Genomic DNA, 92,005 nt, shown 5'->3' with positions numbered 1-92,005 from the left:
TCGAACAGTTCCAGGAACCGCTTCTGATCATGACCCGGCGCGTGGAACACCAGATGATTCAACCCCGCATCGACATACGCCTTGACCTGCTCGACCGCCTCGTCCGGATCCGACGCCACGATCCACCGCTTGGCGACCTGCTCGATCGGCAACGCATCCGCCGCCGCCTCCATCTCCATCGGATCGTCGATGGAATGCTTCTGCTCCGGCGTCAGCGACAACGGTGCCCAGAACCGGGTGTTCTCCAACGCCTTGCCCGGATCGGTGTCGTACGAGATCTTGATCTCGATCATCTTGTCGATCTGCGCCACATCCCGCTCCGCCTTCCCGGCGCCCTCCGCCACGGCCGGCAGGAGTTTGTCGGTGTAGAGCTCCATGCCCTTACCCGAGGTGCAGATGAACCCGTCCCCGGCGCGTCCGGCATAGCGGGCCACGACCGGGCCACCGGCGGCGACATAGACCGGAATACCGTCCTCGGGCACGTCGTAGATCGACGCCCCCTTCGTCGAGTAGTACTCGCCCTCGAAATCCACCCGATCCCCGCGCCACAGCTCGCGCATCAACCGCACCGACTCCCGAAGACGGGCGAAGCGTTCCTTGAACTCCGGCCACTCCCCGGCATAGCCGGTGGCGATCTCGTTGAGCGCTTCACCGGTGCCGACGCCGAGGAAGATCCGCCCCGGATACAGACACCCCATCGTCGCGAAGGCCTGCGCGATCACCGCCGGGTTGTACCGGAACGTCGGCGTGAGCACACTCGTGCCGAGCTGCAGGCGTTCGGTGCGCTCGCCGACGGCGGTCATCCACGCCAACGAGAACGGGGCGTGCCCACCGTTGTGCCGCCACGGCTGGAAATGATCCGACACCGTCGCCGAATCCATTCCGTGCGCCTCGGCGAGCACACCCAACTCGACCAACTCGCGCGGGCCGAACTGCTCCGCCGACGCCTTGTACCCCAACTTCAAACCCTGAGCCACAGATTCCTCCGACCGTTCGCGTTCCGATGCCCCGAGTATGCCGCTTACCCAAGCGGAAGTTGGGGGAGGTCGTGTGCGTCTTTCGCGAGAAAAACACACATAACCTCCCCGAACGTGGCCTGTCTCGGGTGTGTACGGCACGCCGTAGACTCGCCTCGGTGACCCCGCTCGAACTCTTCCTCGTCGCATTGGCCGGGCTCGGCGCCGGAGCGATCAACTCCCTCGTCGGATCCGGCACCCTCATCACCTTCCCGACGCTCGTCGCGTTCGGTGTACCTCCGGTGACCGCGACGATGTCCAACGCGATCGGCCTGGTCGCTGGAGGTGTGTCGGGCACCTGGGGGTATCGGCGCGAACTGCGCGGGCAATGGGAACGGTTGCGATGGCAGATCCCCGCATCGTTCTGCGGGGCGCTGGTCGGAGCGTGGTTGCTGCTCCACCTGCCGGAGACCGTCTTCGAGACGGTCGTGCCGATCCTGCTCCTCCTGGCACTCACGCTCGTCGTGTTCCAGCCGAAGATCCAGGCGTGGGTGGCTCGCCGGACAGGAGGCGACGCCGACGGCCACCTCGGACCGGTGCGGATGACACTGCTCGTCGTCGGCACCTTCGCCGTCGGCATCTACGGCGGCTACTTCACGGCGGCACAGGGCATCCTGTTGATGGGCCTGTTCGGAGCATTGCTGCACGACCACATCCAGCGACAGAACGCGGCGAAGAACCTTCTGTCGCTGGTCGTGAACGTCGTGGCCGCGTGCGCGTACATCCTCGTGGCGTTCGACCGGATCGACTGGACCGTGGCCGCGCTGATCGCCGTGGGCTCCTTGATCGGTGGTTATCTCGGCTCCCACTACGGCCGACGCCTGTCGCCGGTCGCGCTGCGTGCAGTGATCGTCGTGGTCGGGTTGATCGGTCTGTACCGACTGCTCGCCTGAGACTCTCGTTTCTTTCAGGCGGTAACAAGTTGGTCTCCTGATACCTCCCTCGATAACAAACGCCTCACGCGTAACAAGCACCGGGTATGCGACAGATCACATCGGGTACCTGACGGAGGTCGGAAGAACGATCTTCGAGGGGAGCGACTGTATGAAGAAACAAACCAAGGGAGCCATAGCCGCAGGTGCCGGAGCCATTCTGCTTCTGGGTGGCCTGGGGAGCCTTGCGTTTTGGAACGACCAGACCGATGGTGACGCCGGTACCATCACGTCCGGCCAACTGGCGCTCGGGGAGTGCGCCGGTGGCGGCACATGGACCGATGTCGGGAACGGCGGCACAGCGATCGCCGACATCTCGTCGTTCCGGATCGTTCCGGGTGACACGGTCCGCTACACCTGCGACTCGACACTCACCGCCGAGGGCGACAACCTGGAGGCGACACTCACGGCGAATCTGAACGATGTGACGGGCAGCGCCGATCTCCGAAATGCGCTCACCACCACCATCGACGGCGAGTACGCCGGCCAATCGTTCACCGGTGGCAGTGACGGCATTCAGGTCACTGCAAACAGTGGTGCTGCCCAGCCGATCTCGGTCGACGTCACCATCGCGTTCGACCCGGCCACGTCGGGGACGACCGGGCAAGGTCAGACCGTGGATCTGGGCAACCTGAGCCTGAATCTGCAACAAAACACGAACCCCGCTCCCGCGTGAGGACATGAAGCGGGGATCGATCTGGATCGCCGCAGTCGCGTCGGTTCTGCTGCTGACCGTCTGGTCCACGCAGCAGACCGGCGCACTGTGGCGCGACAGCACACAGTTCAGGGGCGGGACGATCACCTCGGGAAGCCTGACCATTCTGGCCCAGGGTTCCCAGGACTACTCGTGGTCGAACTTCGGTGGTACCAACCTGGCGCAGGGGTCCGTGGTGCAACAACCGTTGACGGTCAGTGTCCAGGGTGACGCCGAAGCGCGCTATCGCCTGCAGGCGGTGCGACAGAGTTCGGCCCAGCTGCCGATTGCGGTGACGGCTTGGATCGTTCGGTCGGTCGACGCATGTCCGACATCGTCGGGTGCACCGGTCGGTGCGCCGACCGCGACCACCGGGGGGCCTTGGACCGTCTTCCCTGCACCGGGCGACGGACGGTCGGCTGCGCCGGGCACCACCGAGGTGTGGTGCCTTCGGGCGACCGTCGGGACCGCAGCAGAACAAGGACGATCGACGACACTGGCGCTCGAATTCCGAGTGGAGCAACAACTATGACCGATTCCCAGGACAAGGACGAGAACACAGGACCACTGTGGTGGATCGGCTCCATGTTCACCTGGGCCCTGCTGTTCGCCATGCTAGGTCTACTGACAGTGACCATCCTGATCCCTGCCGTCGCCGGGGGCGAACGCTTCACCGTGCTGACCGGATCGATGGACCCCACCTACCCGCCAGGCACGCTCATCGTCGTAAAGCATGTCGAATCCGACGAGCTCGCGATCGGAATGCCTGTGACATACCAGTTGAGGTCGGGTGATCCCACCGTGGTGACACACCGGATCATCGCATCCACGCAATCCGCGAAGGGAGGGCGCACCTACATCACCCAAGGCGACGCCAACAACGTTCCCGACGAGAAACCCGTCCTCTACGAACAGATTCGAGGACGTGTCTGGTATTCGATCCCCTATCTCGGCTACGTGAACAACTGGCTGACGGGACAGCAACGTTCGTGGACCGTCGGAATCGTTGCGATCGCACTGTTCGGCTACGCCGCGATCCTGTTCGCAGGTGGGATCCGTGACAGCAGGCGAGAGAAGGCAACAGCGCGAGCGGGTGGAGTGGACGATGCAACGCGATGACGTCGTCGATCGCATCGCAGCGTGCCGACGAAGCACACATTCGTTCTTCACGGTCCGGGTGCGCGCTCTGCTCACGCTTGGAACGATCCTTGCCCTCGGCACGGCGGGAACGTTTGCCGCGTGGGCGAATTCTGCGGTGGCCACGGGTACTTTCAGCACCGGCACGATCGATCTCCGCGCGAACGACACGAAGTCCTTCACGTTCTCGGCTCTGAGTATGACGGGAATGTTGCCCGGTGAAAGCCAGGCTGCGAGCCTGCAGGTCCAGAACACTCGATCGACGATGGATGTCACCTACACGGTGAATGTCACGACCCCTGCGGGAAGTCCCGCGCTCGCGAACAACCTTCAGCTCCGAGCCTTCAGCGGCGGAACCCCATCGAATGCCACCACCGGGGGTCTGCGCACAGGGTCGTGCACCGGCTCCCAGATAGGGCAGACGACTCTCGCGGCGGGGAGCTCCGCGCCCATTGTCACGTCACCCCGTCCGCTCGCTGCGTCCACCGGTACGGAGACCTTGTGCGTGGTCGTCACGCTCCCCACTACGACGCCGCTCACGACTCAGAATCAGAGCGTGCCGGCCCTGGTGTTCACTTTCGCCGCACAAACGACCGTGTGAGGTGGCAATGTTCGTACATGTCCGCGACGAACCGCCACCACGTCGATGGCGGAATGCCGTGCTCACGGTCGGCGCCGTGATCGGCGGTCTATGCATCCTCGCGACGGTTGCGTCGGTTCTGTTCGGCCTGACCCCCCTGATCTTTCGATCGGGCTCCATGTCGCCCGCGATTCCTTCCGGTTCCCTTGCGATCGCGCGAACCTTGCCGGCGTCGGAGTTGCGCATCGGTGACGTGGTGAGCGTGATCAACGACCAAGGCAGCCGTATCACCCACCGAATCGTGGACGTCGAGTCCTTCGCCGGAAATACAGCGCTCCTCCGGTTACAGGGGGACGCAAACCCTGAGCCGGATCCTCGAAGTTACGGAGTGAGCTCGGCCGAACGCGTGCTCTTCCATGTCGACGGACTCGGTTACGTCGCCGCGTGGCTTCGAACCGTGCCCGGACTGATAATGCTGGCAATTCTCGCGGCCGCGCTCATCCGGATTGCGGTGCGTCCTGATGCGCCACTGCTCGGCAGCATTCGCACCCCCGCAACTCCTCTGGTCGTCCTGATTGCTGTCTCCGCCGTCGGCCTCGCACATACGCCCGGGACCTACGCGGCGTTCACCGACAGCGCGACCGCGCGCAGTGGTGCGTTCGCGTCGAAGGCCGAGTACGTACCGCGAGTTGCAGGGACTGTCGGTTGCACCAGCAAGATCATTCTCGATCAGTCCGACCCGGTCACTTTGACCTGGACGCATCTCGGGTCGCCCTATCGGTACCGGATCATCCTGCGAGATCTGGACGGTCGCGTCTGGCGCACCGTAGACATCACCGATGTCACCGCCGCGACAGGCGGCACCATCTCATACGACCTGTTCGGCACAGGTCTTCCTCGCCGCAGCGTCATCTGGCAGTACAACGCGGAAGTACACACGATGTTGCCGGGAGGGATGGTATCGGCAGCGTGGAGGGGCCGCCTCGTATCCCAGCCTGCCTCTGTGATCAGCCACAACCAGGACCTCAACTGCAGTCCGAGCGGAGAACGTGACGGGACCCCGGCTTATGTTGCGCCACCTGCTTCTGTTGCGTGTTCCACGAACGGCACAGGGAGCGCCGCCGCAGCAACATTGACATGGCCTCACATCGGCACGGGTGTCACTTACCAGGTCACCGTTCGCAATCCGTCGGACGGCAATATCGCTTACACCACCACGGTAACCACCACACCGACGACCGCCGGGCAACCCGTCACCGTCGGGATCGCCCGGACCAACCTCGACACCGCGCTCATCACCGCGAATACCGCTGACGCCGAGATCCGATCCCTCCAAGGAGGTTCGTATTCCACGGGTTTCGTGGCATACAGGCTCAACACTACGTCTACAACGGGACTCACCTGCTCGGCACCCACGATGGGAGCACGCTCATTGCCGCAATCCTCTGCTTCCACCACGACATCGACGCCCTCCCCGACCGCAAGTGCGGGGACATCGACTCCCCTCGGTCCGACGACCACCGAGGGGAGTCCCAGCTCTTCCGCGTCACCGACCGGAACCGCAGAAACGGAAGTTGCCTCCGCTCTCCGCTCACCATCCGGCCTGTACTTCGCTCGTCTCGTCCGATCCGAAGCCGGAACGTATGCGGTCATCACTGCTGCGATGGGTGGCGAGGAGTACCGCACGAGCGCCTCGGCGAGTGACGCAATCACCTGGGCGGCCGATTCGGATGAGCTACGCATCACCGGGAGTTCGGGGGCATGGGTGATCAGTAAGGCGTCGGGCTCGTGGGTGAAGAGTGCAGTGGTCGATCCGGTCCCGGCTGCGCCGCCCGCGCCTGTTCCTTCACCCACCGACGGACCTGCTCCTGCACCGGTTCCCGAGGAGACGCCGGCCGAACTTGCGCCGACCTCCCCGAGCGACGATGCTCCTGTGGGCGAGCCGGCCGACGACGAATCGGAAGGCTGATGCGAAGATCGCAGGTCTGAGCGTTACTCATCGACGGTCGACGAGTAATCCTCCTCCGTGGTCGCCGGTTCGGATTCCGACTCGGTCATCTCCGCGCTGTCGTCCGGGACTGGCGGTGTGGTGGTGACGACGGGCTCCGGTCGGGTTTCCGGCGCAGGTAGCGAGAAGATCCATCCCGCTGTTCCGTCCGGCCGCAACATCACGGCGGTTCCATCGTTCGTCACGTCGAAGGTAACCCAGCCCGAGTAGGTACTCGCAGGATCGAATGTCGCCGGTAGCGACGCGCCTGCATCGCACTCCCCGCTCGGCGAGCCGACCGACGCCGTGCCACCGTCGGCGAGGACTTCCCGGAAGTCGGACGCGCGCAACCCCTTCAGATGGTCCGAACCGTCCGAAGTCGTCACACTCAACCGCACAGCGACGCATCCGGGAGTCCTCGATATGCGTTCCACGGTTACGCTCCCCAGGTCGTGATCGTCCGTCGTGACGATCGAGAACGGAGACGACATTCCGGCGCGCGTCGGGATGGTAGGTCCGCTCGGGGTGGGTGCCAGGGATAGCGTCGGAATTGGTGCTACAGCGGGATCATTCTCGAGTGGTTCGTCATCGGGCGTCGATGTACCAGCCCCGGCTGTGACGTCCCCATCGCCACGACCCGGCCACGGGGTGGCGTCTACATCCCTTTCGGTTCCGTTGTCTTCGAGCGACGGAATGATCTCGACTGTCTCGACAGGCGAAGTCGAGTCCGGCTCTGTAGCACTACCGTTCTCGCGACGTTCGTCGAGATCGCCGTCCGTGTCGATTTTCGTCCGATCCGGGTCGACGGTCTTGTCACCAGAGGTCACGGGTTGCTTCTCGGCCTCACCGACGACACCTTCGTCGAACAGTGAATCGATCGGAGACTGCAGGCTCTCGTCGCCGCCGCATGCGGCAGATTGTGGTCCAGATGCAGGTTCGTCGTCACTGGCCTGGATCTCGGCGACCACGCGACCCTCGGCGAGAGGTTCTTTGTCCGGTTGCTCATCGTTCAAATCGGCCACGCACGACGGAGCGTCCTGCTGCGTCGTCATCATTGCTGCCAGCGCGGAGATCGACGGCTTCACTTCTGCCCAGCGAATCGGCGCATCGGTTCCGATACCACATTCCGCATACGCGAGGACCATGTCCAGTTCCCACTTCTCGTCGTGCGAGATTTTTCCGGTACTTGTCATCGCGAGGCGAAGCTCTGACGACGCGCTCGTAGAAGTCTGAGTCTTCGTCCAGGTCAACTGCGCATCGTAGTCGTAGCCGAAGCCGCTTCGGGTCTGACGGGTGGATTTGGAGTTGTTCGGGCCTGGATCGGACGGAAAGGGAAGCTTTTCGGTATTTCCCATTCCGGCCAGCACGACACCGCCGAAGATCGAGTTGATTCCGCCTGCCACCGGTGGACCCCCGATCGGACAAGATGCAGTTGTCGAAACCACGTCCGCCGAGCCGAATCGCGCGAGGTCGATGCCGCCGGAGGTCGTCTCCACGAGTAGGCCTCTGGCTGCGGCAGCCGCGAAGACGACCGAGGATCCGGTGCTTTGGCCATTCGTGCATGGGACAGTAACCAAGCTCGCGTAGACCGCACACGATGCACCTTCGATCTCCACCGGCAACAGGAGACCAAGCGTGCCGCCGACGCTGTTCTGGTTGCCGAATCGCACATCGGCGTAGGCCGGCGCCTGCCCCGGTTCACGGGTGGTTGCCAGTCCGCTGCGCACACTCGATCCGACCGGGCGGGACATGGAGTACTTGGCAGCCACGGCACGGGCGTATCCCTTTCCATAAGCGCCGGGAACGTCGAACTTCGCCGACCCGGAGACCCGATCGTTCCAGTTCGCAAGAGTCTGACCCGCGAAGCCCGAATTGGAAGCGAGCAGACCGATGACTCCGAGTACACCGACCAAAGCGACGAGCGCGCGCAGCGACTTGCTGTTCATCGTCGACCGCGTCTCACGTCGTCGGGTTCACGGCCGGCCTGCCGGCCGTCGTCCTCGGACTCCCGCGGCCAGAATGCCCACAGCACGAGTGCCGCGGCGGCAAGCGTCAGACCTCCCAGCACCCAGGGGTCGGAGAACCACACGATCACCGCGGCAGCACCCGGGACCGACCACAGGACCTTCCGTACCTCGGTCACACGATACGGACCCGGGTCGGGGTTGGGGTTTGCGTCGCCCTGCATCTCGATGAGCGCCTCGCCCGCCCGCTGCGGGTGAACCGCGATGACGCGGTGGGTCACCGGCAGCTCTCCCTCCTCGCGATCGACGGTGACGATGTCGCCCACCGCGATCTCGTCCGCCGAGATGCGTTGCACGACAGACATGGAGCCTTGGGGAATCGTCGGAGACATCGAGCCCGTCTTGAACAGGATCAACGAGATGTCGAAGGCAAACGCGGCGGTCACGAGCCCGATGCACACAACTCCTCCTGCTGCGAGCAGGTTGAGGAGAGCGTTCTCGACTCGGGACCACAGCGAGCGGCGAGGCTTCGTCGGTTCGTGGAGGACGTGCACAGTTTCGGCCGTTTCTGTAAGGAGAAGGAGACGGGACTCGTCGACTCGACACCGGACGGTCGAGTCGACGAGTCGATTTGCATCACGGGGTCGGGTTCGCGGGTTCCGTGCTCGCAGCCTTGAACTCCCAGTTCACCGATGTCGAGTACTTTCCTTCGTTCGCGGTACCGAGCTGGCCGGGGGTGGTTCCGGCGGGCAAGGTCACGGCGAAGCAGAGCCAGTGCTCGTTCTTGGCGGGTATGGCGATCGGGGCGGTGATTGCGGCGCTGCCGACTTTTCCACTTGTGCGGGTGGTGCCGTTCACCGCTGCTGCATCGCACGCGGTCGACGAGCCTGCGATGGAGGCGACCTTCAGGTCGAGCACGCCAGCGAGCGCTGCATTCGTCGCATTCTGTGCAGCCGGCATGGTGATGTTCGCACCGAGACTTTCGGACACCACCCGCAGACCCACCTTCGCGTAGACGGTGTCGCCGGGCACGAGAGCGGATGCATTCACGCCGAAGTTGAAGGATCCAGCGGCGTTCGCAGTGACGAACTCGTTCCAGCCGTCCGAGGCCCCGGTGAAGTTGCCTTGCACGTTCCAGCTGTTGGCGCCGGTACCGAACTCGGCCTTACCCCACACAGAGTCGTTCCACGCAGCGAGGGTCACTGCCGCACCCACGCCGAGAACGAGGCCGGAGGCCAGGATCGCGCGGACCTTGCGACGCTTCTGTGCCTTGTTGTCGGCGTTGTCGATCGTCATGACTCACTCCTCTGGGCAATCTGCGTGCCCGCTCGTGTCGCTTGTCGCCCCCCGGCCCTTGGCCCTCCCCGAATCAGGCATGGGGCTACCGCACGACCGAATATCGAATTTCGATCGAGTGGGGTTCTGCGGGTTATTGCTGGTTTGTTTTCCGTCCGTTGGATCGGACTTACTCGGAAGTATGTTACCGGCAGGTAGTCAAACTCAAGATCTGTGACACAGATCATCCTGGACGGTCTTCTTTAACGTTTCCCCAGATCATACACAGTAGTTGAAGATTCACCCATGGTTTCACCCGCAGAACCTGGACAATCGTCCAATTCAGGGCGATCGACCGACTACCTGAAACAGAAGTCCCTAAACGGACATTGAAGACAATAATTCCATCGCTGGAATTATGTGTTACGAGAAAGCACAGGAATTAATTCGACTTCAGAGAAATGGGAATTCCGGCCACTACAAGAATCGCCGACTCACTGGCCTCGGCAACCCGCGCGTTGAGCCGACCCAGCATGTCGCGAAACAACCGCCCCGACGCGCTCGCCGGCACCACACCGCTGCCCACCTCATTACTGACGGCGACCACGGGAACCCGGGCCTGTCGCCACGCATCGAGGAGATCCTCGATGTCGGCATGGACCGCAGCGGGATCTCCCGTATTCCACACGTCGTGAAGGTCGAGTCGTGCAGTGAGCCAGGTTCCGAGACAGTCGACGAGCAGAGGTTCGTCCGCATCCCTCAGCACCTTCGCCACATCCGATGTCTCGATCGTCGACCACGAGTCCGGTCGTCTCTCCCGGTGCAGCGCAACACGTTCCGCCCATTCGGCGTCACCTTCACGCGTCCCGCCGGTGGCGACGTAGGTGACGGACGGATACGACGCGAGCAGTTCCTCGGCGTGCCGCGACTTGCCCGACCGCACTCCCCCGAGCACCAATGTCCGATGCGGCACGACCGGCGGCTCTTCACCCACGTGGATCACCTCACCGTCACGACCCGGACGAGCATTCAACTGCTGCAGACGATTCCGCAGATCGTCGATTGGCGGATTGTGGTGCCCCAGATGCACCGCGACCACGTCGGTGTTCTCGGTGACGGCACCGGCCCCGCGCAGACCATCCACCATCGCGCCGAACTCGGGCAGACCGAGGTGGCCTTCGGACAGTTCGGAACGGTCGCCGAAGGTCTCTTCCAGGAAGACCGCGTCGAACCGGGCGTCACGCAGGGTCTCGAACCACTCGGTGGGCCACATCCCGGTGTCGCACGCCCACAACAACCGCGACCCGCCGGGACCCGTCACGTCGTACAGCACCGCATCTCCGTCACGGAACACCTTGTGCCGTGCGGGAAGAACACGCACCGAGTACTCGCCGACGGTGAGCGAGTCCCCCGCCTCGACCGGTACGAAGCGCACCGGGTCGTCCGGACCCACCCACGGCCGGCAGGTGTCGAGCGCATCGGCGGAACCGATCACGTCGAGTTCCACACCGGCGGCGACCCACGCTCGGAACAGCAGTGCCTGCGGGCCGAGATGGTCGGCATGGGCGTGGGTCAGGAGAATGTGGCGCACCTTCGCCAGCGACCTGCCGTGTCGCACGGCCGCCCGGGGCGCCTCGGGTCCACAGTCGAGCATGAGCACGTCGTCGACGAGTGCCGCGGTCTGCCCGCGGATCTCACCGCGACGCGCGGCGTCCGCGCAGGATGCACACGTGCAGAACGGATTCGGCCACCCGTCCGCCGCGCCGGTCCCCAGGAGTACGACCTCCATCAGCAGTCCTTCGTACTGTCGCGGAGCGGGAGTACGGCACGACCCGCCGGACGGTCGAGGATCTCGACGCGGGCACCGTAGACCTGTGCGATGCGGTCGGCGGTGAGCACATCATCGGGGGCTCCGTCGGCGACGACGTGTCCGCGATCGAGGAGCACGAGTCGTTCCCCGTACTGCGCGGCGGAGGTCAGATCGTGCATCGCGGCGATGACGGTGAGGTCGCCTTCGGTGCGCATCGAGTCGACGAGTTCGAGTACCTGCTGCTGGTGCCCGATGTCGAGTGCGCTCGTGGGTTCGTCGAGAAGCAGCACCCGCGGTTGCTGGGCGAGAGCGCGCGCGAGCACGACGCGCTGCAGCTCACCGCCGGACAGTTCGGTCGCGAGGCGCGGGGCGAACGCTTCGAGCTCGAGTCGTTCGACGACGCGGTCCACCACCTCGCGGTCGTGTGCGGTCTCGGAACCGAAGCGCGGGATGTGCGGGGTGCGGCCGAGGTGGATCAGTTCCCGGACGGTGACGCCTTCCGGCACCACCGGGCGTTGCGGCATCAGCGCGACCGCGCGTGCCATGTCCCGGCGTCCGGCGCGCCCCGGCGCGATGTCGGCGACCTGCAGGTGACCGGTGGCCGGCACGAGACCGGCGAGGACGTGCAGGAGAGTGGTCTTGCCCGATCCGTTGGGTCCGACCAGCGACACCCAGGATCCCGCGGTGACGTTCAGGTCGACCCCGTGCAGCACCTCGACACCGCCGCGTTCGGCACTGAGCTGACGGCACGAGACCGTCGTGGTCGGGGTGGTGAGAACATCGCTTTTCATCGGACACCTCGGCTCCGCCTGAGCACGACGAGGAAGAAGGGCGCCCCGATCGCCGCGGTGACGACACCGATCGGCAGTTCGGCGGGCGACATGACGGTGCGGGCCAGGACGTCCGCGAGGACGAGGAAGGACGCACCCACCAGCAGTGACAGCGGCAGCAGGAGGCGGTGGCCCGGTCCGACGAGCAGCCGGACCGCATGGGGAACGACGATGCCGACGAACCCGATGAGTCCGCTGGCCGAGACCACTGCGGCGGTTCCGAGCGTCGCGACGCACACGAGCAGCAGCCGCACGCGCGCCGGATTGATCCCGAGGCTCGCGGCTTCGACGTCGCCGACCGCCATGACATCGAGTGTGCGCCGATGCAGCGCGATGATCGCGACGGTGACCACGACGTAGGGCAGGACCACCACGACGTCGGACCAGCCGTCGGTGGACAGGCGGCCGAGCATCCACGAGTACACCTGCCGAAGCGTGTCGTCGTGCAGTTGCATGAAGAACGTCTGGATCGCGTTGGCGAAGGCCGCGACGGCGACACCGGCGAGAATGATGACGACTTCCGAGCGGCTGCCACCGACGGTGCGGCCGAGGGAGTACGTCGCGCCGACGGCGAGCAGTCCCCCGGCGAAGGCCGCGATCGGAACGCCTGCGAACCCGGCGGCGCCGCCCACGACGATGGCGAGGGTGGCACCGAGACCGGCGCCGCTGGAGACCCCGAGGAGATAGGGGTCGGCGAGCGGATTGCGGAAAACTCCCTGGTAGGCCGCACCAGCGATGGCCAGCATCGCCCCGACCAGCACCCCGAGCACGACGCGCGGCATCCGGATGTTCCACAGGATCGCCTGCTGACGCGTGCTCAAGCCGGAGTCGACGTCGACGAGCGGCAGGCGGTCGGCGATGTCGAGCAGCACCCCGCCCGGGGTGAGACCGGCGGGTCCGACGAGGATCCCGACCAGCATCGCGGCGAACAGGGCGAGCACCGCGCCGGTCAGCACGAGCACGTTGCGCGGCAGTACCCGCGCACCGCCGGGTGGCAGTGCGCGGGTATGGCCTCGCGACAGGGAGATCAAGGCGTGGGCTGGGCCGCGGGGATGGTGCCGACGATCCGGGCGACCTCACGCATCAGGTCCACGACGCGCGGCCCCCAGCGACTGGCGATGTCCTCGTCGAGGACGTAGACGCGGCCGTCCCGGACAGCGGTGAGTTCGCCCCATCCGGCACGGTCCGCAACGACCTCGGGTGTGACGCCGCAGCACTGGCCGTCGGCCAGGAAGATCACGTCGGGGTTCTGTTCGAGGACGTACTCGGCGGACAACTGCGGGTAGCCGTCGCCGCCGGTCGCGATCGAGGTCAGCCCCAGCATCGAGTAGATCTCGCCGATGTAGGTGTCGTCGGTGACGGTGTAGAAGGTGTTGTCCAGCTCGTGGTAGTAGCTCAGCGGGGTCTCCCGTTCGGGGAGGCCGGCAAGGATCTCGTCGATGTCCGTCTTCATCTGCGCGACGAGCTCGGCGGCGTCGCCGACGTGTCCGGTCACGGCTCCCAGTTGCTCGATCTGGGCGTAGGTGTCGTCCAGGTTCTCGGCCGCGGGAAGGATCAGCGTCTCGACGCCGGCCTGCTCGAGCCCTGCGACGAGATCGGCGGTGTCGGCATTGGCGACGACGAGGTCGGGTTCGTATCCGAGGATCGCCTCGACGTTGGGGGTGTACCCCGACAGGTCGGTGACCGGCGCGTCGGTCGGGTAATCGGACCGGTCGTCGACTGCGACGACCTGATCACCGGCACCGACGGCGTAGAGCATCTCCGTGCTGGTGGGGCTCAACGACACGATGGCCTGGGGGACGTCCGCGGAGGTGGTGTCGGTGTCACCGGACGGTGACGAATCGTCGCTGCTCGAGCATCCTGCGGCGAGGAGCGCGAAGGCGGTCAGTCCGGCGGCGAGCAGCCGTCGGTGATTGTCGAGGGGCACAGCCATCCTCCGTTGTTCGGAGGACGAAAACAGTACGGCTGCAACGGTGCGGTTGCGGCACGTCACCGTCCTTCGTCCGAGGACCAGTACGTACGGACCCTCCGCGCCGGCTGACCTGGCTCACCCGGAAGTCGGGCTCACAGTTGCGGGACAGCGCCGGATTCTCACCGGCTTCACCGAAAACGCTGCGGGTGCCCTACCGGATCGGCAGGACACCCGCAGCGTAGCTCACGGCGTCCCAGGTCAGGACAGCGCCTGCTCGAGATCCTCGAGCAGGTCCTCGGGATCCTCGAGGCCCACGGACAGTCGCACCACACCGTCGGACAGACCGATCGCGGCCCGGCCCTCCGGTCCCATCGCCCGGTGGGTGGTGGTCGCCGGGTGGGTGATGAGCGACTTGGAGTCGCCGAGATTGTTGGAGATGTCGACGATGCGCAGCTTGTTCAGCAGCTCGAAGGCACGCTTCTTGCCCTCGCCCTCGGGGGCGTCGAGCTCGAACGTAATGATCGTGCCGCCGCCGCTCATCTGCGACTTCGCGAGTTCGTACTGGGGGTGCGATTCGAGGTACGGGTACTTGACCCAGCGCACGGCATCCTGCGTTTCGAGGAACTGCGCGATGCGCAGCGCCGAATCGACGGAGGCGCGCAACCGCACCGGCATGGTCTCGAGGCCCTTGAGCAGCGTCCACGCGTTGAACGGGCTCAACGACGGCCCGGTGTGGCGGATGAGCTGCTGCACGGGCCCGTCGATGTAGTCCTCGGGACCGAGGATCGCTCCGCCGAGCACGCGGCCCTGACCGTCGATGTGCTTGGTGCCCGAGTAGACGACGATGTCGGCACCGAGATCGATGCTGCGCTGCAGCAGCGGGGTGGCGAAGACGTTGTCCAGCACCACCTTCGCGCCTGCCGCGTGCGCCATCTCGGAGACGCGTCGCACGTCGACGAGGGTCTGCATCGGGTTCGACGGGGTCTCGAAGAAGACCGCGGTGGTGGGCACCGACAGCGCCTTCTCCCACTGGTCGAGGTCCTCGCCGTCGACGAACACCGTCTCGACGCCCCAGCGGGGCAGGATCTCGTTGCACACGACGAAGCACGAACCGAAGAGGCTGCGTGCCGCGACGAGGCGGTCGCCCTTGCCGAGCAGCGCGGCGAGCGCGGTGAACACCGCGGACATGCCGGACGCGGTGGCGTAGGCACCCCCGGCACCGTCGAGCAGGCGCAAGCGCTCCTCGAACATCTTCACCGTGGGGTTGCCGTAGCGGGAGTAGACGAAGTGGTCGACGTCGCCGGTGAAGGCGGCTTCGGCGGCCTCGGCCGACTCGTAGACGAACCCGGAGTTGAGGTAGAGCGCCTCGGAGGTCTCCTCGAAACCGGATCGGAGCAGGCCGCCGCGCACGCCGAGCGTGGCGGGGCGAACGGTGTCGGGCAGCGCCTTGTCGAACGCGCCGCCCTGGGGGATGGAACTCACGACTGCCTCCACGGCAGGCCCGCGGCCCGCCAGCCCTCGGCACCGCGATGGCCTTCGCCGTCGAGAGCGCCTTCGAATCCTTCGAGAACGTTGTAGGCGGGGGTCAGGCCCGCAGCGGTGGCGGCCGTGGCCGCTCCGATGGAGCGCTGCCCCGAGCGACACAGGAAGATCACCGGTCCGCCGCCGATACCCGCTGCCCTCAGGTCCTCGACGAAGCTCGGGTTGGGGGCGCCGTCGGGGTAACGAACCCACTCGACGAACACGGTCCGGCGACCGAGCGACGAGGTCTCGGGGACCCCGACGTATTTCCACTCGGCTTCGGTACGCACATCGACGAGCACGGCATCCGGATCACCTTGCAGCAGGTCCCATGCCTGCTGCGGCGTTATATCACCTGCGTAGCTCACCCGGACATGTTTTCACAGGTCGGGCTGTGACGTACACGCGGGCACCGCGTCGTATACGCGCGGCGACGCGTCAGAACCGGCAGATCCGCCACACGTCGTCGATGCGGACGACCTGCCACGTCTCGGTTTGCGTCTCCCCGTCGAGGCCGGTCCGGACGTCGACGGTGGCCCGATCGCCGTCCACGGCAATGTTCTGCGTGGCCTGCAGCTCCACCCGTCCCTCGACGTCCGCGAGCGGCGCTTCTTCGGCGGGCAGATCGCTGCAGCGCAGCCGGTCGAGGATCGGTCCGTCGTTCTCGTTGTGCGCGGAGACGTAGTCGGTGACGGCACGACGCACCATCTCGTCCTCGGTGAGGTCGTCGCCCGCCGGGGAGAAGAGCTGTGCACCGAAGACGACGAGGACGAGAACCACCAGGACGGCGAGGGCTCCGAGGAAAGGCCCTATGCTGCTACCGGTGGGACCGTCGGGATCCGGGCCGGGATCGGGTTCGGGTTCGGGGGCTCCGCGCTTGGCCATGCGCCCGATCCTAATGGGCGCGAGGTCGCGGCTCGTCACGGCCGCATTTGCCCTAAAAACCCTCTCGAGGTAGGAATTGTGGCATGGCCACCACGCAGCTCGTTCGACGCCTCGCCGTCGACCTGTGTCGTATGGGTGCCCACATGTGTTGTCGCTGAAGCGATTCGCTCGACGGTTCGATTCATCCTCCTTCGCCGTCATCCCCGCGCGACCTGCGCCGAGCCCACTGAGGGCAGCCTTAATTTAAGCTGGATATGTCCGTCCGCACACCGAAGAGGTAGTTGATCCCCTGATGACCGATCAGACTCGTCCCCTTCGCGTCGCGATCGTCGGTGCCGGCCCTGCCGGTATCTACGCCGCCGACGCACTCATGAAGTCCGACACTGCGCAGGATCCCGGGGTCAGCATCGACCTGTTCGAGCGCATGCCGGCGCCGTTCGGTCTGATCCGCTACGGTGTCGCGCCCGACCATCCGCGCATCAAGGGAATCATCACCGCCCTGCACAAGGTGCTCGACAAGCCGCAGATCCGCCTGCTCGGCAATCTCGACTACGGCAGCGACTTCAACCTCGACGACCTGCAGCGTTTCTACGATGCGGTGATCTTCTCGACCGGCGCGAACGCGGACCGCGCGCTGAACATCCCCGGCATCGACCTCGACGGCAGCTACGGTGCCGCCGACTTCGTGTCCTGGTACGACGGGCACCCCGACGTGCCGCGCAGCTGGCCGCTCGAGGCGGAGAAGGTCGCCGTCCTCGGTGTCGGCAATGTCGCGCTCGACGTCGCCCGCGTGCTCGCCAAGACCGGCGACGAGCTGCTGCCGACGGAGATCCCGCCGAACGTCTACGAGGGCCTGAAGAACAACAAGGCCGTCGAGGTGCACGTCTTCGGGCGCCGCGGTCCGGCGCAGGCCAAGTTCACCCCGCTCGAGCTGCGCGAACTCGACCACTCCCCGACCATCGAGGTCATCGTCGACCCGGAGGACATCGACTACGACGAGGGCTCCGAGCAGGCGCGCCGTAACTCCAAGCAGGTCGACATGGTCGCCAACACCCTGCAGGACTGGGCGATCCGCGATGTGGGCAACCGCCCGCACAAGCTGTTCCTGCACTTCTTCGAGTCCCCGCACGAGATCCTCGGTGAGGACGGCAAGGTCGTCGGTCTGCGCACCGAGCGCACCGAGCTCGACGGCACCGGCAACGTGCGCGGCACCGGCAAGTTCAACGACTGGGAGGTCCAGGCGGTCTACCGCGCGGTCGGTTACCTGTCGCAGAACATCGCCAAGCTGCCCTTCGACGAGCAGGCCGGCACCGTGCCGAACGAGGCCGGGCGGGTGCTCGCCGACGAGACCGCCGAGGGCCCGGACCGGTTCATGCCGCACACCTACGTCACCGGCTGGATCAAGCGCGGTCCCGTGGGCCTGATCGGTCACACCAAGGGCGATGCGAACGAGACCGTCGCGAATCTGCTCGAGGACCGGGCCGCCGGTCGTCTGAACACCCCCGAGGATCCGTCCGAGGACGCGATCGTGAAATTCCTCGAGGACAAGCAGCTGCCGTACACCACCTGGCAGGGCTGGTACCGCCTCGACGCGCACGAGCGCAGCCTCGGTGAGGCCGAGGGCCGCGAACGCGTCAAGGTCGTCGAGCGCGAGGACATGTTCCGCGCCAGCGAGCCGCACAAGGCCTGATCCGCGTCTGAGGTGATCAACGCCTGACCTGTACGAACGAGGAGGGATCCATCCGCACGGATGGGTCCCTCCTCGCATTCCGGGTCTGCTCGGCTTTCCGGGTGCGCTCAGGTGAACAGGACGGCGCCCAGCCATACCGACGCCGCGACGAGCCCACCGAACAGTTCGACGAGGATCGACAACGCGACCGCTTTGGTCGCCGCGACCGTCGAGACCCACGCGTCGCGGTGGGTGCGGTGCCGCTGCACCTCCGACAGGTACATGCCGAGCAGGAAGCCCAGGAACAGCCCGACGACGGGGACGACGAAGAATCCGACGATGCCGAGCAGGCCGGCGAGGATCAACGAGCGGTTCGGCACCCCGGCCTGCTGCAGTCGCTTGCCGGGCCAGGTGTACTTCACGATGCCGGTGACCAGCAGCGCCACCGTCGCCACGCCCAGCACGATCCATGCGGTGGTGCCTCCCGTGAGGAACGCCCACACGGCGATCGCGCCGAAGATCAGCAGGACGCCGGGCAGGATCGGCAGCACGATCCCGAGCAGGCCCACGAGGATCGCCAGCCCGACGAGCAGTTCGCCGCCGGCACTCACGGCGCCACCGGGCGGGTCGAGCGGGCGGAAGACAGCGGAGTACCGGGACGCAGTGGCAGCATGGTGGGACTATATGTGCCACCGGTCCACGCCCCCGGGAGGACGCGATGAGCAGTACCAGGCCTCACAGCAGCCCGAAGAGTGCATCGGACGCCGCATCGCCCGCGGTGCGCGGCGACGTCCGGTACTTCACGACGCCCGGTGTCGATCCCGCCGAGACGGTGGAGTGGCAGCGACGCGACGCGCGGATCGTCCATCACGGCACCGGCCGTGTCGTCTTCGAGCAGACGGACGTGGAGTTCCCCGCCTTCTGGTCGCAGAACGCCACCGACATCGTCACGCAGAAGTACTTCCGCGGGCAGCTCGGGCATCCCGATCGTGAGCACTCGCTGCGCGACGTGATCGCGCGCATCGTCGACACGATCACGGCGTGGGGGCACACCGACGGTCATCTCGACGATCCGGAGGCGTTCGCCGCCGAGCTGACCTATCTGCTGATCCACCAGCGGGCCTCGTTCAACAGTCCCGTCTGGTTCAACATCGGGGTGCCGAACACTCCGCAGCAGGCCAGCGCGTGTTTCATCCTGTCGGTCGACGACAGCATCGACTCGATCCTCGAGTGGTACCGGCAGGAAGCGGTGATCTTCAAGGGCGGGTCGGGTGCCGGGGTGAACCTCTCCCGGATCCGCTCGTCGGCCGAACCGCTGACCGGTGGCGGAAGCGCATCGGGTCCGGTGAGCTTCATGCGCGGCGCCGACGCGTCGGCCGGCACCATCAAGTCCGGCGGCAAGACCCGGCGGGCCGCGAAGATGGTGATCCTCGACGTGGACCATCCCGACATCGAGGAGTTCGTCGACTGCAAGGCGATCGAGGAACGCAAGGCGCGGGTGCTCGCCGAGGCCGGTTTCGACATGGGTCTCGACGGCACCGACATCCATTCGGTGCAGTACCAGAACGCGAACAACTCGGTGCGCGTGACCGACGAGTTCATGCACGCGGTGGTGACCGACGCCGAGTGGCCGCTGCGTACCGTGACGACCGGCGAGACGGTCCGGACGGTCCGCGCGCGAGAGTTGTTGCAGCGCATCGCCGCCGCCACCTGGGAGTGCGCCGACCCGGGCATCCAGTACGACACGACGATCAATGCCTGGCACACCGCCTCGGCGACCGGCCGGATCAACGCGTCGAATCCCTGCTCGGAGTACATGCATCTCGACGATTCGGCCTGCAACCTCGCGAGTCTGAATCTGCTCACCTTCCTGCGCGAGGACGGCACCTTCGATGTCGACGGTTTCCGTCACGCCGTGGCGGTGATGCTCACCGCGCAGGAGATCCTCGTCGGCCGCGCCGACTACCCCACCGAGCGGATCGGTGAGACGTCGCGGCGGTTCCGGCAGCTCGGGATCGGTTACGCCAATCTCGGTGCGCTGCTCATGGCTTCGGGTCTGCCCTACGACAGCGAGGCCGGACGCGCGACGGCTGCGGCGATCACCGCCCTGATGACCGGTCACGCCTACGCCGTGTCGGCGGACATGGCACGGCGTCTCGGACCGTTCGACGGGTTCGACGAGAACCGCGCGCCGATGCTCGACGTGCTGGGCAAGCATCGCGGTGCGCTCGACGACATCGACGCCGACCTCGCGCCGGCCGACGTGCTCGATGCGGCACGACAGGCGTGGGACCGCGCGGTGGCCGACGGCACCGCCCACGGTGTGCGCAACAGCCAGGTCAGTGTGCTCGCGCCGACCGGCACGATCGGGCTCGCGATGGATTGCGACACCACCGGGATCGAACCGGATCTGGCGTTGGTGAAGACCAAGAAGCTCGTCGGCGGCGGCAGCCTCACGATCGTCAATCGCAGTGTGCCGCGCGCACTGTCGCGTCTGGGTTACGGCCCGTCGGAGGTCGCCGACATCGTGGCGCACCTCGATCTGCACCACGATCTCGCCGGTGCGCCACACGTGCGCGACGAGCACGCACCGGTGTTCGCGACCTCCATGGGCGACAACGTCATCTCGCCGCGCGGCCACGTCGCGATGATGGCCGCGGTACAGCCCTTCCTGTCGGGTGCGATCTCCAAGACGGTGAACCTGCCCGAGTCCGCGACCGTCGACGACATCGCCGACATGTACGTCGACGCGTGGCGCCTGGGCGTGAAGGCGCTCGCGATCTACCGTGACAACTGCAAACTGGGACAACCGTTGTCGACGTCGTCGCCTCCTGCTGTCGCAGAAGCGGCAGCTCCGTCCGCGGCGCCTCGTCGTGAGCGACTCCCGCGCACCCGTAATTCGCGGACGTTCGAGTTCCGGGTGGCCGACTGCAAGGGCTTCTTCACGATCGGCGAGTACGACGACGGGCGTCCCGGCGAGATGTTCCTGCGCGTGTCGAAGCAGGGCTCGACATTGGCCGGCATCATGGATGCCTTCTCGATGTCGGTCAGTTACGGTCTGCAGTACGGGGTTCCGTTGCGCACCTTCGTCCGGGCCTTCACGAGTACACGCTTCGAACCGGCCGGGATCACCGACGATCCGGATCTGCGGATCGCCACGTCGATCCTCGACTACATCTTCCGGCGACTCGCGGTCGACTATCTCGAGCCCGACGAGCGAGCGGAGCTGGGCATCCTCACCGTCGCCGAACGTTCGGTGCCCGACACCCCGACGCTCACGCCGTACACGAGCACGCCGCCGGTGCGTGAGCCCGATCCGCCGGTGCCCGCGCCCGCGCCTCACAACACGAGCGGTGCGAGCACGCCCTCCCCGGGTGGTCTCGCCGCTCCGTCGCCGTCGAATCCGGACGCGCCGTACTGCATGCAGTGCGGAGTGAAGATGCAGCGGGCCGGGTCGTGCCACGCGTGTCCGTCCTGTGGGAACACCAGCGGCTGCAGCTGAGGTGATGCGTCCATACTGGCGCGATGGTCCTGGGAGTCGACACCGAACTGACATTGACGGCCGCGGGTGCGGTCTTCCTCCTCGCGCTCGGTCTCGGCGTGTGGAAGTACCGGCAGATGGCGACGTCCGACGACCACCTCGCGCACCCGTACGTCGACATCGCCCACCGGTCGGCGCTGATGTACTCCTTCGCGACGCTGCTGGTCGCGGTGTTCGTCGAGCTCAGCGCGTGGCCCACCGCGGTGAACCTCGCCGCGGCCGCGGTGATCGTGGTGTTCTTCGTCGGCGCGATCGCGAGCTATGTCGTGCACGGCGCGCTGCGCGACACCACGAATCAGTTCGCGCATCCTGTGCGTGGGACGGGCCTGGCGATGGCCGCACTGATCGTCGGTGAGATGGGTGGCTTCGCGGTGTTGTTCGCAGGCTTCCTGTGGGGTGCCTTCGGGAGGTGAGGCCGCGTCAGGTGCGGTGTTCGAGCAACGACAGAACGTTGCCGTGCGGGTCGCGGAACCACGCGACCCGCATGCCGTCGGGCGCGGTCCACGCATCGTGGTCGTCCTGATCCATACCGTTGTAGCGCACGAACTCCACCCCGTGCTCGCGCAGTCGTTCGACGATGCCGTCCAGATCGGATACCCGCCAGCCCAGCACGGTGTAGCCGGTCTCCTCGCGTGACTGCACGAGGGTCACCCGGATCGGCGCACCGTCGCCTCCGTCGAGGACGAGTGCGAAGGGGTCGCGGGAGAGCTTCCGGAAGCGCAGGGTGTCGACGTAGAACATCTCCGAGACGTCGAGGTCGGTGCTCGGGATGAAGCTCACGAGTTGGCCGGTGATCGTCATACGTCCACTGTGCGCCGGAGCGCCCGAGCGCGACAGCGGATTCGACGGATTCACGCCCCCACCTCCGCGTTCCGGCGACTAGGCTCTCGATCATGAGCACCTCGGAGATCGCCACGGTCCTGGCCTGGCACGACGCCGTGAACAGCAACGACATCGATACCCTCGTGCAGTTGTCGAGCGACGACATCGTGCTGCCCACCCCCGACGACGATCCCGACCAAGGACTCGACGAGCTGCGCGAGTGGGCGACGACGGCGGGCGTCACGCTGCAGCCGGGCCGCATGTTCGTCCACCGGGGCGTCGTGGTGGTCGAGGAGACGGCGACCTGGGCGTCCGATCCGGGTCCTCGTGAGGAGGCGATCGCCTTCCGGGTGGTCGACGACCAGGTGGTCACCGTCGTCCGGCACACCGATCTCGCGGAGGCCTTCGAGGCGACCGGACTGAGCGAGGCGGACCTGTACGAGGAGTGATCCGCTCCGCGTGACCGGAACCATATTCTGAACGCTCGCTAAGGTACTCTCCGTTTCGACAGTCCCTACGTATCGGAGTGAGGTTCGTCGAGTGTCCGCTGAAGCTGTTGAGAAGAAGGGTCCGCTCGCGGGTGTCCGCGTCGTCGAGTTCAAGGGTCTCGGTCCCGGCCCGCACGCCGCGACGCTGCTCGCCGATCTCGGCGCCGATGTCGTCATCGTGCAGCGCCCCGGCGAGATCCCGCAGGAGGGACAGCGCGATCCGATTCAGCGCAACCGTCGCATCGTCGAGGCCAACCTCAAGGATCCCGCCGACATCGAGAAGGTCCTGACCCTGCTCGAGCGCGCCGACGTCCTCATCGAGGGCTTCCGTCCCGGCGTCACCGAACGGCTCGGCCTCGGGCCGGATGTGGTCCTCGAGCGCAACCCGCGCATCGTCTACGGCCGCATGACCGGCTGGGGCCAGGAGGGCCCGCTCGCCAACGCGGCCGGCCACGACATCAACTACATCTCGCTGACCGGCGTCCTGCACGCCATCGGCCGCCAGGGTGAGCGCCCGGTGCCGCCGCTGAACATGGTCGGCGACTTCGGTGGCGGTTCGATGTTCCTCGTGTTCGGCATCCTGTCCGCCCTCGTCGAGCGTCAGACCTCCGGCAAGGGCCAGGTCGTGGACGCGGCGATGGTCGACGGCGCCCTCGCTCTCTCGCACATGATGTGGGCGTTCCGCGGTCGCGGCGCGTGGTCGGACGAGCGCGGCGTCAACATGCTCGATACCGGCGCCCCGTTCTACGAGGTCTACGAGACCAAGGACGGCAAGTACATGGCCGTCGGGTCCATCGAGCCGCAGTTCTACGCGCTGCTGCTGCAGGGCCTCGAGCTCGATCCGGCCGACCTGCCGCACCAGCTCGACACCTCCCGCTGGGCGGAGATGAAGAAGATCTTCACCGACAAGTTCCTGTCGAAGACCCGCGACGAGTGGACCGAGATCTTCCTCGGTACCGATGCCTGCGTCTCCCCGGTCCTCACCTGGGCCGAGGCGGAGAAGAACGAGCATCTCGTCGCACGCGGGTCGCTGATCGAGATCGACGGCGTCGTGCAGCACGCACCGGCGCCGCGCTTCTCCCGCACCCCTGCCGGCGAGCCGGTCGGTCCGGCGGCCGAGGCCACCGACATCGACACCCTCTGGGTCTGATCCCCCCGGTTCGGGGCCCGGGATCGTAACGGTGTTCCACCGATACGGTTCCGGGCCCGTCCCATCTGCGGGAAAGCCACCGATCGCGCCGGGATCGGTGTGCTATCAACACCGTCATGAGTGACGGGGTGGGAGCCGCGATCCATCGATCGGCGGCCACGGCACGAGCACGAGCGCGTACCGCGGTCCCGGGGCGTGTCCCGGAGGTGCTCGACGTCCGCAGCAAGGACGGCACCCGCATCCACACCGAGGCCTGCGGGCCCGCCGACGCTCCGACGATCGTCCTGACGCACGGCATTCTGTGCGAACTCGGATTCTGGCGCAACCAGATTCGTGACCTGAGCGGCGACTACCGGGTGGTCGCCTTCGATCACCGCGGTCACGGACGCAGCCAGGCCGCCCCTGCCCGGGCGTACACGATGGACCATCTCGCCGACGATCTCCACGCCGTGCTGGGCGCGGCCGCACCCGACGGCCGGCCCGTCGTGGTCGCCGGGCACTCCATGGGCGGCATCGCCGTGATGGCCTGGGCCGAGCGGTATCCGCGCGACGTCGACGCACGGGTGTCGGCCGCGGGCCTGGTCAACACCACACCGGGCGAAATCTTCGACAACGTGCAGTTCCTGCGCGGACCGCAGAGCCTGACGAAGGTGCGGCGCCGCGTCGCGCAGACCGTCGTCCCGCTGGCACGGATGCCGCTCCCCCAGCGGATGCCGCTGCGCAGGCACCTGCTCTCCCGCGTCGCCGTCGGGACGGGTGCGGCCGCGACGATCACCGCGGACGTCGACCGCATGCTCGGCCACACCTCGGCACGCGGTCGCGGCGGCTACGGCCGGCTGCTGGTGAACATGATCGACACCGTCGACCCCTCCGCGATCACCGCGCCCACCCTGGTGATCGCGGGCAGCCACGACCGCATCTCACCGCCGGGCCGATCGGAGTGGATCGCCGAGCGCCTGCCGAACCTGCTCGAACTGCGCACCTTCGACAGCGGGCACTGCGGCCCCCTCGAACGTCCCCGCGAGGTGTCGGCGGCGCTGCGCGAGCTCATCGAGATGTCCTGACGGACAGAATCAGACGACGAGCCGCGCCTCGTCGGGTGTGCGCCCGGAGGCCACCTGGTCGTAGGCGGCGGCCATGGCCTCGACGGCATCGTCGAGGACCTCGACGTCCTGCGTGTACGGCAGGCGCACGAAGTGCTCGAACGCGCCCTGCACACCGAAGCGCGGACCGGCGGAGAGCAGCACACCGTGGGACGGCGCGGCCGCAGCCAGCGAGGTCGACACCGGTTCGGGCATCCTCGCCCACAGCGACATCCCGCCCTGACCCGGCGTGTACTCCCAGTCGGGCAACCGCCGATCCAAGGCGTCGCACAGCGCACGACGCCGTTCCCTCAACGCGGCGCGGCGACGTTCGAGCAGTTCGTCGACGTCGGAGAGCAGATGTGCGGCCGCGAGCTGTTCCATGACGGGCGTGCCCAGGTCGACTGCGGTCCGCGCTCCGGCCAGCCGGACGATCGTGTCGCGGTCGGCGCGGATCCATCCCACCCGCAGGCCACCCCACAGCGATTTCGCCGTCGAGCCGACCGTCACCACCGACGCGCCGGCAGGCATGGCTGCGACGGGAGGCGGCGGCGGGGCGTCGAGCCAGAGATCGACCATCGACTCGTCGACGACGAGCGTGGTCCGCGTGTCGCGCATGATGCGGGCCAGTTCGGCGCGGCCGTCCTCGTCGAGGCACAGGCCGGTGGGATTGTGGAAGTCGGGGACGAGGAAGGCGGTGCGCGCCGCGGTCTGCCGGACGGCGCTGGCCACACCGTCGAGATCCCAGCCGCCGTGCGGGCCGTTCTCCGGGCGCACCGGAACCGGCACCGGGCGGGCGCCGTAGCGGCGGATCGCTTCGAGCGCATTGGGATAGGTGGGGTGGTCGACGACCACCCGGTCGCCGGGGTCGTCGAGCACACCGAGCAGCAGGCGCATCGCGTGCTGCGCCCCGGAGGTGACCATGATCTGGTCGGGCGAGGTGGGCAGTCCATGCTCGCGGTAGCGACGGGCAATGACCTCGCGCAGCACCGACACCCCGATCGGTTCCATGCCGTGCGAGTCGAGATAGGTCGACATCGACCGCAGCGCCGCCGCATACGCCGCCTCGATCTCCGCTGCCGGCGCGGGCAGCGAGGCATTGCTCAGATCGATCGCCGGACCGATCGGCATCCGGAACCCGGTGTTCTCGGAGCCCCGGCGAGCAGGCACGGCGACCGTGCTGCGGGCGCCCTGGCGGCTGCGCAGATAGCCCTCTTCCCGCAGCGCCGCGTAGGCGGAGGCGACAGTGGTGCGGCTCACCGACAGCGCGGCGGCGAGTTCCCGCTCGCTGGGCAGGGCGACCCCGAGTGGAACGCGACCGTCGTGCACGAGCAGGCGGATGCTGTCCGCGAGCGCCCGGTAGGCAGGGCGGGGATCGGGGCGAGCGGAGCGACGGGAATGCGACTGCCCGGAATCCTGCCAGTTGCCGAGGTCGCGGACGAGCGAACCGGCTCCGATCGCTCGAGTGATCACCGATCCAGTATGCCCCGCGCCGCGCGGGCGGGATCAGGACGGTGGATCGAGCACCTGACGGAACAGGACCGTCCCGCGCGAGTCGAGCAACTCGACCCGCATCTGCCTCGTCGCGCCGTCGATGAACAACTCCCCGAAGTGCTGATATCCGTCCATCGGCGAGGTGTTCGCCGCCGGGGGCGCGTGCACGAAGACGGCCTCGGGCCCGAACGTCCCGTCCAGTTCGTTGGGTCCGAAAGCACCGGCGTTGAGTGGTCCCGAGACGAACTCCCAGAACTCGTCGAAGTCGGTGAACGAAGCGCGGTCCGGCGAATAGTGATGTGCGGCCGTGTAGTGCACATCGGCGGTCAACCACACGGTGCCGGTGATCCTGCGCGCCTTGACCGCCGACAGGACCTGCGCGATCTCCGATTCCCTACCCGACGGAGCGCCGTTGTCCCCGTTCGCGATCCCTTCGAAGGCCGTGTCACCGTCGGGTACGACCAGACCGATCGGGAGGTCGGCGGCGATGATCTTCCAGGTGGCAGTCGAACGGGTGAGTTCGTCGACGAGCCACTGCGTCTGCGCGCTGCCGAGCACCTGCCCCGCCGCGCCGACGTTGGTACCGTTGGCGTCCTTGTAGGTCCGCATGTCGAGTACGAAGACGTCGAGCAGCGGTCCGTACCGCACGACCCGGTGGATGCGTCCGTCGACGGCCTCCGCCGGATCGAGCGGGAGCCACTCGTGGAAGGCACGGAAAGCCCGTTCCGCCAGGACGTCCACCCTCTTCTCGGTGTACTGCTCGAGATCCAGGATCTCACCCGCGTACCAGTTGTTGACGGTCTCGTGGTCGTCCCACTGCACGATCTGCGCCACGGAGGAGTTGAACCGCCGGTAGTTCTCGTCCATGAGGTTGTAGGCGTACTGGCCGCGGTACTCGTCGAGGGTCTGCGCCACGGCGCTCTTGGCCTCGGTGACGACGTTGCGCCAGATCCGACCGTCCGGCAGCTCGACGGTCTCCTTCAGCGGATTGTCGGCGTACACGACGTCGCCGGAATGCACGAACAGGTGCGGGTCGCGACGGGCCATCGTGTCGAAGATCGTCATCCCACCGATGTCGGGGTTGATGCCGAAGCCCTGGCCGGCGGTGTCGCCGGACCACTGCAGCCTGATGTCGCCGGGAGCGGTCGGGGCGGTGCGGAACAGACCCGTCACCGGCTCGGACGTGGCGCCGTCCTCGCCTTCGAGGACGACACGGTAGTGCACCTGCTCACCGGCCGGCAGTCCCGTCAGCCGCAGCCGGCCGGTTCCGTCGGTCTCGGGTGTGAGCAGTCCACCCACGTGCCGGACGGGATCGGTGAAGGATTCGGTGGCCGCCGTCTCCACGACGAGCCGCGCCGGCCGATCCGAGCGCGCCCACACGAGCGCCCCGTCGGCCCGCACGTCGCCGGTGGCCACACCGTGGGTGAGGATCGGCCGCTCACGAACCAAGCTCGGCGTTGCAACGGAACGTCCCGACGAGCACGCCGCCACCGGAGCCGCGAGGGCTCCGAGCGCGACGGTGCGTAGCAGGGTTCGACGGGACACGTACATGGTTCTCCCCGGGGTCCGACGGACTGTGCGGGACGAGCGTGCACAGTCCGTGCGAACCGTCGGTGAACATGCAGTGAGGGATCGGTGCCCGTCCGACGACGAATCGGAGCGGGCCGGAGGCTACCCCGTCAGCGGATGACGTCGCGCCGGACGATCGTCTCGTCGCGGCCCGGTCCGACACCGATGCAGGAGATGTAGGCGCCGGAGAGCTCCTCGAGACGCAGCACGTAGTTCTGCGCGTTCTTCGGCAGCTCCTCGAAGGTGCGGGCGTGGGTGATGTCCTCCCACCAGCCCGGCATCTCCTCGTAGATCGGCTTGGCGTGGTGCACGTCGGTCTGCGTCATCGGCATCTCGTCGATCCGCACACCGTCGACCTCGTAGCCGACGCAGATCGGCACGGTGTCGAGGCCCGACAGCACGTCGAGCTTGGTGAGGAAGTAGTCGGTGATGCCGTTGACGCGGGTGGCGTAGCGGGCGATGACGGCGTCGAACCAGCCCGTGCGGCGGGCGCGGCCGGTGGTGACACCGACCTCTCCACCCTGCTTGGCGAGGTAGGCGCCGTGGTCGTCGAACAGCTCGGTCGGGAACGGGCCGGAGCCGACGCGGGTGGTGTAGGCCTTGAGGATGCCCAGCACCGTCGAGATCTTCGCGGGGCCGATACCCGAACCGACAGCGGCGCCGCCGGCGGTGGGGTTGGACGACGTCACGTACGGATAGGTGCCGTGGTCGACGTCGAGCAGCGTGCCCTGCGAACCCTCGAGGAGGATCGTGTCGCCGCGCTCGAGCGCCTTGTTCAGTTCGAGGCGCGTATCGGTGATGCGGTGCTTGAAACCCTCGGCCTGGGTGAGGACCTCGTCGACCACCTGCTGCGGGTCGAGCGCCTTGCGGTTGTAGATCTTGACGAGCACCTGGTTCTTGAATTCCAGTGCGGCCTCGACCTTCTGGGTGAGGATCTTCTCGTCGAGCACGTCGGCGACCCGCACGCCCACGCGGGCGATCTTGTCCTGGTAGCAGGGGCCGATACCGCGTCCGGTGGTGCCGATCTTCTTCTTGCCGAGGAAGCGTTCGGTGACCTTGTCGATGGCCACGTGGTACGGCATGATCAGGTGCGCATCGGCCGAGAGCAGCAGACGGGACGTGTCGACGTCGCGCTTCTCGAGGCCTTCGAGCTCGGTGAGCAGCACACCCGGATCCACCACGACACCGTTGCCGATGACGTTGTTGACGCCGGGCGTCAGGATGCCCGACGGGATCAGGTGCAGGGCGAACTTGTCGCCGTTGGGCAGCACGACCGTGTGACCGGCGTTGTTGCCACCCTGGTAGCGCACGACCCACTGCAGACGTCCGCCGAGTAGATCGGTAGCTTTGCCCTTGCCCTCGTCGCCCCACTGGGCTCCGATCAGGACGATTGCCGGCATGTCGCGCTCTCCTCAGGCAGGTGTCTACGTGCGGGCGGTCTCGCCTGCAGGGTCCTGCCCAACCGGGCAGCAGCCGGGACCACAGTGTAGTCCACCCTCCGACGAGCGCGAATGACGGGACTGCCCAAGCGCCCGGAGCTGCGGCGCGCGGTGGCGGGTCGCCGCCGCCCTCCTCCACCGGCTTCCCATTACAGTGGACGCAGCCGAGAGCCCGACGAACCCGACCCCTCGAGGAGACCCGTTGACCCCGGTAGTGCTCAGATGCGGTGACGTGCCATTGCCGTTGGCGCTGACCCCCGTGACCGCACTGTCTGCGCCTGCCCTCCCCGAGAAGGACGACTTCGAGGACGTCTTCGCGCATCTCGAGTCGGTGGAGGACCCTCGTCTGGTCCTCGTAGGCAACGACGCGGCCTTCGCCGCGACCGTCACCCGGCTGATGCGCACCGAACGTCTCGACCTGGAGGTCGCGTACGTCCCGGAGACACGAACGCCGGCCACGGAGGCGTACGGGCTGCGGACGGGGTCGAAGGCCGCCACCGTCGCCCTCCAGGGGGTCGCGAAGCCGTTGCCGCTCATCCGCGACGACGCCGGTATCGCCCTCATCGGCCGTGCGCTGCTGTGCGGTGAGAACGGCGATGCGCTCGTCGGGGAGGCCTACGTCGACGACACCCGCCTGTTCTCCGGCACGGTGCCCGGCATCCGTGTCGAACCCACGCCGGCGATGCCCGGTCTGCGGGCCGCGATCGACCGGCCGCGCTGGTTCGGCGGCTACAAGTGGCTGACGGGCCGGGCCATGCAGTTGGGTTCCCCCGCCGCGGTCGTCACTCGCGACGGGGTCGCGAACCCCCGGGCTCTCAAGCGGTCGACCTTCTACCGGCACGACAAGAAGTGGAAGCTCGTCCGCTGAGATCCATTTTCAGCCGACGTTGACCCCGTAGTCCCGCGCGATGCCCGCCAGGCCCGAGGCGTAGCCCTGGCCGATGGCGCGGAACTTCCACTCGCCACCGTGGCGGTACAGCTCACCGAAGACCATCGCGGTCTCGGTGGACGCATCCTCGGTGAGGTCGTACCGGGCGAGTTCCCGGCCGTCGGCGCGGTCGACGACGCGGATGAACGCGTTGCGCACCTGACCGAACGACTGGCCCCGCGCGTCGGCGTCGTGGATCGACACCGGGAAGACGATCGACTTGACCTCCGCGGGAACGGCGACGAGGTCGACGTTCACGCTCTCGTCGTCGCCCTCGCCCTCACCGGTGAGGTTGTCGCCGGTGTGCTCGACGGAGCCGTCCGGCGAACGCAGGTTGTTGTAGAAGACGAAATGCTGGTCGGACAGGACCTTGCCGTTCTCGCTCGTCAGCAGTGCGCTGGCGTCGAGATCGAAATCCGCGCCGGTCGTCGCGCGCACGTCCCAGCCGAGACCCACCGTCACCGCCGTCAGGTTCGGAGCCTCCTTCGACAGCGAAACGTTGCCGCCCTTGGCCAAGCTCACACCCATACCGAATCCTTTCGCTCGATGATCGTTGCCTACCGCCACCCTAGTGAAGACCGGACGAGTCGGGCAGGGACGTGTGAAGACCGTCCCGTAGGGGTAGCCGCAGGGCACCGGACGATGGCCGGGGACGGCGTTCCCGGCCTTTCGGTGTGTACGGCGAATGTCGCACGAGGGAGAAGAGGGTCGGCTGTGGTGATTCGAGTCGCGTCGGTACCTGCGTCGCACGTCTACGTCCGGCACCTCGCCTGCCCGGAGGGCGACGACGTGATCCGGTTGACGGATCCGGTTCCCGCCGACGGCCGCAAGGTTCCCGGTGGCTGGTGGCCGCCGTTGATGCTCGAGCCGGGCTGGGTGAGCGACCACCACGAGGAATTCGACGTCTTCCACATCCATTTCGGATTCGACGCGATCGGCGCGGAGCAGCTGCAGGACGTCGTCGCCGAACTCGCCGCGCACGACAAGCCTCTCGTGTACACGGTGCACGACCTGCGGAACCCGCACCATCCCACCCCGGTGAGCACCACAAGCAACTCGACGTGCTGATTCCGGCCGCGGACGAACTGATCACCCTCACGCCGGGCGCAGCCGAGCGGATCCGAGTGCGCTGGGGCCGGGAGGCGACGGTCCTGCCGCATCCGCACGTCGTCGAACAGCACTGGCTCGAGCGGCCGCGGCGCGACGAGAGTCCGTTCGTCGTGGGAGTCCACGCGAAGAGCCTGCGCGCGAACATGGATCTGTTCCCGGTGCTCGACACCCTGGCCGAGACCGTACGGTCCCTTCCGGATGCGGTGTTGCAGATCGACGTGCACGACGAGATCTTCGATCCCGACAATGCGTACTGGTACAACCCGGAAGCCGGTTCCCGCATCCTGCAGTACGGCGAGAAATCCCAGGTGGACGTGCGCGTGCATCCGTACTTCTCCGACGACGAACTGTGGCAGTACCTCTCGGATCTGTCGGTGTCGGTGCTGCCCTATCGTTTCGGAACCCATTCGGGTTGGCTGGAGGCGTGTTTCGACCTCGGCACCGCCGTGATCGCGCCGAGTTGCGGCTTCTACGGTGAGCAACGCCGGTGCGGTGTGTACACCTACGACGAGGACACCTTCGACGCCGACTCGCTCGACCGGTGTGTGCGAGAACTGTACGAGAGCAGGGATCTTCCGCGAGCCGACTGGTCCCAACGTATGGACGAGCGTCGCGCGCTGGCCCGCGCCCATCGTGACATCTACCTGCGTGCGATGAGCGGCCGGAGCGGATCATGACGCCGTTGCGCATCGCGCTCATCGCGTCGAACCGGTATCCGATCCGCCAGCCCTTCGCCGGCGGACTCGAAGCACACGTGTGGCATCTCGCCCACGCGCTCGGCAAGGACGGCCACGAGGTGACGCTCTTCGCCGCACCGGGATCCGATCCGGACCTTCCGGCCTCGTTCTTCGAGGTGCCGTCCTTCGAGGCCAGCGAACTCGCACGCAGCGATGTGTCGATGCCCCCGGCGAACGGCTTCCTCGGCGACCACCACGCCTACCTGTCGCTGATGCTCGATCTCGCCGGACCGTCCGCCGATGCCTTCGACGTCGTGCACAACCACAGCCTGCACTACCTGCCGATCGCGATGGCCCGCATGTTGCGCACTCCGTTGCTCTGCACGCTGCACACGCCGCCGACGCCGTGGCTCGAGTCGGCGATGGCGACTCCGGGTGGGTGCCCGGGCACGTTCGTCGCGGTCAGCCGGCACACCGCGACGGCCTGGGAACACGCCACGCCCGGTCCGGTGGCGGTCGTGCCCAACGGTGTCGATCTCGGAGCGTGGCCGGTCGGTTCGGGCGGCGAGGACCTGATCTGGTTCGGCCGCCTCGTACCGGAGAAGGGCGCGCATCTCGCGATCGAGGCCGCGCGCCGAGCCGGTTACCGGCTGCGGATCGCGGGCCCGATCAGCAACCGCAGGTACTTCGCGGAACACGTCGAACCGTTCCTCGGTCCCGACGTGATCTATCTCGGTCATTTCTCCCAGCCGGATCTCGCTGCCGCGGTGGGACGTTCGGCAGCAGCACTCATCACCCCGCAATGGGACGAACCGTACGGGCTCGTCGTCGCCGAGTCCCTCGCGTGCGGGACACCCGTGGTGGCCTTCGCGCGCGGCGGCATCCCGGAGGTCGTCGACGAGAGCAGCGGATGCCTGGTCGCGCCGGACGACATCGACGGCCTGGCCGCGGCGATACCCTGCGCGGTCGGCCTGTCCCGTTCCTCCGCCCGGGCCCGCGCGGAGGAACGCTGTTCGGAACGCACGATGGTCGACGCGTACGTCTCGCTGTATCGGGAACTCGCGGGAGCGGCATGATCGGCTACTACATCCATCACCACGGGCACGGACACCGCACCCGTGCGAGCAGCATCTGCGCGCATCTGCGGACGCCGGTGACAGCATTGTCGTCGGTGCCGCTGGGCACCGCCGCCGACGCCTTCGACGACGTGGTGCTTCTCCCCCGCGACGACCTCGCCGTCGACACCGCGCAGGACCCGACGGCCCACGATGTCCTCCATTGGGTACCCGCCCACGACGACGGTCTCCGCGAGCGCATGCACGCACTGGGATCGTGGATCGCCGCGACGCGCCCGAGCCTGATGGTGGTGGACGTGTCGGTGGAGGTGACGCTCCTCGCCCGGTTGTACGGCATCCCCGTGGTGGTGCTCGCGATGCCGGGCGAGCGCACCGACACCGCGCACACGTTGGCCTACAGCGTCGCCGACCATCTCGTCGCACCGTGGTCGCAGGAGGTCTACGACCCGCACTGGCTGCGCCGGTATCCAACCTCGTACGTCGGCGGCATCAGCCGTTTCGACGGTCGCCCGTCCCCCACCCCTGTGGCCGGTGAGAAGCCGAAGGTCCTCGTCATGAGCGGCAGCGGCGGGTCGTCGATCACCGTCGACGACCTGCACCGGTTCTCGTCGCGCTTTCCCCAATACGAATGGGAGGGTCTCGGTGTCGCGGGCGGCCCGTGGATCGACGATCCGTGGCCCGTCCTCACCGGCGCCGACGTCGTGATCGGGCACGCGGGCCAGAACACCGTCGCCGACATCGCGGCCGCCGCGCGACCGGCAGTCGTCATCGCCGAGCCCCGACCGTTCGACGAACAGCACTCCACCGCAACGGCTCTGGACAAGGCCGGACTCGCGGTGGGTCTCGACGGGTGGCCCGACCCGGACCGCTGGCCCGAACTGATCGAGCGAGCACGCGGCCTCGACCCCGTCGAATGGAAACGCTGGCAGGTGGACGGTGCCGCGGGGCGCGCGGCGTCGATTGTGGACGAACTTGCGGAGAGGTCATGACGGTCTCGGTCGTCACCGTCGCCGCGGGTCGCGGCACGCATCTGCGACGGCAACTGGACGGCGTCGCACGCAGCACCCGGACACCCGACGAGCACATCGTCGTCGCGATGGGCGATCCGGAGGTCGCGGAGGTGGTCGCCGCTGCGGGATCGTCTGCGCGGGTGGTGGAGATGGACGTCGACTCCGCGAAACTGCCGGTCGGGGAGGCGCGGAATCTGGGTGCGCGGAGAGCGTCGTCGGATCTGCTCGTCTTCCTCGACGTCGACTGCATCCCCGCTCCCGACCTGATCGAACGGTATGCCGAGGCGGCCGGCCGGCACCCGGCTGCGCTGCTCAACGGTCCGGTCACCTATCTGTCCGAACCGGACACCGGCGGCTACGATCTCGACCGGTTGGGCGACTCGATCGATCCGCATCCGGCACGTCCCTTCCCCTCCTCGGGTGAGATCGTGCTGGACGACAGGCACGAATTGTTCTGGTCGCTGTCGTTCGCGGCCCGGTCGCTCGTGTGGGACCGCATCGGCGGGTTCTGCACCGCCTACAGCGGATACGGCGGCGAGGACACCGATTTCGGGCAGAAGGCCGCGCGCGCCGGAGTGCCGATGGCCTGGGTCGGCGGCGCCCACGCCTTCCACCAGTACCACCCGGTATCGAACCCGCCGGTCGAGCATCTCGACGACATCCTCACCAACGCCGCGCTGTTCCACCAACGTTGGGGCTGGTGGCCGATGCGGGGGTGGCTCGACGAGTTCGAGCGTCTCGGTCTCGCCGCTTTCGACACCCGGGAGCGGCGATGGGTACGCACTCGACCGTGAACTGGTATCACGGCGTGTGCTAATTTCGGCACCGTCATTACGACGACGCCAGAGGAAGCCGGTGCGATTCCGGCGCGGTCCCGCCACTGTGACCGGAGAGCGATCTCCGGGAGCCAGATACTCCCGTCGCCGTACCTCCTTGCCCGGGGCGGACTTCCCCGAGAGAGGGCGTAATCGCCATGCGTGTACGCGCAGCCTTCCCGAAGCTCCTGGTCGCGCTGACCTCGGCGAGTCTTCTGCTCGCCGGGTGTTCGACGACCGCATCCGATACCGAGAACGACGCCTCGGACGGGTGTATCACCGACTTCGACCCCTCGGTCGACTATTTCCCCGACAAGTCCGAGATCGTCGACGCCGAGAACTTCTCGATCACCTACGAGAAGAGCTACCAGGTTCTCACCGTGAACGAACCGTTCTCCGCGGCACCACCGGAGTCGTACGTGCTGGTCAAGTGCGGTGCACCTGCTCCGGAGCTGTCGGGCGAGCTGGCCGCGGCCCAGCAGATTCAGGTGCCGATCACGAGCTTGTATTCCGGTTCGACCACCCACCTGCCACTGGTGACCGAACTCGATGCGCTCGACGTTCTCAGCGGCGTCTCGAACGGCTCCTATGTCTCCGACCCCGCCGTGATCGAACGCATCGAATCGGGCGCCGTCGCCGAGTATGCCGCGGGCGGCAACATCGACACCGAAGCCGTGGTGCTCGCTGCACCCGACGTTCTCATGACCGGCGGCACCGACGATCCCGCCTACGCCCAGCTGCGGGAGGCCGGAATCGGCGTGGTCGCCAATGCCGAGTGGCTCGAGGCATCTCCGCTGGGACGCGCAGAGTGGATCAAGGTGATGGCCGCGCTGACCGGCAAGGAGAAAGAGGCGGCACAGGTCTACGGCGATATCCGGAACCGTTATCTCGATGTGGCGGCGAAAGCCTCCGACGTGGAACCGGCTCCCGTTCTGCTGGGTGGGATGGCACAGGGCACGTGGTACATGTCCTCCGGCGGCAGCTTCATGGGCCGGTTGTTCAGCGACGCCGGTGCGCAGTGGCCGTGGCAGGACGTGACCACCGCCGGCTCGCTTCCCCTCGACTTCGAGGCTGTGGTCGCCGAAGCATCCGATGCGCCGACCTGGCTCGTGGTGAACAACTGGACGTCGATCGGTGACGCACTCGCCGACGACGAACGGTACCGCTCGCTGGCCGCTGTCGGCACCGGCCGGGTATGGAACGCGAACAAGGCTCTCGGCCCCAACGGGGGCAACGACTTCTACGAGCGGGGCGTCTTGCGACCCGATCTGATCCTCTCGGACCTCGTGGCAATTCTGCATCCCGACCTGTTGCCCGACCACGAGTTCACGTTCTACCAGCAGCTACCGGCATGACCGCCGTACTCGGGGCGTCCCCTGCCGCGACCGAGTCCGCGCCCGATTCGCCGCCGGGGACCGGACGGGTCTCGCTCGTGTTCACGGCGCTGATCGTGGGACTGGCGGCGGCAACGATTCTGTCGGTGACACTGGGTTCGGTGACGGTGCCGCTCGGCGAGACCCTCCGGGTCCTGTTCGGCCAGGAAGCATCGGATCCGCGCTGGAGCATGGTGGTTCGTGACCTGCGGCTACCGCGAACGATCACCGCGATCGCGGTCGGGGCGGCGCTGGGGATCGCGGGTCTGCAGATGCAGACGCTGTTCCGGAACGCTCTGGCGGACCCGTTCATCCTCGGTGCCAGTTCCGGCGCGAGTCTCGGCGTGGCGATCGTCGTGGTGATCGGCGGCGGCGGAGCGAGTGGCTTCACCGCAGGCCTGGCGGGTCTCGGGCGTGCGGGTGTGGTGCTCGCCGCAGCGCTGGGGGCGGCTGCGGTTCTCCTGCTGATCGTATTGCTGTCGCGGTGGGTGCGGTCGGCCGTGACCCTGTTGCTCATCGGAGTGATGCTCGGATCGGCGACCACAGCCGTCGTCTCGGTACTGCTGGTGTATTCGGACCCGCAGCGCAGCCAGCAGTTCCTGGTGTGGGGACTCGGGAGCTTCACGGCCACGACGTGGTCGGATCTGAAGTTGCTCGTCCCTGTCGTGCTCGGCGGGATCGCCGTCGCACTGCTCACCGTGCGCGCGCTCAATGCGCTGCTGCTCGGTGAGGGCTACGCCCGGTCCATGGGCATCGATATTCGCGTCGTCCGCCTCACCACCGTGGTGTCGGCCGCTCTCCTGGCCGGGGCCACCACCGCGTTCTGCGGCCCGATCGGATTTCTCGGATTGATCGTCCCGCATCTGGCCCGCATGGCCTTCGGCACCTCGGACCATCGCATACTGCTTCCCGGTGTCGCGTTGCTCGGAGCCGTACTCGCCCTCGTCTGCGGGATCGTGAGCCAGATGCCCGGTACCGACACGGTGTTCCCCCTCAACGCCGTCACCGCCATCGTCGGCGCTCCCGTCGTGATCGCCGTTCTCATCCGCAGCCGACGCGGAGCACTGGGAGCAGCACTGTGACCCCGAATAGCACGGGGAGCAGCACTGTGACCCCGAATAGCACTGTGACCCCGGGTGTGGAACTGCACGACCTCACGATCGGTTACACCCGGCGTCGGGCACTGCGACGCGGAACGGTCACCGAGGTGGCGTCCGGTCTCTCGGCAGTGGCCCGACGCGGCGAACTCACCGCCCTCGTCGGGCCGAACGGTGCAGGAAAGTCGACGTTGCTCCGGACGTTGTGCGGGCTGCAACCGGCGCTGCGCGGTCGGGTGCTCATCGACGATGAGGACGTGGCGACGGTGAAGCCCGCCGACCTCGCCACCCGCATCTCGGTGGTGCTCACCGAGCGCATCGACCCCGGCCTGCTCACGGTGCGCGAACTGGTCGCGCTCGGCCGCACACCGCACCTGCCCGCCAGTGCACGGCTGTCCCCCGAAGATCTGGCCGCGGTGGACCAGGCGCTCGGGGCGGTCGGCGCGACCCGCCTCGCATCCCGGCAGTTCTCCGAACTGTCCGATGGGCAACGGCAACGTTCTCTCACCGCCCGTGCCCTGGCTCAGGATCCGTCGCTGCTCGTCCTGGACGAACCCACCTCCTTCCTCGACGTTCCGTCGCGGGTCGAACTGGTGGACGTCCTCGGCCGTCTCGCTCGTGAACAGAATCTGGCTGTGGTGATGTCCACGCACGAACTCGAACTCGCCTTGCGCGTAGCCGACAGGATGTGGCTGCTGGGCACCGACCGGACCTTGACGTGCGATACGCCGGCGGCGCTGGCCGAGTCCGGACGGATCGGGGCGGCATTCGATCGGGGGCGGATGCGGTTCGATTCGCGCACGATGGTGTTCGATCTGAAACCGGAGGACAGCAGTGTCTGACCCAGCAGTATCCGGCGCGCGCGGGGTGCTCGAGCGAATCACCGCGTGGAGCCCGTACTTCCGTGTCGGTACCGGACCGGCGGACGCGGGCTGGCGCCCGACCTCCGAACTACGAGATGCCGCGACTCGCGATGCGCTGGTCCGTGCGATGTCGGAACGCATGAACACCGCAGAGCCGCGGGTCGCGGCGTCCACATTGTTCTTCGGTTTCGTCGCGCGACTGTGGTCGGTCGCGGTCGGTACCGTCACCACCTCCGGTCGCTGCGTTCGGCTCGACCCCGACAAGTTGCTGTGGCGCGACGATTCCGGTCTGCAGTTGCACATCGTCACCCCCGAATTCGGAAGCGACCCTGCAGCGGAAGTTCTCGACACCCAGATCGAACCGCTGATCGATGCGTGGCGTGATGTTGTGGCGCCGGGCGCTCTGTGGGGCAACACCGCCTCCGCACTGATCGGTGCCCGACGAGTCATCGGCGACGAAGCCCGGCCGCTCGTCGACGCACTGCTGCAGGATCCGCGACTCGTTCACACCATCGACCGATCCACCGGTCGCCGGCGCAGTTGTTGCTTGTACTACCGGACACCGTCCGGCGGTGTGTGCAGCGACTGCGTCTTCCCCGCGCCACCCCGACACATACCGAAGGAGATTCCGTGACCGTCGTGTTCGATCCCGAGATCATCACCACCGAGGACGGTGGGCGTGAACAGCGCTGGCCGTTGCCCACCGACGAGGACAGCCTGCTGCGGCTGGTGACGTTGCTGTTCGAAAACTACTGGGACGACATGTGGTTCGGCCTGCTCATCGAGGGCTCGGCACTGGAGGTCGCGGCCCCGAACGCGCCGAAGAAGATCGGGATGTACGACGGGTACGTCACCGTCGATTTCGGCCGGTGGCATTTCCATCTGTGCATCGGCGAACACACCGCGAGCGGTCCCGAACTGGGCCGGATCCGCCGCTGTGGCCGAGCAGAGCTGTATCGCAGGATCGGCAAGGACGACACCGTCACCTCCTGGGGTCTGCGCATGTTCAACGGGCGGGACGAGCAGATGCTCACGATCATGCTGCCCACCCCGTTCCTCACCAACACCCAGCAGCTGACCGAGGAACCGGTCTGGGAACACCTCGAGGCGTGGGACCGCATCCGCGCGGAATTTCTGGGGCTGGAACCCGATTCGCGGGACCGCACCGGCAAGGGCTTCCGTCACTCGTGACCATGTCACACGGCAATCCTGCTACGTGTAGGACGAGGCGCGAATCCGGTGGTAACGGATGACGGGTGTCCCCCCTTCGTAGGAGACCGCGGCACGCACTCCGTATACCTGTTGGATCATCTGTTCCGTCAGCGCCTCGGCCGGAGCGCCGTGAGCAACGACCCGCCCCTTCTCGAGCACCACCACTCGATCACAGAACATCGCCGCGAGATTGAGATCGTGCAGCGCGACGTAGGTCGTCACCGGCAACGCTACGACCCGTTCGAGGATGTCGAGCTGGTGTTGGATGTCGAGGTGGTTGGTCGGTTCGTCGAGCAACAGTTCTTCGGGTTCCTGCGCCAGAGCTCGGGCGATCTGTGCGCGCTGACGTTCACCACCCGACATCGCTCGCCACAACCGGTCGGCGTGTTCGGTCATTCCGGTCACCTCGAGCGCATGTGCGATGGCGGCGTCCCCGCCGTCGTCACGGCCGAGAACGTCGGCGTGCGGAATTCTTCCCAGCCGCACGACATCCCGTACCCGGATGTCGACCTCGGTGTGGGCGTGCTGCCCGACCATCGCGACGCGGCAAGCCAGTGTTCGACGGCCGAGGCTGTGGATATCGGTGCCATCGAGCGTCACCGCACCCGAGTCCGGACGATCGACTCCGGCCAGCAGGCGGAGCAACGACGACTTGCCCGACCCGTTCGGTCCGAGAAGTCCGATCGTCTCCCCGGGCACGGGAGCGATCGTCACGTCGTCGACGACGAGATGTCCGCCGCGGCTCCACCGCAGCGACTTTGCGGACAGTGTCACGGAGTACTCCTCGTACGGAAGAGGATCAGCGCGAAGGCCGGCACGCCGATCAGTGCGGTCACCACACCGACGGGAACCTCTTGCGGTGCGAAGACGGTGCGGGCGACCGCATCGACCCACACCATGAAGACCGCCCCGACGACGGCGGTGACCGGAACGAGACGACTGTGGCGTGGACCGACCAGGAAACGGGCCGCATGGGGCAGCACCAGCCCGACGAACCCGATCGCCCCTGCTGCACTGACCAGGACGGCGGTGATCAACGCCGTCACCATGAGGAACAGCAGACGGGTACGTCCGACCGCGATCCCGAGGGTCGCGGCGGTCGACGAACCGAATGTGAAGGCGTCCAGCGACGACGCCTTCACCAGGCACACCACGATTCCGGCGGCGCAGACCGCTCCGCAGAGCGCGACGTCGGTCCAGGTTGCTCCGCTCAGGGAACCGAGTAGCCAGAACAGCACTCCCCGAGTGCGTTCCGCGTCGGCGGAGGAGATGACGATGAACGATGTCAGCGCCGAGAACAGTTGTGTTCCTGCCACTCCGGCCAGCACCACACGGGAGGTCCCGCCCCCTGCCCCGGTCGCCAGCAGCAGCACGAGTGCGAAGGAGACGAGTGCCCCGAGAAAGGCTCCGCCCGACAACGACACGGCACCCCCGCCGATGCCCAGCACTGCGATCATCACCGCGCCGGTCGAGGCGCCCGAGGAGATGCCGAGCACGAAGGGATCCGCCAACGGATTACGTAACAACGACTGCATGATCACGCCACACACCGCAAGTCCGGCACCGCACACCGCGGCGAGCAAGGTGCGCGGGAGACGCAGTTCCCACACGATCCCTTCCCGAATCGCGGTGACGGAACTGTCGGCCAAGCCGAGACGGTCGAAGATCACCGCGTACACGTCGACGACGGACAACTCCGCCGGGCCGATCGTGACGGTCACGGCGATCGACAGTGCGAGAACGATCAGCCCCGCGACCACCACGACACCGGCCACCGGAGTCCGGCGCCCCTTCGAGGGTCGCCGGGCAGTGGACGTCACCATCAGCTGTCGAGATTCCACTCGCGCAGGGCGTCGGCGACCTTCTCGATGCCGTCGACCGTGCGGATGGACGGATTCAGGTCGGCGCCGTTGACCACGATGTACCGCCGGTTCTGCACCGCGCTCAGGCGCTGGGTGACCGGATTCGATTCCAGGAACTCGATCTTGCTGTCCAGAGCGTCCCCGGTGACGCTCCGGCGACTCAGGTCGGCCAGCACGAGTGCGGTCGGGTTGCGGTCGAGAATCGATTCCCAGCTCACCTGGGGCCACTCGTTGGTGGTGTCGTCGAAGACGTTCTTCGCTCCAACCGAATCGGTGATGATTCCCGACGACCCGCAGCAACCCGCCACATAGGGCGTCTCGATGTCGGCGAACCAGTAGGCGAGCGACACGCCGGCCGCGTTCACCTGCCCCGACACGCTGCCGTATCGCTGTTCGAGTTCGGCGACGAATTCCTCACCGCGCTCACGCACGTCGAAGATCGCGGCGAGGTCGCGGATCTCCTTGTACACCGCGTCCATGGTCAGCGGTTCGGTGCGGTTGCCGTCGGCGTTGACGCTGTTGTCGTCCTTGCCGTCGCAATCGGTGGGCGAGAGGTAGGCAGGCACCCCGAGTTGTTCGAACTGTGAAGGTTCGGCGACCCCACCGGCGCCGAGTGTGCCGCCGAAGGACGCCGAGACGAAATCCGGTTCCGTGTCGAGCACGACCTCGAAGGACGGCTTGTTGTCGGCCAGACGCGGAACCTTCGCGTTCTCGTCGGCGAGGTTCTCCCGAACGGGATCGGTCCAGGTCGCGGTGCCGACCATGCGGTCGGCGAGACCGAGCGACAGCAGAATCTCGGTAGATCCCTGATTCAGGGACACCGCCCGCTGTGGTGGCGCGTCGACGGTGAGCGTCCTGCCGCAGTTCTCGATGGTGAGCGGGTACGCCGACGCGGCTGTGTCCGGCTCGGGCGGAGTCGATTGTTCGTCGTTCGACGAGCATCCCGACACGGTCAGCGCCGCCGCCATCAATGCGACGCCGACGCGCACCACCGAATACCGCCTCGTACGGGCGGTGAATATCGAATTGTTCATGTCCATCCTCGTGGGTCCTGCTTCGGCGACGCAGGTGTCCTGGCTCCCGGATCGACGCTCGCCCCCGGCCTTCCAACCCGTGTGGGCCGTGACCATGCTGTTGGGGGATCACTCCTCGGTGACAGTTGCGGGACAGCCACGGATTCGCACCGTTGTTCCCTACGTCGCTACGAACAGTACAAGACCCGGCGTCGGTCCCGGAACCGCGCAACCGGGCGTCCGCCACCCATCGACACCGGATGAGGCACCCTGTCCGAATGACATCCGGCCGAAGAACCCTCGTCGTCGCATGCGCGCCGAAGGCTACCGTTTCCTGACGGTGTCGGAACTGCTCGACATGCAGTCCTCGTGAACTCCGGAGCGCGAAATGGTCATCGGTACGCGTTGTTACGCGCTCCGATGACCATTTCGCGCTCTGATCCTCAGGTGAACGGGACCCCGCCGGTGACGGCGATGGTCTCCCCGGTGATGTAGCTCGACTCCTGGGAGGCGAGGAAGACGTAGGCCGGGGCGAGTTCGGCGGGTTGGCCGGGGCGACCGAGCGGGGTGTCCTTGCCGAACTGCTCGTACGCGTCCTTCGGCATGGTCGCGGGAATGAGGGGCGTCCAGATCGGGCCGGGTGCAACCGCATTGACGCGGATGCCCTTGCCCGCCACGTCGGAGGCGAGGCCCTTGGTGAAGTCGACGATGCCGGCCTTCGTGGTTGCGTAGTCGAGCAGACCCGGCGACGGGCTCACCGCCTGGATCGAGGTGGTGTTGACGATCGTCGAACCCGGCGCCATCGCGGCGACCGCGTACTTCGACAGCCAGAACAGGGCGTAGAGGTTCGTCTTCATCACGCGGTCGAACTGCTCGGTGGAGATGTCGCCGATGCCGCCGGGCTCGAGGTGCTGATAGGCAGCGTTGTTGACGAGGATGTCGATGCCGCCGAGTTCGGACACCGTCGTGTCGATCAATCGCCGGCAGAACTCCTCCACTCGGAGGTCGCCGGGCATGCGCACCGCGCGGCGTCCCGCCTGTTCGACGAGTTCGGCGGTCCGCTTGCCGTCCTCGTCCTCCTCATCGAGATAGGCCAGGACGACGTCGGCGCCCTCCCGCGCGAAGGCGACCGCGACCGCCCGTCCGATACCGGAATCACCGCCGGTGATCAGGGCGCGACGACCTTCGAGTCGTCCGCTCCCCCGGTACGTCGCCTCACCGTGGTCCGGGGCGGAGAGCAGATCGGCGGTCGCGCCGGGGTAGGCGATCTCCGGTTGCTCCTCGAGCGGTGGAACCGGGTGCTGCTCCCCCGGGTGCTGCATGCGGTACTGGTCCTGGTCCGGCATTCTCGCCCTCCATCGATCGGGTTCGTAAGGGGCGGTACCCGGTGCACCGCGGCGCCACACCGGCACCGGTCCCGGGGGATGTCGGAGCATCATTGCAGGTGGACGACATGAGCGAGGTCACATCGACCTCCGGCGCATAATGGCCACCCATGTGTCGGAACGGAGAGGTCGAGGCATGAGCGCGGACGGTACGAGCGCAGACCTGTCGGCCTATCGGAACGACTTCGCCCGGATCGAGAAGAAGGTCGCCGGGGAGTTCGACGCCGGTCGCCGCGGACGGGTCCTGGCGATCTGCGTCGTCGTCCTGACGGTGTGCATGTTGCTTCCACAGACGTCGTCGGCATGGTCGTGGACGGTCTTCGGCAGTTGGTTCGGCGACACCGCGCCCGTAGCGGTGCCGCTGCGGATCTTCGCGGTCCTGGCCCTGGTGTTCGGGGTGGTGATCTCGACGCTGGCATTGTGGCTGCGACGGTGGAAGCTGGCGTCGCTCGCGATGCTCGGCTCGGGGCTGTCGTCGTTCTTCGGGCTGTTGGCGTACTGGTCGCAGGCGGGGATGATCACGAACGCTCCGCATCATCCGACCGTGGCGTTGATCGCCGAATGGCTGGTGATGATCGTGATGACGTCGCAGTGGTTGCCGATCGTGCTGAGCCGGTCGCCCACGGACGTCCCGCCCCGGCCGCATCCGCTGCGGACCGGTCGACGGTAGGTCAGCGCTCGACGAGCGAGCCCATCTTCTTCGCCAGGAACTCGATGCTGCGACGCGGCACGAGCCGGGCGAGCAGGTCGAGCATCATCGCGTCCTTGCCGATGCACACCCGGAAGGTGCCCTTCTCGATCGCGTCGGCGATCCTGTGTGCGGCCTCGGCGGACGAGGTGATCCTGAAGGAGGCATCGGTGTTGCGTCCCGGGATCGCGGCACCGGAGTTCTCGGCGATGCCGGTGCGGACGGCGCCGGGGAACACCAGCGTCACCGCGACCTTCGTCGTGCGCAGTTCGGCGTACAGGCCCTCGGTGAGCAGCTTGACCGCCGCCTTGCTCGCGCCGTAGACCGACTGGCCCGGCACCGGCACGAAGGCACCCATGCTCGACACGTTGAGCAGGCTCGCCTCGGGACGGCTCAGCAGCTCGGGGAGGAACGCCTTGCACATATGGACGACGCCCCAGTAGTTGACGTCGAGCACCTTGTTCATCTCGTCGTACGGCAGGTCTGCGAACGGGACGAACTTCTGGATGATGCCGGCGACGTTGGCGACCCCGTCGACCCGCCCGTGTGCTGCGGTCACCTCGCCCACCAGGGCTTCGACGGCGGCGCGATCGGAAACGTCGACCGTGTGGGTGGTCAGACGGTCGTCGTACGCGACCGCCAGGGCACGGGTGCCGTCGAGAGCCTCGGCGCGGAGGTCGACCGCCGCGACCCGCGCCCCACGCACGAGGAGTTCGAGGACGACGTCGCGTCCGATCCCGTTGCCTCCACCGGTGACGACGAAAATCCTGTCACGGATCTGCATGCTGCCTCCTCGTGTCGTTGGGTCCAGTCAATCCGGTCCGGCGACCCGACGCCACCCGAAGTGTGCGCGTGCACGTCTGCGGGTATCCGCCCGGACACGAGTCGGCCCAGCGTACGGAGGTAGAAGTGACGACGTCGAAGAAGAAGGACGACGAGGTGCGCAAGGACCCGCCGGGTCCGGTCGATCACGGTCGCAACGGCGGTATGGCGACCCGGGAGAACGCCCCCGAGGTGGTCGAGCGTTCGGACGACGACGAGAAGTGACCCGATCCGGACGATGTGAACGGCCACGAGGCCACCGATCGGGCCGATAGGTTGAGTACATGCAGTTCGCCGGACCGGCCGAACAGTACAACCGCTTCATGGGCCGCTACGCAGCGACGCTCGCGCCCGCCCTGGCGGACGCGGGTGGGGTGAGGGGCGGGCATCGGGTCTGCGACGTGGGATGCGGACCGGGTGGGCTCACCCGTGAACTGGTCGCCCGGGTCGGTGCAGCGAACGTCGCAGCGATCGATCCCGCTCCCCAGTTCGCGGCGGCGTGCCGGCAGATCGCACCGGAGATCGACGTCCGCGTCGGGGTGGCCGAGAACCTGCCGTGGCCGGACGGAACGTTCGACGTCACCCTGGCATCGTTGGTTCTCGGATTCATGAACGATCCCGAACTGGGTGTGCGGGAGATGGTGCGGGTGACCCGTCCGGGCGGCACCGTCGCCGCGTGCATGTGGGACACCACGGCCGGCGGGATGACGATGCTCCGCGTCTTCTGGACCGCAGTGGGAACGGTCGAGCCCGGCACTCCGGGTGAGAGGACACTGCCCGGTACCAGCGAAGGCGACATCGCCGACCGGTTTCGGCGGGCGGGTCTGCACGAGGTGGTCGGCGGCGCCCTGTCCGCGCGCGCCGATTACGCCGATTTCTCCGACTTCTGGGAACCCTTCACGTTCGGTGTGGGACCGGCCGGTCGGCACCTGGTCTCGATGTCCGAAAGGCACCGCGTCGCAGTGCGTGATGCCTGCCGGGCTGCTCTTCCGTCCGGACCGTTCTCGCTCGACGCCCGCGCCTGGTATGCGCGGGGAACGGTTCCGGACGAATGGAACTCACCCTCGCCGCAGTAAATAGGTGTCCATCACCCAGCCGCGGGCCTGCTTGGCCCGGACACGGGCCTCACGGATCGCGGGAAGCACCTCGGCAAGCTTGCCCGCGACGAGTTCTTCGTCGTCGGTTCCCAGATTCGCACCCCACCACACGCTCCACGTCCCGTCGAGGTCGGCGCAGGCAAGGCCGCCGTCGAGCATCACCACGATGTTCGACGCACCCGCTGCGACATCCCGAAGCAACCGACGACCGGTCGTCACGGTGATCGGCCCGCCGATGGTGTTGAGCACGAGACGATGTCGGGCCGCGAGCAGTTGCACGCTGCTGATACCGGGAACGACGTCGTAGTCGAACCACACCCTCCCGCGTTCGAGGATGCGTTCGACGACGCGGATCGTGCTGTCGTACAGGCTCGGATCCCCCCAGACCAGGAAGCCGACCGTCTCGTCCTCCGGAACCTGTTCGAGCAGAACGGTCTCGTATGCCTCGGCGCGGGCGGCGTGCCAGTCGCGCACCTCGTCTCCGTAGCGCTCCGGGTTCCGGTCGCGGGGCGGGTCGGGCACCACGACCATCCGATAGGAGCCGGAAGTGTGACGGCGCAGGATCTCTTCGCGGACCGCCACGAGATCGTCCACGCCCCGCTTCTTGTCGGGCACGAGGAAGACGTCGACGCTCTCGAGGGCGCGCACCGCCGCCACCGTGAGATCGTCCGGTCCCCCGGGGCCGATCCCGATGAGCCGAACCCTCACCCCCGGTCCTCGAGATCGCCCTCGACGTCGAGATAGGACTGCTGCAGTCTGTTCATCGTCTCGGGATCCGGTTCGGACCACAGCCCGCGATCGGCCGCCTCGGTGAGCCGTTCGACGATCCCGCGCAGCGCCCACGGATTCGCTTCGCGGAGGAACTGCTGGTTCTCCGGGTCGAGCGCATAGTTCTGTGCGAGCGACTCGTACATCCAGTCCTCGACCACACCGGCGGTGGCGTCGTAGCCGAACAGGTAGTCGACGGTCGCGGCGAGTTCGAATGCGCCCTTGTAGCCGTGCCGGCGCATCGCACCGATCCACCGCGGGTTGACGACCCGAGCGCGGAAGACCCGTGCGGTCTCCTCCGCCAGTGAGCGGGTGCGCACCGCATCGGGGGTGGTGGAATCGCCGATGTACGCCTTCGGGTCGGTGCCCGTCAGCGCCCGCACCGTCGCGACCATGCCGCCGTGGTACTGGAAGTAGTCGTCGGAGTCGGCGATGTCGTGTTCGCGGGTGTCGGTGTTCTTCGCCGCCACCGCGATCCGTCGGTAGTTCGCACGCATGTCGTCGGCGGCCGGAACACCGTGCAGCCCACGCCCGTAGGCGAATCCGCCCCAGGCCGTGTAGACCTCGGCGAGATCGGCGTCGGTGCGCCAGTTGCCGGAGTCGATGAGTTGCAGGATGCCGGCACCGTACGAGCCGGGCTTCGATCCGAAGATGCGCCGTACCGCACGGTCGGCGTCGCCGTGTTCGGCTTCGTCCCGCCGAGCGTGGGCTCGCACGTAGTTCTGCTCGTCGGGTTCGTCGAGGGCGGCGACCATGCGGATCGCGTCGTCGAGCATCCCGATGACGTGTGGGAACGCGTCCCGGAAGAAGCCGGAGATCCGGACCGTGACGTCGATGCGGGGCCGGCCGAGTTCCTCGAGCGGGATCACGGTCAGTTCGCGCACCCGACGCGACTCGGCGTCCCATTCCGGCCGCACACCGATGAGTGCGAGCACTTCGGCGATGTCGTCGCCGGCGGTGCGCATCGCCGAGGTCCCCCACACCGACAGGCCGACCGACTGCGGGTACTCCCCCGTGTCGGCGAGATACCGCCCGATCAGATTGTCCGCCAACGCGACACCGGTGTCGTAGGCGAGCCGGCTCGGGACGGCTTTCGGGTCGACGGTGTAGAAGTTGCGCCCGGTCGGCAGCACGTTGACCAGGCCGCGCAAGGGCGAGCCGGACGGACCGGCCGGGACGTATCCACCATCGAGTGCGTGCAGCACCGCGTCGAGTTCGGCCCTCGTGCCCGCGAGGCGGGGAACCACTTCGTCGGCAGCGAAGGTGAGCACCCTCACGACCTCGGAATCAGGATGGCCGAGCACGGTTTCGACGATGCGTGCAGATGACCCGGCGTGCCAACCGTCGTCCTCCATGGCCTGCACGAGCGACCGCGCGACGCTCTCGACGGCATCGACCTCCTTCGACGGAGCATCGGACTTCAGCCCGAGTGCGGTGCGCAGACCCGGGACGGCGTTGCTCCTGCCGCCCCACACCTGCGCGGCCCGCAGTATCGACAACACGAGATTCACTCGCGCCTCGCCGGTCGGCGCGTCGCCGAGGACGTGCAGGCCGTCGCGGATCTGCGCGTCCTTGACCTCGCACAACCACCCGTCGACGTGCAACAGGAAGTCGTCGAATTCGGCGTCGTGCGGGCGGTCGTCGAGTCCGAGATCGTGGTCCAGCTTCGCCGCCTGGATGAGCGTCCAGATCTGCGCCCGGATCGCGGGCAGTTTCGCCGGATCCATCGCGGCGATGTTCGAGTACTCGTCGAGCAGCTGTTCGAGACGAGCGATGTCGCCGTAGGATTCGGCGCGCGCCATGGGCGGGATGAGGTGGTCGACGATCGTCGCGTGCGCTCGGCGTTTGGCCTGCGCCCCTTCGCCCGGATCGTTGACGAGGAACGGGTAGATCAACGGCAGGTTCCCGATCGCGGCGTCGGTCGCGCAGGCGGCGGACAGACCCGCATTCTTGCCCGGCAGCCACTCCATCGACCCGTGTTTGCCGAGATGCACCACGGCGTCGGCACCGAAGCCGTGCTCGACCCACTTGTAGGCGGCGAGATAGTGGTGCGAGGGTGCCATGTCGGGATCGTGGTAGATCGCCACCGGATTCTCGCCGAATCCCCGGGGCGGCTGGATCATCAATACCACGTTGCCGGCTTGCAGGGTCGCCAGCACGATGGCGTCACCGTCGACGAACAACCGTCCCGGTGCCGGTCCCCACGCTTCGATCATGGCGTCGGTGAGCTCGGCCGGTAGACCGTCGGTCCACCGAAGGTAGTCGGAGGTGCTCACCCGCACCGGATTTCCGGCGAGTTGCTCGGCGGTGAGCCATTCCTCGTCCTGCCCGCCGGCATCGATCAGGGCGTGGATGAGGGCGTTTCCGGCCTCGGTGTCGTCCTCGACGTCCATGCCGGGGAAGCCGTCTCCCAGGTCGTATCCGGCATCGCGCAGCGCGCGCAGCATCCGGATCGCCGACACCGGCGTGTCGAGGCCGACGGCATTGCCGACACGGGAATGCTTGGTCGGATAGGCGGACAACATGACTGCGATCCGGCGCTGCGCCGGAGGTACATGCCGTAATCGTGCGTGCGCCACCGCGATACCGGCGACGCGTCGACACCGTTCCGGGTCGGTGACGTAGCGAGGCAGGCCGTCGGCGTCGAGTTCCTTGAACGAGAACGGCACCGTGATGATGCGCCCGTCGAATTCGGGGACGGCGATCTGCGTGGCCGAATCGAGCGGTGACACACCGTCGTCCGATTCCGCCCAGTCGTCGCGACTCCACGTCAGGCACAGGGCCTGCAGGATCGGGATGTCGAGCGCGGCGAGCGCTCCGACGTCCCACGCCTCGTCCTCACCTCCCGCGCTCACGGTGGCGGGTCGGGTGCCACCGGCCGCCAGCACCGTCACGACCAGCGCGTCGAGGGTACCGAGTTCGGCGAGCAGGTCGTCGGGCGCACCGCGCAGCGACGCGCAGTGGATCACCACGCCACGAGCCGTGCCGGTCGCGTCGATCGCGTCGGCGAGGTCGTGTGCGAACTGGACGTTTCCGCTGGTGTGGTGGGCTCGGTAGAACAACACGCCGACGCGCGGCAACCGCGCGCCGCCGGACGATTCGGGACGGTCGAGCACACCCCATTCGGGCAGCTCGGCGGGCGGTTCGAAACCGTCACCACCGAGCAACACGGTGTCGTTCAGAAAGGCGTGGAGCTGCCCGAGATTGGCCGGGCCGCCGTGTGCGAGATAGCGATGCGCTTCGGCAGCAATGCCGATCGGCACCGTCGAATGCTCCATGAGCTCGGCGTCCGGGGTCTGTTCGCCGCCGAGGACGATCACCGGGACACCCGCGGCGAGCACGGTGTCGAGCCCCGATCGCCAGCTGCGGGCGGAACCCAGGATCCGCACCACGACCAGGTCGGATCCGTCGAGCAGAGCGGGCAGTTCGGTGGACACGTCGAGGCGCGACGGGTTGCCGAGCACCCAGTCGGCACCGCTCGACCGCGCCGACAGCAGGTCGGTGTCGGACGTCGACAACAAAGTCAGGCGCGTCACGACGCAACCCGAAAACACAGGCGTACAGCCATGTTCAGTCTCCAAAACCCTCGTGGACCTCACGTGCCGTGGCCGGTCTCCTGGCTGACGGGTCGTCGCTGCTCCACCGACCTTCCCGGATTCCTCCAGTGGCCTCCGAACCGGCGGACCGGTACGGACGAGGGCGAGCAACTATCCGCTCACAGTGGCGAGGGCCGCGCCGGTTTCCCACCGGCTTCCCGAGCACCACGGCAAACCGAGAGTAGCGCACCTGTCCGGAAAGGTGTGCAACCATGTGCGTCCGTGGATGCTCTGCCACCTTCTCGCCCTCCCGATCGGTGCCCCGGAATCCTTCGCCCGCATGTCGCGGCGGACGGCGCGCTGGTGCGGCTTCGCGTGCCCGGAGGGCAGGTACCCGACGGGGCGCTCCGAGCACTGTCGGACGCGGCCATCGCCTACGCCGATGGCGACGTGCACCTGACGTCACGGGGAAACCTGCAGCTCAGAGGCATCGGACTCGACGAGTGCGGTGCCGTCCCCGCCGGACTGGCCGAAGTCGTCACGGCGGCCGGACTGCTGCCGTCGGCGAGCCACGAACGGGTGCGGAACATCGTCGCCTCGCCGCTGTCGGGACTCGCCGGTGGACTCACCGACGTCCGGCCTCTCGCCCGCGAACTCGACGCCGGACTGTGCGCCGATCCGGTCCTCGCCGATCTGCCCGGCCGGTTCCTGTTCGGCCTCGACGACGGCCGTGGCGACGTCGCGGCGCTGCGGTGCGATCTCACCGCCGTCGCGCTCGACGACGGGACCGCGCGGATCGTCGTGGGTGGACTCGCCGGCCCTACGGTACGGCTCACGCAGGTCCCGGAGACGCTCCTGCGCCGGGCCCGCCGCTTCGTCGAGATTCGCGAGTCGGTATGGCACGTGCGTCAACTTCCGCGTGCGGGAGCGGAACTCGGCGGTACCGTTTCCGCTCCGCGGCCACCGGCCTTCACCATGCCGTACGGCACGATCGGCGACGCGGTGTCGGTGATGGTGCCGCTGGGGATTCTCACCCCCACCATGGTCGCTGCATTGCCCGATAGCGGTGTGGTCGTCACGCCCTGGCGCGGCCTGATACTTCCGTCCGGATCGAATCTCGTCGCGCTGCGCGAGACCGGCTTCGAGACGATCCCCGATTCACCGTGGCAGCGGGTGACCGCGTGCACGGGAGCGCCCGGGTGTAGCCTCGCCGGAGGTGACACCCGAGCGCTGGCTCGCCGGATCGTCGCCGGAGATACCACCGATTCCCGAATTCACGTCGCCGGATGCGAACGCGCCTGCGGCGCACCGCACTCGCCTCACCGCCTCGTTTTCGCCAGGAGCACCCCGTGACCCTTCGACCTCCCCCGCGTCGGTACGACTACGTCACCGACGGCGCCGAGATCTACGTCCGGTCGTTCGCGACGATCCGCGCCGAGTCGGAGCTGTCCGCGATTCCTGCGAGTGCGGAGAAGGTCGCGGTCCGGATGATCCATGCAAGCGGGCAGACCGATCTGGCACGAGATCTCGTGATCCACTCCGATCTTGTTCCGTCCGCCCGCACTGCTCTGAACGCAGGTGCTCCGATCCTCACCGACGCGAACATGGTGGCCTCCGGGGTCACCCGTACGCGCCTGCCCGCGGGCAACGACGTGGTGTGCCTGCTCGCCGACCCACGTGTCCCCGAACTCGCCGAGCGGTGGGGCACGACCCGCTCCGCAGCGGCGGTGTCGTTGTGGGCCGACCGCCTCGAAGGCTCCGTCGTCGCGATAGGCAATGCCCCGACGGCCCTGTTCCATCTGCTCGAGATGCTCGACGACGGCGCCCCGCGACCGGCCGCGATCGTCGGTGTTCCCGTCGGGTTCATCGGCGCCGCGGAGTCGAAGGAGGCGCTGCTCGACCATCCGCTGCAGATCCCCCATCTGGTGGTGCGGGGGCGCCGCGGCGGGTCGGCGATGGCGTCGTCCGCGATCAATGCACTTGCCCAGGAGAAGGAATGAGCGACACGATGCCAGGCAGGTTCTACGGCGTGGGCCTCGGTCCCGGTGATCCCGAACTCATCACACGCAAGGCCGCGCGGCTGATCGCCGAGGCCGACGTGCTCGCCTACTATTCCGGCACGCACGGCCGCTCCATCGCCCGGTCGATCGCCGCCGACCTGATCCCGGACGGGGTGATCGAGGAACTGCTCGTGTACCCGGTGACGACGGGCACCACCGATCACCCGGGCGGCTACGACGGTGCGATCGCCGATTTCTACGACGAGTCCGCCGCCCGGCTGGCCGTCCACCTCGACGCGGGACGCACCGTCGTCGTGCTCTGCGAAGGCGACCCCCTGTTCTACGGCTCGTACATGTACCTGCACGACCGCCTCGCTCCGCGATACCCGACGGAAGTGGTGCCGGGGGTGACGTCGGTGTCCGCCGCATCTGCTGCGGCCGCCGAACCGATGGTGCGCCGCACCGATGTCCTCACCATCCTGCCCGGCACGTTGCCCGCCCCGGAACTCGCACGGCGGCTCGCCGACACCGACGGCGCGGCGATCATGAAGTTGGGCAGGACGTTTCCCGCCGTCCGGGAAGCTCTCGCCCAGTCCGGTCGCCTCGACGACGCCGTCTATGTCGAACGCGCGTCGATGGATCGGCAACGCATCCTGCCGGTCACCGAGGTCGACGCCGACGCGGTGCCGTACTTCTCGGTGATCCTCACGGCCGGTGACCGCTCGCCGAGGAATCGCGCCGTCGCCGACCGATCACGGCCCTCCGTAGCGACCGAGGTGACACATCCGGAGGCGAACGAACTGTTCGTCGTCGGGTTGGGTCCCGCGGACGAGAAGTGGCTGACCGCCGAGGCCGCCGACGCACTCGCGCAGGTCGATCACGTCGTCGGATACGGACCGTATGTCGATCGCGTCCCGGTACGTCCCGGCCTGCACCGTCATTCGAGTGGCAACACCGTCGAGGTCGACCGCGCGCGATTCGCTCTCGACCTCGCGCTGGCGGGCGAGAAGGTCGCGGTGGTCTCCGGTGGCGACGCCGGGGTGTTCGGGATGGCGTCCGCGGTGTTCGAGGCCGCCCAGGACGAGAAGTACGCATCGGTGCCGATCCGCGTCCTGCCGGGCGTCTCCGCGGTGCAGGCCGTCGCGGCGCGTGCCGGCGCCCCGATCGGCGGCGACTTCGCGGTGATGAGCCTGTCCGATCGCCTCAAGCCGTGGGACGTGATCGAGAAGCGGTTGGCCGCGGTGTCCGAGGCCGATCTCGTCCTGGGCATCTACAACCCGGCGTCGCGGTCTCGGACGACGCAGGTCGCGGATGCGAAAACGGTTCTGCTGAGGCATCGTCCGGCCGACACCGTCGTCGTGATCGGGCGCGATGTGGGACGGTCCGGTGAGTCGCTCGAGGTCACGACGCTCGAGAAGCTGGATCCGGCGGGTATCGACATGAAGTGCCTGCTCATCGTCGGTGCTGCGGGTACCTCCGTGACACCGACCGGTGCGGTGTGGACGAAACGATCGGTGGACGGTCAGAGTTCGGGATCGTCGACGACCGACTGGACGAGCCGGCCGTAGGTCTCGATCAGGGTCTCGCTGGGCATCTCGTCGGGCGGCAGCAACTCGAACGTCCTCAGGCTGCCCGCCAGTCCCAGCAGGAGGGTGACGACCATCTGCGAGCGCACCAGCCCCGCGGATTCGTCCCCGATCAGTGCCGCGATCCGGGCGACGACCCGCTCGTTCGTCCGCGCGCGGACCACAGCAGGATCCGCTGCCTCACGGATCAGGAAGGGTGCCATCGCCCAGAAGTCGTAATCGTCCGAATCCCGTCGTTCGACGACCGCACGCACCATCCGGTACCCGACCGGCTCGTCGTGACGGGTGGCCTCGGCGAGTCCGGGCGAGTCCGGGGCGGCCGCCTGGAAGAGTTCGGCCTTGCTGCCGGTCAGTTTCATCACGAGAGCCGGTGAGACACCGGCCGCTTCGGCGACGTCCCTGATCGTGGTGCCGTTGAAGCCGCGCTCGGCGAACAGCGGCCGTGCGGCGTCGAGGATGACGTCGCGGGTGGTTCGCTCGGTCACCTAGGCCTTCGCCTCCACGGATGCGCCCGCGACGCGCGTCGTCGACGGTCGGTGCCTCGGAAGGAACATGGCTGCCAGGCTAGCGGAGAACGTCGCGGCGCCGGCGATCCCGAACATCGCCACGAAGGCACTGTGGGCCGGGAAGACCGTTCCGGCCGCCTCCATGGTGAGCCCGGCGACCAGTGCCGCGACCACCGCGCTCATGCCCGACGATCCGATCGTACGGAGCAGGCTGTTGACGCCGTTGGCCGCTGCGGTCTCCGTGAGCGGGACGACCGCCATGATCAGCGCCGGCATGGTCGCGAAGGCCATCGCGTTGCCGATGCTGACGAGGACGCTACCGATGACGATGAGTGCGACGGTGTCGTCGAAGATCATGCGGAATCCGTAGGCCACGGTCATGAGCAGTCCCGCGGCCAGGAGAGTGGTGCGGCCGCCGAATCGTGCGGTCATGCGGGCCGACAGCGGGGAGACGACGAGCATCGTGAGTCCACCCGGAACCATGCACAGACCCGCGGTCGCCGCACTGAGACCGAATCCGAAGCCGGTGATCTCCGGAAGTTGCAGTTGCTGCGTCGTGGAGAGGGTGTTCGCATACGCCGCGAAGCCGACGAAGAGTCCGGCGATGTTGGTGAGCAGAACAGGCCGACGCGACGAGACGCGCAGATCCACCATGGGGACGGGAACGCGCAGTTCGTACGGGACCCAGATCGCGAGGACGACGGCGGCCGCCCCGAGGCTCACGAGGGTCTGCGGACTCGACCATCCCCAGACCGGTCCCTTCGAGATCCCGAGCAGCAGCGCCACGAGTGCGAGCGACAACAGCACCGCGCCGACGAGGTCGAAGCGGCCCCGGGTGCCCGAGGCGCCCGCCGGAACCGTGACGAGGATGCCGACCAGCAGGAGCACACCGGCAGCCGCCGAGACGTAGAAGACCGAGGCCCACCCCAGGGTGTCGTAGAGAATGCCCGCTGCCGGTAGACCCAGGGCGCCTCCGATGCCCATCGTGGCGCTGGTCAGTGCCACTGCGCCCGCGACCTTCTCCCGTGGCAGCAGGTCGCGCAGCACGGCCATGGCCACCGGGATGAGCGCCGAGGAGAAGCCCTGCAGCGCACGGCCGACGAGGACGGCGATGTAGCTCCCGCCGAGCGCGGCGATCAGCGACCCCACGACCATCATCGCCAGCGACAGCACCATCATTCGGCGCTTGCCGAACATGTCGGCCGACCGCGAGACGATAGGGGTCGCCACCGCTCCGGTCAGCAGCGTGATGGTCACCAGCCACGTCGCGGCGCCGGCGGAGACGTCGAGGATCTCGGGGAAGTCCGGAAGCAGCGGAATGACCAGCGTGGTCTGCAGAGCCGCGACGAGACCCGCCAGGCTCAGCAGCGTCGTGATCGTCGTGCCCGACGCCGGTGTCGTTCGTCCCATGTCCCCATCTCCGTTGCCACCCTGCGGGGTGAACACCGTTCACCCCGCATCGAGTGAACGGCGTTCACCCCCGGGTTGTCAACAGGTTCGCGCGCCGTACCGGGGTTCGCCCCTGCTGCAACCGGGGCGAATCCCGGTACGGCGGGCGAAGATGGAGTTATCCGAGACCGGGGCGCTCGCGGGCGGGGTCGTAGAGATGCGAGCAGGCCACATCCGGCCGCTCACGCACGCCGAGAGCGTGTCCGACGACGATGACCGCGGTGTGCTTCAGCTCCGCGGCTTCCACACCGTCGGCGATGTCGGCGAGGGTGCCGCGCAGCACGACCTGGTTCGGCCGCGATGCGAACGCGACCACCGCGACGGGACAATCGGCGCCGTATTCGGCAGTGAGTTCTTCGGCCAGGACACGGATGCGGGTGATCGCCAGGTGCAGGACGAGACTCGCCCGGATCCCCGCGACCCGCGTCAGAGCCTCGGTGTCGGGCATCGCCGTCGACCGGGCCTGCGTGCGGGTCAGCACGACCGTCTGCACGAGTTCGGGAACGGTCAGTTCGGTGCCGAGTGCCGCGGCCGCCGCGGCGTAGGCGGGCACACCGGGCGTGACGTCCCAGGGCACGCCTGCGGCGTCGAGTCGTCGCGTCTGTTCGGTGAGCGCCGAGTACAGCGACGGGTCGCCGGAGCACAGTCGCACGGCGTCGAGGCCGCGCCGGTGCGCGTCGACGAGATGGGCGGTGATCTCGTCGAGGTCCAGGTGTTGTGTGTCGACCAGTTCGGCGTCGTCACGGCAGTGCGAGAGGGTCTCGGCATCGAGATAGGTACCGGCGTACAGCACGACCGGGACCTCGCGCAGCAGGTTCACCGCTCGCAGCGTGAGCAGGTCGGCCGCTCCGGGTCCGGATCCGACGAAATGGACGGTCATCGTTCGCCTTTCACTGCGCTCCACTGCACGACCGGTCGCTGCGCACGCCAGCCGGTGAATGTTCCTATGGGATCTGCGTGTTCGACGGACAGACGGGTGAGTTCACCGCCGTGCGTCTTCCACCACAGCACGAGGCCGGCCTCGGTCTCCAGCGTCACTGCATGCGCGACGAGCCGACCGCCGGGAGGCAATGCGTCCCAGCACGTGTCGAGCACACCCTCACGACTTCCTCCCCCGCCGACGAAGATCGCGTCGGGCACCGGGAGTCCGTCGAGCGCGGCGGGGGCGGCACCACGGACGACCCGCACCGCCGACGGCACACCCAACGCGGCAGCATTGCGCTCGATTGCGCCGGCGCGCCTCTCGTCCTTCTCGATCGCGAGAGTACGACAGCGCGGATCGGTTCGCGCCCATTCGATTCCGACGGACCCGGCTCCCGCACCGACGTCCCACAGCAACTCCCCCGGTCGTGGCGCGAGTGCGCACACCGCCGCGACACGCACGGTCCGCTTGCTGAGCTGTCCGTCGTGTTCGAACAGGGAGTCGTCGAGACCGGGCAGCACCGACAACCCGGCGGGTCCGTCGACCTCGACGCACATCAGACTCAGGGACCGGACGCCCGTATCGGTCAGATGGGCCGCCTTCGCATCGATCCGGGACTCGTCCGCAGCACCGAGATGCGACAACACCGCGACCCGTGAGTTCCCGAAACCGGCGGCCACCAGGAGCGTCGCAACATCCGCGACACGTGCACCGTCGACGAGGACGACGAGTTTGCGTCCGCGCGTCAGAACTCTGCGCAGAGCATCGATCTCGCGACCCACGACGGTGACCGTCTCGCACTCCTCCGCGGACCAGCCCATGCGCGCGCGGGCGAGTGCCACCGACGAGACCGCCGGGATCACCTCCACGGCGTCGCCTCCGAGACGCCGGATCAGTGTGGTGCCGATCCCGGAGACCAGCGGATCACCGGATGCCAGCGCGACGACGTCCTTGCCGGCGTGCCGGTCGAGGAGGTCGTCGAGCCCGGACAGGAGCGGCGACGGCCACTCTTCGCGCACCGCTGCGCAGGCGGGCACCAGATCGAGGTGGCGCCGGCCGCCCAGCAGGACCTCGGCTGCGAATATCCGTTCCCGGACGGCCGACGGCACGCCCGCCCATCCGCCCGCCCCGATTCCGACAACGGTGATGCCTGTCGTCTGTCGCATCGGTCCCATGGCGGTGAACCATAGCCCACGCGCCATGGCCTAGACTCGGCCGCGGCAAGGCAATCGAAGGTGCCCCTCACGGGGATAATCGGGAAGCCGGTGAGAATCCGGCACAGGCCCGCTGCGGTGACCCGGGAGTCGTCGATCATGCGCATCCGCGCAGCCACTGGACCGTCCGGTCCGGGAAGGCGATCGCACGGCGTCCGACCGGGAAGTCCGAATACCGGCCTTCGAACAGCTTGCCGCGAAGAACATCCCAGCGGGAGCCTGTGGAGGTCGAAGTGCATGTGTATCCGTTCGGTGCGGTGGTCGGTTCGGACGACCTCGCGCTGGCCCTGACCCTGTGTGCGGTGTCGCCGTCGATCGGCGGTGTGCTCGTGCGCGGCGAGAAGGGCACCGCGAAATCGACGACCGTGCGTGCCCACGCCGCGCTGTTGCCGCAGATCACCGTCGTGGACGAGTGCCGGTTCTCGTGTGATCCGGCCGCACCCGACACGTCCTGTCCGGACGGCCCTCACCCTGCCGATGCGGGCGCGCATGTCCGTCCGGTGCGGTTGGTGGAACTGCCTGTCGGCGCGGCGGAGGATCGCGTCACCGGCTCGCTGCATCTCGGCAAGGCACTGGCCGACCGCACGGCGGAATACGAACCCGGCCTCCTGGCATTGGCCCACCGCGGCGTGCTGTACGTCGACGAGGTCAACCTCCTGCACGACCACCTGGTCGACCTGCTGCTCGACGCCGCGGCGATGGGTCGCTCGACCGTCGAACGCGACGGGGTCTCCGTCGAGCACGCCTCCCGATTCGTGCTGGTCGGGACGATGAATCCCGAGGAGGGCGAGCTTCGCCCGCAGCTGCTCGACCGCTTCGGTCTCGCGGTGGACGTGGCCGCGCCCCGCGACCCGCACGTGCGCGCCGAGATCGTGCGGCGGCGGATGGCCTTCGACGCCGATCCGGCCGGTTTCACCGCGCGGTGGGCGGATCGGGATGCCGAGTGGTCGCGCCGCGTCGTCTCCGCACGCGAACTCGTCCCGCAGGTCGTGCTGAGCGACGATGCGCTGGTCTCGATCGCCGAGGTGTGCGCGGCGTTCGACGTGGACGGCATGCGCGCCGACCTGGTCACCGCCCGCACAGCGATCGCACACGCCGCCTGGCACGGCCGCCTCGAGGTGACACGCGAGGACATCGCGGCAGCAGCCCGGCTCGCGCTTCCGCACCGTCGGCGCCGCAACCCGTTCGACGCCCCCACCAGCAGCGACGACCTGCTCGACGACCTGCTCGGCGGAGACGACCCCGATCCCGGCCCCGACGACGGTCCCGGTGGCGGCGAGAGCGCACCCGACGACTCGGCAGCGGAGACGTCCTCCGGTTCGGGCGACAGGTTGTCCACCACCCTGGCGTCGGCATCGGATCCGTTTCGCGCCAGGGTGTTCTCCGTCGATCGGGTCGGGCGCGGGGCGGCCGGCCGTCGGTCGCGGGCGGTCACCACGATCGGCCGCACAGTGGGCAGTCGCCGCGGCGACACCGGTCCGGTTCATCTCCCCGCCACGATCCGCGCGACCGTCCTCACCGATCAGGGTCTGCAGCTGCGCCGCAAGATCATCGAAGGCCGAGAGACCAATCTCGTCCTGCTCTGTGTCGACGCCTCCGGGTCGATGGCCGCACGCAACCGGATGGTGCAGGTCAAGACCGCTGTCCTGTCGCTGCTGCTCGACGCCTACCGCCGTCGCGACATCGTCGGCCTCGTGACCTTCCGCGGCACGGGCGCGACCCTCGCACTCCCGCCGACGAATTCGGTGGACGTGGCTGCCGCACGACTACGAGAACTCCCCGCCGGTGGGCGGACCCCGCTGGCCGAAGGTCTGATCGAAGCGGCCGAGACCGTTCGACGCCACTCGCTCCGGGATCCACGTCGGCGCGCCCTGCTCGTCGTGGTCACCGACGGTCGTGCCACCGCCGGGCGGGACGCTGTGCAGCGTTCGCTCGACGCCGCAGACGTCATTGCCGCACAGGGAATCTCCTCGGTGGTGGTGGATTCCGAGACGGGACGGTTCCGGATGGGTCTCGCGGCCCGTCTCGCCGAACGCCTCGGCGCCGAATACGTGCCCGTCGGTGAGGTCGATGCCGACGCCCTCGCGGGAATCGTTCGGGAGAGGGCCGCCTGATGCCGAAGGGGCAGCCCACCGTCGTACCCGACGACGGTCTCACGACCCGCCAGCGCCGCAACCGGCCGCTGCTGATGGTCAACACCGGTGACGGAAAAGGGAAGTCCACGGCCGCATTCGGTCTCGCGCTGCGGGGCTGGAACCAGGGCTGGTCGGTCGCCGTCTTCCAGTTCGTCAAGTCCGCCAAGTGGCGCCTCGGCGAGCAGACCGCCTTCGAGACCCTCGCCGACCTGCACGACGAGCGCGGCACCGGCGGGCCGATCGAGTGGCACAAGATGGGATCCGGCTGGTCGTGGTCGCGCAAGGAGGGCACCGAGGAGGACCACGCCGCCGACGCCCTCGCCGGATGGCGCGAGATCCAGCGACGCCTCGCCGCGGAGCAGCACGGCCTGTACGTGCTGGACGAGTTCACCTATCCGATCGCCTGGGGGTGGGTCGACATCGACGAGGTCGTCGATACGCTGACCTCTCGGCCGGGACGCCAGCACGTCATGATCACGGGGCGGCGGGCGCACCCGAAGCTCGTCGAGGTCGCCGACCTGGTGACGGAGATGACGAAGGTCAAGCATCCGATGGATGCGGGTCAGAAGGGCCAGCGAGGGATCGAGTGGTGAGAGTTCCACGTGTAGTCGTCGCCGCACCGGCATCCGGGCACGGGAAGACCACCGTCGCCACGGGTCTCATGGCGGCGCTGCGCCGCGCCGGCCATGTCGTGTCGGGCCACAAGATCGGTCCCGACTACATCGATCCCGGCTACCACTCCCTCGCCACCGGCCGACCCGGCCGCAACCTCGACCCGCATCTCGTCGGCGAGGACCTCGTCGCTCCCCTCTTCCTGCACGGCGCCGCCGGCGCGGACATCGCCGTGATCGAAGGTGTCATGGGGTTGTACGACGGGATGATCGGCACCGACGGATACGCGTCCACCGCCCACACCGCGGCCCTGCTGTCCGCACCGGTGATCCTCGTCGTCGACGTCTCGCACGCCTCCCGGTCGATCGCGGCGATCGTGCACGGCATGGCGTCCTACGACCGCGGCACGCGGATCGCCGGCGTGATCCTGAACAAGGCCGGATCGCAGCGACATTCGGACGAGGTGATCCGCGCACTCGAACCGACCGGCATCCCGGTGATCGGCGTGCTCGGTCGCGACGACGGCATCACCGTTCCGTCGCGCCATCTCGGCCTGGTGCCCGCCGAGGAACGCGACGAGGCGACCGCACAGGTGGATCGGCTCGCCGCGCGGATCGCCGAGCGCATCGACCTCACCGAGATCCTCGGTATCGCCTCGGCAGCACCCGACCTGTCGGCAACGCCGTGGTCACCGGGCACATCCACCGCGGACGGACCGGTGATCGCTGTCGCCGGAGGTCGTGCCTTCACCTTCCGCTACACCGAGACCGAGGAACTCCTGCGCGCACACGGATGCCGACCGGTGTCGTTCGATCCCCTGCGCGACGAACGGCTGCCTGCCGGCACCGCGGGGATCTATCTCGGCGGCGGGTTCCCCGAGGTGCACGCCACCGACCTCGCCGCGAACCTCCCCCTGCGCACGCACCTGCGCGCCGCGATCGCGGCGGGGGTTCCGACCGTCGCCGAGTGCGCCGGTCTGCTCTATCTGGGGCGGGAGGTCGACGGGCACGAGATGGTCGGCGCCCTCGACACCTCGGCACGGATGACGCCGCGCCTGACCCTCGGCTACCGCACCGCGATCGCACCGCAGGACACCCTGCTCGCCCCCGCCGGCACCCGCGTCACCGGCCACGAATTCCACCGCACCGCGATCGATCCCGGCTCGTCTCCCGCGTGGCTGCTCGACGGCCGGCCGGACGGCGTCGCGACCGCCACGGTGCACACGTCGTACCTGCACACGCACTGGGCCGGACATCCCGATCTCGCACGACGTTTCACGGACGCCGCACGGGCGGCGGAGCCCGCACCCGAACCCACCTCGGCACCGGCACGTCGTCGAACACACGAACCCGACCTGCACCATCACGGCGACCGCGACGCGACCGAGGGGCTGGTCGACCTCGCCGTCAACGTCTCGCGCCGACCGCGACCGGTATGGCTCGACGACGCCCTGCGTGCCTCGCTGGACGCTCTCGCCCGGTATCCCGACCCGAGCGATGCATGCGCCGCCCTCGCCGATCGTCACGGCCGCAGCAACGACGAGGTCCTTCCGACGGCGGGGGGTGCCGAGGCGTTCACGTTGATCGCCCGGGCGCGGGCATGGCGGAAGCCGGTGGTGGTGCACCCGCAGTTCACCGAACCGGAGGCGGCACTGCTGGCCGCCGGGCATCGCGTCACGCGAGTCGTGTTGCGCCGCGACGACGGGTTCGTCCTCGATCCGGGTGCGGTCCCGGAGGATGCCGACCTGGTGATCGTCGGCAATCCGACGAATCCCACCTCGGTCCTGCACTCGGCGGACACGCTTCTGGCACTGACCCGACCGGGGCGGGTGGTCGTGGTCGACGAGGCGTTCATGGACGCCGTTCCCGGCGAAACCGAATCGTTGACGGGAGAGTTCGTTCCGGGACTCGTGGTGCTGCGGTCGCTCACCAAGACGTGGGCGATCCCGGGCCTGCGCGCGGGATACGTGGTCGGCGACGCCGCGGTGCTCGTGGATCTCGCCGCGCAGCAGCCGCCCTGGTCGGTGTCCACTCCCGCAGCGGCCGCGATGATCGCGTGCGCATCCGACGATGCAGTACGCGAGACCGACGTGATCGCGCGGGAGATCGCCGCTGACAGGGAGGTTCTCGTCGACGCCCTCACCGACCTCGGGATCCGCCTGGTCTCCCCCTCGACGGCCCCGTTCGTGCTGGCGTCCGTTCCCGAAGGAACTCGGGATCGATTGCGGGAGAAGGGTTTCGCACTGCGTCGCGGCGACACCTTTCCCGGTCTCGGTGACGACTGGGTGCGGATCGCGGTGCGCGACGCGGCGACCACGGCGGCGCTCGTCGAGACGTGGAGAACGATCCTGTGAAGCAGAGGGCACTCGGACTGGTGCTCGGCTACGCCGCCGACCAATTCTTCGGCGACCCACAGCGGTGGCATCCCGTGAGCGGCTTCGGGAAGTTGGCGCGCGCCGCCGAGGGCCGGCTGTACGCCGACCACCGCGTCGCCGGGGTGGTGTTCACCTCGCTGCTGGTCGGCTCCGCCGGCGCGTTGGGATACGTCGCCGACCGCGCGACCCGCGATCGTCCGGTGCTGTCGGTGACCGTCACGGCGCTGGCCACCTGGACCGTGCTCGGTGGCCGTTCCCTCGGATTCGAGGCCCGGACGATCGACGCCCAGCTCCGCGACGGCGATCTCGCCGCGGCGCGGCAACAGGTGACCCACCTGGTGGGCCGCGACCCGTCGCAACTCGACGAGAACGGGATCGCGCGCGCCACCATCGAATCGGTCGCCGAGAACACCTCCGACGCCGTCGTCGCCCCGCTGTGGTGGGGTGCGGTCCTCGGTCCGGCCGGTCTGCTCGGCTACCGGGCCGCGAACACCCTCGACGCGCGCGTCGGTCACCGCACGCCGCGACTCGAACGGTTCGGCTGGGCCTCGGCCCGGTTCGACGACCTGCTCAATCTCGTCCCCGCTCGCCTCACCGCCCTGCTGGCTGTCGCACTCGGTGACGACGGCCGGGGCGCGGTCCGGGCGTGGCACCGGGACGCGCGTAAGCATCCGAGCCCGAACGCCGGTCCGGTCGAGGCGGCGTTCGCCGGTGCTCTCGGGATCCGGCTCGGCGGCACGAACGTCTATCACGGGGTGGTCGAGGATCGCGGCACGCTCGGCGACGGACCCACGCCGGTCCCGGAAGATATCGGCCGGACCGCGCGACTCGCCTCGAAGGTCGGACTCGGAGCCGTGGCGACGGCTGTCGCCGTCGCACTCGCACGTCGTCGATAATCTGCTCGGCATTTCGCCACCTCGACGGACAATTCCGTTCCGAAGGTGAAATTTCGGGGTGAATCCGTGTTCATTCTGTCCGAATACGTAACTCCGGTTACTGTTCGTGCGATTCGTACATCGGAAAAAGAAGTACGGAACCGTTGAGCAGGGGGAAGCCGACGTGGAGGTGTCGAGATTTTTCCTTACTGTCGCGGTCGCCTGTTCTCGGAATTGTCCGATGCCCCACGTCTGGTGATCCTCCGCGGCCACCGATTCTCGGGGAAGACGACACTTCTGCGGACATGGCTCATGACCGATCCCGAACCTCGTCGCGTCATTGCGTACGTCGGTCCGTCCACGGCGGATTCTGCCGCCGACCGTTATTGGGCGCGGATATTCGATTCCGTACGCCGTTGCATCGACACCGAAGCCTCGCGCACGAGCCGGGGATTCGACGCCCTCCGCACCGCCCTGTCGACCGCGGACACACCCGTCACCCTCGTCCTCGACGGCACGCGACTCGACGAGGACGTCGCCGAGGGCATCGGCACCCTGCTCGCCGACGAACCGACCCTGCGCATCGTCGTCGCGACGCGCACCACGAGTTCCGTCGGTGCGGACATGCCCTCCGACACGAGGATCCTCACCTCCGCCGACCTCGCCTTCACCGTCGACGAAACAGCCGCGTACCTGCGTGATGCCGGTGTTCCGCAGGAGCGGTGGGTCGTGGAGCGGATCGTTCACCGCACCGGAGGGCTACCGGCCGTGATCGGCCGTCTCCCCGCAGCCCTGTGCTCCGCACCGCTCCCCGGAGCGACCGAGCTCGAGCGCCTCGTGGATGCGGTGACCGACTCGGTGACAACGCGGACGATCAAGAACGAACCACTCCTCGCACACCTGCTCCGACCGGTTCTGATGTCGGCGATGACCGACTCGCTGACCTGCGCGTCCCTCGCAGAGTCGGGCGTGGACGCCCCGACCTTTCTCACCACCCTCGAATCCCTCGGTCTGGTCGAACCCGTGCCCGGGAACTCGGCCCGGGTGTACCCGGACGCCGTCCGCCGGTCGTTGTTGCGACGGGCCGTGAACGATCTGCCGGCAGAACCGACGAGGACCTATCTCGTGGTACCGGGGAGCCCCGATCGCGGATCGGACGGCGCTGCGAAGCTCGGGCAGGTCGTCACCCTACGGAGGGAGGGACGGTTCGCCGAGGCGGCGTCGATCTGCGACGAGCTCGCGTCGAGAGCGGTGTCCTCGTCGACGGCACCCGGAACGACGGTCGTCTCCGACGCTGCCTTCTGTTTCCAGGCCGGGCTGACCTATTTCTTCGCGGTGCGTCCGCACGAAGCGATGGGCATGCTGCGCCGCGCCCGTTCCGTCGGGGCCGGGACACCCGTCGGCGAAGACGCCGCCGCCGTACTCGGGCTCATGCACGCCCTACGCGGAGAAGGGCCGGAGGCACGCGCGGCGCTCTGCACCGATCGGACGCCTCGCCGGCACCACCGCGACAGCGCACGACTCGCGCACACAGCCGAGCAGATCGCGGCGGCACTGCTCGCGATCGACCGACTCGAGACCGACGTGGCGCTCGACATCCTCGTCGACATCGAGGCGTCCACGGCCCCGAACGAGTTCTGGGCCCTCGTCCTCTACGCACAGGGCTCTCTCGCGCTGCTCACCCACACTCCGATGGACGGGCTGCGGCGCATCAAGGCAGAGATCCGGAAGCACCCGGAGCTCCACGCGGGGTACAACGCTGTGCTCGTCAACGCGATACGCGCCGATCTCGAACTGGCGCTGGGCGATTTCGACCGGGCGCGGAATCTCGTCGCCGATTCCACCCACTTGTTCACCGCGCCCGTCCATGCCCGCATGCGTCTGCTGACGGGCGATCCGGCCGGCAGCGAAGCGCTCGTGCACCATTACGGGACCGATCCGATCTGCACGCCCCGCCAGGCGATGGAACTGGCCGTGCTCGGTGCCGCTGCCGCGTGCGCGCTCGGACGTGACAGCGAGGCCCGTCCTCACCTCGACCGGGCGATCGCGCTGTCGCAGCAGACCGGACTGTTGCGACCGTTCACCATGGTCTCGCCGTTGATGGCGCGTCATCTCGGCTCGCTGGGAGTCGCCCTGCCGACCGCCTCGGAGCCGACGGCGCTCGACACGGCCACCTATCCGAAGTCGAAACCGGTGGTGCGACTGACGCCGCGCGAACGTGCGGTCCTCGACGGGTTGATCGCGGGTCGCTCGGCACGCACCATCGCGAAGGCCGAATTCGTCAGCGTGAACACGGTGAAGACGCAATTGCGGTCGCTGTACCGGAAGCTCGGTGTGAACTCCGGGAAGGACGCGGTGATCGCCGCCCGGCACCTCGTGCTCGACTGACGCCCGGGTCCGGCCGTCTCAGGGTGTGTGTTCGACCGTGGTCATGTGGTGGTAGCCGATACGTACCAGCTCCGACAGCACGTCGGTGTCCACGGTCGACAACCTGTCACGGAATCTCCCGCAGGTCCTCGATGCGATGGTCGAACTCCCCCTCGGTGTCGTCGACCGCGTCCTCGACGCGGCCGTTCTCGAGCGGCCGGTACACGAAGACCGTGTTCAGTCCGACCTCGCGGGCGGCCCGCAGATCGTAGGGATGCGACGCGACCATCGCGGCCCGGGAGGGATCGACCCCCAGATACCGGCAGGTGCGCTCGTACAGGAAACGTTCGGGCTTGAAGGCGCCGAACAGTTCGGCCGTGAGGATGGCGTCGGCCTCGAGCTGCTGGTCACGGAAGAGCGTGATCATCGTGGCCATGTCCGTGTTGGACAGTGTCGCCACCACTGCCTGCGAACGGAGTTCGTTCAGCCCGGGCCGCACGTCCGGCCACGCCTCGAGGCGTTGCCAGGCCCGCGCCGTCTCGACGCGCACGTCCTCGGGAAGGTCGACCCCGAACTGCTCGCACACGTCGCCGAGTCCGTCGACGTAGGAGTCCTGCACGCGATACCACTTCTCCACCGACTGGTCGAGACGGAGGATGCGTTCGTAGTAGTCGCTCCTCCAGGCCCGCACCAGGTCGCCCACGGTCGCCGGATCTGCATAGGTACCGAGTGCCTCGGCCACCGCCCGGGTGACCGGGGTGTAGAAGTCCATCAGCGTGCCCTGCACGTCGAAGATGTACGCGTCGTATCGACTCACGCCCAGGAGCATGCCCGATCGTGCCGTCCCGAAACGGAGTTGCAGAACCCGCCCACCGATGTGGCCCGCGTCGCATACTGGGACCGAAGCGTCGCCGCGCTCCGGGGGTGCACCATGGACGACCTGGCGGAATTCCGTCACGATCTCGATCGCATCGAACACCGCGTCGCCGGTGAGGTGGTCGTCGGCCGCTCGCGGGTCCGGATCCTGGCCGGGTGCGTCGCGCTGCTGGTCGTGGGTCTGCTGCTTCCGCAGGCCACCTCCGTGACGTCCCTGACGGCCCTTGTGCGCTGGGATTCCGAGGCCGCCACGCTTCCGCTCCGCGTCTTCGATGTCTTCGTGGTGGTGTTCGGCATCCTCGTACCGCTCGTCGCATTGCTCCGACGGAGGTGGGGTGCCGCGGCGATCGCGATGCTCGGTTCGGGCGCGGCGTCGATGGTGGGATTGTTCGCGGTCTGGTCGCAGGCGGGAATGGTCGCCCACACCTCTCACGCACCGCACGTCGGCCTGTATCTGTGCTGGGGGGCGGTGATGGCATCCACCGCGGTGTGGCTGCCGGTCGTGCTCTCCACCGCTCCCTTGCGCAGCGCTCCTCCGGTCACCTCCGGAGTTCTGACTCCCCGGGGCGATCACTGACCGCACCGTTCGCCGATCGACAGTGGCGCGCGTCACGCGTGCAGTGCAACACTGTAATCAGTGCAACACGCACAGGTTGATCGGTGCGACACGCACCAGGTCGCGTCCCGAGGAGGACATCATGCGACATTCACACATCCACGGATTCGGACGACCGGGCGGCTGGCAACAGGCCGACGTCCCCGACGCGAGCGATGCCGCCGAGTGGTTCGCCGGCAGACTCCCCGACGACTGGTTCACCGGACCGCCCGACATCGAGATCGACAGAGAGGAAATCTTCGTCGTCGGACCCCTCGGGGTGCCCGACGGCACGAGCGACACCGAGATCGACGGACGCATCGCTCGATTCCGCGAGACCACGCGCGCCGACCGGATGCGCATCGCCGACGAGGCCGAGGCCCGCTACGGCCGCAAGGTGGCCTGGGGCGTGAAGGCCGGCGACCGGACCGACCTGTTCACCCACCTCGCCGTCCCGGTCATGACGCGACTGCGTCAACCCGAACGGAAGGTGCTCGACACCCTCGTCGACGCGGGTGTCGCGCGGTCCCGTTCGGATGCGCTGAAGTGGACCGTCAGGCTCGTGGGGCAGCACTCGGAGCAGTGGCTCCGGGAACTGCGCGAGGCGATGAAGAAGGTCGACGATCTGCGTTCCGAAGGTCCGCAGGTCTGACCGCCGCGCTCCGGAGGACCCATTCCCGCGCTGCCGCCACGGTCTCCACCGTGGCGACACCGCGGGGTGCGGGCGGGCGACGCACGACGATCACGCGCACGCCCAGTTCGTCGGCGGCGTCGAGTTTGCCGCGGGTGAGCGAGCCACCCGAATCCTTCGTGACGACGGTGTCGATCCCGTTGTCGAGCAGCAGTTTCCGTTCGTCAGTCGCTGTGTAGGGGCCGCGTCCGAGCAGCACCGACCAGCCCGGTGGCAACTCGGTCGTCAGCGGGTCGACGACGCGGACGAGCACGTCGTGCGCGGCGAGCGGCCCGACGAAGCGGTCGAGGGTCTGCCGTCCGGTGCTGAGGAAGATCCTCCGGCCGGTCGCGGCGACGTGCGCGGCGACGTCGTGGTCGTCGACCCACGTCCACAGGCCGTGCTCGTCGTGCCAACCGGGTCGTTGCAGGCGCACCAGCGGAACGCGCGCGGCGGTGCATGCCGTCGCGGCGTTCGCGCTGATGCCCGCGGCGAACGGATGGGTGGCGTCGACGACGGCTCGGATACCGCGCTCGGTCAGGTACCGGGCGAGACCGTCCGCGCCACCGAACCCTCCGATGCGCACCGGACCGACGGGCAGGCGGGGATTGCGGACCCGGCCTGCCAGGGAGGATTCGAACGCGATGTCCGTGCCGTCCAATGCCACGGCGAGGGAACGGGCTTCCCCCGTTCCACCGAGGATGAGGACCGTCACCGAAGGGTTCCCCTCAGCACGGGCAGGGTTCGCTCGTCGGAGAGCATGGCGAGCAGAGCGTCCATGTCGAGATGTTCGTCGACGAGGTCCGCGAGCGCCTCGATGCGGGCCTCGCGTGCTGCCGGGAAACTCACTTCCCCCGTGCGGATCTCGCGGCCCACTGCCGCAGCGACCTCGCGCAACCATGCCCGCCGCACCGCGTCCCCTTCGAGGGCGCCGTGCCACATGGTGCCGAACACCGAGCCCACACGGGTGCCACCGAGGAAGTCGGTGCCACCGTCGACGGTGACGCGTCCGTGGTGGATCTCGTAGCCGGAGGCGGCCGCCTCCAACGCCGTGCCCCTCGGTAATCGGAGAACCTTCTCGTGTGCGAATTCGGTTCGGACGGGGAGTAATCCGAGACCCGGCTCGCTCGCACCGGGGACACCTTCGACACCGTGCGGGTCGTCGATGTGCGTGCCGAGCATCTGGAATCCGCCGCAGATACCGAGGACCGGTCCATCCCGGCGGGCGTGGTCGACGATCGCGGTGTCGAGTCCTCGCGAGCGCAGCCACGCGAGATCCGCGAGTGTGGCGCGTGTTCCGGGCACGATCACGACGTCGGCACCGGCGAGCGCTCGCGGGTCGTCGACGAAGCGGACCCGCACGTCCGGTTCGAGGCACAACGCGTCGACATCGGTGAAGTTGCTGACCCGCGGCAGCATCACGACGGCGATGCTCAGTGCGCCGTCACCGTCGTGCGCGGGGCGGGAGGTGAGGGCGAGCGAATCCTCGGAGTCGAGCCACAGCTCGCGTTGCCACGGCAGCACGCCGAGCACCGGGCGGCCGGTGACCCGTTCGAGCGAGTCGAGTCCGGGTTTCAGGAGCGAGACGTCGCCGCGGAACTTGTTGATCACGAAGCCGCGGATCAACTGCTGATCCGCGGCGTCGAGCAGGGCCAGCGTCCCGTACATCGAGGCGAACACGCCACCGCGGTCGATGTCGCCGACGACGACGGTCGGCATCGAACCGTGTTGCGCCAGGCCCATGTTCACGTAGTCGTGGTCGCGCAGATTGATCTCGGCCGCGCTTCCGGCACCTTCGCACACCACCACGTCGAACCGGCGACGGAGATCGTCGAAGGCGCCGAACGCCGCGTCGGCGAGATGCTGTCGCCCACCGGCGAACTCACCTGCCTCCAGCGATCCGGCGGGGCGCCCGAGAACCACGACGTGGCTGCGCCGGTCGCTGCCGGGTTTGAGCAGCACCGGGTTCATCGCGGCCTCGGGGATCGCACGGGCGGCCACCGCCTGGATCCACTGGGCGCGCCCGATCTCCGCGCCCTCGCTCGTCACCATCGAGTTGTTCGACATGTTCTGCGCCTTGAACGGCGCGACCTTCAGGCCGCGCCGCGCCATGGATCGGCAGATTCCGGTGACGACCACGGATTTCCCTGCATCCGAGGTCGTTCCGGCGACGAGCAGACCCGAACCCATGTCGTCAGGCCGGGATCGTCACGCGACGGGAGGCGCGTTCGGTGAGGTAGGCGAAGACCACACCGAGCGCCGCCCACAGGGTGAGCTGCACGGTGAACGACGCGACCCGGAACTCCCACAGCAGCGTCGCGGGGAAGCCCTCCCCCACCTCGTCGATTCTCGGCAAGGCGAGATATCCGAGACCCACCACGACGAGGAAGGCGAACGCTGGGCCTGCGATGCGGACGGTGTGCAGGTCCTGGGCGGCCAGCGCCTTCGCCACCGCGACGGCCACGGCGATCGCGACGAGTCCGAGAGCGACCGAGGCGAGCCACAGCAAAGTGCGTTGATCGATCGTCTCGGGATCACCGACGGCCGGCGGATTCGCCGGGTACTTCACGAACGGGACGGCCTCGACGGCGAGCCACGCTCCGGCCGCCCCGAACAATCCGAGCTTCCAGCCCGGCATGTCGGTGAGGCGACGCGCGAAGTGCAACACCGACGCGTAGAGGGCGCCGAGCGCGAGACCCGCGAGGGTCGTTGCGAGGAACAGTCCGGCCTTCTGACCGGTACGGTCGACGAGCGCATCCTCGCCGTGACTGTGACCGTGGGATTCCCCGGTGGTCGCAGCGTGGTCGTGATCGTGCGAATGCGCTTCGCCGGCAGCTTCTTCGAGCGCGATCGCGGATTCGATGTGGGGTTCGCCGACGACGAAGGCGACACCGCCGGCGAGCAGACCCGCGACGAGTCCGGCGAGCAGGCCCCTCAGCAGCAGGTGGAGGTAGGTTCCGGGCATCGTGGTCCCCGTTCTCAATGGCACGGAAGACCGAGGAGGTGCCGGCCGTCGTGCATCAGTTCGTGCATGAACATGCCGGTGCGCGAGATCGCGCCCTGATCGAATCCGACCAGGTAGAGAACGAGAAATGCCGCGACGATCACTGCAGCGAGAGCGACTGCGAGTGCGGCGGAGCCGAGCGACTCGTCGGGGGTATGGACAACAGCCATGACAATCCTCCTGGGATTTCGCGTCCCATTCGATTCCGTCATGTGCCGCGGGAGTTTTCTGGCTTCCGGAGATTTCGAGATCTCCGGTTACAGTGGCGCGACCGCTCCGGTTTCCCACCGGATTGCCTACACCTCGGCACATCTTTACCGACGCACCTTCGCACCGTGCGGTCTGCGATGTCAAGCGGAGAGGACGTACCTGCCGTGACCCGATTGTTCTTCGTCGCACACGCTTCCACGCGTGCGACGGAACAGGCCCGATTTCCGTGCGACGAGTCGATCTCCGAACGAGGCCGCCGCGAACTCGGACGCGTCGCGGTGCCGGTCGTCGACCGGTGGGTGTGTGCGCCCGAGCGACGCGCGGTCGACACGGTCCACGCCTTCGGCGTCCCCGCCGAGATCGACTCCGCTCTGCGCGAGCTCGACTACGGCAGGTGGTGCGGGGCGGGGTTGGACGAGCTGCCCGAGAGCGACCTGGCGATGTGGCTGACCGAGCCGGCTTCGGCACCGCACGGCGGCGAGTCCGTCGAAGACCTCATCCGTCGGATCGGCACCTGGCTGGCCGCCCAGGACGACAGCTACGAACGTGTCGGGGTGGTGACGCACCCGGCGGTCGTGCGGGCCGCGACGGTGTGCGCTCTCGACGCTCCGGCGTCGTCGTTCCGGAGGGTCGACGTGGGACCGCTGGACGTCGTCCGGCTCTACGGCGGGCCGGGTCGGTGGACGTTGCGGCCGAACCGGTTCGCGCGGCGAGCTACCAGGTGACGTCCTTCTCGCACTGCTTGCCGTCGACCGTCGACTCCACCTGGACGGTGGCGTGCTCGAGCCCGTGCGACGACAGCGCGGTGCGCGCCGAGTCGAGGATCCACTGCGGGTCGTGGTCGCTGACGAGATGCACGGTCGCCACATCCATGCCGGTGGTCAGCGTCCACACGTGCAGGTCGTGCACGCCGCACACGCCGGGCAGCGCGAGCAGGTCGGTGCGCAGGAGGTCGACGTCGAGATGTGCGGGCGAGGTCTGCGTGAGGATGCGCAGCGACTCCGCGGCCAGTCGCAGCGCGCGCGGTACGACCCACAGGGAGATGAGCACACCGACGACGACGTCGGCCAGGCTCCAGCCGAAGATCATGACGAGTGCGCCCGCGATGAGGACGCCGACGGATCCGACGGCGTCGGCGAGCACCTCCATGTAGGCGCCGCGCACCGCGATGCTGTCCTTCGCGTCGGCCCGCAGCATGAGCATCACGACGATGTTGGCGGCCAGTCCCGCGAGGGCGGTGACGATCATGGGCAGGCCGGGAAGTTCGGGGGCGTCGCCGATGCGGTCGATCGCCTCGTAGAACACCCAGCCGGCGACGCCGAGCAGCAGCACCGCGTTGACCATCGCGGTGAGGACCTCGGCGCGGTGCCAGCCGAAGGTGCGCGACGCCGCGCTGCTCCCTCGCCGGGCGAGGATGAGGGCGACCATGCCCATGGACACCCCGACGACGTCGGTGAGCATGTGGCCCGCGTCGGCGAGCAGGGCGAGGGAGCCGATCAGGAGACCGACGAGAGCCTCGAGGACGAAGAACCCTCCGAGGATGCCCAGCGCGAAGGCCATGCGCCGGATGACGGCGCGCGTGGGACCGGCGCCCTGACCGTGACCGTGGCCGACGCCGTGTGAGTGCCCGTGACCCGAACCCATCGAACTCCCTCTCCGAACCTCGGGCCATCGTATGCACGAATGTGCATATGTTCAACGGCTACGTGCCCGGCGAGATCGGAGGGACTTATTCGTCCGGGTCGTAGGCCGGATGTTCGACGGTGGGAGGAAGAGTCGCGATCGCGGTGATCCGCTTGAGTCCGGCGGTCCGCAGCAGGTCGACGATCAGCGACCTCATCTGCGCGAACACCACCGTCGCCGACACTCCTGCCCCGGCGATGAGTTCGGGATCCATCTTCTTGGCGATGCTGCGCAGGACACGCGCGGCCTCGGCCTGGTCGGGCTGCTCCCCCGGCTCGGCCAGAACCATCTCGCGAAGGACGTCCACCGCGTCGGCTACCTCGACGAAACGGTGCACCAATCGCGAGTCGAGGATCTCGTCGTCGCGGACGAGAGTCAGGGAACGTCGCGCGAGCACGCGGATGTTGCGCATCGCGTGATCGATCGGGTCGGCGGCAGCCGTCAGGACCGCGAGACGCTTGCGGCTGTTCCAGTACAGCGGCGAGACTCGGCTGATCTCTCTGCCGCCCTTGAGGTTGGACCGCATCGCGTCGATCGCGGGCTGGGTGGCGCGGGCCTGTCGCAGCGCTTCCTCGATCGGTTTCGCGTTGTTCTCCACGAGACCGGACTCCACCTTGCGCAATACCTCGCTCGCGGTGGCGAGGATCTCGGCGGCGTTGCGGCGCGCCCGCCGCACGGGATGCGTGGGAATGAGCGCAACCACTGCAATCCCTGTGAGCCCGCCGATGAGAGCGTCGACCATACGGTCGACACCCCCCGTGCCGCCGGGCGGCAGAAGGGTGGCGACGAGCACCGCGGAATTACCCGCCTGCATCGAGAAGATCGGGCCGCTGTCGAGCGCCACAGCGGTACCCATCGCCATGATCACGACCAGTGCGATCTGCCACGGTCCGCTGCCGATCAGCGAGACGAGCAGGTCGCCCACGCCGATCCCGACGGTCACACCGCAGACGAGTTCGACGGAACGCCGCAACCGGGCGCCGAGACCGAGCCCGAGGGAGACGACTGCCGCGATGGGCGCGAAGAAGGGCTGCTGGTGCCCGACCAGGTCCTTCGCGACCCACCACGCCAGACCCGCCGCCAGCGCGCACTGCACGATCGGCAGCGCCGATGAGCGCAGCCGTTCGAACGAGTCGGTCAGGCGATTACGAGCTCCCTGACGGGTGGGTCGACGCCGGGTCGCCGCGGACAGTCTGTTCGACACAGACATGTACGGGGCGTCTATTCGACGCCGAGTTCTTCCGCTGCCCGCGGGTCGCAGTCCTCGAGCAGGTCCAGGCAGCGGGCGTGCTCGTCCGACTCACCGATGGTCCGGGCTGCCCGGGCGAGCACGGCGACGCAGCGCAGGAAACCGCGGTTGGGTTCGTGGCTGTAGGGCACGGGACCGAAGCCCTTCCAGCCGTTGCGGCGCAGCTGGTCGAGGCCGCGGTGGTATCCGGTGCGTGCGTAGGCGTAGGCCTGGATCGTCTCGCCGCGGTCGAGTGCGGCCTCGGCGAGATACGCCCATGCGATCGAGGCGGTGGGATGGTCGGCTGCGACCTTCGCCGGGTCCTCGTTGTTCAGCAGGGCCGACTCCGCGTCGTCGTCGCCGGGGAGAAGGGTGGGCTGCGGTCCGAGAAGATCACCGAAAGACGTCATGGGGTCATTGTGCCCTTCCGTGGCGAAGGCTCGATAGAGTCCCCGGGTAACCGCAGGCCGTCGAGCGAGGTGCAGCACGTTGTCGGACCCGAAGAACGAAGAGTCACCCGAGCAGACTTCGACGACCCCTTCTGTCGGAACACCGGACGAGAGTACGGAGAACGAACCCGCCCTCGAGCCGGCTGAGCAGGTCTCCGAGGAAGCGGAGCAGGTCTCCGAGGAACCGGAGGAGCCGACCACCGATGCGGCGTCCTCGGATGAGGACACGAGCAGCGACGAGCCGGAACAGGCTGCAGACGAGAACGTCGCGACGGACGAGACCGTGGCGCTTCCAGTCGCCGAACCCGAGACCGCCGAGTCCCGCCCGGACCCCGAATCCGAGCCCGCGTCCGATGCCACCTCCGCCGCCGATGCGCCCACGGTGCAGATCCCGGTCCGCAGCCACGTGCCGAAGGCGCCGCCGCAGCGCATCGCTCCGCGCGGTGAGGAACCGACGGTTCAGCCCGAACCCGTCCGCGTCGCCGTCCAGCCCACGCCCACGCGCATCCCGCCGGCCCGCGACAAGAGTCGCGGACGCCGGCTGATCGTTGCGGGAGCAGCGGCCGTGCTGGTGGTCGTGGCGATCGTCGCGGCCGGGGTGATCGTGTTCCTGAAGGACCGCGCCGACAACTCCCCCGAGAGCCGGATCCGTTCGAGCATCGACACCTTCGTCGGAGCACTCGAATCGGGCGACCTCACGACCCTGCGGGAGTCGACCTGCGGAGCGCTCTCCGACTTCTACGAGACGGTCGATCCGGAGAACTTCCGCGACATCCACCGGCTCGCCGTCGAACAGGGCGAGATCCCGGTGGTGACGAGCGTCGACCGCATCCAGATCACCGAGGGCACCGCCATCGCGCAGGTCACCGCGCACACGGTGAACGATCCCGGCGATGTCACCGACCGCACCTTCGACCTCACGCTCGACGGCGAGCAGTGGAAGGTCTGCAGCGAATAACGGAACCATGCCGGCGACGAGTGCGCAGAAGTCGTCGTTCGCCCTCGGCGTGTCGCGACGATTTCTGCACACCGTAGGGACGACGAAGGGCGCCGACGGCAACGTCGGCGCCCTTCGTCTATCGGTGGGTCCTACTTGGCCGAGACCGAGCGTCCCGCCGACTTGAGGTCGTTGCAGGCCTCGATGACACGCTGCGTCATGGACGCCTCGGCCTTCTTGAGGTAGCTGCGCGGGTCGTAGGTCTTCTTGTTGCCGACCTCGCCGTCGATCTTGAGCACACCGTCGTAATTGGTGAACATGTGTGCCGCGATGGGGCGGGTGAACGCGTACTGCGTGTCGGTGTCGACGTTCATCTTCACGACGCCGTAGCTCAGCGCCTCGTCGATCTCCGACTTCAGCGAGCCCGAGCCGCCGTGGAAGACGAGGTCGAACGGCTTCGAACCCTCCGGAAGGCCCAGCTTCTTCGACGCGACGGCCTGACCTTCGGCGAGGACGGACGGCTTGAGCTTGACGTTGCCCGGCTTGTAGACGCCGTGGACGTTGCCGAAGGTCGCAGCGAGCAGGTACTGGCCCTTGTCGCCGGCGCCGAGCACGTCGACGGTCTTCTCGAAGTCCTCGACCGTGGTGTAGAGCTTGTCGTTGATGGCGTTCTCGACGCCGTCCTCTTCACCGCCGACGACGCCGATCTCGATCTCGAGGATGATCTTCGCGGCCTTGGCGGCAGCGAGGAGCTCCTGCGCGATCTCGAGGTTCTCGTCGATCGGGATGGCCGAGCCGTCCCACATGTGCGACTGGAACAGCGGGTTCTGTCCGTTGTTCACACGCTCCTGCGAGATCGCGATGAGCGGGCGGACGAAGCCGTCGAGCTTGTCCTTCGGGCAATGGTCGGTGTGCAGAGCGATCGTCACGTCGTACTTCTCGGCGACGACGTGGGCGAACTCGGCGAGCGCGACGGCACCGGTGACCATGTCCTTCACACCCAGGCCCGAGCCGAACTCGGCGCCACCGGTCGAGAACTGGATGATGCCGTCGCTGCCGGCGTCCGCGAAGCCCTTGATGGCGGCGTTGATCGTTTCGGACGAGGTGCAGTTGATGGCCGGGAACGCGAAGGAGTGCTCCTTGGCGCGGGCGATCATCTCGGCGTAGACCTCGGGAGTCGCGATAGGCACAGCGGCTGTCCTCCAGATGAGAGTCGATCGGCATCCCACCGGGGTGTGGTGGGTGCCCGGTTGTCCTTGCAGTATGTCAAGTGACACGCCTCCTCGATACTCGGGCCGTCCGGGTCGGTGTCGGGATTCGGGGAGAGGTGGACGCCGCCGGTACCCTGGATCGCGTGACTGTGCTCGAAGCCTCGGAGTCCGTGACCAATCTGGCCCTGCTACCGGGGTTTCTGGATCCTGTCAATCTACTCAATTCGTTCGGTACCTGGATGCTCATCGGGCTGCTGCTCGTGGTGTTCATCGAATCCGGTCTGCTGTTCCCGCTGCTGCCCGGCGACTCGCTGCTGTTCACCGCGGGCCTGATCGCGGCCGCCAAGTCGGCGGAGGTCGAACCGTTCGCCCCTTTGTGGGTGCTGATGGTGACGATTCCGATCGCCGCGGTCCTCGGCGACCAGGTCGGCTATCTCATCGGAGCGAAGGGCGGAACCAGGCTGTTCAAGCCGGACTCGAAGCTCTTCAAGCAGGCCTACATCGACGAAGCGCACCGCTTCTTCCTGCGACACGGACCCGCGATGATCTTCCTGGCACGTTTCGTGCCGATCGTGCGCACCTATGCCCCGCTCGTCGCGGGCGCCGCGAAGATGCCCTACCGCGTGTTCATCACCTACAACATCATCGGCGGCATCGTGTGGGGCGCCGGCGTGACGCTGCTCGGCTACCTGCTGGGACAGATCAGCTTCATCGCCGACAACATCGACATCATCTTCCTGGGCATCGTGTTCGTCTCGGTCATCCCGATCATCACCGAGGTCGGCAAGCGCGTGCTCAGCTCGCGTCGGGCCAAGAACGGTGCGGCGCCGGCCGCCGAGACCGAGGCCGCGACGATGCCGATCAACCGCATCGACAGCAAGTAGGAACGGTCCTCACACCGCAGAAGGTGGATTCCGCCCGTCGAACGAACGGGTCGGAATCCACCTTCTTCCGTTTCATGACCGCGACGCGGTGACGGCGTAGGCAGCTTCCATGAGCATCCACCCGCCGAGCTGCACCGACATGTCGCGTTCGGCGACGGCCGACTCGCGGACGGTGCCGCCCGCGAACCGCGCGACCGACGTGCCCAGACCGGGCAGCCGCGCCTGCCGCGACCAGTCGCGGCCGAAGACCGGCAGCTCCTCGACCTGCAGTCGGTTCTCCCAGGCGGCCTCCGCCGACGCCAGCACGATGCGTGCCGCGGCGTTGCGGGCGCGGATGTCGTCGCCGTCGACGACGGGCAGTGTCGTGGCGACCATCGCGAGGTAGCGGGCCAGGATCCCGTTGAACAGTCCCCCGTCGCCGCCTCCCCCGCCGGTGACGACGCTGCGTTCGGTGAGGTGATCGTCGACCGCGGCGACGAGCGCGTGGACCCTGCGGCGGTGCCGGGGGTCGTCGAGCTGCAGGGCGAGTTCGGTCTCGAGGCCGAGCGTCACCCCCTGGCAGTAGCTGTAGATCGCGCGTTCGTGCACGCCGTCGCGGATGCCGTCCAGGACGAGACCCGTTTCGGGGTCGAGCAGCACGTCGTGGATCCAGTCGGCCATCTCCTCGGCGCGGTAGACCTTGCCGGTGCGGGCGAGCAGCAGCGCCGCCGGACCGTTCGCGGGGGCGTTGAAGAAGTTGTCCCGCCGACGCCACGGGATGCCGCCCCCGCGCTCGGGTTGCCACGCGTCGACGAGCTCGTCGACGAGGGTCGCGATCGCGCCGCGGTGGTCGACGTAGAGATGCCGTTCGGCCCGTTCGAGCGACAGGCCGAGCCACGCCATGTCGTCGTAGTAGTTGTTGGTCCAGCCGGTGAGGTTGCGGATGCGGTGGGTGCGCGCGAGCCGCACGACACGGCGCCGGCGGCGCGGGGTGGCGTCGCGCTCGGCGGCGTCGACGGCGGTGTCGATCAGGTGCGCCTGCCACCAGTAGTGCCAGGAGAAGAACAGCCGCTCACGTCGGACGGCGGGCCAGCCGACCACCCCGAGCGCGGTGCCGGGGAGGGCCCAGAGACGACGGATGTGCCGCGACACGATGGCACCCTCTGCGGCGTCGGCCCGCTCCGACCACCGGGCGGCCTCGACTCCGTCCGAACGCTGTCCTGCTGCGGTGTTCATCACCCTCCACACTGCCCGACCGGCGGCCGCCCCGACGACGGTCCGCGCGACTTTCATCCCGGAATGCGGGGCAGGTGTTACCAGGCGTCCGAGAAATCGGCGTGCTGCCGGATCCACGCGTGCATCGCGATGCCCGCGGCGACACCCGCGTTGATGGACCGCGTGGAGCCGAACTGGGCGATGGAGACCGTCATCGAGGCGACGTTGCGGGCCGCTTCGGTGACGCCGGGGCCTTCCTGCCCGAACAGCAGCAGGCAGCGGCGCGGCAGGGTCGCCGTCTCCAGCCGGACCGAGCCGGGGGTGTTGTCCACCGCGACGATCTCGAGGTCCTGTTCGGCCGCCCACGCGACGAGCGCGTCGACATCCGAGTGGTGGAGCAGGTGCTGGTAGCGGTCGGTGACCATCGCTCCGCGCCGGTTCCACCGGCGTCGTCCGACGATGTGCACGGTGCCCACGGCGAACGCATTGGCGGTGCGGACGACAGTTCCGATGTTCGCGTCGTGGGCGAAGTTCTCGATGGCGACGTGCAGCGGGTGCCGGCGACGGTCGATGTCCGCGACGATCGCCTCGCGGGTCCAGTAGCGGTAGGCGTCGACGACGTTGCGCCGGTCGCCGTGGGCGAGCAGCTCGGGGTCGTAGCGCGGGTCGATGGGCGGCTCGGTGCCGAACTCCTCGATCCACGGTCCGACGCCGTGCGGGTGCTCACCCCACTCGGTGGGGCCCGCCGCGTCCTCGACGGCCGGTTCGGAATGCGTGTCGGTCACCGTCAGAACGTCTCGTTCGAACCTGCTGCGACGCGGAAACCGTGGCCGGTGGCATCGTTGGTGCAGGTCACGTCGGCTGCGGTGGTGGCGCACGTGTAGCCGAGCTGCGACAGCGACGATCCCGGCGGCAGGACGGGGCTCGCCCCGTCGGGCGAGAGGTAGACCGGTCCGCCCGAGCACACGAACTCGCCTTCGCCGGAGTCCTGCACGCGGATGCCGAGTCCCCAGTTGACCATGCAGTCCTCGGGGCGCGGCGGGATCGGATCGGTCGGTCCCTCGCAGCCCGCCTCGGTGCGGGTGGGCAGCCGGACGATGCCGCATTCGAAGGTGCCGTCGGGGCTGCTGAAGTAGTACGACTCGTTGCGCTGGTACTCGACCTGCGCGAGCGGAGCGGGTTCCTCCGGGGAGGTCTCCGGCTCGGGAGGCGGTTCGGTCGTCGACGGGGTCGTCTCCTCGGTGGTGCTCGGAGCGACCGTCGTGGGCGAGGTCGTCGAGGCAGCCGCCGAGGTCGTCGTCGACGTCGCTCCGGAGTCGGCCTCCGGCCCGTCCGCGGAGCCCCCGCATCCTGCGACGAACAGTGCCGCACCCGCGACGACTGCGACCGGCCACATCCGAATTCTCACGCAACACCCTTCCCGACGACGTGCGGGTGTCACTCTATCGAGCGGTGTCAGTGGCCGGTCAGGCGCCGGTTGACCAGGCGATTCATCCATCCGGGCGACACCTGGGCGAGTGTGGCGAGCACGGTCGCCTGCCGGCCCACGGGCCTGTGCACCCGTCCCGAGCGCCGCGTGGGGCGGGTCGCGTCGAACACCGCGCGGGCGACGTCGTCGGCGCCGAGGTTCACGCCCAGTGAGCGTCGCGAGCCGATGTCCATCCCGTCGACCATGTTCGTGTCGACGAACAGCGGCCACAGCGCCTGCACCTTGATGTCGTGGCGTGCCCACTCGAGTTCGAGTGCTTCGGTCAGACCGCGCACCGCGAACTTGGTAGCGCTGTAGGTGGCGAGCTCGGGTTGTCCGTAGAGCGCCGACGCCGAGCACATGTTCACGATGTGCGCGCCGGGGGTGTCGCGGAGATACGGGAAGGCCGCGTGGCAGCCGAGGACGACACCGGTGACGTTGACGTCGACGAGCTGGCGGTGCCGACTCGCCGGGGTGTCCTCGAACGGCCCGGACGACAGCAGCCCGGCGTTGTTGACGAGGACGTCGAGCCGACCGTCGGTGCAGAAGTCCTCGAGGGCGCGGGTCCACGCGGAGGTGTCGGTGACGTCGAGGGCACCGGTGACGATCCGCCCTGCGGCGATCGAGGCGCCCTCCTCGGCGAGGCTCGCGAGCCCCACGGTGTCGATGTCGAAGGCACCGACGCGGTAACCGTGACGGGCGAAGAGCAGGGCGGTGGAGCGACCGATACCGGCAGCGGCGCCGGTGATCACCACGTTGGGAGCGGACATGGCATCACCCTAATCACGGGCGGAAGCCGACGGGGCCGAGCGGGGATAGGCTGGAACCGGAGGAGCTGTGAATCGTCGTATCGTCGCTACTGTCGGATTCGTCACCGCGGGATATGTCGTCGTTCTCGCGTTGTGGCTGAACCTGTTTCTGCCGATCTCCGAACCGGGCACCGAGGGCTTCCAGGTGGTCTTCCTCGTCTGTCTGTACGGCACCGTGCTCGGCCTGTCCTTGGCGCTCGCGGGTCGGAGTTCGAAGGTCATGCGCCGCATCGAACGCGAGGGTTACGAGGGATGGGCGATCATCCGTTCCGCGACCCCGCTCGATCTGACCTCGACCGGTCAGCTGACCCGGCTCGATCTCGAGCTCACGGTGCCCGGCTCGGAGTCCTATCGCGGCACGGTCGTCTACGAGGTCGACCGTCGCAACCTGCAGCGCTACGCGCCCGGCGAGGTCGTGAGCATCTGGGTGGACCCGCTTGACCGCGACCGGATCGTCCTCTATCCCTGACTGTCCCGGCTCGTGAGAGCGAGAAGCCCTTCCACGAGCAGCAGCTGGGCCACGACGTAGGTGGCCAGCACGAACCCTTCCGCTGCCGCGCGCGTCTTCTCGTCCTTCAGCAGGGTGCGGCGCACGACGATCGATCCGTCGGACAGCGTGAAGATCAGGCCGCCGAGACCGAGCCGACTGCGCCGGTCGGAACCCGGCACGGGCAGACCCGCGCGCACGCGCGCACCGGGCGCGAGGGCAGGGTCTCCGGCGAGGGTCGCGGTGGTGGCGAGCAGGGCGCCGTATCCGGTCAGCGGCGCGGCCACCGAGCGGTTGCGGGCGGCGAGCAGACCGGCCGCACCGGCGAGAGCGCCGGCACGCTGCACCGCGACCGGCGTCGAGACCCGCGCACCGCGCCGGACGAGGATGCTCGAGTAGGCGGTCTGCATGACGCCGAAACAGGCTGCACCGCTCAGGATCCGGCGGTCCTCGTCGGAGCGGATCATCGCGATGTCACCGAGGGTGGCGGCTGCGAGACCCGCGACCAGCAGGGCGGTGTCGGCGCGATCGGTGTCGCGGGAGCGGCGCAAAACCCGCACGGCGAGCGCCGGTGCGATGAGTGGTTTGGCGATCTGCTGCAGCTTCTCGTTCCCCGCCACTCCCCCGACGACGGTGGCGGCCGACGCCGCCGCGAACACCGCGTGCTCGACGCCCCATCTCTTGCGACTGAACCAACCCATGCGCGCACAGTACCCGGCTGCATCGATCAGCCCGCAAGCTTCAGCAGCGGCGCGCACCGCCGGACGCCGTGGCGCGCAGGAAGGTCGGCGCCGGCAGGTCGCGACGTGCAGCGGCGTCGGCGACGGCCTTCCGCACCGAGTCCACGCGGTCGTCCTCACACAGCGCGATCGCCGACCCGCCGAAACCGCCACCCACCATCCGGGCGCCGAGCGCACCGGCAGCGACGGCAGCATCGACGGCGGTGTCGAGTTCGAGGCAGCTGACCTCGAAGTCGTCGCTCAACGAGCGGTGCGACGCGTCGAGCAACGGTCCGAGATCCCGGATCTGCCCTGCCCGCAACAACTCCGCAGCCTCCTGAACGCGGGCGATCTCGTCGATCACGTGCCGGGCGCGCCGACGCAGGACGGGATCGTCGATCGGGTCCGCCGAGGAGGCGTCGCGCAAGCTCTCCACGCCGAGGATGCGGGTGGCGTCCTCGACCTCACGGCGGCGCTGTCCGTACTGCCCGTCGGCGAGCTCGTGTCCGGTGCCGGTGTCGACGACCAGCACGGTCAGCCCGCGGGCTTCCGCGTCGAACCGGATGTGTTCGCTGCTGCCGTCGGCGAAGTCGAGGAGCAGCGCGTGGCCGGGACGTGCGTGCAGAGCGATCCGCTGGTCGAGTCCGCCGGTGGGGGCACCGGCGTAGTCGTTCTCCGCGCGCACACACGCCGCGGCGAGCCGGTCACGGCCGTCGTCGTCGAGGGGCAGTCCGCACAGGTCGGCGAGCGCCACCGCGATCGACGTCTCGAGCGCTGCGGACGACGAGAGCCCTGCTCCGACGGGCACGTCCGACGCGACCGCGATGTCCGCGCCGGTGAATCCCGGCGGGTCGAGCGTCCAGATCACGCCTGCGACGTAGGCGGCCCAACCGTCGACGTGCCGGTCGCGCAGATCGAGGTCGACGCTGTCGAAACCGGAACTGCGCACGCGCAGCACGTGATCGGAGCGCCGACGCACCGCGACGATCGTGACCTGCGGGATCGCCATCGGCAGGCACAGACCCCCGGCGTAGTCGACGTGCTCGCCGATGAGATTGACGCGCCCGGGGGCGCACCAACAGCCCTCGGGTTCGGTGCCGAACTCGGCTGTGAACAGTGCCCGGGCGGTTGCTGCGAGTGTCATGGCGCCACCTCACGCAGGCGTTCGGCGATCCGTTCGGGGGTGGTGTCGCTGATCCACGCGCCCATCGCGGATTCGGACCCGGCGAGATATTTCAGCTTGTCCGGGGCGCGGCGCAACGAGAAGATCTGGCAGAACAGTCGCACGTCCCCATGAGGTGCACCGACCGGTGCCTGGTGCCAGGCGGCGATGTAGGGGGCGCGGTCGACTCCGGGGAAGAACCGGTCGACGCGGCCGAGCAGGTCCCGCTGGAGGCGGGCGAGTTCGTCGCGTTCGTGCTCGTCGAGGGCGGCGAGACCGGCGACGTCGCGGTGCGGGACGAGGTGCACCTCGACGGGCCAGCGTGCCGCGGCGGGAACGTAGGCCGACCACGCGTCGCCGGAGAACACGAGCCTGGTGCCGGCGCGTCGTTCGGCGTCGAGGATGTCGCCCTGCAGCGACCTCCCGGTCCGCCGGCGATGCTCGCGGGCGCGGTCGAGCAAGGCCTGCGAGCGCGGCGGGACGAACGGGTAGGCGTAGATCTGTCCGTGCGGATGCTGCAGTGTCACACCGATTTCCACACCGCGGTTCTCGAAACAGAAGACCTGCTCGACGTCCGGCAGCTGCGACAACTCGGCGGCGCGGGCGGCGAGCGCATCGATGACGGTGCGCGCCCGGGACACGGAGAGGTCGGCGAACCGGGCGTCGTGGTCGGGGGTGAACGCGACGACCTCGCAGCGGCCGGTCGCCGGTCGTCGCGGCCACAGACCGTCGTCGTCGACGAGATCCTCGTCGGATGAGGGCGCCCCGAGCGACGGGAAACGGTTCTCGAACACGACGACGTCGTAGTCGTCGGCCGGGATCTCGGTGCACGCATCGGCCCTGCTCGGACACAGCGGGCAGTCGACGGCCGACGGCAGGAAGGTGCGCTCCATGCGGTGCGCCGCGAAGGTGACCCACTCCCCCGTCAGCGGGTCGCGGCGCATCTCGGAGGTCGCCGCAACAGGCGGCAGGTCGCGGCGGTCGTGGAGGTCGCGGGTCGCGGCACCGGAGACGAACGGCTCGGTGTCGTCGAAGTAGATCAATTCCCGGCCGTCGGCGAGATGCGTGACGGTCTGCCGGACCCGCGCCCCCACGCGGCTACTTGTCGTCCAGACCCAGGTCGGCGAGGCCGAGCAGGGAACGGTACTCGACGCCCTCGGCGGCGATGACCTCGTCGGCGCCGGTCGCGCGGTCGACGACGGTCGCGACACCCACGACGATCGCGCCGGCCTCGCGCAGCGCCTTGACGGCGGTGAGGGGCGAGTTGCCGGTGGTGGTGGTGTCCTCGACGACGAGCACACGCTTGCCGGTGACATCCGGTCCCTCGATCTGCCGCTGCATGCCGTGGGCCTTGGCGGCCTTGCGGACGACGAAGGCGTCGATGGGCCGGCCGGGGGCGTGCATCACGGCGAGAGCGACGGGGTCGGCACCCATGGTCAGGCCACCGACGGCGTCGAAGTCCCAGTCGGAGACGAGTTCGCGCAGGAGCTTGCCGATGAGCGGGCCGGCCTTGTGGTGCAGGGTCGCGCGGCGCAGGTCGACGTAGTAGTCGGCTTCCTTACCGGACGACAGGGTCACGCGGCCGTGTACCACCGCCAGCTCGCGTACCAGTGCTGCCAGTTCGTCGCGGTCACTCATTGCGTCCTCACCCGTCGTTCGGCGGCGCGACGCCGGTGCGGTCGCGCTCGTGTCGGGGAACGAGCCTAGTCGCTGCGGATCGCAGGTCAGGCAGCGACGGTGCCGGAGGTCGCCTCGGACTCCGGCCGGACGTCGCTCTCGACGATCTCCGCCTCGACGGTCTCGGGCTTCCGCGCCGCTTCGGGCGCGGCGACGGGCGCGGGCGCCTCGAACAGCACGACCGGTCCGACGGCCGCGAGCTTCGCGAACAGCGAGGTGGGGAATCGGCCGACCGCGGTGTTCAGGGCGCCGCCGAGGTCGTTGTGCACGCGGACGGCGCCGGCGATGCGCTGCTCGCGGGTCTGCAGTTCCCGGGCAACCCGGATGAACGGCCAGTGGTTGACCCCTTCGAGTCCACCGATCAGCTCGTGGAGCGTCGCGGACAGCGCGTTCTCGGCGCCGGCGCGTTCGGTGAGGCCGAGACGCTGGTCGCGCATGCCGATGGCGAGCGACCGGGCGCCGACGACGGGCCGGATGCGCTCACGTTCGACACCGGCACCGGCCGACGCCGCGATGAGCGCGGGCACGAGATCGTAGCGGTCGTCGAGTTCGTGGAGGAGCAGACGCAGGCTCTCCCGCTGGCGTTGCTGCAACGTCCGAAGACGGCGCACGCCTGCGCGCAACCAGAGCACCACCGCAACCACGACAGCAACACAGAGCACCACAGCCACAGACGTCACGCGCAGAAATGTACCGAGCGCACGAATCGCGTCGAAGACTGCACCCGGCGTGTCCTACACGGTGTATCCGTACCGTGATCTGGCAACGCCCGCCGTCAGTTCGTCCGTGGTGATCGGGTGCTGTCGCGGCCGCAACCGATCAGGTGCGGCCGCGACCGTTGCCGAAGGTATTGGTCAGCTTCCGCACGAGGTTCTGCGGCACCAGTCGTCCCGCCGTGGCGAGCACCTTGTACTGCAGCCCGGGGATGCTGCGGACCTTGCCCTTGTCGAGGTCGGCGAGCGAGGTGCGCACCACCTCGTCGACGTCGAGCCACATCAGGTTCGGGGTGGACGACATGTCGATCCCGGCACGCCGATGGAATTCGGTGCGCACGAAGCCGGGGCACAGTGCCTGCACCCGCACGCCCGTGCCGGCGAGACCACCGGCCAGCCCTTCGGTGAACGACACGACATAGGCCTTGCTGCCGGAGTAGGTGGAACCGCGCCCGGGCAGCAGACCGGCCACGCTCGCGACGTTGACGATGTCGCCCCTGCCCGCCTCGATCATCGACGGGAGCGCGGCGCGGGTGAACGCGACAACCGAGGTGACGTTGACGTCGAGCTGCGCCTGCAGCAGGGCCGGATCGGCGGTCCAGAACTCGCCGGTCGTGCCGAATCCGGCGTTGTTGACGAGCATGTCGACACCGCGACCGAGGCGCTCGACGACGAGATCGCGACCGTCGGCGGCCGCCAGGTCGGCGACGATGATCTCCGATGCCGCCCCGAACTTCTGCTTCAGCTCGGCGGCGAGTTCGTCGAGGGCGGGACGGGTGCGGGCGACGAGCACGAGGTCGTAACCGCGACTCGCGAGTGTGCGGGCGAAACCCGCACCGATTCCCGAGGTGGGGCCGGTCACGAGCGCGACGGGGCGGGCGGAAGTCATGGCCGCCACACTAACGACACGCAGCGTGCGCGACCACCTCTCGGAAATCCTCGCTCAGTGGCGAGCGGAGGGCCGACCCGGATCCTGCGAACCCCGGTCGAGTTCCTCGGGTTCGACGACGGGCGGCAGCACGTGGAGGATGCCCGACAAACGCGCGACGGTCTCGATGGCCGAGTCCCATTCGCGTCCGGAGCTGCCGACGGGGATCGAGCCGAGCGTCCACTCGCCTTCGCTCCACAGCATCTGCACGTGGTCGGGGATGGACTCGGTGAACGCGACCATCCGCTGGTCGCACACGCGTCGCGCGATCTCGAGGTCGGTGGCGAAGACGATGCGCGGGCCGATCGAACCGAGCAGGTTCATGTCGGGGTCCTTCGGCGGCGGCGTCGACTTGAGCCGCAGATCGATGTCGACGTCGGAGCCGACCTTGCGCCGGACCGCGATGATCGTCGCGGTCTCCTCGATGTCGAACAGGACGAACTCCTCGCCGCGGCGAACCCCGCGGACGATGTCGATCGCGCCGAGATATTCCTGCTTGGCGAGCGCCGCGCGGTGCCAGGTGGACGGCAGGTGGTCCTCGGCGGAGGTGTACTTGTAGCCCTGCGCCTTGGCCCAGATCTCCCGGATACGACCCGACTGTTCCCGCCGCGTCCGGTCGACGTAGAGCAGCGCGACCGCACCCAGCAGTGCGACCGCGGCCAGAGAGAACCACATGACAGTCATCGTCGAGTCAGCCTAGCGGGTCAGCGGCCCGAACCACCGAAGGATGGGAGGGACGCGCTGACGACGGTCTCAGCGGTCATCCGTCCCTGCTCGACGGCACTGCCGGTCGCCACGGCGGTCGCTCCGACCTCGAGGCTGTCGGCGGTATTGCCGGTCAGGGTGATGATCTCGGTGTCGGGGGTGAGGACGACGGTGACCGTCGAACCACCGATGACGCCGAGGGTGATGCTGCCGCCGTCGTTGGCGGTGATCGTGCCCACGACCGCGCCCGCGTCGCCCATGACCTCGCCGAGTCCGCCCGGGATCCGGTCGAGCGGCAGTCCCGGTGTGGTCGGTTCGGGTGCCGGCGGGAGAGTCGCCGTCGGCGGGGGCGCGACGGTGGCCGGGGCGCGATCCGACGCGACCCGCGAGGTGGAGTCGTCGGGCCGGCTGAGCAGGAACCCGATGGTGCCGCCGAGCGCGATGAGGACCACCGCGGCGAGCGCGATCAGTCCCCAGCGCGGGCCGCGCGGCTTCCCGGCATCCGCGCCGGGCACCGGACCCGTGGGTGGCTGCCCGGGGATTCCGTGCCCCGGCGTTCCCGGTCCCGGGTTCATCGCCGTCTGCGGGTTACCGGGGTCGTATCCGGGGAGCACCTGTGTGGGCTGATAGCCGTGCGGCGGCGGGTAGCCCGGCCGAGGCGGATACGGCTGTTGCGACGGAGGACCCTGGGGGGACGGATAGGCCTGGGTGGGCTGGTACTCGCTCCCCTGCGCGCCCCACTGCTCGTAGCGGGTGTACGCGACCGTCGGGTTGGTGACCGGCCGCCCGTACGCCTCGGTCGGGTCGTCGGTGTGCAGCACACGGGTCGCGTCGTCGTCCGTCCCGTTCGACGACTCGTCGAGTGCGTAGGCCCGTTCCTGCGGGGTGCGCGGATCCTGGGGATTCGTCATAACGCCTTCCAGAGTAGGCGCGCGCGGCCCCGGCGGCTCCTGCCACCGAGGCCGCGCACCGGTGCCGTCAGGCGCTGATCACGAGGTGGTCGCCGTCCTCGCTGACGCCCACGTGGACGGTGTCGCCGTCCTTGATCTCACCGGCGAGCAGCTTCTTGGCGAGCTGGTCGCCGACCGCCTGCTGGATCAGGCGGCGCAACGGACGTGCACCGTACTGCGGGTCGTAGCCGCGTACCGCCAGCCAGAACCGCGCGGTGTTCGAGACGTCCAACGTCAGTCGCCGTGCCGACATGCGGTCGGCGAACTGGTCGAGCTGGATGTCGACGATCTTCTCGAGCTGCTCCTCCGAGAGCGGGGCGAAGATCACGACGTCGTCGAGCCGGTTGATGAACTCCGGCTTGAACGCCGCCCGCACCGCCGCCATGATGTGCTCCCGATCGCCACCCGCACCGAGGTTCGACGTGAGGATCAGGATGGTGTTACGGAAGTCGACCGTGCGTCCCTGACCGTCGGTGAGACGACCGTCGTCGAGCACCTGCAGCAGCGTGTCGAAGACGTCCGGGTGGGCCTTCTCGACCTCGTCGAACAGCACCACCGTGTAGGGGCGGCGCCGCACGGCCTCGGTCAGCTGACCGCCGGCCTCGTAGCCGACGTAGCCCGGAGGCGCACCGACGAGGCGTGCCACCGAGTGCTTCTCGCTGTACTCGGACATGTCGATCCGCACCATGGCGCGTTCGTCGTCGAACAGGAAGTCGGCGAGCGCCTTCGCCAGCTCCGTCTTGCCGACACCGGTCGGGCCGAGGAACAGGAAGGACCCCGTCGGACGGTTCGGGTCGGCGACACCGGCACGTGCACGACGCACCGCGTCGGAGACGGCCTGCACCGCGACGTCCTGGCCGACGACCCGCTTGCGCAATTCGTCCTCCATCCGCAGCAGCTTGGCGGTCTCGCCCTCGAGCATGCGGCCGGCGGGGATGCCGGTCCATGCCGCGACGACGTCGGCGACGTCGTCCGGGCCGACCTCCTCCTTGAGCATCAGGTCGCCACCGGCGGTGGTACCCGACGCGGCGGCTGCCGCCTCGAGCTTCTTCTCCAGCTCGGGGATGCGGCCGTAGCGCAGCTCGGCGGCCTTGCCGAGGTCGCCGTCGCGTTCGGCGCGTTCCTCCTCACCGCGCAGGGATTCGAGCTGTTCCTTGATCTCCCGCACGGAGTCGATCGCGGTCTTCTCGTTCTGCCAGCGCGTGGTGAGCTGGTTGAGCTTCTCCCGCTCGTCGGCGAGTTCGGCGCGCAGCTTCTCGAGGCGTTCCTTCGAGGCTTCGTCGCTCTCCTTCTGCAACGCCATCTCCTCGATCTCGAGGCGACGGACGATGCGTTCGACGGTGTCGATCTCCTCGGGACGCGAGTCGATCTCCATCCGCAGGCGCGAGGCCGCCTCGTCGACGAGGTCGATGGCCTTGTCGGGCAGGAAGCGCGAGGTGATGTACCGGTCGGACAGCGTCGCCGCCGCGACGAGCGCGGAGTCGGTGATGCGCACGCCGTGGTGCACCTCGTAGCGCTCCTTGAGGCCGCGCAGGATGCCGACGGTGTCCTCGACACTCGGCTCCCCCACCAGAACCTGCTGGAAGCGGCGTTCGAGAGCCGCGTCCTTCTCGATGTACTTGCGGTATTCGTCGAGGGTCGTGGCACCGACCAGCCGCAGCTCACCACGGGCGAGCATCGGCTTGATCATGTTGCCGGCGTCCATCGCCGATTCGCCGGTCGCGCCGGCACCGACGATGGTGTGGAGCTCGTCGATGAAGGTGATGATCTGCCCGGCCGATTCCTTGATCTCGTCGAGGACGGCCTTGAGGCGTTCCTCGAACTCGCCGCGGTACTTCGCGCCCGCGACCATCGAGCCGAGGTCGAGGGAGATGACGGTCTTGCCGCGCAGCGACTCGGGGACGTCCCCGGCGACGATGCGCTGAGCGAGGCCCTCGACGATGGCGGTCTTGCCGACACCCGGCTCACCGATGAGGACCGGGTTGTTCTTGGTCCTGCGGGAGAGCACCTGGACGACACGGCGGATCTCGTTGTCGCGACCGATGACCGGGTCGAGCTTGCCTTCGCGCGCCCGCGCCGTCAGATCGGTGGAGTACTTCTCCAGGGCCTGATAGCTGGCCTCGGGATCGGCGGAGGTCACGCGGCGGTTGCCGCGGACGGTCGTGAAGGCGTCGCGCAGGGCGGCCGGCGTCGCGCCGTGCCCGGCGAGGAGCTTCGCGACGTCGGAGTCGCCACCGGCGAGGCCGACGAGGACATGCTCGGTGGAGACGAATTCGT

The 92,005-nt window shown here is 68.1% G+C and carries 87 protein-coding genes, 3 pseudogenes and 6 riboswitches (1 of these 96 only partly in view); of the genes and pseudogenes, 39 read left to right on the top strand and 51 right to left on the bottom strand.

All coding sequences use genetic code 11. From position 1 onward, the window contains the following. Positions 1–977 (bottom strand): glucose-6-phosphate dehydrogenase (coenzyme-F420) (gene fgd, locus ACNJ7K_RS26835; protein ID WP_487042567.1); only part of this gene is annotated, 977 nt, incomplete at its 3' end. 158 nt (positions 978–1,135) lie between these two features. On the opposite strand from fgd, the gene ACNJ7K_RS26830 reads away from it, so the two are divergent. The 6 genes from ACNJ7K_RS26830 (at position 1,136) to ACNJ7K_RS26805 (ending at position 6,328) form a co-directional block, all read left to right on the top strand. Further along, a complete protein-coding gene (locus ACNJ7K_RS26830) occupies positions 1,136–1,909 on the top strand; it encodes a sulfite exporter TauE/SafE family protein (protein WP_120280170.1) in 774 nt (257 codons plus the stop codon). A gap of 151 nt (positions 1,910–2,060) precedes the next feature. Beyond that, the gene (locus tag ACNJ7K_RS26825; RefSeq protein ID WP_120280171.1) at positions 2,061–2,624 is read left to right on the top strand and encodes an alternate-type signal peptide domain-containing protein; all 564 of its coding nucleotides are present in this window, start codon (positions 2,061–2,063) and stop codon (positions 2,622–2,624) included. A 4-nt stretch (positions 2,625–2,628) separates the two neighbouring features. Next, positions 2,629–3,174: a hypothetical protein gene (locus ACNJ7K_RS26820; protein WP_120280172.1), complete on the top strand. Its 546-nt coding sequence runs from the start codon at positions 2,629–2,631 to the stop codon at positions 3,172–3,174. Then, on the top strand, positions 3,171–3,761 hold the full coding sequence (locus ACNJ7K_RS26815) for a signal peptidase I (protein WP_120280173.1): 591 nt from the start codon (positions 3,171–3,173) through the stop codon (positions 3,759–3,761). The genes ACNJ7K_RS26820 and ACNJ7K_RS26815 overlap by 4 nt, the downstream gene beginning before the upstream one ends. Positions 3,762–3,819: 58 nt before the next feature. Beyond that, positions 3,820–4,380, top strand: coding sequence for a TasA family protein (locus ACNJ7K_RS26810; protein ID WP_120280174.1), 561 nt, complete (start codon positions 3,820–3,822; stop codon positions 4,378–4,380). Between the two features lie 58 nt (positions 4,381–4,438). Continuing rightward, positions 4,439–6,328, top strand: coding sequence for a S24/S26 family peptidase (locus ACNJ7K_RS26805; RefSeq protein WP_147414365.1), 1,890 nt, complete (start codon positions 4,439–4,441; stop codon positions 6,326–6,328). A 23-nt stretch (positions 6,329–6,351) separates the two neighbouring features. Here ACNJ7K_RS26805 and ACNJ7K_RS26800 read toward each other — a convergent pair whose 3' ends face one another. The 11 genes and pseudogenes from ACNJ7K_RS26800 to ACNJ7K_RS26750 all read right to left on the bottom strand — a co-directional run bounded on the left by ACNJ7K_RS26800 (position 6,352) and on the right by ACNJ7K_RS26750 (position 16,543). Beyond that, the gene (locus ACNJ7K_RS26800) at positions 6,352–8,292 is read right to left on the bottom strand and encodes a hypothetical protein (protein WP_120280176.1); all 1,941 of its coding nucleotides are present in this window, start codon (positions 8,290–8,292) and stop codon (positions 6,352–6,354) included. Beyond that, positions 8,289–8,771 (bottom strand): signal peptidase I, encoded by a 483-nt coding sequence (locus ACNJ7K_RS26795; protein WP_487042566.1) that lies wholly within the window; start codon positions 8,769–8,771, stop codon positions 8,289–8,291. Before ACNJ7K_RS26795 ends, ACNJ7K_RS26800 begins: the two co-directional genes overlap by 4 nt. Before the next feature lie 175 nt (positions 8,772–8,946). After that, positions 8,947–9,606 (bottom strand): SipW-dependent-type signal peptide-containing protein, encoded by a 660-nt coding sequence (locus ACNJ7K_RS26790; RefSeq protein ID WP_120280178.1) that lies wholly within the window; start codon positions 9,604–9,606, stop codon positions 8,947–8,949. 421 nt (positions 9,607–10,027) lie between these two features. After that, a pseudogene (locus tag ACNJ7K_RS26785) lies at positions 10,028–10,537 on the bottom strand (bifunctional adenosylcobinamide kinase/adenosylcobinamide-phosphate guanylyltransferase); the annotation flags it as partial. 183 nt (positions 10,538–10,720) lie between these two features. Further along, a pseudogene (locus ACNJ7K_RS26780) lies at positions 10,721–11,239 on the bottom strand (MBL fold metallo-hydrolase); the annotation flags it as partial. Positions 11,240–11,373: 134 nt separating this feature from the next. Next, entirely contained in the window at positions 11,374–12,186 is an 813-nt protein-coding gene (locus ACNJ7K_RS26775; RefSeq protein WP_159417663.1) for an ABC transporter ATP-binding protein, read from the bottom strand. Then, the gene (locus ACNJ7K_RS26770; protein ID WP_225623838.1) at positions 12,183–13,145 is read right to left on the bottom strand and encodes a FecCD family ABC transporter permease; all 963 of its coding nucleotides are present in this window, start codon (positions 13,143–13,145) and stop codon (positions 12,183–12,185) included. Before ACNJ7K_RS26770 ends, ACNJ7K_RS26775 begins: the two co-directional genes overlap by 4 nt. Positions 13,146–13,252: 107 nt before the next feature. Beyond that, positions 13,253–14,158 carry an ABC transporter substrate-binding protein gene (locus tag ACNJ7K_RS26765; RefSeq protein WP_487042565.1) on the bottom strand — a complete coding sequence of 302 codons (906 nt, stop codon included), beginning with the start codon at positions 14,156–14,158 and terminating at the stop codon, positions 13,253–13,255. Positions 14,159–14,243: 85 nt separating this feature from the next. Continuing rightward, positions 14,244–14,387, bottom strand: a riboswitch (cobalamin riboswitch). An 8-nt stretch (positions 14,388–14,395) separates the two neighbouring features. Next, positions 14,396–15,619, bottom strand: a complete 1,224-nt coding sequence (locus ACNJ7K_RS26760) for an O-succinylhomoserine sulfhydrylase (RefSeq protein WP_268654407.1) — start codon at positions 15,617–15,619, stop codon at positions 14,396–14,398. Then, the gene (locus ACNJ7K_RS26755; protein WP_172415055.1) at positions 15,616–16,026 is read right to left on the bottom strand and encodes a rhodanese-like domain-containing protein; all 411 of its coding nucleotides are present in this window, start codon (positions 16,024–16,026) and stop codon (positions 15,616–15,618) included. The genes ACNJ7K_RS26760 and ACNJ7K_RS26755 overlap by 4 nt, the downstream gene beginning before the upstream one ends. Before the next feature lie 70 nt (positions 16,027–16,096). Further along, entirely contained in the window at positions 16,097–16,543 is a 447-nt protein-coding gene (locus ACNJ7K_RS26750) for an Rv0361 family membrane protein (protein ID WP_487042564.1), read from the bottom strand. Positions 16,544–16,835: 292 nt separating this feature from the next. Here ACNJ7K_RS26750 and ACNJ7K_RS26745 point away from each other — a divergent pair, with 292 nt between their 5' ends. Then, entirely contained in the window at positions 16,836–18,233 is a 1,398-nt protein-coding gene (locus ACNJ7K_RS26745; RefSeq protein WP_159417661.1) for an FAD-dependent oxidoreductase, read from the top strand. 107 nt (positions 18,234–18,340) lie between these two features. Here ACNJ7K_RS26745 and ACNJ7K_RS26740 read toward each other — a convergent pair whose 3' ends face one another. Further along, positions 18,341–18,823, bottom strand: a complete 483-nt coding sequence (locus ACNJ7K_RS26740; protein WP_145692381.1) for a DUF456 domain-containing protein — start codon at positions 18,821–18,823, stop codon at positions 18,341–18,343. 107 nt (positions 18,824–18,930) lie between these two features. Between ACNJ7K_RS26740 and ACNJ7K_RS26735 the strand changes: the two genes are divergently transcribed. Both ACNJ7K_RS26735 and ACNJ7K_RS26730 read left to right on the top strand, forming a co-directional pair. Next, positions 18,931–21,714, top strand: coding sequence for a vitamin B12-dependent ribonucleotide reductase (locus ACNJ7K_RS26735; RefSeq protein WP_487042563.1), 2,784 nt, complete (start codon positions 18,931–18,933; stop codon positions 21,712–21,714). Between the two features lie 23 nt (positions 21,715–21,737). After that, positions 21,738–22,166: a hypothetical protein gene (locus ACNJ7K_RS26730; protein ID WP_230791404.1), complete on the top strand. Its 429-nt coding sequence runs from the start codon at positions 21,738–21,740 to the stop codon at positions 22,164–22,166. Positions 22,167–22,173: 7 nt separating this feature from the next. Here the strand turns inward: ACNJ7K_RS26730 and ACNJ7K_RS26725 are convergent, their stop codons facing one another. Next, positions 22,174–22,554, bottom strand: coding sequence for a VOC family protein (locus ACNJ7K_RS26725; protein ID WP_060650850.1), 381 nt, complete (start codon positions 22,552–22,554; stop codon positions 22,174–22,176). Between the two features lie 92 nt (positions 22,555–22,646). On the opposite strand from ACNJ7K_RS26725, the gene ACNJ7K_RS26720 reads away from it, so the two are divergent. From ACNJ7K_RS26720 to ACNJ7K_RS26710, 3 genes are all read left to right on the top strand, one after another. Next, entirely contained in the window at positions 22,647–23,024 is a 378-nt protein-coding gene (locus tag ACNJ7K_RS26720; protein ID WP_059384530.1) for a nuclear transport factor 2 family protein, read from the top strand. A gap of 91 nt (positions 23,025–23,115) precedes the next feature. After that, a complete protein-coding gene (locus ACNJ7K_RS26715; RefSeq protein WP_088899374.1) occupies positions 23,116–24,213 on the top strand; it encodes a CaiB/BaiF CoA transferase family protein in 1,098 nt (365 codons plus the stop codon). A 116-nt stretch (positions 24,214–24,329) separates the two neighbouring features. Then, on the top strand, positions 24,330–25,277 hold the full coding sequence (locus tag ACNJ7K_RS26710) for an alpha/beta fold hydrolase (protein ID WP_487042562.1): 948 nt from the start codon (positions 24,330–24,332) through the stop codon (positions 25,275–25,277). A 9-nt stretch (positions 25,278–25,286) separates the two neighbouring features. On the opposite strand, the gene yczR is transcribed toward ACNJ7K_RS26710, so the two are convergent. From yczR to ACNJ7K_RS26695, 3 genes are all read right to left on the bottom strand, one after another. Continuing rightward, complete coding sequence (yczR, locus tag ACNJ7K_RS26705) at positions 25,287–26,768, bottom strand: MocR-like transcription factor YczR (RefSeq protein WP_487042561.1); 1,482 nt, start codon at positions 26,766–26,768, stop codon at positions 25,287–25,289. Positions 26,769–26,801: 33 nt separating this feature from the next. Beyond that, positions 26,802–28,340, bottom strand: coding sequence for an alkaline phosphatase D family protein (locus tag ACNJ7K_RS26700; protein ID WP_487042560.1), 1,539 nt, complete (start codon positions 28,338–28,340; stop codon positions 26,802–26,804). Positions 28,341–28,468: 128 nt separating this feature from the next. After that, positions 28,469–29,758: an adenylosuccinate synthase gene (locus ACNJ7K_RS26695; RefSeq protein WP_006552940.1), complete on the bottom strand. Its 1,290-nt coding sequence runs from the start codon at positions 29,756–29,758 to the stop codon at positions 28,469–28,471. Between the two features lie 253 nt (positions 29,759–30,011). Between ACNJ7K_RS26695 and ACNJ7K_RS26690 the strand changes: the two genes are divergently transcribed. After that, positions 30,012–30,665: a hypothetical protein gene (locus ACNJ7K_RS26690; RefSeq protein WP_487042584.1), complete on the top strand. Its 654-nt coding sequence runs from the start codon at positions 30,012–30,014 to the stop codon at positions 30,663–30,665. 9 nt (positions 30,666–30,674) lie between these two features. On the opposite strand, the gene ACNJ7K_RS26685 is transcribed toward ACNJ7K_RS26690, so the two are convergent. Continuing rightward, complete coding sequence (locus ACNJ7K_RS26685) at positions 30,675–31,253, bottom strand: TerD family protein (protein WP_006552942.1); 579 nt, start codon at positions 31,251–31,253, stop codon at positions 30,675–30,677. Between the two features lie 189 nt (positions 31,254–31,442). Here ACNJ7K_RS26685 and ACNJ7K_RS26680 point away from each other — a divergent pair. From ACNJ7K_RS26680 to ACNJ7K_RS26640, 9 genes and pseudogenes are all read left to right on the top strand, one after another. After that, positions 31,443–32,512 (top strand): annotated as a pseudogene (locus tag ACNJ7K_RS26680) (glycosyltransferase family protein). Next, entirely contained in the window at positions 32,509–33,588 is a 1,080-nt protein-coding gene (locus tag ACNJ7K_RS26675) for a glycosyltransferase (RefSeq protein WP_487042559.1), read from the top strand. The pseudogene ACNJ7K_RS26680 and the gene ACNJ7K_RS26675 overlap by 4 nt, the downstream one beginning before the upstream one ends. Then, positions 33,585–34,577 carry a glycosyltransferase gene (locus ACNJ7K_RS26670; protein WP_487042558.1) on the top strand — a complete coding sequence of 331 codons (993 nt, stop codon included), beginning with the start codon at positions 33,585–33,587 and terminating at the stop codon, positions 34,575–34,577. The genes ACNJ7K_RS26675 and ACNJ7K_RS26670 overlap by 4 nt, the downstream gene beginning before the upstream one ends. Beyond that, complete coding sequence (locus ACNJ7K_RS26665) at positions 34,574–35,392, top strand: glycosyltransferase family 2 protein (protein ID WP_487042557.1); 819 nt, start codon at positions 34,574–34,576, stop codon at positions 35,390–35,392. Before ACNJ7K_RS26670 ends, ACNJ7K_RS26665 begins: the two co-directional genes overlap by 4 nt. 18 nt (positions 35,393–35,410) lie before the next feature. Next, positions 35,411–35,531: riboswitch (cobalamin riboswitch) on the top strand. A gap of 40 nt (positions 35,532–35,571) precedes the next feature. After that, entirely contained in the window at positions 35,572–36,768 is a 1,197-nt protein-coding gene (locus tag ACNJ7K_RS26660; protein WP_145692374.1) for an ABC transporter substrate-binding protein, read from the top strand. After that, positions 36,765–37,868, top strand: a complete 1,104-nt coding sequence (locus tag ACNJ7K_RS26655; protein WP_145692373.1) for a FecCD family ABC transporter permease — start codon at positions 36,765–36,767, stop codon at positions 37,866–37,868. The genes ACNJ7K_RS26660 and ACNJ7K_RS26655 overlap by 4 nt, the downstream gene beginning before the upstream one ends. A 26-nt stretch (positions 37,869–37,894) precedes the next feature. After that, positions 37,895–38,725 (top strand): ABC transporter ATP-binding protein, encoded by an 831-nt coding sequence (locus tag ACNJ7K_RS26650; protein WP_487042556.1) that lies wholly within the window; start codon positions 37,895–37,897, stop codon positions 38,723–38,725. Next, complete coding sequence (locus ACNJ7K_RS26645; RefSeq protein ID WP_487042555.1) at positions 38,718–39,380, top strand: (2Fe-2S)-binding protein; 663 nt, start codon at positions 38,718–38,720, stop codon at positions 39,378–39,380. Before ACNJ7K_RS26650 ends, ACNJ7K_RS26645 begins: the two co-directional genes overlap by 8 nt. Next, positions 39,377–39,937: a DUF7676 family protein gene (locus ACNJ7K_RS26640; protein WP_487042554.1), complete on the top strand. Its 561-nt coding sequence runs from the start codon at positions 39,377–39,379 to the stop codon at positions 39,935–39,937. The genes ACNJ7K_RS26645 and ACNJ7K_RS26640 overlap by 4 nt, the downstream gene beginning before the upstream one ends. A 21-nt stretch (positions 39,938–39,958) precedes the next feature. Here the strand turns inward: ACNJ7K_RS26640 and ACNJ7K_RS26635 are convergent, their stop codons facing one another. The 4 genes from ACNJ7K_RS26635 to ACNJ7K_RS26620 form a co-directional block, all read right to left on the bottom strand. Further along, positions 39,959–40,732: an ABC transporter ATP-binding protein gene (locus ACNJ7K_RS26635; RefSeq protein WP_106201382.1), complete on the bottom strand. Its 774-nt coding sequence runs from the start codon at positions 40,730–40,732 to the stop codon at positions 39,959–39,961. Next, a complete protein-coding gene (locus ACNJ7K_RS26630; protein ID WP_487042553.1) occupies positions 40,729–41,781 on the bottom strand; it encodes a FecCD family ABC transporter permease in 1,053 nt (350 codons plus the stop codon). The genes ACNJ7K_RS26635 and ACNJ7K_RS26630 overlap by 4 nt, the downstream gene beginning before the upstream one ends. Then, complete coding sequence (locus ACNJ7K_RS26625) at positions 41,781–42,788, bottom strand: ABC transporter substrate-binding protein (protein WP_487042583.1); 1,008 nt, start codon at positions 42,786–42,788, stop codon at positions 41,781–41,783. The genes ACNJ7K_RS26630 and ACNJ7K_RS26625 overlap by 1 nt, the downstream gene beginning before the upstream one ends. A 78-nt stretch (positions 42,789–42,866) precedes the next feature. Continuing rightward, a riboswitch (cobalamin riboswitch) is annotated at positions 42,867–43,048 on the bottom strand. A gap of 228 nt (positions 43,049–43,276) precedes the next feature. Next, positions 43,277–44,179, bottom strand: a complete 903-nt coding sequence (locus tag ACNJ7K_RS26620) for an SDR family oxidoreductase (RefSeq protein WP_194699416.1) — start codon at positions 44,177–44,179, stop codon at positions 43,277–43,279. 175 nt (positions 44,180–44,354) lie between these two features. On the opposite strand from ACNJ7K_RS26620, the gene ACNJ7K_RS26615 reads away from it, so the two are divergent. Beyond that, entirely contained in the window at positions 44,355–44,888 is a 534-nt protein-coding gene (locus tag ACNJ7K_RS26615; RefSeq protein WP_016691528.1) for an Rv2732c family membrane protein, read from the top strand. A 1-nt stretch (position 44,889) separates the two neighbouring features. On the opposite strand, the gene ACNJ7K_RS26610 is transcribed toward ACNJ7K_RS26615, so the two are convergent. Further along, on the bottom strand, positions 44,890–45,690 hold the full coding sequence (locus tag ACNJ7K_RS26610) for an SDR family NAD(P)-dependent oxidoreductase (RefSeq protein WP_487042552.1): 801 nt from the start codon (positions 45,688–45,690) through the stop codon (positions 44,890–44,892). A gap of 125 nt (positions 45,691–45,815) precedes the next feature. Between ACNJ7K_RS26610 and ACNJ7K_RS26605 the strand changes: the two genes are divergently transcribed. Beyond that, complete coding sequence (locus ACNJ7K_RS26605; protein WP_016691526.1) at positions 45,816–45,953, top strand: hypothetical protein; 138 nt, start codon at positions 45,816–45,818, stop codon at positions 45,951–45,953. Between the two features lie 59 nt (positions 45,954–46,012). Continuing rightward, entirely contained in the window at positions 46,013–46,804 is a 792-nt protein-coding gene (locus tag ACNJ7K_RS26600) for a class I SAM-dependent methyltransferase (protein WP_230791420.1), read from the top strand. Here the strand turns inward: ACNJ7K_RS26600 and cobF are convergent. Then, positions 46,787–47,533 carry a precorrin-6A synthase (deacetylating) gene (gene cobF / locus ACNJ7K_RS26595; protein WP_487042551.1) on the bottom strand — a complete coding sequence of 249 codons (747 nt, stop codon included), beginning with the start codon at positions 47,531–47,533 and terminating at the stop codon, positions 46,787–46,789. The genes ACNJ7K_RS26600 and cobF overlap by 18 nt on opposite strands. Next, positions 47,530–51,129: a cobaltochelatase subunit CobN gene (cobN, locus tag ACNJ7K_RS26590; protein ID WP_016691523.1), complete on the bottom strand. Its 3,600-nt coding sequence runs from the start codon at positions 51,127–51,129 to the stop codon at positions 47,530–47,532. Before cobN ends, cobF begins: the two co-directional genes overlap by 4 nt. Before the next feature lie 53 nt (positions 51,130–51,182). Next, positions 51,183–51,374: riboswitch (cobalamin riboswitch) on the bottom strand. A 19-nt stretch (positions 51,375–51,393) separates the two neighbouring features. On the opposite strand from cobN, the gene ACNJ7K_RS26585 reads away from it, so the two are divergent. From ACNJ7K_RS26585 to ACNJ7K_RS26575, 3 genes are read left to right on the top strand one after another with little or no spacing between them, the layout of a single operon-like run. Then, the gene (locus ACNJ7K_RS26585) at positions 51,394–52,482 is read left to right on the top strand and encodes a cobalamin biosynthesis protein CobG (protein WP_487042550.1); all 1,089 of its coding nucleotides are present in this window, start codon (positions 51,394–51,396) and stop codon (positions 52,480–52,482) included. Next, a complete protein-coding gene (locus ACNJ7K_RS26580) occupies positions 52,479–53,129 on the top strand; it encodes a precorrin-8X methylmutase (RefSeq protein WP_016691521.1) in 651 nt (216 codons plus the stop codon). The genes ACNJ7K_RS26585 and ACNJ7K_RS26580 overlap by 4 nt, the downstream gene beginning before the upstream one ends. Beyond that, on the top strand, positions 53,126–54,697 hold the full coding sequence (locus tag ACNJ7K_RS26575; protein ID WP_016691520.1) for a precorrin-2 C(20)-methyltransferase: 1,572 nt from the start codon (positions 53,126–53,128) through the stop codon (positions 54,695–54,697). Before ACNJ7K_RS26580 ends, ACNJ7K_RS26575 begins: the two co-directional genes overlap by 4 nt. Here ACNJ7K_RS26575 and ACNJ7K_RS26570 read toward each other — a convergent pair. From ACNJ7K_RS26570 to cbiE, 4 genes are all read right to left on the bottom strand, one after another. Then, entirely contained in the window at positions 54,652–55,200 is a 549-nt protein-coding gene (locus ACNJ7K_RS26570; protein WP_016691519.1) for a TetR/AcrR family transcriptional regulator, read from the bottom strand. The genes ACNJ7K_RS26575 and ACNJ7K_RS26570 overlap by 46 nt on opposite strands. Then, positions 55,201–56,631 carry an MFS transporter gene (locus ACNJ7K_RS26565; protein WP_159417643.1) on the bottom strand — a complete coding sequence of 477 codons (1,431 nt, stop codon included), beginning with the start codon at positions 56,629–56,631 and terminating at the stop codon, positions 55,201–55,203. A gap of 157 nt (positions 56,632–56,788) precedes the next feature. After that, entirely contained in the window at positions 56,789–57,550 is a 762-nt protein-coding gene (locus tag ACNJ7K_RS26560) for a cobalt-precorrin-4/precorrin-4 C(11)-methyltransferase (RefSeq protein ID WP_159417642.1), read from the bottom strand. Next, positions 57,547–58,767, bottom strand: a complete 1,221-nt coding sequence (gene cbiE / locus ACNJ7K_RS26555) for a precorrin-6y C5,15-methyltransferase (decarboxylating) subunit CbiE (protein ID WP_120280200.1) — start codon at positions 58,765–58,767, stop codon at positions 57,547–57,549. The genes ACNJ7K_RS26560 and cbiE overlap by 4 nt, the downstream gene beginning before the upstream one ends. Positions 58,768–58,808: 41 nt before the next feature. After that, positions 58,809–59,004: riboswitch (cobalamin riboswitch) on the top strand. Between the two features lie 35 nt (positions 59,005–59,039). On the opposite strand from cbiE, the gene ACNJ7K_RS26550 reads away from it, so the two are divergent. The 5 genes from ACNJ7K_RS26550 to ACNJ7K_RS26530 all read left to right on the top strand — a co-directional run bounded on the left by ACNJ7K_RS26550 (position 59,040) and on the right by ACNJ7K_RS26530 (position 67,190). Then, the gene (locus ACNJ7K_RS26550; RefSeq protein ID WP_487042549.1) at positions 59,040–60,920 is read left to right on the top strand and encodes a VWA domain-containing protein; all 1,881 of its coding nucleotides are present in this window, start codon (positions 59,040–59,042) and stop codon (positions 60,918–60,920) included. Further along, the gene (gene cobO / locus ACNJ7K_RS26545; RefSeq protein ID WP_016691514.1) at positions 60,920–61,534 is read left to right on the top strand and encodes a cob(I)yrinic acid a,c-diamide adenosyltransferase; all 615 of its coding nucleotides are present in this window, start codon (positions 60,920–60,922) and stop codon (positions 61,532–61,534) included. Before ACNJ7K_RS26550 ends, cobO begins: the two co-directional genes overlap by 1 nt. Then, entirely contained in the window at positions 61,531–63,906 is a 2,376-nt protein-coding gene (gene cobBC, locus ACNJ7K_RS26540; RefSeq protein WP_487042548.1) for a bifunctional hydrogenobyrinic acid a,c-diamide synthase/histidinol phosphate aminotransferase CobBC, read from the top strand. Before cobO ends, cobBC begins: the two co-directional genes overlap by 4 nt. Continuing rightward, complete coding sequence (locus ACNJ7K_RS26535; protein ID WP_120280202.1) at positions 63,903–64,823, top strand: cobalamin biosynthesis protein; 921 nt, start codon at positions 63,903–63,905, stop codon at positions 64,821–64,823. The genes cobBC and ACNJ7K_RS26535 overlap by 4 nt, the downstream gene beginning before the upstream one ends. Positions 64,824–65,114: 291 nt before the next feature. Next, entirely contained in the window at positions 65,115–67,190 is a 2,076-nt protein-coding gene (locus ACNJ7K_RS26530; protein WP_487042547.1) for a helix-turn-helix transcriptional regulator, read from the top strand. 106 nt (positions 67,191–67,296) lie between these two features. Here the strand turns inward: ACNJ7K_RS26530 and ACNJ7K_RS26525 are convergent, their stop codons facing one another. Then, a complete protein-coding gene (locus tag ACNJ7K_RS26525; protein ID WP_269072906.1) occupies positions 67,297–67,998 on the bottom strand; it encodes a haloacid dehalogenase type II in 702 nt (233 codons plus the stop codon). A 102-nt stretch (positions 67,999–68,100) separates the two neighbouring features. Between ACNJ7K_RS26525 and ACNJ7K_RS26520 the strand changes: the two genes are divergently transcribed. Together ACNJ7K_RS26520 and ACNJ7K_RS26515 are read left to right on the top strand one after the other, a co-directional pair. Further along, positions 68,101–68,622 (top strand): Rv2732c family membrane protein, encoded by a 522-nt coding sequence (locus ACNJ7K_RS26520; RefSeq protein WP_268654432.1) that lies wholly within the window; start codon positions 68,101–68,103, stop codon positions 68,620–68,622. 121 nt (positions 68,623–68,743) lie between these two features. Next, positions 68,744–69,292, top strand: a complete 549-nt coding sequence (locus ACNJ7K_RS26515; RefSeq protein WP_268654434.1) for a hypothetical protein — start codon at positions 68,744–68,746, stop codon at positions 69,290–69,292. Here ACNJ7K_RS26515 and ACNJ7K_RS26510 read toward each other — a convergent pair. Genes ACNJ7K_RS26510 through ACNJ7K_RS26495 form a run of 4 tightly spaced genes read right to left on the bottom strand, consistent with a single transcriptional unit; the run spans position 69,195 to position 72,484 of the window. Then, positions 69,195–70,025, bottom strand: a complete 831-nt coding sequence (locus ACNJ7K_RS26510) for a cobalt-precorrin-6A reductase (protein ID WP_268654435.1) — start codon at positions 70,023–70,025, stop codon at positions 69,195–69,197. The two genes, ACNJ7K_RS26515 and ACNJ7K_RS26510, sit on opposite strands and share 98 nt — an antisense overlap. Continuing rightward, positions 70,022–71,500, bottom strand: coding sequence for a cobyric acid synthase (locus tag ACNJ7K_RS26505; protein ID WP_487042546.1), 1,479 nt, complete (start codon positions 71,498–71,500; stop codon positions 70,022–70,024). The genes ACNJ7K_RS26510 and ACNJ7K_RS26505 overlap by 4 nt, the downstream gene beginning before the upstream one ends. 4 nt (positions 71,501–71,504) lie before the next feature. After that, positions 71,505–72,275: a CbtA family protein gene (locus tag ACNJ7K_RS26500; protein WP_487042545.1), complete on the bottom strand. Its 771-nt coding sequence runs from the start codon at positions 72,273–72,275 to the stop codon at positions 71,505–71,507. 14 nt (positions 72,276–72,289) lie between these two features. After that, on the bottom strand, positions 72,290–72,484 hold the full coding sequence (locus ACNJ7K_RS26495) for a CbtB domain-containing protein (RefSeq protein WP_006552982.1): 195 nt from the start codon (positions 72,482–72,484) through the stop codon (positions 72,290–72,292). A 32-nt stretch (positions 72,485–72,516) separates the two neighbouring features. Further along, positions 72,517–72,635, bottom strand: a riboswitch (cobalamin riboswitch). Between the two features lie 53 nt (positions 72,636–72,688). Here ACNJ7K_RS26495 and ACNJ7K_RS26490 point away from each other — a divergent pair. Continuing rightward, positions 72,689–73,249: a histidine phosphatase family protein gene (locus tag ACNJ7K_RS26490; protein WP_192378516.1), complete on the top strand. Its 561-nt coding sequence runs from the start codon at positions 72,689–72,691 to the stop codon at positions 73,247–73,249. Here the strand turns inward: ACNJ7K_RS26490 and ACNJ7K_RS26485 are convergent. From ACNJ7K_RS26485 to ACNJ7K_RS26475, 3 genes are all read right to left on the bottom strand, one after another. Next, the gene (locus ACNJ7K_RS26485) at positions 73,239–74,168 is read right to left on the bottom strand and encodes a cation diffusion facilitator family transporter (RefSeq protein WP_487042544.1); all 930 of its coding nucleotides are present in this window, start codon (positions 74,166–74,168) and stop codon (positions 73,239–73,241) included. The two genes, ACNJ7K_RS26490 and ACNJ7K_RS26485, sit on opposite strands and share 11 nt — an antisense overlap. Positions 74,169–74,253: 85 nt before the next feature. Further along, on the bottom strand, positions 74,254–75,417 hold the full coding sequence (locus ACNJ7K_RS26480) for an FUSC family protein (RefSeq protein WP_174246991.1): 1,164 nt from the start codon (positions 75,415–75,417) through the stop codon (positions 74,254–74,256). An 11-nt stretch (positions 75,418–75,428) separates the two neighbouring features. Further along, complete coding sequence (locus ACNJ7K_RS26475) at positions 75,429–75,845, bottom strand: DUF3151 domain-containing protein (protein ID WP_064256541.1); 417 nt, start codon at positions 75,843–75,845, stop codon at positions 75,429–75,431. A gap of 79 nt (positions 75,846–75,924) precedes the next feature. Here ACNJ7K_RS26475 and ACNJ7K_RS26470 point away from each other — a divergent pair, with 79 nt between their 5' ends. Beyond that, on the top strand, positions 75,925–76,842 hold the full coding sequence (locus tag ACNJ7K_RS26470; protein ID WP_487042543.1) for an Rv0361 family membrane protein: 918 nt from the start codon (positions 75,925–75,927) through the stop codon (positions 76,840–76,842). Positions 76,843–76,973: 131 nt separating this feature from the next. Here the strand turns inward: ACNJ7K_RS26470 and fbaA are convergent, their stop codons facing one another. Then, positions 76,974–78,011 carry a class II fructose-bisphosphate aldolase gene (gene fbaA / locus ACNJ7K_RS26465; protein WP_487042542.1) on the bottom strand — a complete coding sequence of 346 codons (1,038 nt, stop codon included), beginning with the start codon at positions 78,009–78,011 and terminating at the stop codon, positions 76,974–76,976. Between the two features lie 164 nt (positions 78,012–78,175). On the opposite strand from fbaA, the gene ACNJ7K_RS26460 reads away from it, so the two are divergent. Continuing rightward, positions 78,176–78,916, top strand: coding sequence for a VTT domain-containing protein (locus ACNJ7K_RS26460; RefSeq protein WP_487042541.1), 741 nt, complete (start codon positions 78,176–78,178; stop codon positions 78,914–78,916). A gap of 72 nt (positions 78,917–78,988) precedes the next feature. On the opposite strand, the gene ACNJ7K_RS26455 is transcribed toward ACNJ7K_RS26460, so the two are convergent. From ACNJ7K_RS26455 to ACNJ7K_RS26440, 4 genes are all read right to left on the bottom strand, one after another. Further along, on the bottom strand, positions 78,989–80,131 hold the full coding sequence (locus ACNJ7K_RS26455) for a glycoside hydrolase family 76 protein (protein WP_120283633.1): 1,143 nt from the start codon (positions 80,129–80,131) through the stop codon (positions 78,989–78,991). Positions 80,132–80,208: 77 nt separating this feature from the next. Next, a complete protein-coding gene (locus ACNJ7K_RS26450; protein ID WP_120280212.1) occupies positions 80,209–80,895 on the bottom strand; it encodes a TrmH family RNA methyltransferase in 687 nt (228 codons plus the stop codon). Positions 80,896–80,897: 2 nt separating this feature from the next. Next, positions 80,898–81,506: a hypothetical protein gene (locus tag ACNJ7K_RS26445; RefSeq protein ID WP_487042582.1), complete on the bottom strand. Its 609-nt coding sequence runs from the start codon at positions 81,504–81,506 to the stop codon at positions 80,898–80,900. Between the two features lie 59 nt (positions 81,507–81,565). Then, the gene (locus tag ACNJ7K_RS26440; RefSeq protein WP_487042540.1) at positions 81,566–82,348 is read right to left on the bottom strand and encodes an SDR family oxidoreductase; all 783 of its coding nucleotides are present in this window, start codon (positions 82,346–82,348) and stop codon (positions 81,566–81,568) included. A gap of 67 nt (positions 82,349–82,415) precedes the next feature. Between ACNJ7K_RS26440 and ACNJ7K_RS26435 the strand changes: the two genes are divergently transcribed. Further along, complete coding sequence (locus ACNJ7K_RS26435; RefSeq protein WP_006552995.1) at positions 82,416–82,856, top strand: hypothetical protein; 441 nt, start codon at positions 82,416–82,418, stop codon at positions 82,854–82,856. Here the strand turns inward: ACNJ7K_RS26435 and ACNJ7K_RS26430 are convergent. The 9 genes from ACNJ7K_RS26430 to clpB form a co-directional block, all read right to left on the bottom strand. Beyond that, positions 82,847–83,575 (bottom strand): lysoplasmalogenase family protein, encoded by a 729-nt coding sequence (locus tag ACNJ7K_RS26430; RefSeq protein WP_159417630.1) that lies wholly within the window; start codon positions 83,573–83,575, stop codon positions 82,847–82,849. The two genes, ACNJ7K_RS26435 and ACNJ7K_RS26430, sit on opposite strands and share 10 nt — an antisense overlap. Before the next feature lie 40 nt (positions 83,576–83,615). Further along, positions 83,616–84,737 carry a galactokinase gene (galK, locus tag ACNJ7K_RS26425; RefSeq protein ID WP_487042539.1) on the bottom strand — a complete coding sequence of 374 codons (1,122 nt, stop codon included), beginning with the start codon at positions 84,735–84,737 and terminating at the stop codon, positions 83,616–83,618. After that, the gene (galT, locus tag ACNJ7K_RS26420; RefSeq protein ID WP_230791447.1) at positions 84,734–85,849 is read right to left on the bottom strand and encodes a galactose-1-phosphate uridylyltransferase; all 1,116 of its coding nucleotides are present in this window, start codon (positions 85,847–85,849) and stop codon (positions 84,734–84,736) included. The genes galK and galT overlap by 4 nt, the downstream gene beginning before the upstream one ends. A 4-nt stretch (positions 85,850–85,853) precedes the next feature. Then, a complete protein-coding gene (gene pyrE, locus ACNJ7K_RS26415; protein ID WP_016691489.1) occupies positions 85,854–86,393 on the bottom strand; it encodes an orotate phosphoribosyltransferase in 540 nt (179 codons plus the stop codon). A gap of 86 nt (positions 86,394–86,479) precedes the next feature. Next, positions 86,480–87,067, bottom strand: coding sequence for a LemA family protein (locus tag ACNJ7K_RS26410; RefSeq protein ID WP_487042581.1), 588 nt, complete (start codon positions 87,065–87,067; stop codon positions 86,480–86,482). A 184-nt stretch (positions 87,068–87,251) separates the two neighbouring features. Beyond that, the gene (locus ACNJ7K_RS26405) at positions 87,252–88,034 is read right to left on the bottom strand and encodes an SDR family NAD(P)-dependent oxidoreductase (RefSeq protein ID WP_120283637.1); all 783 of its coding nucleotides are present in this window, start codon (positions 88,032–88,034) and stop codon (positions 87,252–87,254) included. A 54-nt stretch (positions 88,035–88,088) separates the two neighbouring features. Next, positions 88,089–88,748, bottom strand: coding sequence for a type III secretion system chaperone family protein (locus tag ACNJ7K_RS26400; RefSeq protein ID WP_006553002.1), 660 nt, complete (start codon positions 88,746–88,748; stop codon positions 88,089–88,091). 29 nt (positions 88,749–88,777) lie between these two features. Beyond that, positions 88,778–89,689 (bottom strand): hypothetical protein, encoded by a 912-nt coding sequence (locus ACNJ7K_RS26395; protein WP_230791449.1) that lies wholly within the window; start codon positions 89,687–89,689, stop codon positions 88,778–88,780. Between the two features lie 67 nt (positions 89,690–89,756). Continuing rightward, positions 89,757–92,005, bottom strand: partial view of an ATP-dependent chaperone ClpB gene (clpB, locus tag ACNJ7K_RS26390; protein ID WP_230791451.1) — the 3' portion only. The gene runs 307 nt beyond the window's last position; 2,249 of the gene's 2,556 nt are visible here — the last part of the coding sequence; its start codon lies beyond the right edge, outside the window — the gene reads right to left on this strand; the stop codon is at positions 89,757–89,759.

It is taken from the genome of Rhodococcus shunpengi (assembly GCF_048381395.1).
Taxonomy (GTDB): Bacteria; Actinomycetota; Actinomycetes; order Mycobacteriales; family Mycobacteriaceae; genus Rhodococcus.
This window is presented reverse-complemented; position numbering and strand designations above follow the sequence as displayed.

Excerpts from the sequence above, each read along its gene's own strand:
- ACNJ7K_RS26825 (WP_120280171.1), top strand. The coding sequence starts at position 2,061 with ATGAAGAAACAAACCAAGGGAGCCATAGCCGCAGGTGCCGGAGCCATT.
- ACNJ7K_RS26820 (WP_120280172.1), top strand. The coding sequence starts at position 2,629 with ATGAAGCGGGGATCGATCTGGATCGCCGCAGTCGCGTCGGTTCTGCTG.
- ACNJ7K_RS26815 (WP_120280173.1), top strand. The coding sequence starts at position 3,171 with ATGACCGATTCCCAGGACAAGGACGAGAACACAGGACCACTGTGGTGG.
- ACNJ7K_RS26800 (WP_120280176.1), bottom strand. The coding sequence starts at position 8,292 with ATGAACAGCAAGTCGCTGCGCGCGCTCGTCGCTTTGGTCGGTGTACTC.
- ACNJ7K_RS26790 (WP_120280178.1), bottom strand. The coding sequence starts at position 9,606 with ATGACGATCGACAACGCCGACAACAAGGCACAGAAGCGTCGCAAGGTC.
- ACNJ7K_RS26775 (WP_159417663.1), bottom strand. The coding sequence starts at position 12,186 with ATGAAAAGCGATGTTCTCACCACCCCGACCACGACGGTCTCGTGCCGT.
- ACNJ7K_RS26770 (WP_225623838.1), bottom strand. The coding sequence starts at position 13,145 with ATGCTGGTCGGGATCCTCGTCGGACCCGCCGGTCTCACCCCGGGCGGG.
- ACNJ7K_RS26765 (WP_487042565.1), bottom strand. The coding sequence starts at position 14,158 with ATGGCTGTGCCCCTCGACAATCACCGACGGCTGCTCGCCGCCGGACTG.
- ACNJ7K_RS26750 (WP_487042564.1), bottom strand. The coding sequence starts at position 16,543 with ATGGCCAAGCGCGGAGCCCCCGAACCCGAACCCGATCCCGGCCCGGAT.
- ACNJ7K_RS26745 (WP_159417661.1), top strand. The coding sequence starts at position 16,836 with ATGACCGATCAGACTCGTCCCCTTCGCGTCGCGATCGTCGGTGCCGGC.
- ACNJ7K_RS26735 (WP_487042563.1), top strand. The coding sequence starts at position 18,931 with ATGAGCAGTACCAGGCCTCACAGCAGCCCGAAGAGTGCATCGGACGCC.
- ACNJ7K_RS26730 (WP_230791404.1), top strand. The coding sequence starts at position 21,738 with ATGGTCCTGGGAGTCGACACCGAACTGACATTGACGGCCGCGGGTGCG.
- ACNJ7K_RS26725 (WP_060650850.1), bottom strand. The coding sequence starts at position 22,554 with ATGACGATCACCGGCCAACTCGTGAGCTTCATCCCGAGCACCGACCTC.
- ACNJ7K_RS26720 (WP_059384530.1), top strand. The coding sequence starts at position 22,647 with ATGAGCACCTCGGAGATCGCCACGGTCCTGGCCTGGCACGACGCCGTG.
- ACNJ7K_RS26710 (WP_487042562.1), top strand. The coding sequence starts at position 24,330 with ATGAGTGACGGGGTGGGAGCCGCGATCCATCGATCGGCGGCCACGGCA.
- ACNJ7K_RS26700 (WP_487042560.1), bottom strand. The coding sequence starts at position 28,340 with ATGTACGTGTCCCGTCGAACCCTGCTACGCACCGTCGCGCTCGGAGCC.
- ACNJ7K_RS26695 (WP_006552940.1), bottom strand. The coding sequence starts at position 29,758 with ATGCCGGCAATCGTCCTGATCGGAGCCCAGTGGGGCGACGAGGGCAAG.
- ACNJ7K_RS26685 (WP_006552942.1), bottom strand. The coding sequence starts at position 31,253 with ATGGGTGTGAGCTTGGCCAAGGGCGGCAACGTTTCGCTGTCGAAGGAG.
- ACNJ7K_RS26675 (WP_487042559.1), top strand. The coding sequence starts at position 32,509 with ATGACGCCGTTGCGCATCGCGCTCATCGCGTCGAACCGGTATCCGATC.
- ACNJ7K_RS26670 (WP_487042558.1), top strand. The coding sequence starts at position 33,585 with ATGATCGGCTACTACATCCATCACCACGGGCACGGACACCGCACCCGT.
- ACNJ7K_RS26665 (WP_487042557.1), top strand. The coding sequence starts at position 34,574 with ATGACGGTCTCGGTCGTCACCGTCGCCGCGGGTCGCGGCACGCATCTG.
- ACNJ7K_RS26660 (WP_145692374.1), top strand. The coding sequence starts at position 35,572 with ATGCGTGTACGCGCAGCCTTCCCGAAGCTCCTGGTCGCGCTGACCTCG.
- ACNJ7K_RS26655 (WP_145692373.1), top strand. The coding sequence starts at position 36,765 with ATGACCGCCGTACTCGGGGCGTCCCCTGCCGCGACCGAGTCCGCGCCC.
- ACNJ7K_RS26630 (WP_487042553.1), bottom strand. The coding sequence starts at position 41,781 with ATGGTGACGTCCACTGCCCGGCGACCCTCGAAGGGGCGCCGGACTCCG.
- ACNJ7K_RS26625 (WP_487042583.1), bottom strand. The coding sequence starts at position 42,788 with ATGGCGGCGGCGCTGACCGTGTCGGGATGCTCGTCGAACGACGAACAA.
- ACNJ7K_RS26620 (WP_194699416.1), bottom strand. The coding sequence starts at position 44,179 with ATGCCGGACCAGGACCAGTACCGCATGCAGCACCCGGGGGAGCAGCAC.
- ACNJ7K_RS26615 (WP_016691528.1), top strand. The coding sequence starts at position 44,355 with ATGAGCGCGGACGGTACGAGCGCAGACCTGTCGGCCTATCGGAACGAC.
- ACNJ7K_RS26610 (WP_487042552.1), bottom strand. The coding sequence starts at position 45,690 with ATGCAGATCCGTGACAGGATTTTCGTCGTCACCGGTGGAGGCAACGGG.
- ACNJ7K_RS26600 (WP_230791420.1), top strand. The coding sequence starts at position 46,013 with ATGCAGTTCGCCGGACCGGCCGAACAGTACAACCGCTTCATGGGCCGC.
- ACNJ7K_RS26575 (WP_016691520.1), top strand. The coding sequence starts at position 53,126 with ATGAGCGACACGATGCCAGGCAGGTTCTACGGCGTGGGCCTCGGTCCC.
- ACNJ7K_RS26565 (WP_159417643.1), bottom strand. The coding sequence starts at position 56,631 with ATGGGACGAACGACACCGGCGTCGGGCACGACGATCACGACGCTGCTG.
- ACNJ7K_RS26560 (WP_159417642.1), bottom strand. The coding sequence starts at position 57,550 with ATGACCGTCCATTTCGTCGGATCCGGACCCGGAGCGGCCGACCTGCTC.
- cbiE (WP_120280200.1), bottom strand. The coding sequence starts at position 58,767 with ATGGGACCGATGCGACAGACGACAGGCATCACCGTTGTCGGAATCGGG.
- cobO (WP_016691514.1), top strand. The coding sequence starts at position 60,920 with ATGCCGAAGGGGCAGCCCACCGTCGTACCCGACGACGGTCTCACGACC.
- ACNJ7K_RS26530 (WP_487042547.1), top strand. The coding sequence starts at position 65,115 with ATGACCGATCCCGAACCTCGTCGCGTCATTGCGTACGTCGGTCCGTCC.
- ACNJ7K_RS26525 (WP_269072906.1), bottom strand. The coding sequence starts at position 67,998 with ATGCTCCTGGGCGTGAGTCGATACGACGCGTACATCTTCGACGTGCAG.
- ACNJ7K_RS26520 (WP_268654432.1), top strand. The coding sequence starts at position 68,101 with ATGGACGACCTGGCGGAATTCCGTCACGATCTCGATCGCATCGAACAC.
- ACNJ7K_RS26515 (WP_268654434.1), top strand. The coding sequence starts at position 68,744 with ATGCGACATTCACACATCCACGGATTCGGACGACCGGGCGGCTGGCAA.
- ACNJ7K_RS26505 (WP_487042546.1), bottom strand. The coding sequence starts at position 71,500 with ATGGGTTCGGGTCTGCTCGTCGCCGGAACGACCTCGGATGCAGGGAAA.
- ACNJ7K_RS26500 (WP_487042545.1), bottom strand. The coding sequence starts at position 72,275 with ATGCCCGGAACCTACCTCCACCTGCTGCTGAGGGGCCTGCTCGCCGGA.
- ACNJ7K_RS26495 (WP_006552982.1), bottom strand. The coding sequence starts at position 72,484 with ATGGCTGTTGTCCATACCCCCGACGAGTCGCTCGGCTCCGCCGCACTC.
- ACNJ7K_RS26485 (WP_487042544.1), bottom strand. The coding sequence starts at position 74,168 with ATGGGTTCGGGTCACGGGCACTCACACGGCGTCGGCCACGGTCACGGT.
- ACNJ7K_RS26480 (WP_174246991.1), bottom strand. The coding sequence starts at position 75,417 with ATGTCTGTGTCGAACAGACTGTCCGCGGCGACCCGGCGTCGACCCACC.
- ACNJ7K_RS26475 (WP_064256541.1), bottom strand. The coding sequence starts at position 75,845 with ATGACGTCTTTCGGTGATCTTCTCGGACCGCAGCCCACCCTTCTCCCC.
- ACNJ7K_RS26455 (WP_120283633.1), bottom strand. The coding sequence starts at position 80,131 with ATGAACACCGCAGCAGGACAGCGTTCGGACGGAGTCGAGGCCGCCCGG.
- ACNJ7K_RS26445 (WP_487042582.1), bottom strand. The coding sequence starts at position 81,506 with ATGTGGCCGGTCGCAGTCGTCGCGGGTGCGGCACTGTTCGTCGCAGGA.
- ACNJ7K_RS26440 (WP_487042540.1), bottom strand. The coding sequence starts at position 82,348 with ATGTCCGCTCCCAACGTGGTGATCACCGGCGCCGCTGCCGGTATCGGT.
- ACNJ7K_RS26430 (WP_159417630.1), bottom strand. The coding sequence starts at position 83,575 with ATGGGTTGGTTCAGTCGCAAGAGATGGGGCGTCGAGCACGCGGTGTTC.
- galK (WP_487042539.1), bottom strand. The coding sequence starts at position 84,737 with ATGACACTCGCAGCAACCGCCCGGGCACTGTTCACAGCCGAGTTCGGC.
- pyrE (WP_016691489.1), bottom strand. The coding sequence starts at position 86,393 with ATGAGTGACCGCGACGAACTGGCAGCACTGGTACGCGAGCTGGCGGTG.
- ACNJ7K_RS26405 (WP_120283637.1), bottom strand. The coding sequence starts at position 88,034 with ATGACTTCCGCCCGCCCCGTCGCGCTCGTGACCGGCCCCACCTCGGGA.
- ACNJ7K_RS26400 (WP_006553002.1), bottom strand. The coding sequence starts at position 88,748 with ATGTGGTTCTCTCTGGCCGCGGTCGCACTGCTGGGTGCGGTCGCGCTG.
- ACNJ7K_RS26395 (WP_230791449.1), bottom strand. The coding sequence starts at position 89,689 with ATGACGAATCCCCAGGATCCGCGCACCCCGCAGGAACGGGCCTACGCA.